Source organism: Rhodoferax sp. GW822-FHT04A08, from assembly GCF_058801025.1.
Genome location: NZ_JBXAMW010000017.1, coordinates 1 through 88,861, shown reverse-complemented (window position 1 = coordinate 88,861; position 88,861 = coordinate 1). Strand labels below are relative to the sequence as shown.

Genomic DNA, 88,861 nt, shown 5'->3' with positions numbered 1-88,861 from the left:
GTGCGGTCTGGACTTCCTCCAATGGGAGGTTCAGGACTGCACTCAATGCATGGGGCAGATCGCCCCGGTTGATGGAGCCCCACGTTTTTACTGCTTTCTTGAGGGCATCGAATACGCGTAGAGCGACGGCCAGTTCAAAAATCGCAAGTTCCACTGAATTGAGCCCCGCACTGTTGCCCAGCCAAGCCAATGTCGTGGACATGCAGCAAGGGGCAACCGGCCAATTGGCCTCGCCCTGCATTGCCAAGGGTCCTAGGAACTTCTGCGCCCTCAACCGCAGTGCTTCGAATACTGCTGCTGCCTTGCATCCTGGATCTGCAAGCTCGGGCACTTCCAGCACGGCGGACAGCAGCTGGTGCTGGCTGGATCCATCTACATGAAAGGCCGGCATGCCGCCATGGCCCAGCAAGATTCGCAGGATCCAGCTGTTCATGCGCTGGCGGTAGGCTTCGCGGGTGGTTTGACCCGACACGCTGAACCAGTGGTCGGGGCTGTCTAGGTGGTCATAGTGGTCGTCACCGTCCAGTTCGAAGAAGCTATGGTTATCCATACGTGGTCTCCCGTGTCGGTTCAGTAGCAGGACAGGTTGGAAGCCGGGCGGGCTGCAACGCGTGGCAAGCATTGACCTGCACTTCTGTTTACGCGAGACAGCGCACGCTGCACGCTGCGACGCAGGCGTGGCACGTAGAAGTCATCCATCTCATCGGGCAGGCTCCAGTCCAGGCACATACGAAGGAGCACAGCCAGACGCTCGCTTTGGTTGTCTAGGCGATGCAAAGGGGCCAGCACCAGGGTTCGCAAGACGTCATCAGCGTTGTGCGCACCCATACTGGAACGCAAGTACGCATGGCAGCCCTCGACGAAGGTGGCCACGTACAACGCTTCACGCTCCGCACCGCCGTAGTCACTGGCGTAGGCCGCTGTGTCTGCCGCAGAGCGCAGGACCTGAATGGCATAGCGGCACAGACCTGTGCGCTGGTACTGCTTGGCATCACCCAAGGGGGTTCCCAGCAATTCGAGGATTTCAGGCTCAGCCAGGAATCCGCACAGAAAGCTGCGCAGCTCAGAGTTCTCCACCTTGCGCACGGAGTCAGCGATCAGGGTCTGGAGGTCTGGCCCTACGGTGACTTCAAATGTGCTGTGGCCTGCGTTCGGTTTGACAGTGAGGGTTGAGATGGTAGGGGCGATACGGTGCATGGTGTTCTCTCTCATATAAATGCTGCTGAAAATCGGTTGTTTTGGGCAAAGCTCCGCCCAGCCCCCCTGCGCCAAGGGTTTGGCGGAAGGGGTTGCGGACTAGCTGTCTATGGAATGAGGCTTAGGCAGCCAGGGTGAACGGCTCGGAGTTGGATGAACTTTCGCTTTTCCAATTTCTGGCCATGTCCGCCCAGGAGATAGGCGGCGCCTGCGAGTTGCCGGGTACATCGACCTTGGACGGGTAAGGCATCTCTGCACGTGCCGCCTGCTGTTGCATACCCTGATCAACTGCAATCGCATTCGACGGCAGTGGCATCGGTTGGGCTGCCAAAGCTTGAATCACCACCGCTGGCTGCACAGGTTTGGCCACGGCTTGCACGGGCGCACTCGGTGGGATGGCCATCAGCTGCATTGGCGCCAAATGTGCGACCGGTGCAACAGGGGTTCCAACAAAGGTACTGGTAAGCAGCCGGTCCATTGCTGAGCCATCATTGCGCGTCAGATTAGGCACGTAGCGGCTATACACACGGAACAACATTTCGGTGGTTGTGTGGCCAAGCTGCCTTGCAATCCATTCGGGCGCCTCACCAGACGCCAGCCACAAGGTGGCGGCGGTGTGACGCATCTGATAGGCCTTGCGGTGTTCCAGCCCCAGGTGCCTGAGCAGTGGCGCCCAGACTCGGTTGATGAAGTTCTTGTTGTCAATCGGATTGCCCGCCCGATTGCAGAACACGTACTCCGCCTTGCCGCCGGTGATCGCATACTGCTCTTTGAGCGCATCGAACACGATCTGGCTCATCTGGATATCGCGCATGCTGCCATCGGTCTTGAGCTCGTCTTCTTCGCCGAGCACGATGGACTCACGCACGTAGATCATGCGACGCTCAAAGTCCACGTACTTCCATTTCAGGCCATTGACCTCTCCTGTGCGCATGCCTGTGAAAATGCGCGTCTTCAAGTACGGCCGGTAGTCCATCCGTATGGTCGAGATCAGCAGCTGCACCTCAGGCAAAGTGAATGGCATGACCTCACTGCGCTTCATCCGCAACGGCTTGATGTTGCGAAACGGCGAGTTGAAGTTGAACCGGTCTGCGGCCTCATTGAGGATCTGGCGCAGCGGCTTCATGATCGCGTTGATGCGTCGAGCGGTCATGTTCACGTTCTTGCCCCGGCCCTTGAGCTTGGAGAGATCAGAGCGGAAGGCAAGGATGTCGGCTTTGCTGACTTGGCCGACGAACTTTTCACCGAAGTGCGGCAGGATGTACTTGTCCAAGGCGCCGCGCTGCGTGATCTTGTAGCTCCGCCGCCAGGTGATCTCAGTTTCAGCGAACCACTGGTTGGCGAATTCCTTGAAGTTGGGCGTAGGTGCAACTGTGCTCTGCACCGCCATGGCGGTTGGATTCAGGGCCGCATCGGGTGAATCGGACCTTACTTCCCGCTTGGGTAGCGGCTTGTTGAAGGTCTTTTCGTAATCAAAAGTGCCGAGGGCGATTTCGGCTTCGATTTTGTCCAACGCTTTCTGCAAGCGCTTGCGATTGGCAGTGGTGTCGGCCAGCTCCGTGTATTCACGCAGACGAATACCCGAATGCCTGAAGTCCATGAACAATGTGCCCTTGCTTTCGAGCCGTCGGATACTAGCCATTCAGGACACCTCCGTTGGACAGAGGAATTCCGTATGTCGCTGAGTTGGAGGCCTTGGCCATGTCCGCCTCAATCTGCTCCCAGATGTACAGCGTCTTACGTCCGCCAAAGGGCCGGATGTAGTGACGCCCTTCAATGAGGACACTGTCCTTCAATCGGTCGCGTATGGTGCGGCTGTCGTACTTGATCAGGGCGGCCAACTCTTCAGTTGTGAGGTAAGTTACTTTTTGCTGTGACACTTCATACTCCTTGGGAAAGCTGCGACAATCTGGACGACAAAATTGCATTCAAAAGTGCTTAATGTCGTTCTGAATGACATTAAGCATGTACAAATATCATTTGCAAGAACTTTTTTTCATCCTGAGCGACTTTTTTGCATTGAGAGTGACGTGATCAAGTGCCACCTATCCCGATTGATGGGGGAGCGAAAGCTCAAAATAAGCGATGTCGCACGCGATACCGGCTTACACCGGAACACGATTACGCTGCTTTATCAGGAGACGTCCGCACGCATCGACGTCGACGCGCTAAACAAGTTGTGCGAATATTTTGGAGTTGGCGTTGCGGACTTGTTTGAGTACGTTGCTGACTCGAAGTGAAATGTCGCTGCAGAGGCCGATTGAATTTTGAGCACCCGGTCGCTCACCTAAATTCGTTGGCTCGGATTAGCTGCGGCAGTCGACCCAATGCAGACCGTCGCCGCACCGATCTCGCGGTGGTAAAGCCGCCGATCAACTTGAAAGCACACGTCCGCCGGAGGTGGCTCGCTTGAATGACAGATTCAAGATCATCGTCACAGTAGATCCTCAGCGACTCCGTGCAAGTGAGCCGAGAAGGTGAGGAACATAGCCACATCGGCAGGACTCCACCTCAGAAGGTCGACGCGCCGAGCGCAAGAATCAATCGCTATTCTTTCGGCCACGGAATCAGCACGGTGTTGTACATGGAGCGTTGGATGCGAGCGCAGTCGTCGCAGAGGCGAAAGCTGCCGGGGCCGCCCGCTTCACCGCCGTCGGGTGCCCGAAAATCGCTGGCTGGCGTGTCGCCGCAGATGCCGCAGCAGTTGTGCATGCCTTCGACGCTCAAGATGTACTCTGTTAACGCCGCTTGCTTGGGGTCCCAGTGACGAAGTGCCTCGAACCACTCCTTTGAGTGTGGCCGAGGAGGGAGTTTCTCTTCGGGCTCAAGCAGCCCCCGCTCAACCAGATATTCACGCGCGACACGAACGCGCGTCGCGTGCAGTGCCGCGAGCCGTTCGTTGAGGTCGAGCATTCGCCTGAAGTAGCGGAGTGCCGTATGAGTAGTGAGCGTCAAATATCCGCCGCGATTCAGGATAAACCTGTTGGGACCGAGGTCATCATCTGAAAGCAGCTGGGCAGCGTAGACGTCAACCTGCTCCTGTGGAAGCGCCCGCATGGTCACCAATGAGTACCACGGACTCCCATTCAGCTCGACCTGCCACAGGGACAAGTAGCCGGAATTCTCCAAAATATCGCTGAGCTTGCCGTCATTCTCAGGATGCGACAAGAGATGGCGATTCAGATCGTCGAAGTGTTCGATGCCGCTGTCAAGCTTGCGGGCCTCGTTCAGGACCTCATTGATGGCAGCTCTCATCTGCTGCGTCAGGTCGCCCTCCTCTTCTGATACACGGACATAGGCATCGGTCGCTTCGCACAGCATGTCCGGGACCTCGACGAGGCGCTTGGTGGTCAGCAACTCGCCCGGGTGACAGTAGTCGGCATCGTCAACCAGTTGTACGCCCGCATGGCGATACGCCTGAGCTACTAGGCGCGAGCAGAACTGCTTGGCACCTACCTTTCCGACACCGACGATGGACTGCACCGCCCCGACCTTGGTGTAGCGAGCACCATTTTGGCTTCGTGCGTAGGTAACAACGGCGGCGACTTCTTCCGTGCTGAGCGGCGGCTCTGCTCGCAGCACGTGCACCGCGCAGTCGGCGTGAAACACGAGTCGCAGCACGTTCCGCGCATGGACGCCTTCAGCAGTCGAGTCCATGACGCTGCCGCCAGCGACGCAGACCATGGCATGGGAGATGTCTGAATTCGTGACCTTGCGAATGAGCTTGCTCAAGGTCTGTCGAGTCGTCGTCAAGATGACGTCGCCAGATTGCAGGTTCTCGTATCGGACGCGAATCAGCTTCCGTTCGGTCTTATCAGCCATATACGTAGAGAGGAGGAAAGACAAATGGCGCCACTAGGCGGCCTTGTGTTGTATGTCAGCGATGAGCTCCGCCCGCGGAGAGCCGGCGAACGACTCGCGCTTCAACGTAAGTGCGTCGATCATGACCTGGTTGGTCAGCAGGAAGTTGTCCAGCAACGTATACCAGTTGAGCACGAAGCGCTTCATGCGCTCGTCGTCGCTGACCAGGCCAGGCAACCCCTTCGCGACTTGGCCCTGCATGCGGCTGCGAATCTCTGTGTCGGCCTCAGATATCTTGCGCCCGATCAGAATGATCTCGAAGTGCATTGCCTCGCTGCCAAATTCGGCGTGTTTTTTGATAAGTTGGGCGTAGCCATCAAGCTGCTGGAGGTGCTTGTAGTTGAGCGCAATGCTTGGTCGCTTGATCTCCACCACGATGCAGCGATAAATTTTTCGGCCCATCGAGTCGTGGTGCGGGACCTTGCGGGCGAGGAATAAGTCCGTCTGCTTGTTCGCGCCCTCGATGGCTGTAGTCTCATTCGTGTCCAAGTCATCCAAGGCGATGTCATTGACCCCCTTGACCGTGTCGCGAAGCGATTTTGCGATCTTAGTAAACGTATCCTCCTCCGCCCCAAGCGTCTCGTATGAGCTGCCGAATAGCCACGTGTTGGCCTCGATGATGCCCTGCAAATCCGGCGTCTCAAGCGTCTCCAAATAGTGGTCGTTCATCAGCGTCCGCAGCTTGTCGGCCACCTCGTGCCTACGACGCAGAACTTCGATCGCCGAAACGATACTTTGCAGCGACACGCTCTTTAGCTGCTTGGCGAACAGCTTGGTGGAGACGTCGTCGAGCTCTAGCACGCTGTTGAGAACCTCGAAGATCGCGTCGTTCTCGTTGGAAACCGCCAGCTTGTCGAGGAGTCGCACAATAATTTTCTTCTGGTTCTTCTTAAGCGACTTCAATGCCGTCGGATCGGCTGTGTAGATGGCTCGCAGGATACTTTTGGTGTTCTCGAACCGCCAATTCTTATAGTCCTCGGGCAGGCCTGCGTAGGTCGGAAAGACGCCGTCGGCGACGTAACCTTCAATTTCCCGCTCGCACTGCTTGCGCAGGAAGTCCTCGTAAACGGACTTGGCAATCTTGTTGAGTTCGCGCCCCACCTTTCGCCATGTCTCAGACTCGAAGCCTGTCGCGTCTGGGCTGGCCAAGTCGCCGCCGCTCGGCTTAAAGGCGTCAACCCACTTTGAACCGACGTAGATGCTGGTGTGGAAATTTCCCTTATGGTTGAAGGTGCTCAGTTTCTTATCGACCGTCTTGCCCGAAGAGTTCAAAAGGTAGACGTAGGACTTCTCAGAGCCCGGCTTCATATCCCAGCGAAGAACAGACACGTCAAAGTCATGCTCGTCGATGGAGAAATTGCCCTGGATGAGGTCGTGCGACGGTACCGTCACCTCAGTTCCATTAAGGCGGAGCCTCTTCGCGGGGTTGAGCGCGAGGAACCAACCGAACTCGATGGAAAGCTGCTTATGAAGCTCTCCGGTGGTCGGCAGCGCGCCATGTAGGTTGAGCAATTCAGCGGTCGTGCCGGACTTACCTGCGTTCATCGCTATGGGCAATGCCGACGGCTCCACCGACCGGCCTTCGTAGTTCGTGAGCGTCGCGCCGTTCACTTCGATCCGCGCGGGCCCCGACCCGGCGGCATTTGTCCACCAAATGGCCCGTTCGGCGAGCCTGTGGAAAGACAGTCGGCCGCGACCATGCGAGCCATGGGTCGTCATGTCCTCCTTCTTACTGGAGTCGTTGAACCGGCCAAACGATTCGGCGTGCGCCTCGAGCTCTATGCCTTCCCCGTCATCTGAGACCGCTACTCGTGTCGCGCCGCCCATTGGCCCCTCGTCAACCAGCACTTCGACGTTGGTTGCCTTGGCGTCGAAACCATTCCAAGCCAGCTCGGCGATCGCTCGCCACGGATCGGTAGTCCGAAAATGCTTCTTGATCCCTTCTCCGTTAATCTCCGTCTTTCCCGAAATTTGTCGAGTCGCCATGTTAAGTCCCTGGGTTGTTGGTCCAGCCCGCGCGCAGTGTGGCTGAGTTCAGCATGGAGTTTAGTGGCCCCACGCGCAGAGACTACGAAAGCTCGACCAGTCGTCCAGCGGCGCCAAGTAGCGGTTGCTTAATTGGCGCGTATCTCAATCGTTCGGCCGGTCAAGAATGACCGGAAATAGAAGCTGTACCCAGTGCATCACGCGGCATGTCAAATTGCGGCAGTGGCGTTGCCATCACTCCAATCCCGGCTAGCCAAAATGAGGGAAGAGGCTATGTTCTGACCGTGTTGGGGTATGTATCTTTGCGCCTGCAGTATGTTGCTGCGGTGGATGACTTGCAAGCGCTGCCCGAAAGCCTATTCAGCATCTATGCCCTGTCATTGCAACGTGGTCAGCCGTTCATGATCGCAGTTGCTGATTTCCAGGTACCTGGTTCTATGACATGGAGCAGGGAAGGCCTTATCGGCTAAGGGATCCATACGATGTGGGAGAAAGCCCGAGTGGATCTGCTCCCCCAGACCAGCCGGTCGCGGAAGGCGGCTTCTGGCCCCGAGCAGCAGCCGACCCAATGCTGACCTACGCTAGCGGCGGCAGCCGTCTTCGGTGCCACGCCGGATGCCGAGGACGTCATGCCTGAAGAGGCGGCGATTGCTGCAGTGCTGTGAGATCAGCGCTCACTTCCCCTTGGGCTTCGGCTGCATGAACAGAAGCACCTGGTCCACGCAGGCCGGATCGCCAAGGTCGTCCAGCGCGGTATCGCGCAGCCTGCCCTCTCCCCCAGCCAGCGCCCAGGAAACGCCCACGCCTCCTGGAGGGAGCATCCGTCCGATGCGCTCTGCCAACTGCAAATTGTGCTGACGGAGCACCCAGATGGCGAGTAGCAACAGGACCCGCCGGTTGGAATTTGCAGAAAGCGACTCGGCGGCCGCGAGAACCTCATCAACGTCCCCACTACACGCGAGCAACAGCAGAAGTCTCGATGCCACGCGGGGGATCTTTCCCGCCAGAGCTTTCGGCGTGATTCGCTGCCTAACCGAAGGCACGACGCGCTCGTATCCAACCATCAACGCATTCGCTGCCAACTGCCGGACCAACTTGTTACCCGGATTCAGAGCGATGTCCATCAGTGCGTTTTGGAAGCACCTCTCAGCCTGGTTGACCAGCAAGACGAAGATGCCATACCGAAGATCAGAATCACGAGTATCAATGGCCAGACCGTAGAGCTCTTCAGCGGTCTCGGCGTCCAACCCGCCAAGATTGCCAAGCGCTTTGACGGCAGCTTGCGCAATTGGGAAGTTCTCTTCTTCGTCGTAATAGGCCAACTGAGTCGACCACTGGTTCTTGGATAGCCGAAGCAGCGCGGCGCGGTGGTCTGGATGGGGCTTCGCGTCGAGCAGGTCGACAAGGGCCCTACAGACGCGGCTGCCCTTGTTGTCGGCAAACGCGAGGTATGAGGGCGGCAGCGGAGCCGGCAACGGCGTCGCAAGAGCAATGAGCGACGGAGCAACAACATCTGCGAAACGATGCGTCAGTCCAGCCTGTATGTCAGCAACCAGGCCGTGGCGGATGAAGAAGTTGATCGCGAGCTCGGCGGCCGCCTCGTCATCGGAATGGGCCAGAAGCCAGCGCGCATCCTCCGCGGAGCCGACCGGCACATACGAGTCCAGCTTCGTTCGGAACAGCCGCACCTCCTCACTAGACGGGCTGATGCGTCCGATCAACGACTGTGCTTCGCTGGAAAGAATAGGCGTCAGCTTCTTCTCAAGGGCGTATGCGGCCTCACTTACCTCGTCGAGCGGTCTCGGGAGCGATGGAGCAGTCCAGGGGTCATGATCCTCCTGACGCTTCAAATCGAAAACGTCACGCCGATCGCGCAAATCGCCAAGCTCCACCGCAATTTCGACTAGACGGGCCTCGTTGCCCATTTGGGCAAGGCGCTTGAGCATCGCAGGGAAGCGATGCGCCGCATTCTCAACGAGGCATTTCAGTGCACCGATGCGAACGCCTGAGTCGGCATGGCCGGCCAACACTAGATCCATTAGGTCATGCTCAAACTCTGGCACCCAGTGCTTTGTCAATACGAACCAAAGGGTGTCTTCGCAGACGCTTTGGCGCGCCATTCTGTAGACGTCTTTCAACTCGTCAACCGATGGCGGGATGTCTCCGGCGAGCCGATTCAGCCAACGCGAAAGCAGATGCTCACGGTGGCGATGTTCAAGCAGATGTCGCCAACCCAACGTCGCTCGAACCTTATCAATGTAGCTGGACAGAAACTCACCGGCGGTCCAGCCGCTATCGTCCTCGGAGTAGTGCTCGGCATAGTCCTCGTTGAACTCCTTGTTCTTTCGTCCTAGTGTGAACTCCGCCGCTCGCCGCTTCTCTTCCTCGCTTGGGGTAAGGTCCGCGACGGCCAAGTCGACAATTGCCTCGAACCCACGCAGGTCCCTGAGCGCGCCGGTCGAAATGGCTTTGTCAGAACTGATGTACCCAAAGTGAACCGCAGTGGAAGCTGCGTCAAGGAATGCAGGCGTCAGGTTTGGGGCAAGGCGCTCAACGGCCGTCACGAAATCTGCGCGAAGGGAATCACGTCCGTGAGGCAGCACATCTCGAATGAACGTCTCGACCACCACTCTGACCGACTCGTCAGCGCGCATTCTTTCGTACCATTCCTCGCCATGCATCGGAGGCCCCCAAACAGTGAGGCCCGGGAAACTACGGTCAGGTCTGTGCAACAGAAAGCGCGCCACTTCCGCGACGTTGCTGGAGCTGGATCCCACCGATTCCGCGAGCGTTAGATTGCGCTCGAATTCCTTCCCACCGCTGCAGACCGCGTCAATCAACCAAGTGTCAAGTTTTGCCTGCACCTCGGCCGACGGCTTCGGCCGCAGGTCTGACGTTCTATCCAGGGCATAAAGCAATCTGGCAGAGGCGGCAACACCCCATGCCTCGTCTGGCCCGTTAGGCGACGAAAGCGTCTCGATGAGAAGTCGCAGCGACTTGACGGTCACTGTCTCCGCCCGCTTCAGCGCCTGTTCAATACCGGCCTCGACCCGCGGGTGGTAATAAGAGACTGTGCCCTCGGACTGGCGCAGGTTCCGCGCGGCCACGAAAAAGTTGGCCAGCGGCATCGCACCCCTCTCGAAAGCTTCGTTTGCATCGGCAAGCGCACCGTCAATCTGCTTCAACAGTCGAAGCGACAGCTTGTCGTTGGCCTTCAGCAGCCCCCAAAGCACAGCGGCGGCGCGCACATCATTGCGTACCTCAACTTGGTCGACCACCGTGCGCTCGATGGAGTCCTGATGGGCCCGCTGAATCGCATCACTGATGAGTTGTGAGTCCGAACGCTTCTTCCGGTCGGCTGGCGTGGCCAAGGCATCGAAGAATTTCTGGATCTCGAGCGGCGTTGCAAGCTCAGCCAGCACGACCGACTGGTTTTCCTTGGCAATTGTCTGGACGTTGCGAGGCAAATCACCAATGCGGGTTTGATAGAGGCGCTGACGCTCGCGGACCCCGTAATGCTCGGCTTCCAGGCCCACTGCCCATCGCTTAACCGTATTAAGCGCACCGGAGCTTCTGGCAACGTCCAAACGCGAGGTTGCTACGACCAGCCGGTCAGGTCTGGCATGGGTCAAGTGCTGAGCGAGCTGATCGTTCCACGGGCGACTTCTAGGGTCAAAGTCGTAGCGTCCCCACGGGTCTTCGATGTCATACAGAACCGGCGGAGGCGTTCTGTCGTCCCTGATCTGGTCAGGTCCAAATTTGATGGAAACCCGAGTCAGTCCAGGGATCTCCTTACGCAGCTCATCGAAGAGCTTCAGCGTGGCCATCGTTTTTCCGGTGCCCGACTGACCAATGATCAGCGCGGCATTGCGTTCGAGCATTGCCGCCTTGATTTCCGCCCAGTTCGTTGGTGGCACGTAGTGTTCCAGCTCAGGGGAGCTAGCGATGTAACCATCATGGGCGCGAATGACTTCCTCGAGCTGCGGGCGCGTCCAGCGACCGCCACCGGCTCCGCCGATGCGCGCCCGGGCTTCGTCCCGCAGCTTTCGGCGGCACGAGTCCAGCCTCGCATTCGGCACACGTAGCTTCTCCAAGAGCAGGGCCTTGATGTCCCTCTCGAGCCGCTCAACGTCTTGGTTTCCGACGATCGCGACCCGTCCCGCTGAACCAGCAGGCATTGCATCCTCGATGGAGGAAGACATGTCGGCAGCCTTCGGCCAAAGTCCGGCGCTACGGACCTGCAGTCCCCGGGCGCCTCCGTTCACTGCAGCTGAGGTCACCAGCAGGTAACGATTCTGCGGATCCTCCAACCGGCTCGCCGCCGACGGGCGGTTAGTTCCGTGTTCAAGCAGCCCTTTCACCCCCGCGACCGACCAGGCATCACCATTGCGGAGCTTGGCCTGAACAATCAAGCGGTACTCATCGACCGCAGCGGTCGTCACGACACGCCCAGGTTCGGTTTCCGCAATGTCTGCTTCGATATCTTCCTCGGAGGCGGGCTCCAGGACCACCTCCTTGGTGAATTCGCTCGACAACACTAGGTCGAGCGCCAGCCAGACCGAAACGTCAATCTGATATTCGTAACCGGCAATCGAATGACTGCCGGAGCCGGATTTAGCCTTGCTCGGCGCTTTAGATTTCTTGTTGCTCACGTTCGTTCCGCCCCAACTTATCAATCAGCTGTTGTGCTCACCAATGCCTCAAGCTTCAGCCGAAGTACTTGACCCAAGCGGTCGACTGTACCGTTCTTGATTCAGCGGTGGCCGTTTAGCTTAAGCCAAGCAACCTCCTCGGTGTTATCAAAAACGAGTTGCCGTTAGAAGTTTGCCTCAGCCTCTGCTGGTGGAATGAACCCAGTGGGTTCAAGCAGACGATGGCGGATTCAACGGAACGATGCAACAGGTCAACACGAACCTGTCGCAGTACGCTGAAGCGATCTTTCATGCGGATGCGCGGCGGATCGCACAATAGAGTGGCCGGTTCCGAGGGTGAAGCGACCGTACAGAACAGACAACGTTCAACGGCAGGTGCTTGCGGTCGCAGCCGCTCAGGCACGGAACCGTTAATGACACAGATCAGCCAGGAGCGGATTCGTGGAAGAGGAAGTTCGTAGTCCGCTGAAGAACTGAATTCAATGCCTCAAAGCCGTCATTCACTGACAACCGCAACTGGCCCTCAACAGGCGAGTGCAGACGTCGACCCAAAGCGGAATCCCACCTTTTAATGCCCTAAAGCCAACGCCCTGAGATGACTGCCCCGCAGGTCGCCAAGGGGACTGAAATGCGGCGATTGCTGCCGTTCGCCGTGCGCATCCCAAAGGCAGGTCTCGGCTGTTTGCCGTCGCATGTGAACAGTTCCGGTCAGGTGGCCTCGAAGGGGCATGTCAGTCCGGGGTGACCTTGCGCGGTGATAATCGCTTTCCAGAAGAATCGCATTGTCGATCTGTTGCCAGAGCTGGTTAGCAGTCAACGGGTGCCGAGCGTGATAGCAGGGGGTGAACTGTGGCGGCAGACTTTCCAATCGTGGACGGGAACAGGCGAGTCAGCATGGCCTCCAAGGCCGTGCTGGAGGCTTGTAGGCCGGGCAACTGGGTCATCGACGACATCGGCGGCCAGAACGACTTCGGCTTCGATTTTCAGGTGTATGTCGACGTCGATGGTGGCGTTAAGCACACCTTCTTCATCCAGCTCAAAGGGACCGAGAAGCTCGACTTGGTGAACGACGGCCAGGAGATTGCTTTCAGGATGAAACGCCGGACCTTGAATCTGTATGCCAACGCATTGGAAGACGTAATGCTGGCAGTCGCTGAGGTCAAGCTGAGCCCGTCGGGAAAGGCCGTTCCGGCGGAGAGCACGATTCATTGGGCATGGATCTCTGATCACTTTCGGGTGAAGCGAGGAGGCCCCCACGAGCATGACCTCTCCGACACCGAGACGCAGACCGTACATCTGGCCGTCGGCCAGCTCCTCCATGAGGACTTACGCATCGAGCCTCACCTGCAGGCAAGGCTGCAACTTGTGAAGACGGCCGCGAGCTTGGAAGAGATCCTGCGGCAGAATAAGCGCATTGGCGATTCGAGTCGGCATCCAGCTCTAGGCCGGTTGCTGAGCGCAGCACTAGCTCGCCCCGACGAACTCGCTACGTTGGTTCTCGCTGCCGAATTGGGAGGCACCGCAGCCTGGCCGCCTGAAGCTCTTGAGATCCGGACGATGCTTCGAACGGGCAGCACGAATCAGGCAGAACAAGCCCTGATCAAACTCGGTGAAGCAGGTTTTGGCTCAACACCGTTTCTCAAGGCGTTATTCATCAGCCAGAGAGCCAAGGCACTGGTGCAACGAGGCCGGCAAGATGAAGCGACCGCTCTGTTTGAAGTGGCTTACGCCATCGATGCTACAGAGGAGAACCTCCTTCCGCTGGCCGAGTTGAGGATGCTACATGCCTTGGATCGGAACGACATGGCCGCCGTTCGAGATACCGTGGCACTTCTGTCCGGTGTTGAATCGGAGGCTGGCTTGTCGCTCCGGGTCCAGGGTTATGTCTCGATCCAGGAGCTCGACGAAGCGGAACGCTGCCTGGAGCGAATCACTGACCGCAAACAGGCGCTTGGACGGGTAGTGCTGCTGGCTGGGCAACGCAAGTTCGACCAGTTGATTGAATTGGCAGTGGCTGCAGAGCTCGACACCGAGTTGTCTCGGGCTGACCTGACCATCGTGCAGCTCGTCGCTGCTCGGGCGGCGTGGCGTGGTGCGACGGAGAATGTCACCCTGCTCAATGAGTTGGGCGAACTGCCATTGTCGGGAGCGATCGGGACTGACCTAGACCTCGCAGAGAAGGCTTGGTCCATGGCACAAAAGTGCCTTGACGGACTGCGTGAAGCCGGATGGCCACTGAACACCGATGTGCTGGCACCGGTCTTGTGCGGAGTGGCGGGCCTGCTAGGCAAGGAGGGCGAGGCCATACGGCTGCTCGGAGACGCACCAGCGGTTCGGCCCGAGTACGTGAATCTCCAGCGCAATTTTGAGCTGCTAGCCATCGGTGCTGAGGAGACAGAGTTGGCCCTCGCTGCCAATCGCAGACAGCCGGAGCAGTTGGAAGTCCTGATCCGCCGGACGAACCTTTTGTTCGAACTTCGTCGGTTCGATGAGTGCCACGCCGTGGCACTCAAGGTTGGCCGCTGGGATGGCGAACAGCACAGGAATAGCCCTTTGGCACTGAGCATCGGTTTTGCCGCTGCTCACAAAGCTGGGCGACACGCCGAAGCCCGGGAGATCCATGAAGTGCTGGCAGCGCAGGCCGAGTGGGCGCCCTTCGTCCCATTTGCGGAGTTCGTGCGTAGGGGAACCTTGGGGATCACCGAACCCTCACCGACGGACGCACTGCGTGAGGGGCTTCAAGCCCACCCTGATGCCTGGTTGCTTGTCGCCAATCTGTTTCTGAACCTGAACGTCAATGAACCTGAGCCGGCGCGGGAGGCTGTAGAGCTCGCAAAGAAGCTCAAGAGCCGCGCGCTACTCTCGCTCAATGACACGCAGAGACTGGTGGCCGCCCATTCAACGCTCACCCAATGGGAAGAGGCAGGCAGCGTGGCGGCGAATGGGCTCGTGCGATTTAAGGGTGACGAGCGGCTGCTTGCAGCTGCAGCAGTGGCCGAAGAAATGATGGGGCACACGGGCAAGGCCATTCAGATGCTTGAAACGGTGGTTGAAGCAGGGACCAGCCGTATCCCGAACGTCCACAACTTCATGGGCTTGGCGTTCCGATTGGGGCGCACGGATTCTGTGCGCAAGGCCATCGACCGCTTGCTTGAACTCGAGTCAGGTCCCAAGGAACGCTTGGAGCTCTTGCGGCTCAGCGCGCTGGTCTATTTCAAGCAGGGCGAGCACACGAAGGCCCACGAGACTGCCAAAGGCTTGGGCGACTTGGTAGATCCGGACAACGAAGAAGAAGAGGGCGTCCTCATTAACCTGGTGATGGCGGTCACCACTACTGGGCCGAAGCCCGATGACCAGTTCATCGAATGGGCGAAGGCGCGAATCGACCGGTTTTGCTCCCTGTGGCCCGAGTCCCACTTCTTCAGGCGAGTGTCATTGCCTGAACACGGCCTCGAAGACATCGACGATCTGCACGATGTCTTCGATTCGATTGGTGGCAATTCGAGAGAGCGGATGGCGGGCTTTGAAGCCAGAGAGCGGCGCGTCAAGTCAGGCGAGTTGCCAGTTCCGTTCATTGTGCGCCCTGGCTTTGTCTTGCACTACATCGGTGACCCGTTCACGCTCTGGGAGGCCGCCAAAGCCTCGCGATACGGCGACCATCAATTCCATCTGGTCATCTTGTCGCAGGTTAAAGAGGAAAAGAGCCCGGACGCAACCCGCGACATCCCCTTGCTGGACCTGACCGCGTTGCTGGTCGTCGACTCGCTGGGATTGTTCAATGCACTGTTCTCGGTTTTTAAGAAAATCGCCATTACCAAGGCTACCGTCGGCTACATCAGCCAGCAGGCAAATGGGGTCCTCGCCAGTGGCGTCGGTGCGGAGACGGCTGCACGCATCCTCAAGCAAGTGAATCGTTGGGTCGCCAAGATTGATCAGCCTGGTACATCGAGCGCGCCAAAGGGTGAGGAGCTCACGCCCATGCACGTGATGCGCGAGTACGTTGAGCTTACCAAGGAGAAAAGGTACCTGGCGTACTGCGACGACGCGATCCTCAGAACCATGATCCATTCGGACGATACGGCTGTGCGGTTCTGCACTTCGCTAGAGATCATGGAGATCCTGGACAACCGAGGCGAACTGGAGCCTTCTGAGGTAAGCCTCAAGTTGGCGGCCCTTGTCGACTGGCACGTCGGGATCTCCGTCACCGACCGCTACTTGATCGCATCGTTGGAAGGTGCGACGCCCGCGGGATTTGCCGGCGGTGCCACTCAGCTCCACGAGTGCTTCATAGCCCACAAACCATTCATTACCCTGGTTCGAGCCATTTGGGACAGCGCCAAGTCCACGAACGACCTGATCGCGCACATGGGCAACCTCTTGCGCTCGATGATGCTCGGCGAAGAGACCAAGACGGATGCAGTAGCCGCAGTCCTGGCGTGCTGGTTCGGTCGCGTCCGGTTTCTCCAGCAGAACGATGGCCTGGGCTGGACGCTGATTTGCTATCCGGTATTGCTAGCGCTTCAGGGTCTGCCGCGGGATGCAGGCAGCAGGCTCGTTTCGATCCTCCAGCAGGCGGTGCAGATATGCGTGGGAGAGCGCGCGATGAGCCAGGAGATCGAGAAGCAAGTGGTTCGAGAGCTCGGAACCATCGTCGGCCGGATCGCGCACAACATCCCACGAGTAGGCAGCGAATTCCTGGTGACCCTTCAGATTGCCCTTCCGACCAAGACCGCGGCGGGCGATATCTTTGCTGCCGCATACACGGCGGGGTACGTACAGACATCCGCTTCGGACAAGAAATGATTTGGCTCTGTCCCCTGCATGTCGGGTACTCGTGCTTGAGAAGTTTTTGGATGCATTACCGCATGCCAGGTCGCGCCACTGGAAAGAATTGATTGATCTCCCTGAGTCCACTCCGGGCTGGCGGCAACGCAATGCGCAGAAGTACTTTGAAGGTCTGCGTGCGTATTTGAACGGCGGCTGGCAGGATGATTTGAATAGCTGCGAAGACTTGTATGAAAAGAAACAGTTGGTTGAGAATCTGTCAGAGCTGGCGCAGCGCAAGAAGAGGTCTCGATTCTTCGCGGGTCCGTTACGTGAAGTGAATCACAAGGTTTCCGCTATTCCGGATGAAGAAGAAAAGCCAGGGATTGGGACTGGATCGCCTGATCAAGCCCTTACTCAAAGTTCGCTAACTGAGAATGAAGTCCGAAGTATGTTCCAAACGTTGTTGCTGGATGGTTCATGAGTAATGGCGAAAGATTGATGATCTGCCTGCGTTGAAAGTTGGGGTTTTGGTGACTGCTGCCACCGCAGTGTAGAAGTTAGAATCCAGCAGCCCAAAGCGGGCATTGCTCAATGGCCGCATCTGGCCCAGTGGCGCTGTTCGACCCGCAGCGGAAATGGGTCGGGTTGAATCGAATTGCAGCAAGCGGTCATCCAAACTTGGCGTGGGGCCGCTTTTGCATCAATGCTTCGTGTTACTCATTTGGCGTCGGTTCGCATCAGGCTCAACCAACCTTGAATGGCCTCTCTTCTTGCCCGCAGCGCCCGTTCGCGAGAACTGGCGGCAATCATCGGCCGAATGGACCCCATGGCAAACGGCTCATCCTCCCAGGCCAGCCATCGCTTGTTGAATTCCTTCCACGCGGCATGTAATTCGCGGAATCTTGCGCGCTCTCCGCGCTCGGTCGCAACAGCCAAAGCTGCCCGGATTTCTGCCGCGAGGGCTCGTCGCTCGGCCTTGCAGCAAGACCAGGCCTCGACGTTCATTTCGTACTGCGTCAGCGGCAAGTCCTTCCAGATCGTGGACCACATGACGGCATCTAGGGCATTCACGAACGCTGCACATGAATCGACAGCAGCCTTCGCGTCGTCGAATGAAAGTTCAAACTTGGTCGCTGCTTCGTGCGCCAGGATGTGTCGCCTTTCGAAAGCAAGTGCGAGCCCACGCCACAAGTCATCCACCGACGCTACCAGCAGGTCGGTGGCACTCACGTCCCCACTCCGCTGGCGATAAGGGTCCCGGGCCTCCGTCACTAAGGTCTTGATGTCTGCCTCGAGGAGCGCGCGAAACGCGGCCTCCAGACTCGAGACCGAGTTGAATGGAATGACGTGCGCTACCACCTCACCAATCGTCACCGCCTTTCGGTGAAGCAACGGAACGACATCCACTGCGGATTTCAGACGGTCCTTTGCCAATGCGAGCCCGCGCTCGAGATACGGCGAGCCGACATTGATGATGGACGCCACCGTCGCTTTGAAGTGGCTTTCAAGTACCGCGACAGCGGCGACAGGGAAGTGACGAAAAAGTTCCGGGTCACTCGTATGGCCAATGCCTCGTAGGCTGCGGTCAAGTTGTGCCAAGCGCACGTTCGTTTCGATGAGTTCTACTCCATCCACACGCCCGAATTGCATCCGTGCCCGCATACTCTGCACCTGCGACTCGATCTCTGTCCCGAACCCCTTCGCCATACTGCGCTCCCTGTGGTCTGAAGTCGCATTTTGTCTGACTGCTGTGGCGCGCCTCGATAAAACACCATGGGGAAGGTGCCAGGCAGGCCGCCCGAGACCTGACACCGATGAACTCCCGCTCCTGGCCCAAAGTGATTTGAGGAACAGACTGGTTGCTGACTTTCGACTCGCAACCGTCAAGCTAGACATGCCTTCTGGCTGCGCTAAGTCCAGATCTTTACCAACTCAGCGATCTTTTCGGCGACCTGGGCCATTGTGTCTTCCTTGGTATCAAGGCCAGTCCGGGATGCAAGCAAAGGACTCACGTTCCGCAATTCGTCGTAGGTTGTCTCGTGCACAATAGGCACCAAACGATTGCTGGCGAGTAGGGCTGAGAGTTCTTTATCGGCTACGCCCTGATTTGGAAGCCCCTTGATGAAGTTTGGCGTGACCAACACAAGACCAATGCGTGAGTTCGCCAACCCTCGGTCAATGGTCCGCATCATAGGCACACCGAGGCCAAGGTCCAATTCACTGAACCATGTTTTGACACCAGCAGCCTTGAGCGCGTCGTCAAGGTCCTTGGCTGCACCCTGCCGGTCGGGCCATGCGTGACACAGGAAGCAGTCGCGCAGATCGGGCTGTTGGACAGCCACTCTTTCAACGGCCTCTCGGACTGGCGTGAGGGATTGCACTTGCACTGGGGTGTAAAAGACAGTGGAGCCAGTTCGCGACCAACGTGGGCGGGAACCGCCGCTTGATCGACCTCCACTGCTCCCGCTAGAGCTCCCACTCGACGCGGATGAAGAATACGAAGGGTGGGAGGGGCTGCTGTATCCACCGCTATAGCCATAGCCGCGGCCGTAGCGGTATCGACATGCAGGACAGGCGGCTGCAGCTGCTGGCGAATTGTGTCCACGAACTGGTGCTGTGCATTGAGCCATTTTTTAAATTCCTGATTGCTAAGACAGACACATCGTACGTCTGAAACAGATAACTCCAATGACCGCAACCGCTGCATCCGAGTCCTGACTTGGGCACCAATGATGCTCCTGCGCCGTACTGATTGGCTCCCAGTTACCCGCCATTCGCCTGTGACCGCAACTGGCCCACTGCCTTCACTAGGCCACCATTCGTAATGGCGCGCTGAATTGGAGCGTGCATGCTTTTTAAGCATCCTGCGCCAAACCAACAAACTCGCGGGTTTGACACACTTGCCCCGCAGTTATCCCCAGCTCAATTCACATTTACTGTGGATGGATTCGTCGCAATGGATCACCCTCTTCAGCTTGACAGGTATCGAACCTGATTGGGCTGGTGTTCAGGCGTCAGCTCGAAACGGGCGGGAAACTTCTTGAACAGTTTGGTGGAGACTGCGTTCTTGCCGATCAGCTTGGCGTTGTGCAAATCCTTGACGATATCGCCCAGCGGCTGTTTCTGCCCGGTGCGCAAGGTCGGTGCCGCGTCCAGGATTTGCTCGAGGGTGACTTCTGTTTTTCTGCTGCTCTTTGCAGGCACTGCGACCTTCTTTGCAGGTTCTTTTTTTGCATAAGGTGCAGCGATCGGCTCGACTGCGATGCGCTTGGCCACAGCCTTCTTGGCAACAGCCCGCTTTACCGTCACAGGTGATGCAGCCTTTGAACCTGTGCTAGCCACCTCTTTGCCGACATAGAGAATGGAGTCATAGGCATGCGCTGCCTCGGAGGCCATCTTGGTTCGCTCGGACACGCAGATCACCCGTATGCCGCGCTCACGCAGGCGCACGACCAGCGGCACAAAATCCGCATCTCCTGAGCCGATTGCAATCACGCTGAGCTTGGGTGTCTGGCACGCCAATTCCATCGCATCCACAGCCAGCGCAACGTCAGCGGTGTTTTTGTATGGGACAGGTTCACAAAGGGGCGTATGGCCCAGCTCAGCATGGTCTGTGCTAGGCCCTTGAGGTTCTCAGCACTGCCATAGGCCCTGCGCACTGCCAGAGTTCCTTCGGTGGCTTCGAGGCTGCTGCAAGCTTCTTCAATCCATGCAGATGACGACAGGTTGTCGGCATCGATCAGAAATACTTTCATGGGGACTACCTTTCAACCGATGGAGATTCCCAGCACGGCCCAGCACAGTGCGCTGTGAACCGCGAAGAGATGGCTTTTGTAGGGTTGCCAGCGCAGGGGCTTTTGGGTGGCCAGGTCATACAGGGTGGATTCCTTTTGTTCGGCCACACCCCGGCCGTATGCGCCTTCGCACACCAAGTGTCCCGGCTTGTCTTCAACAATTTTGGCCTGACTACGCATCAGGAGGATTTCTGCTTTGAGCCGTCTGTCTTCGGTGACCTTGTCAGCCACCAGGGATTCGCGGACCTGGGCTCGGAGCGCTTCCAACCGATCGTCATCCATATCGATGTACTCCATGTCTATCTTGGTGTCTTTGATCATGCACGTTAGGTGCCAAAACATGGGCCATGAGGCCAATAGTCAAAACCGTCACGGTGAAAATTTCCGTGGGCTAGACTTGGGCTATGGGTGGGCCACATGTGGGCCATGGAAAAAGTGCCGGATGGCCTCTGACGGTTGGTCTTTTTCGGACCAATCTTGTAAGCGGACGCGTGGCGCTGAACTTGCGGACGCGTGTGGCTGAATTCAGGTTTTCGCGTCCAATTTGTAACTTCGCGTCCGCGCCAAGCTGCCGAAAACCGGCTTTGAGCCCAGTTTAAAGGGTCTGAAACACAACCGGCCTGGCACAGCGCCAGGCCGGGGCTCACGCTGCGGGGTGCATGGCCACCACCGCTTCAAATTGGCAGGCCGCCACGCCTGCCGTCTTTTATCCCTTGAAATTGGAGATCAGAACCTCACCGACCGCCTGGCTCCGGGCCGCTCCAACCGAGTACCTGGTCTTCACCGACTCGATGCGAAAACCCTTGAAGATTTCCCGCACCTGGGGGCGATCATTCAGGCTCAGGATGAACTTGCCCTTGATGCCGCCGAGCTGGTCGGCCAAGGCCGTGAAGTCATCCTTGCTGAACAGCCCCTTACCGTAGTCGTTCTCGCAGTCCCAGTACGGTGGATCAACGTAGAAGAAGGTGCCAGGCTTGTCGAAGCGGTCAATGATGTCCTGGTACGGCCTGCTTTCTATATAGACCCTGGAAAGCCGCAAATGGGCCTCGCTCAGATCCTCTTCCATGCGCAGCAGGTTGAGCCTGGGGCCACCGGTGGCGGCAATGCCAAAGGTTGGCTTGCTGACCCGCGCTCCGAAGGCTGTCTTGCTCAGGTAGTAGAAGCGTGCCGAGCGCTGGATATCGGTCAGCGTCCCAGCGGGCGTCTGCAGGAAGCGGTCAAACTCATCGCGGGCGATCAGCATCCAGCGGAACTGCTCCACCAAGGCGGGCAGATGATGCTTCACGCACCGGTACAAGGTGACCAGTTCGCGGTTGATGTCGTTGATGATTTCAACCTTGCTTTCAGGCTTTTTAAAGAGCACCCAGGCTGCGCCTGCGAACACCTCGCAGTAGGCAGTGTGAGCGGGGATCCGCTCAATGATCTGGTCGGCCAGTCGGCTCTTGCCTCCCAGCCATGCCAGCGGGCTTTTTGGTTGCGTCATCACGTTCCTTCGTGTTTGACGCTCCCTGGCGCGCTGGTAAGGGGCTCAAGGCCCTCACATCGTTCAGTGTCCCGCAACGCGGGCACTTAATACTCAGTCTCACAAACTCGGCCTCGGCCAGCTTGCGCTGGCATTGGCCACATCGAACCTCTTGCATACGGCATCTCCGATAATGCCCTGGCCTGTACAGGTGGCAGGGTCTTCGGTCAATGCCGTGGTCACTCACGGCGGAGGCGGGGGCCTAGGGTGTTAGCGCACCACAGGCCCTCGCCCTGTCTTTTTTTACGATCTGAAGTACTGCATCAGCTTCAGGTCTTGCCAGCCCAGCCAGCCCATCCATAACAGGGCCACTATGGCTATGACGAAGCAGGCCAACGCAGGCCAAACGGCCCACCCTCCACGCCCCTCCGGATCACCAGAACAACCGATGAAGAAGACAAGCCCAACCAAGCTGAGCACCAACAGAACAATTGCGATCGCGTAGTACATACGGAATCCTTTAATCAGGGAGAATTTCGATGTGCTTACCGCTTGGCGATATCACATTCAGAATGAAGACAATCGACCGTCCCTTGGCACGCTGCCAGTAACCAACAGGCAAAGCGCATATGCGCTTCAGGTGGGTGCTGAAGGTCCACTCACCCCACCGAGGTCGACCAAACACCACCGCCAGACTTGTCCAGTTGACGACAATATCAATCACCAGCGCCGGAACCACGAACACCAGGCACACCCACCATCCCCAGCCTTGGCCCAGCTTGGCGCGCTCGTATTGGATGGCAATGGGGTACAGCAGCCAGAGGGCTGGAATACCCCACAGCGGCGTTGTGATGGCAATCCAAGCCCATATGGGAATGCCCCACGGTGACACCAGTAGAAAAGCCCAAAGAGCGGCGATCATGCGAACACCCCGTTGAATGCGCTTTTCACACCATCCGGAGCGGCATCGACGATGGTCTTCCATGCAGAGACAAATGCAGCATCAATTTCTGCGCCAGAGGTGCAAGCGCTCAGGTCAATATCGGGCAGCACCTTGAGCTGGTTTTGGATGAGGCTGATTTGCTTGGCCGTTGGCATATCGCCATCAGCGATTGCCTGTGACTGTATGCCTGCCAAGGTATTGAACACCGTCAGACGGACCGAGCGAACCTTTTCTTTGGCCTGTTTGACTAAATCCGACAACAATGGTTGAGGGTTGATGAACGCCAGGTAGCGTGCATCATCGTCTTCGATCTCCGCCTGATTTAGACAAGAGGCCGGGTCCTGCGTACATGCAAATATAGCCACCACCTTAGTCTGTGTTTCATCAGAAAACTGAACATGAACTGCCATTGTGGTCTCCTAGAACGTGTAGCCAGTGAGGTAAATGAGTGCTGAAGTTGACGCCCCTGTGAAGAACGTCTGGTAGTAGATTGATTGCGACGTAGTCAACAGCACATTGCCGAAGGAGCCTTGATTGGGGATGTTGAGAATTACGTTGCCACCTTGATACACCTGTCCATATAGACCAGAGTCACCAGCAACTACCACGTTTGCATACACGGCACCTGCATTGGTGGTGTTGAGGTACAAGAGCCCACTTATGCTTAGGGCATTGATTGGAATGGTTGATGCAACTGACAGCGTAGTGCTCACTCCGCTAGAGCTTTGAGTTACGACCAAAACCGGACTAAATTGAACACTGCGGTCGCGTTGAAAAGCCGGTTTGAACTGACCGCTCGCATTTGTGGGCCAAACGCTAACCAGCGCAGATGCCGTATATCCAGCAGGCATATTGCCACCGCCATAAACATTTGGCTGAGCTGCAGCAGTTGCGTTGGTTGCAAGCAATGCACTGGTCTGAGTGGCAGGGTTATAAATGGCATAGAGGGCCACGTATCCGGATGCAGGCGCTGCACCTGTATCCATGCCACCCGCACCAACAGTTCCCAAGTTGACCGTCTTGTTGAAGTTGGCAATGCGAAAAAGCGTTCCCCCTAATGCCTTCTCCAGAATAACTTCATCAGCGGTCAAAGTCGCACTTGCTGACGCCGCGCTAACCGACATCTTCAGATTTCTCATAGAACCAACAGTGGTCCCTGCGATCAGCCGAATTGCCTGCAGCAGCTGGTTGTAAGCGCCGCTATTTGGAACGATGCCCGACTCCTCAATAACACTCAGTGGCTCCTCCTGGACACCGTCGCACCAGGTATTGTTCATAGCAGTAGCAAGAATTCCGAGGGCAGGGTTGCCTGGACTGAAGCCGTTTTTTCCTGCGCCAAATTTGTTGGCCTGAGCATTTCCGGTTTGGATGCGATCCATCTATTTCTCCAGATCAGGGTGCGTAGCCAAACATGGCTATGGTGTGCGCGGGTTTGCGCCGGTTGACCATGCATTCCAGTTGGGTGTTTCCCCAAGATGCAAGTGGTGTGTCACATGGTGATTCACAGGTCGCGCTGATAACTAAGGTGCTCACAGGTACATTCAATCGCCAGACGCCAATGAAATCGAATCCATTGACGTAGCTGTCGCATGGATCTGCGCACGTCATGGGACCATACTCAGTGATAGTGCAGCCCGCGTAACCGAATCCTGCTGCTTGCGTAATGAAAAATGAACGTGACAAATTGCCACGTCCGGCAACACGGTCCATCAGATTTGCGCGACGAGCGGCCTCCGTAGCACCAGCACCGCCAATACATGCATCGGGAAGCCCGTAATTGCGCTCCCAATCAACCAACATCTGCGCCGTTGTGTCCGGCTGTTGTTCCCTTGCCAGAAAATCTGCCAGGGTGATCGCGTAGTCCAACACCGCAGCAACCGCCGCCGCCTCTGCGCGAACATTGGGCGCGGCTCGGTCATATGCCACGGGGGGCAGACATTCGAGTAGTGCGTCGCGGGTGTTCATGATGGTGGTTGGTGGTATCAGCTCAGAGTCAACACGCCAAGAGTGATCAACTCAAGTGCGATGGAGCTGACGGAGGATGTCACGTTGGCAGCAGGAAGGGCTAGAGTGACGTCGGTCACACCAGGAACATTTAAGATGGCTTTGATAAGCTGATTGCGTACCAAAGTCCCACCCGGAGGAAGGCCAGCAAACACAGCAGCGACAGCTGCTTGAATATCTGCTGTGATACCCGCCAAGGTGTAGCCAGAAGCTACGACCACCGTTGCAGTCGCGGCATTGACCAGTGAGGTTGGCACCAAGGCCATGACTCCATAGACGGGGAGCATCCCTACAGGACGATTGGCATCCAGTACGGCTTGCACTGAGGCTATGAGGGGTGCGCTTGGTAGGCCCGAAACGGGCATGGGAACCACATCCACGGTGCCAGCGCCTCGCCGGGCAGGAAACACGAAGCACCGTTTCACACCAGGAACTGACAGCGCCCAACGCTGATAGTCCACAGCATTTCCACCTTGCGCCAACTCGCTAAGCTCCAGTAGTAGCCTGGACAGCAGATCTGCATCGTCTTCAACATCTGCACCACCTGTCATGGTGAGTATGGTTGCAGTTCCGGCCAACGCACCTGGCGAGCTGACGGTCGCAGGCGTGTTGTCAGATTGGTTGCCCGCAGCTCCGGCAACGAGTGCTGCTGCAGCTACGTCAGCCGTTCCTCCTGCACCTATTACGCCTGCAGCCGTAGTGGCGAACGCGACGCCTTGAGCATTGGTGAATTGCTGGCCTAAGGGAACAGCGGTTCCCACAACACCGCCGAAACGCCCAGTTCCAGCAGCTGCAGCCGCAATCTTACGGAACACACCGCGCTGGTTTGCCATGCGCTCCATGTAGTCGCTGTCTGCGAGATCCGGAAAAGCCTGGCGCGATACCCATGCCTGATGGCTGTAAATGCCCTCGGCCACGGCAGCGATCGCACTGGCACGCACGAAGTGGTCACTGTCTGGGCCAATGGCAGCAGACGGATTCTGGCTGAGGACTGCCTGTAGGAACTGGTTACGAATTTGCTCGAAGGTAGGAACTGTGTATGACATCGTGTGCTCTAAATTTCAGGTTCAAACAACCTTTACAGGCAGATCAAAACTGCTTTGAACGCCGTGTGCGTCCACAATTTCCACTGTGATCGCCAGCTGCCCGGTAGCCACGTGAAAGGTGCGCACGTCCACGGACTGGGCGCGGCCATCGGCAATGAGTGGCTGCAGGGCATCTGCGGCGTATTGCTGCGCCAGGCGCGCCACGCGCACCAGATCCTTTTCGCGGGATAGCTCGTACAGCCTGGAGCCCACCGTCGCATCGCCAAACCAACTGCCAAGCGGTGTGGTCAAGCGCAGATATGCGGCGTTCAGCAGACCGTTGGCTGGGTCGCGCTGCAATGCGCCGACCATGTTGGGGTCTGCGCTGTAGTCGCCGGTCTTGGGGTTGATAAGTGCGTCCATGCTGCTCACTTACATAGCTGGAGCTGCTGGACCTACCGCGCCACCTTGCGGATCGGTATGGCCGTGGCCGTTGTAGGTCGAACGCATTCCCGACATCGACTTAGCACCACCTTGATCGGACACATTACCCGTTGCGGTAATGTCGTGAGCGCAGGTGATGTTGCCGCCGACAGACAGGTCTCCGCTGGTGGCAACTAAGGGACACGTAATGTCAACCTTTGTAGTGGCTACCAGTTCTGCGACGCCACCTTTTTTGAACCAGAGGTGATCCCCCCATTGGTTGTACACCGCAGCTTCGCCCTGGTTGTTGAGTTTCAGTCGATAGGCCCCGTGTTCTGAGGCAATAATCACCGAGGCACTAGTGCGCCCACCCAGTGGAATCACAATGATCTGTGATCCGGCAGGTGGTGCAGACGTGAAGCCGAATTGCTGCATCAGTTCCACATCCTGAAGTTGTTCATCTGCCAGTCCCTCAGCGTTGACGCGCTGGATACGCTGCGCAATGGAAATGCCCTGCAGGACTGCGCGCATCGCACCGCGCGCGTTAGCCAGGCCACGCTTAACTTCACGACGGATCTGGTCAATCACTGGAATGCTCCCGCAGTCAAATCAACAATCTGACCAGGTAGCGAGTTTTTGCCACGGCGATGCCTGCGTTTACTCGGATGAGCATCAAGAAGCCAAACGCCATCTTCCTTAAGCGTCAAAATGGTGCGTTGCCCTTGGTGCTTGTCACCAGTGAACCGGCGTCCCATCAGAAAGTAGACCCCATCCAGGTCATGAGGTTCGCTTTTTACTGCAACCCTTTGTCCAGGAGACCACAGCACACCATCGTCGGTGCGGTGACCACGCACCGTTGCGGTAAGCGTGTAACATTTGATTCGAGAGTCGCTGATGATCTTGCGTCCACGTGCGCGAGCTATGGATTCATTGATTGCCTCATGGTCCACGACAACCTTTGGTCGGTAGGATTGAACCCCCGTATCCTTTTCAACGCCCTTGATGTTGTTGCGACCATCACGCTCGCTTGCGCCAACGCCATTGGCATGGCTTTGCCCATACACAGTTACCTGGCTGTAGCGTTCAACAATTGAATGCTTTTCCGCAAGCTTCAATACGTTGTTTCCTTTGCCATCTTCCCGCAAGATCAACGTAGCTACAGGTGGAAGGTCATAGCGTGGCCCCCCAACAACTAGGGTGCCGTCCGGTTCAAACCAGGGCCAGAGACCATTGGCTTCAGCGGCGCGACGCAAGCTGTCCCAGGCACTGTCGCCGGGCTCAATATTCACCTTCTCTCGCATCAGCTTTGTCTCTGCGTCGATACGAATGCGGCTTACTGGGAACTTCAAAGGAGCAAGAATCTTGGCGATAACCTGGTCAAGCGTTACTTGGCGCATGGAAAGTACTGGGCTTGAGCAGTCGAGCAGCAACCCCGCATCATCACGACCTGTTAGGAGCAGCTCATGCTTACCCTTCTCGACTGATAAGTCACGTTCATCGAGAGCGCCCATCAACACTGTGTCATGGTTCATACGCACCTGAACTCTGGCACCAGATACGACCGTAGCGGGCAATTTGATGACGGGTTGTGCCAAGCGCACGTGCCATGCATCAGCTGGTGTCATCAAGTCGCTGTCGATTTCATAGTATGTCCACCCCCTGTGGGCAACCTCGCCAATAAGAAGCTCTACGTCATCAGATGGAGTAGACATGCAGAATATCTCCACGTTGGAGCAAGACGTTGCGTCCCAAGCTATTGAGCCGAGCGATCTCATCGGCACGTGATGCATCACCATACAACTGGTGCGCTACCAATCGGATAGGTCCACTGGTTGGGCAAGGCTTGCTTATTACAGGCGGTCGTTGGTTGATGACAGCTTGTGCCGCCTCCAGCACCGCTGATGCCACTTCGCGCAATGCTTCTGCCACCTGACCGCGCCCCTCTGCGTCCATCGCACTTCGCGTACTGTCGATGGCTGCCTTCAAGCCAGCACGCGTGACATTGGTTGCTGCCTCGATGTCTGCGCGATCCAGTATTGGGGTATCCATCTCGCCAGCCAGCACAATGGTCCAGGCATCTGCAACTGCGCAGGCCGCATGAACCTGCGTATGCGCTTGCACGATCGCCGTATCTGCCAGCATCGTGGCATCAGGGTTAGCCACGTTGGGGACAATAGCAATCTTGGATGGAGCTACGGTTTGAGCGACCGTATTGAAGTCACTGAGGCCGCTGCCGCTGACCAGGCTATTTCCGCTGGATGGGTCAAACAGAATATTGCGCCCACCAAAAGGAAGTCCCTGCAAGGCGCGGTCGACTACAGAAAACAGATCGGCAACGTAGGACAGTGGATACAGCACTGGATCCAGATCGCTCAGGACAACGCGCAGGGCGCTGGTATCCAGCAGATTGCTCAGTGCGTTTTTAGCCTGGCCGAAAGCATCCTTCAAGACGGATATGCGCAGCAAAGCACCCGCCTGGGCATCTTCAATTCTCCGGATCAGGGTATCGTCAGCAATGGACCTTGCTGCATCGCTTTTACCACTGATAGCTTCCACCTTGGATGCCGAGCTGGAAGTTGTGAACACCAGATCGCGTGTCGTGTGCTCGATGAAGCTGATCGCCAGCATCGCGCCGTTCACCAGGTCTTCGTCATGCTCATCTTCCCAGTTCTCAGCTAGCACAGTCATCTTGCCGTGGACCGGGTGGATCAATTCACCTGCACCAGGTGACTCAAGTGCGCTTATCAGTTGAGATAGGGAATTCTCATAGTCGTCACCAAAGACGATTGCCTTCACTTTGACACGCCTGGCACGCAGATTCAAATCGTCCAGATCAGCACCAGCAGTGTATGGGTACTCGTTCTCCACGATGGATCGCTGCCCCGACCGCACAACACTGATCACGTCAAACTTGACGCCCTTGAAACTCGCATCCAGGAGTGTGTTTTCCCAGGCCATGTCAGTTCCTACGGGCAGTGCGGCCGTTGGTGCTATTGAGCGTGTCAGCCAGGACTTGACCGTCCACGGTCAGCATGACCGGTCGGTTTGCCAGTGCTTCCATGCGCGTAAGAATGGGCGAGATCATTGCCACTAGCTCCTGCGCATTGGCATCCGCTATATCCGGCCCACCAGCGAGATCCAGACGGCGTGGATCAACAAACCCCTTGCCACGGTGCCCGCCCTTTGCCATCGCGTCCTGGGCGTCCATACGCTTCAGCGCGGCAATATCTTCTTCACTAGGCTGTGTCAGCGACTCCAGCAGCATCAAGGGGCCCAGCAGCTTTCCGCCAGCTGACAGCAGCTTGCTCATAGAGAAGGCGCTTGCCACGCTGGATCCTGCGGTAGCTGCAGGAGCTGCCAACGATTCGGCAGCAGCACCGGCTGCGACTCCACCGCCCCTTTTAAGAAGGGCCATCACACCGAGCGCACCTCCTGCCGCTGCTGCTGCTGCTGCAAGGCCTCCAACGGCCCATGTGGCCGTCTGCACAACCGTGGCATAGCCTGGGTACCTGCGATACAGATCAGCCGTGCCGTCAGCCAACTTGCCCAGGGCATCGTTGACACCACTCAACCCCTTGGTCTGGGCAAACAATTCTTCATTCTTGAGCTGCTGCGTCTTGAAGTCGTTGGTGGTGCGGATCAACTCCATGTTGCCTTCGCCTATTTGGCCGGTTGCGCCACCGGTCGCAGCCAGGTTCTCCTGGAAGTAATCCCGGTTGGAGCGCAATGCCACCAGGGCCTGCATGCTCTGCTGGTTGTGAAACAGCTTTCCCAAGGCACTACCGGCAAACAGCGTCGCCTGCTGGCGCATGATGTCTTCCTGCTCGGGGCTGTAGATCGGGTTGCCCTTGGCATCGCGCATCTTCTGAGTGGCATCCAGCTTCTTCTGGAGTGCTGCAAACCGTGGGTCATGATTGGCAACGTAGTCGGCCAGGGCAACCGTACCGGTAAGCGCATTGCCACCGGAACCAATGTGCTTGGCAATGGAGCCTGCTGCATCGATGCCCATCGACTTTGCCGCAGTCATCAGGGCGTGGCCGTTGATCATGGACAGCAGGTCTTTGAAGTTGGTTCCTGCCTCATCCTTGGTTCCAGCTGTCAGGCGCGAGGTCTGAACACCAGCGAGCATCTGCTCGTAGCCCTTCATGCCCGTCATACCTGCAGCGCCACCTGCAGCGCCGATTTGCGGCATCCACTTCGCCAGGTTGTCCAGCTCCATGCTGCCCACATTGGTGGATGCAAGGGTCTTGTCCAGCATCACTGGAATGTCTTCGCGCTTCAACTTGAGTGAGCGCAACCCATAGATCACCAGGTTGGCAATGTTGGATGGATCGGCATTTCCAGCGGTCGCGTACTTCTGCACGTGCGGCAGGAGGTAGTTCACATCGTCTTTGTCGATGTTGGCCGCATACAGGTCGTTCATGCCCTTCAAAGCGGTCTCGCGTGAACCGCCGCCAGTGCGCACCGCACGCTCAACGGCGTCATTCATGCTCATCATGCCAACGCGCCGCTCAGCCGCTGACTTGTCCGAGTAAGCAATGTTTGCTGCATCGGCAAGCTGCTTTTCATAGGTGCGACCCTGCTCCAGTGCTGGAGCCATCACATACTTGGCTGCCTGGAATGCTGCAACGCTGGTGGTAACGCCCTTGATGGTGTTGCCGGCAACGCTCCACGCAGTCTTGAGCTTCTCGGCCAGGCTGACTGCATTCTGAGTATGCTTGGCGAGCTCCACCACTTCCTTGGCGGCCTGGGCAGGCCCCTTCATTTCAACCAGGGACTTGCCAGTCTTTTCACTGGCCTGGGTTACCTGGCCCAATTCCTTTTCAATTTCCTTGAGGTTTTTTTCCACCTCATCCAGCGTGCGGCGCAGCGGTGCCACCAACCGCTCATTGAGGCTGGTGGTCATGGCAACGCGCAGATCTTGGGTCACAGTCAGGATGCTTTCTTCGGCTTAATAGGTTGCGGCTTCTTCTTTTTGCCCTGGCGCAGACTGATCATCTTTTGGGTGGTCTGAGTGGTGAGGTCACCGCGCTTACCACCACGTGCCACCTGCAGGAGTACCTTGGCTTGCACAATGTCGATCGCGCCAGACTCAGTCCAGCTCAGACCAATGCTCAGGAGCGCGAGGCGGACCCGGTACCAGTCGGCGTTGAGAGAATGGCGCTGACCCGCTTTTTTTCGAGTTCAGCAGCAGCAGCCTCCAGCAGATTGAAGTCAGACGGATGCAGCGCGACGATCTGATCGAAGGTGATCTTCTCTGCCGCCAGGGTGCCGAGCTTTACCAGTTGGCCTGCCAGAATGGCAGCACTAAGGGCCACATGGTTGGTAACACCCACCAGATCCACCGCATCAATGTTGTCCTGCACGGTGGGCAGGCGCAGTGCGAAATCGCGGTGCACTACGCCATCAATGGTCAGGCCGGTACCAAGGGTGCCAGTTTCAATCAGCTCGTTGCTAGCGCTCATTCAAGCACCTTGCGCAGGCCCACCAGCGACACATCGATGACGGCTTCGCCCTCTACCTGGTATTTCTCGCCCGCATCAATGGCGAAGCAATCCAGATAACTGGTGCGCTGACCACCGCCCACCGGTTGAACAGTGATCTTGGCCCCTTCGATATTGGACCAATCAATCGGAGTGCCCGTCAAAGGGATCACCGCTGTAATCGACAACTCATAGATAGTGATGCCGCGAGAGAAACCTTTGGCGCGCATCGCACGGTTCATGGTTTTGACCAGGCGCCTACCGGTCGTGGCCTTGACGCCTACCGAGGTCACCTCGATTTCCTTGCCATCCACCTCAATCGAAGCCGCGCCAATAAATTCTTGCAATGACATTTTTATTTCCTTTTAATCAGTGCTGACTGTTACAGGATCAGATCCAAGCGACCGGCAAACACGTGCAGGCCGTTGACTACGTCCACAGGGATCTTGGCGTTGAGTCGGTTCACATCCTGGCTGTCGCGTTCAACGACCAGGTCGTTCTTCCACTTGTCTACGTTCTCGATAATCTCCAGCTCTTCGAGCTTGTACGCAACATCCAGCAGTTCACTGCGCACGCGGGCGGGAGTCTTGTCGCTGAGCTTGTCGCGGGGAAAGCGCAATTCAACTCGAGTGCGCCAGGCCTTCATGCAGTAGTCCATCGTGCGAATGGTTGTCACGTCCAACCAGCTCACATCTGTGACGCTTGCCGCGTTGAGCGTATAGGTGGTGACCGCACGAACAATTTGAACGACATCACCGGGGCCCCATTCCAGAGGTGTGACGCCATTGGCAAGACAGGTTTCCTGTTCAGTGCGGCTCAGGCGATCGGCGATCAGCGGCGGCGTAATGCCAGTGAGAACCAGAGTGTTCAAAGGGCGTGCTGGGTCTTCTTCAAACGCCAAGACGGCGGCATATGCAGCTGCGACTTCTTCTGCGGCAGATACCGTATTCTTGATCAGCGCCTGCGTCATACGCTCGGAATTCATCGTCCCAGCCTGGGTGGTAGCTGCACTCAGGGTGCCGCCACTTGCATATACGCCGATCGCGGGACGGCGCTCCATCGGGCTGCTCACACTAGCCAGGTGCGTGCGCAGATCTGTCATGGGTGTGCCTGTGGTGTATGGCACAACCAGGATTTCATGACCCCCGGTGAATGCGTTGGCCAGGGCCGCTGCCAATGTGGGATCGTTCAGGCCACCGGTAAAGGCCGTGGCAGTGACCGTAATACCAGTGGCAGAGCTGACGGAGGTCAGACGGTGGGCGTTGCCCACCACACCCTTATTGAGCTCGATGAGCGTGACAACGGCACCAGCTGCTGCCTGGCTGGTGGGCAGGTCAATCAGCGTGTTGAGCACTGTAACGATGTTGCCCGCCACGACTGCAGCGGTGTCACCCACCGATACAGGCACAGACAGATCGATACCGGCAACGTTGATGGCAACCGCGCCTGCAGCGGTTGCAGTGCCCGCCGCTGTGAGCGTTGCCGTTGCTGCCACACCGGTACCGGAATCAGCCACCGGCAGCACAAAGAGCTGCGCATAGCGGTTGGACTTCAGTGCGGCCTTGACCATGCGGTGCGCCTGGCTACCACGCCCAAAGAGCGCTGCTGCCGTCTCAGAGTCATAGACCTGGACAACCGTAGCTGCAACGGCCGTGCCGGTGGCGCGCATCTGCGCGACGATCAGGACGCGCTGCAGGTTGGTGGGCAGGGAACGCACGGCCAGGGCCGCGTTGTACTCGAAGTACTTGCCAGGCTTGCGGATGCTGCTGGGAATGCTGTTGAAGCTGACGTTGGGGCTCGACATGTTGGTGGTTCCTTAGTGAAGCCAGTTACTTGATTGGTATCTCGGCGCTCTGAAAAAAGACTTTTGCGGCGCTTTTACGATGCAGCCTTGGCCGACTTCGCGGCTGCCGCCGAGTCGGTAGGGTTCTGCTGCACGGCGGCGACCTCCACCAGCTCGTTATCGGCAAGACGGCGTAGGTAATAGGCAGTGACTTCAATTTCGACAGGTGTGTCTTCCGTGATGTACTCACGGGGGTTTTGCTCGGTCGGAACCTTCAGGCCGGGTGTTGCAATGACTTTCATGAATGAACCTCTCAGGTCGTGGTAATCGAATCGGTGCGGTCTGGCGGATCACCAGGTGCGGAATGCTGGGGCTTCAAGTAGTAGCTCATGCCAATCGTCTGCAGCTCGCCAGGTGGTGTTGTGTCTGGATCAGCAAAGACGTCCATCCACTCTGTGTAGAACTTCTGTGCATAGACCACCACGGCTTCGCGGTTGATCATGCTTTTCATGACAGGGCGCGTCTCACCAGGTGTGATCGGCTGTATTGCCAGATCCAGCTTCTGGTTGACCAGCGCTGCCTGGTTGTCAGAGAGGATCTCGTACACACCCACGTCTGCGCCAGCGCTAGATGAGTTGAGACGTCCCTTGTTCTCTACCAGGGCGCGTTGGGCGCAGAGCACCTCAAACGAAGCGCGTACCTTGAAGCTATGAATGCCAGTGCGCTTGTATTCATGCACCTGGTCAAAGGTGACCCAGGTAGCAGGAAGGGTACGAATCCATCCAAACAGGTCATCGTCAAGTTGACCAGCATAGCTTTCCACCAGGATGGTGTAGGGCCGCGTAACGTTGCGCAGCTGCGCAACCATTGCAGATTCGACCAGGCTTATTGGACTAGTCATCACAGCACCTGGCTCAGGCCGCTATAGGATTTCGTCTGGGCCCGTACGGTGAAATTCCCACCGACCGATGCAGGGCCACCGGCATTTGCCAGCATCAGGTCACCCAGACTGAACTTGCCATCTGCAATTTGTTCAAGAACCTTGATGGCATCCTTGAAGCGGTTGCGAATCGTCTCGGTTTCCATGATCTCGGTGCCGGTCTGACGGTAGCGAGCGATTTCAACCACCAGGCGTGTCAGGGTTGACGGCACTGCGGCCACTTGACCGGATGAGGTCTGCAGCGGCAGTGCATAGCGCCTGCCTACATAGCCATTGACCTCATCTTGCGCCAACGCCAAGGCAGCTGTGAGCGCAGCCAGGTCGGGCGCTCCAGTGTTGTTTCTGTCACTGATCGCGGTGGCCTCACGGGCCCCCAACTGGTCAATGACATCCTGTGGCGTGGCGTAGATCATCTGATTTCAGCGTGGCTCAGATGGCCGCTTAAGCGGCGGCAGCGGCAGGCAGGTCTTCCAGGATTCCCTCGTTTTTGAGCGGAGCGGCCTGGTCAGCAGTCATCTCGACGGTTTCGCCGATTTCGTAGCGGACGTTGTCATGGTCCACGGGAGACAAGACTTTGAATTGCGCTTTGACTTGGTCAGATTTCTTGGTGGCCATATAAACCTCAGGTTGAATTGCGGATGACAGCTTCAAAGGCTGTATTGAGGGAACACTTCATTCACTCAATACAGCCCCCTGCTTTCGCAGGAGGCCGGGTCGTAGGTGGATGACCAGTCTCTCTGGGTGTTGCTTTACGGCACGACTTGGTTGAAGTAATAGGCCACGTCGGGCGCAGAAATGATTTCCTTCACCGACTCACCGGCACGCACCAACTTGCTGCCGCGCAGACCTTTGGTGGGAGCTGGAATTTCGCCTGCGACCGCAGTGCCGAACTGCGCCGTGAAGCCAAACACCGGTTGACGCTCAATGGCAGCCTGTTGGTTCGAATAGAACAGCAGACAGTTCTTGCCCCAGGTGCGGCTCAGTGCAGCAGTCTGACCACGGCGTGCGGTGTTGACAAAGCTATCACCCACCACGATTTCCTGGATTTCGAACAGGTCAGCCACTTGCTGGCGATTGGCAATACCAGCGGTCTGGGCACTGGCGTTGCAGGCCTGCACGATCTTCGGGTGCCGACGCAGCGCGGTCCAGGCTGGGCGACCGATAGCCATCTTGTTGGGACGAATGACCGGCACGTCCAACGCATCACCAATGGCCTTCACGGGGTCCGAGTTGGCCTGGTCACTCCACTGGCTGGTGCCAGACAAGGTAGCCTGGTTACCCGCTGCGTACTGCGCGGTGTTGAAGACCAGATTGGCAACACGCACTTCACGGTCCAGCTTGATCAGATTCATGATCATCATGATGGAGTGCTCTTCTGGAGAGAGCGGACCAGCTCCATCTGGCTTTGGCATCGCAAGGAAGGCTTGAATTTCCGAATTGGAGATCATGTCATCCAGACCATAGTCAAAGGTCTGATCCTGCAACTCGACACCCTTGAAATCCACCTTGTTGGGATCGCTCTTAGGTCCGACCTTGGTGTCGGGCACCGTGAAGCCGTCAGCCAGGTTGTACTTCGTCCACTTGAATAGCTGGGCGCTGGAGATACGGGGCAACACCTGGTCGGCAATCAATACCTGGTCAGGGTTGCGATAGGCCATCGCAATGGCGGTCAACGCCGGGTTGATGGGAAATGCAAATTGGCTCATCTCGGGTCCTTGAAAGTTAGGAAGGGGGCTTTGGGTTTGCGTTTAGCCTTGGAAGATTCCGGGCTGCACAACGATTTCGCAGATATCGCCCAGAGCGGATGCGGCCTGGTTGGCATAGCCAATCGTGCGCACATTGGTACCGGCAGCGGCTGCAGCGGTGATGGCGCGACCGCTGGCATCGCTCATCAGAAGAGCGCCCGCAACGAAAGCGGCGCCTGCCACCACTTTGGCTTCGCCCAGTTGGATCACATCAACACGTTCACCGCTCACAGCGTCCACGTCGGCTGATACGCCAATGGCGAGATCTGCTGCTGCGGCTGCCGCAACGACGGTGTAGGCACTACCACCTGGTTTGACGATGGTGTAACCAGGAATTGCTCCACCAGTGATGTAGCTTTTCAAAACAAGCATGGGTCTTCTCCGTTAAAAATAGGTTGCAGGGGGATCAGGTGGCAGACACGTGGGCGACGGCTTCTGCCGAATTCACGTGAACACCCTTCTTGCGTTGCTCATCCTGATAGGCAACTGCCTCCGCAGCAATCGCACCGGGTGTCTTTGCTCCGGTGCCACCATCTTTCGCGAACTCGCTAAAGCTCACACTGGGAGGCAATTTCTCCAGATGCTCTTTGAGAACATCCACCAGAGGCTTGGCCGCATCGCCTTCACCAAAGCTCACCACTCCATTGGGTTGCGCAAGGTGGTCCAGGGTGGCCACAACCACATCCTTGATAGATGCAGGCAAGATGGCCTTTGTAACCAGGCCATCAGCAAAGCTCACATGCGCTGCATGACGCTCATCAGCGGCACGCTTGGTCTCGGCGGCTTTCAGTTCCTGCAGCTGCGCGTTGGACGTATCCAATTCGGCCTGCAGTTGTTCGACGGTCTTCGGCATGGGAGAGTTCTCCAGTTGGGTGGTGGTTTGTGAAGAGGTTGCGGCCTTGCCTGACTCAGCAAAGCTGAGTGCAGGCGTACCGCCTGAAATTTCGTCGCCGTCGGCATCAGCGTCTGCCGCTTGGCTGATGGAACGCAAGGAATCAAGCTCCCAGCTAGAGAGCACGCGATCTGCGACTTCCTGGCCCTCTTTGGCAATGAACCAGTCGCGAATGTTTCCAAAGAGGCGTGCGATGGTGCTACCGGCATAGCCAGGCAGGTCACCAAACGTGAGCACCCCTTCCTCGGTCTCAGAGAAGCTCAGCGCACGCAAGCCCTTCACGGCAGGCGGCGTTGCGCCCAGCAGTCCAACGTGACGCAGATGCCACTTTCCCGGCGTTGGGTTGTTGGGTGCGGTGGGGGTATAAAAGCTGGCTGAAACTGTTTTGAAATGGCGTTTTGACACCAAATCCTTCGCATCGTCAGTGGGGTTGGCTACAGCTTCCAAACCGTCATCGGCAAGACTCAGCGAACGAATGCCACCGAACGAAGGTGCATCCATGCTCGGGTGACCGATGACCAACTGGGCTTCGAACTTCGTCGGGTCGTAGGTCTGCTGGACCTCGCTCAAGATTGCGGGCGTGATTTCAAGTTCAACGCCCTCTACGCTCTTGACCTTGCCTGGTTTGGAGATGTGGATTGATGCCATACCCCGTACTTTCGGGGTTGAGCTGCAGACTGCGCAGCGTGACGCGTGTCACTTCTTGCGGCTTATCCTGATAGGCCGTTTCGGTCCAATGCAGAACGATAGAAGCGATTCGCGCTGGCGACCATCTCGCGTGTGTCACGCAAGGTGAGCCAGAGAAATGGCCTGGCAGGAATGTTACTACCCGGATGATTGACCTGGCGCACCACAATGCCGCCGAACGACAGTGCACGCTTGGTCCTCGCCCGGATGACGTGTGGACGCGTCTTGCCGCCATAGTTCTGGATGGCCGCATACACCTTGTTGGTGCCCACTACCGAATGGGTCGCATCAAAGCTTTGCTGCATGGATGCTGCAAGTCCGCCCGATCGCTGCAATATCTTGCCAGGCCACGTGCCTTGCTTTGCCCTGGCTGCTTTGGTTCCTGGATGCAGATCCTGCCAACGCGGCCTGCCCTGCTGCTCGAAATTGTCTTCAACGGCAGCAAACATAATCCCAGCAATGGACCGCATCAATGGCCGTGTGTCGGCCATCTGGTCTGCAGCGCGACGTGCGGCCTTCAAAAACGGCTGGTATTCAATTTTGGCTTCAATCATTTAAAATACCTCTGTTGCTGGCTTCGGAACACCTTCCGACCCCACACCGCCAGGTGTGATGAGGGCTAGCGGTGGTGGGTCCATCGCGCCAGCAGCATCACCTCAATCGCGTCATCCGGCTTGCCACTTCCTTACTAGCAGCTGTGCGAGTTGTTTTGAACAGACTCAGGACAAAAAGCTCATTCGAAGATTTTGTTGCCTTCAACGCCAAGCGATAGACAACATCACCATCCTGCAGATAGATCAATCGGTTTGCAGCCTGCTGGTACACATCACCGTTATCCACAATGTCAGGGATACGGCGGTAGTCATCCAGCGTTATCTCTGGATGCTTTTCAAGCTGCTTGGAAACGGTCTCGCCACTCAGGTACGCAACCGACGCTTTGGTGGCGAGCGCTTCCTGGTCGACCTGGCGCAATACCGCCACGGGAAATGCACCAGGTGCCTTGCCGGATACAAACTGATCAAACGCTGGTCCCTGGATGGCGGTATCTATATAGCGGCGTGACAGCTGCACATCGGCAGCCTCCAGGCGCGGCTGCCACACGGTCAATGCCGGGTTGTTGCTGAATCCAGGATCTGGCTGGAACTTTCCACCAGGCAGGCTTTTATCCACCAGGCGAGTGACCGTGGTGCTGCCACCACCCTTGAGCGGTACCTCCACCTGGCGCAACTTTCCCTCAGAGCTTCCTACCGTCAAACCACGCTGCGTCACGTCCCTTTGGCTGAAGTTGCGCACGCGGCAGCGGCAGCGGTATCCGTTGGGTGGGTAGAAGCTCTGCCAGGCGGGATCGTCATAGCGGAATATCTGCCCGTTGAGTGCCCGGTGCGCGGGGCGCGTGCGGCTGTCCAGGATCGCCACGTATTGCCAGTAGGGACGCTCCTGGGCCTGCTCCATCATCTGCTCATAGCGCCCAGCCATGTAGGCGCTTTGCATATTGGTCTGGAATATGGTGTTCAGGCGTGTGGGCGTCAGGCCCTTGCCGATCACGCCTTGGGCATCAACCCGGCCTGCAGCCTGTAGCTCGGCGGTGGTGCCCTCACGCTTCCACCAGCCCTTGCGCTGCAGCGTGGGGATAAGGCCATCCTTCCACTGCTGCAGCGTCTGGCCCGACTTCAAAGCTTGGGCAAGTGAATCCTGGATGTCCTGGAGCACGTCCAACTTGGCGACATTGGCAACCGTGAAAGCGCGGGCGTGCTGCCCATCAAGCCACTCGGTCCAGTTGCCGGTGACTTGCGCGCCCTTGGCCTGAAGGAACGCAATGGCGTCCTTGGGCTCCAGGCTGATGGCGTGCCCTATGTCGCCTGCAGCAATCATCCGGGCAACCCAAAGTCTTTGGGAGAAATTTGCGCGAGCAGCATGATCTTGCCGATAGCTAGCATCGCAGCAGCTGGTTTTTCCTTCACCAGATCCGTTATGACTTCTTCCATCAAGCTGACATCGAGCTTCTCTTGTGGAGTCAGATCGCTGATGATGCCTTTGAGCATGAGCAGCTCATCCTGTTCTGTCGTCATTGCTTTTCTCCTTCTACGGAATCGCGTCCAACAAGGTCGGCCACAAAGTAGGCGCGGCTCATAAGGTCTTCTATATCAGTGGAGTCCATCTCCGGCCAGGCATCCAGGAGCGCCTGGCGAACCTCATCGGGCGTGGACGCACTTTCAATGGCCTTCAAAGCCGGTGTGAGCAGCTTTTTCATGGCAGCCTGGATCGCGTCGACCGGCAGTCGCTGAATTGCGGCGTCCAGTGCTTCCTGGTCTGGAGGCACGTCTTCAGCCGAAGCGTCGGCAAAGCTGGCACTGTCCCCCGCATTTAGATTCGACAAAGCCGATCGCGCAGCGGGTACCACTGGAGTCTCGGGCCCCAGATCCCCATCTTCCAATTTGTAAGTGCGCTTCCAATAAGCATTGGTGAAGTTCACGCCTGCATCCCTGAGCTTCCCATCGCGGGTCGCCAGCGCATCGTTGACCTCGTCCTGCTCATAGAAGGCATACACCGGTGGGATCACTCCCGGAAAATTCACCTCACATATGAAGCGTACCAACTGGTTGATGCCGCTCGCCACCATCTCGGCATCGTCGTCGCGCAGCTCCTGTTCCACTTCGTGGGCGGCCGTCGCGCTGGCCTTGTTGGATTGCATCTCCACGCTTTGGTTGTTACCCAAGAGCGCAATCGAGATCTCCGATCGGCAGAACATGAGCAGGGACAAAAACATGTCGGCATTGAAGGTGCCTGCCACGTTCATGAGTTCCACGCTGGAATCATCGGGCACCACAGCAACGGCATCACGTACCATCGCATCGAGCTTGTCGGCCAGGGAGTCCACATCGGTCTGCGGAGCCTGGCGCGGCAATTTGCCGACCGCCCACGGCATGCCGTACTTTTCCGTGAAGGTCATCCAGAACTTGAAGCCGCCACGTTTGAAGGTCACCGGCCAGAAGCACGCTGCTAGGTCGGGCTCACCATATGGGTTCTCCCAGCTGCGCATCTTCCCCACCACCACAAACTTGCGGTCGGGAACCACCTGACCCTGGATGGAGCCACGTGGGCGAAACCGCAGTGCCACATCCTCCGGCTCAAAACCGAACCACTCGCTGGGCTTGGCGATCAGGTCCACCGGTGTAATCAGTCCCGCGCTGTGCCCCCACATGACTTCGGCAACCCGGTAACCAAAGAAAGCCCCATCAATCAGGTCGCGGATGATGCGCTGCACGTCCAGCTCCGACAGAATGGCTTCAACCGCCTTGAGTACCCGAACGGGGGTGCGCTTGCTCAGGTCAGGGCTGAAACCTCTCTCCAGTGCCAGCACTGCACCGGCGCGGCGGCGGCGCGCACCCATTACCAGCGGATCGGCCAGCAGGTTGCGGTAGACCTTGATGTTCTGACCCATTGCGCGCAATACCGGGTCCGGGTTGGGCAGCAAGCCGAAGAAGCTGGTCATGTCGCCAGCTGCTAGGCGCGTGGCAATCTGGCCCGCCAATGGGCCGTTCAGGGGCTCAGAATTCTGTGCAAAAGAGACAAATTCGGTCGGCGAAACGTACAAACCACGGCTCATGATGTTCTCCGGGGGTGTTCAAAGCCACCCAAAATCGAAATGGAGGGCTTTCGTCCCCCTTTAAAAACGGCGCAAAGGGTCGGGTTGGTACCTTGGGTGCCATCTGGGCAGAAAAACGCCCGTACGGGATCGACTTTTGGGCCGGTCATGTCAGATATCCCGACAGCTGGCTGGAAACCGGGCGGGTTGCCGGGTTGGATCTGCTGGCTACATGCACCGGCCCCAGGTTGCCGTGGGCAGCATTGCAGGCCAGCGCCTTTGCCCAAAAGCGGTCGGCGTGGCCGTTGGCATCGCTGTCGGCATCAAAGCGGGGGGAGCCAGTCGGGCCGGTGATCTTGCGCACTTTGTGCAGATCGGAGCGCAACTTATCGTCGGCCATAGGAATGCGGCTACGTCTGTCTTCGAAGCTGGCCTTGATCAGTGTGGCAAGGGTCAGCTTGTTGGAACCGGTAAACAGCACGCCTTCAACCCGGTTCTGGCCATACCGCCGTTTTGCGTCCTCGACTGGCTTCTCACCCATGCCGGTCTGGTCCATGCAGTAGCGCATGACCCGGTAACGTCGGTCGACATCATCCTGCAGCGCATCCTGTTCGGCAAAGCTGATGCGTTTCTTCACAATGGTTTCGCGGTTCCACAATACGTCGCCCACCAGCTCATCCACCCAGATCACAAAGTTGTCCGAGCGGGCAGCAATGTCAACGCCCACAAAGCACGGACCACCGGTGTAATGCTCAGGGATGCCAGCGTGATCGTGCTCAACGCTGTTGATCAGGTCGTAACTCAGCCAGGCGCTGGCTTCATCAAGCCACTCCAGCAAGAATTCTTGATTCCATGCATCCTCATCCATCAAGGCTGCGCGCAGTTCCTCGGCGTTGCGGGGCAGGCCCTCACGGATGGCCTGGTGGATATCCACCACGTGCTGGCTCCAGATCTTGTCTGAGCTGGTAGCCAGGTCATAGAACTTGTTGCCTTTGCCGTTGGGCGTGCTGGTCACCCGCAGCTTCCAGCCTGCCGATATCACAGGGAACAGCGCCGTCCAGATCTTGCGGCTGTCTTTGTGAAAGGCAAATTCGTCCAGGAACACATTTGCCGAGAAGCCGCGAGCTGTGTCGGGGTTGGCAGGAAGGGCGGTGATCTTGTTGCCGCCCGGATAGATCAACTGCAGGGCGCGACGGCGAATGCCGCTGTCTTCATCGTAGAAATCAGCGTCTTCACGCGCCACCTTGAGCGCAGCACCATATGCGGCGTTGTGCCGCATGATGCCTTCTTCCATCGCTTCTTGCGCCTGGCGTTCACCCCGGCTCAATATCACCCAGGGAGCGCGACTCTTGAGGATCTCGGCCTCATGCACATCGTCCACGATCTCCAGCGTCGTAGTGAAGGTTTTACCGGTCTGGCGGGCAAAGCGGCCCAGCTTGAACCGGCTCTTGTCCTTGAGCCAGCGCGTTTGATAGGGATAGAGAATGCCGCTCACAGCACCCCTTCATATACAGAGCGCACTTTTTCCAGCATAGCCATCGCAACATCGCGGGTCTCGCCCTTCATGGCTTTGGCCTCGGCTTCAACCGCCTTGAGCCGCTCGGTCGCTTTGGTACGAACTTCAATCTGCCACTTCTTTTGGCTGATGGAGCTGCGCGCCAGATCTGCAATGCTCTTGGTCAACTTGGGTAGGCTGACCGATGCCGGATCCACATCCAGCTCCACCAGAATCCCAAAGAGCTTGTCCTGGGTCAGCCGGATCAGCGCCTCGTTCATCGCGCCTTCGTCATCCGGGCTAGCTGCCACCACGGCCTTGGCCTGTTCCGTGCTGGCTTTGAGCTGGGCCATACGCTCTTCGAACTTGGAGCCGTACCTGTGCAAGCTGCTCTTTGACAGATCAGCCCCTTTTTTCTGCAGATCGGCGGCCAGCTGGACGTAGTCTGCAAAGCCGCGTTTGAGCAGCTCGCCATCGAGCCAGGCCTTGAGCTCAGGCGGCAGTGTTTCGACCTTGCTGCGCTTTGGCATAGCCTTACCCTTGCGTAATGATGGGGCGTGAGATGCCGGGCTCACATGGAAGCGTGTACTCCACCACGTCGATGCCATAGCGGGTCAGTTCCACCATCCAGCGGTCAATCGGATCCTTGGCGATCTTCACCAGATCGCGCTCTTCCAGGTAGTCGAGCTCGCGGCGAATCTCCAGCTCGGTGGAGTCCGGATACACCGACTGGATGATCGGCAGCAGGCTGCTGGTGTACATCCCTTGGGGGCGCGACAGATTGACGCTAGCAAGCAGATGCCAGCGCATGGCGCCGCGACGGACCTGTGCAATTTGGATTGGGTTGATACTCATATTTACTCCGCGCTGCGACCGACAACAAACGCACGCTCCACGCGCAGTGCCATGTTGTCAATCTTGGTTTCAATGGTTCCGATTGCTCGGATGAAGTCCTCGCGGCGTACATAGTCGCGTGGTAGTTCTGCCTTGAACTGCAGCAGCTCACGCTCCAGGCGCTGCGTTGTCTCCTGCTCACGGGCAATGGAACCGTTGACGCTACTGAGGCTGTCCGCAAGAGCTTTGAAGCGGGTTTCAATAGCCTTTTCTTGTTGCACTACGATCACTTTGACCAGCACCCAGAGCGCGGCAATAAATGCGGAGGCCAATGCGGCCAGGTTGAAGATATTCAATTCAATAGTCGGCACAAACCACTCCCTGTTAAAAATTCTGTACTGGTAAAACTGAAATGCGCGTGAGCTTCCTGCCGCTTGAGAGCGTGGCTACGCACTTGAACTGGTAGACAACGGGTGCCAGGCGCCCAGCAAAGGACTGCAGCACCTCATATGTAAGGTTGATGATCTGGGGTGTGCCTACAAGAGAGAGGGCAGGCGACGCATCAATACCGGTATTTACCTTGACGGTCAGCTGCACGCTCAGAATCGTTTCCCCTACCTCTATTTCTTTGGCATAGGGAAACCGAAGCACGATCTGCTCGGTAAGGTCGATTGCAGCCAATAGGGTTGGGTTCACAGGATCTCCATATCAGCGGCTGTGAAATTGCGGCGGCGATCCACAGCGGTCCAGCTCCTGCAGGTGTCTGTCGCAGACCAGTTGCGACGTACATCTTTAGCGCTGCGAGAGTGTTTGAGCACATTCATCAAGGGCTGCACGGACAACGTGGCGGCAGCGGCATCGATCGATGCGCCACTTGCTGACAACTGCACGGGGCCCGCAAGCGCAGCGGCAGAGGACGCACTGGAGAGGGCGGAGGCGTTCAGGTTAACAACCAGGCTGATTGACCCACCAGCAGCAGCTTGCTCCAATGCCGATGCGCTCAGGGCCACCTGGAGCCACAAGGTTGTGCCGGCACTCGCCTGGGCCAGAGCTGCAGCGCCCAGGGGCTTGCCAACAGCCAAGGCGGAAGACGCCTGCGCATTGGCGATTGCAGCAGCTGCCAATGCGGTCGCACCGCCCAGGCCAGCGGTAGCCAAAGCCTGCGCAATGGCTGCGGCAGACAGGTTCACCGCAAGAGATAGGGTGGCGCTGGAAGTATCAGAAGACGCAGCATTGGCAGCAAGATTTACCGTAGACCCACCTGCGCCAGTACTCAGGCTTGCAGTGGCCGTGTCAGAGGACTGAGCTGCGGCAGCCAGGTTCTCAGTTTGGGCCAGGCCAGCGGTTGCTGCATCCGACGACTGGGCTGCAGCAGCCAGGCTTATGCCCAATGCCATTGATGCCGTGGCACTAGCCGAAGCGAGCGCAGCCGCACTAAAGTTGATAGTCAAGGCAACTTGACCGGTTGCTAATGCCTGCGCGGTCGCAGATGCGGCCAAAGGGACAGTATGGGTCACGCCAGCTGTCGCGCTATCAACACTGAGCGCAGAGGCGATAAGGGAAATTCCATTCAACAGTGCGGCTGTCGCAGTGTCCTGCGACAACGCAGCTGCGGCAAGATTCACACCGCCACCACTAACTACCGGATTTGGATCGCCAGATGCAATTGATCCGAATGACGCACTACCGAAGCTCATTTACACCTCCGGCCAGCCTGCGCTGAAGTCGTAGCTGTTCACATCCGCAAACGTGGACAGGGCCTTGATGGCGTCACGGTGCTTGCCCGATGTACCTGAAATCGTTGCCTCAAGCACTGAAAAGACAGACGCATTGCTGTCCACCTTGGTGACCAGATCGGCAAGAGAGACGCCACGCGCTGCCGCCTCTGCAGTGAGCAATGGGCATGCAGCCTGGTTGTTGACCGCGTAGGCCTGTGCTTCAGCCAACTTGATCGGCCAAGATGCCATCTCGCCAGGGCTGACAGTCTTGATTGCTTTGTCACGCAGAAACTTTGCGCGCGCCTCAACCTCTGCGCAGCGGTATGCTTTTGCATCATCTAGGCTGTAGGCGTCAATGATGGCCTGCACTGCGCTGTCATCGCTGGACACCATGACGCCGTTTTCTTCACGCAGCACCAGCCCTGCCTGTTGAATGCGCTGATGAAGGCCAGCACCCTTTTCGGTGTAGTTGATCATGGAGTTACCTTCAATCCAACCCAAAGACTCGCGAGAGCGGAAACTCCGTTGTCGAGCATTGCTGCACCGGTCATATTTGCCACGGCAGGAAGCCCAGTTGCATAGCTCTTGCCTGTGATCGACATGCCCGCCGAATAGCCGTAGCTGCTCTTTCTACCGAAGGGTGTAGGTCCAAAAGACAGATTTCCAAGCCCTGCGCCTAAGAGGGTAGGCGTACTGTCGAAGATCAGCCCGATTGCATACCAGCCTGGCGTAATGTGAATTGGTGTGAAGGCCGTGTCCGTCTTTGCGCCGGTCGTCCCCATCGTCGTGATAGTTGTAAAGTCAAGAATCTTTGTTCCTGGCAAACCATCTTGTCCGATGTTGTACAGAGCCCACTTCATATTGCCGGCGCTTCCCGTAGCAACTGAAATCTGTGCTCCGCCCAGCGTTCCGCCAATGTCCAATCGATATGCAGCGTAATACTCTGTATTGGCTGCAACCGCCCCACCTGACCCGTTGCCAGTTTGGTAGCCATGCCCTGAAAGCGGATAGTCTCTCCAAACACTATCCCCAGCTATTGCTGACTGTTGCCCTGGCCTTGAGGGCATAAACGATTCCGCCAGAGGAGCAATGCGAATACGCACGTTTCCGCTTGTCGGTGTCGACCCAAACTGCAACGCGCTCGGACTTTGGTCTGCATAGGTGGTACCGTTCCATGTCTCCTGTGGCTTTGAACGGGTGAGCACGTTGGAAGCGAACGATCCAACCCCAATCTCTACTAGACCTGCTACCACATCCTCCATGGTGTACCGCACAACCGTAGCACTCGCGCCAAATACGTTGGTTGCAGTAGGTAACGCTACAGTCCGGCCGGGGGTTGATGGCGTGTAGGCCACGCAAGTCACGGCACCATCACCGGAAGTTCCAGCGATGGAAGTGGTCGTCATTTCGACGAAATTAGCTGACCGCATGTTCCAACTCCGTCAGTCGATCAAGCCATTCCATTGGGATGCCGTCGCGTGCCTTGTCGGGGTGGATGTCCTCATTTTCATGCTCGCAGCGCACCACAGTTCCCGACTCCAGCGACCAGACGCCGTGCAGTGCATGAGCAGGCACCATCGCCTTTTCGCCAGCGCGCAGAATCAGCTCCTTACCTTCCAACAGAACACGCGCACTGCCGCTGGTGCAGTGCGACCAATGATCAAACGTGTGCCGATGTGGGCGGGCATAGGCACCTGGATGGTCGAAGCTCATTTCGACAATCACCTTGCCGACCTCAATCCAGATCGAGGTCAGCGGGCCATCTTCATGGGTGCGGTATTTCATTTATGGTCGTAGCTCTCTTGTGGACTGATACTGAAAACGTCTTCTCGCCAGCGGAGGCATCCGCCATCAAACAAACAGGTCTCCAGGAACTCAGCGCACCAGAAGCGCGCTGGATCCTGCCAATGGGCACGCCAGGGAACTCCTAACGCACCCCAGTAGTCGTAACCGGCCCCTTTCTTCTGCCTGGCTGATTCGTACGCCAGCTCTGGATAGGGGCACTCGATCTGTACCACCGTGTGGTACGGGCAGCGTTCTTTCCAGGCCTCGAAAGGCGTTGGTTGGACGCCATACCAGATACGCGCTTCGTAGACTTCATTGCCTACGATGAGCCCGCAGTGGTTCCAATCAGCATTGCGTGTAGCCAGTCGCCCAAGCGCGCTCAAGGGGTCTCGGTTTGCGCTATAGACGGCTGACACATAGGGCATGTCAGTTGTCGATCTGATTGGTGAGCGATCCTGCAGGGAAGCTCACGGTATCCCCGCTATTGATGGTCTTGCTCACCGTCAACGCGGTGCATACAAGCAGATTGCCACCGCTTAGCGCATCCATCAGACCAATGTACGTAACAGTGCCCCAACCTGCAGAGGGCGTCGCAAAGTTGATCGCCACGTTATTGCTGGTGGTTCCACCGGTACCGGAACTTGCTGCAGTGCTTCCCGCCGACTGCGTACCTGCCCAGTTGGTCAGGCTGGTGGCCAGGCCGGGTCGGGCATAGCTGCCGCCGCTCACCTCGGTGCCGATTGCCGAGTCGCTGCAGGCGCTTGTGAACAGCGCTACATAGATGGTGGTAGGGGCCGTGTATGCCTGACCCCGGAAAACAAAATCCGTGAGCTTGTTTTCCAGGTAGTCGCTCAGAGCGCCAGCGTGAGCCGCAGGGGTAATGGTGCAGATGACGGACAGCGCCAGCAGGGCGATGGCGGACAACCGTTTAAAGAGGCTTTTCATTGGGGTTTACCTTTCAGGAAATCAATCAGGTGTTGGTGACGGAGTCGGTCTTCGGCGCAGCTTTTGGCATTGACGGATTGGTTGTCCCAGGCGTCTTGGAGGGTGAGGCCGGATGGAGCAGCACAGGCGCCTGTGGAGGTATCAGCAGATCCGCAGGCACCGGCGGGGACGTCTGCACCTGCGAGGGCTGAGTTCCACATCCAGACAGCGCCATCGCTAAGCACAGGGCTAGCAGCATCAGCATTGCCAGTACCAACTTCTTTGGTGGGTTGATTGCCTGGAGCAGCATCTGCTTGACCGTTGACCGTGATGGCACCAGCATTTGGGCAAACAGTGCTGCCGCCAACAATAAGAGGAACGCGATTGCGAAGATCATGGAAATTCCTTTCAAGGTCGGAGTAATTGGTTTTCAGCGCGTCTCTGTCTTGCTCAAGGCCAGCGACGGCATCGTTGCCGCGTATGACCTCAGCATCGAATTTCTCCTGCGCCTTCAATGCAGACTTAGCCTGCTTTGCCTGCCAAGCGTTGTCTCTGTTGTGGTCACCCCACCAATAACTGCCACCAGCCAAAGCCAGCAGAAGCACAACGCCCGCAATGAACTTCACCAGGATCAGATTCATTGGCTCACCTTTGATGGGTTGACCGTGATGGCCGTGGAAGAGATAAACCGCAGGGCGGCATTGCCCACAGGCAGAGCGAATGCCAGCCAGGCGTACAAGCCACCTGGCAGTACGTCCTTCAACACGTTGAGCTGGGATTCAGCCGCAGCCAACATCAGCACGATCAGGTTGAACAGCAGCGTCTTGCTGCGATACCAGGGCTTGCAGCTCATTTGCGCCCCCTGCCGGATCTAAAGGCGCGATGGCGAGACACATTGCGCTTCTTGCGCGCAACGCGCTGTGCATGGCGGTTTGTCCATCCGAACCCGGCGCGCCGCTGGCGTCCACCCCAAGATCCCAGACCACTACCAACCATTGCCCGCAGTTTGGTTTGAGGTTGCTGAGTCGGTTTCTGCGCCTTTTTCGCAACGGCCTTTTGCGTGTCCATAGACAAGCCTGGTGCATCAAACGCCTGCACGTTTGGAAGCGAACCAATACCGGCAGCCAGGCCAAGCGCGCTGATCAATACTGCGGCTCTCATGCGGCACCTGTGAAAATGTTCTTTGTGTCGGGTGTCATGGCCGTGCTGACCCAATCCGCGACGTTGAATCCGGGGCACGTCTTGAGCCATTCAAACGGCTCAATGAGGCCGTCGCCACTCTTGTCGGGACTCAGATCGCGGTGACCGCACACGCCACCGAAGACGGTGTAACCGCCTGCGTACTGCGCGCCGTAGACACGCTTTGGCGCCACCAAGGGGATGCCGTATTCGGCCAGCAGCATGGCAACGATTTTGCTCAGGCTTACCCACTGTGCTGGGGTGTATTGCCCATCGCGCTCGGCGCCGCCCACCATGCAGATGCCAACCGAATTCGCATTGAAATTCATGGCATGTGCACCCACTTCTTCCAGGCCGCGCCCGGTGCACACGTCGCCATTGAGGTCAATGACGTAGTGGTAACCGATAGACGGCAGGTTGCTACTCAGCGCCTTGACGGCTTCAGGATTGCGATGGAATCCGCGTGCGGCATGCCACTGATCAATGACCTGAGCCGCACTGAGGTAACCAGGCTGACCAGGGGCACCCTGGCGCAGAGGTTTTCCGCTGGGTGTTGCGGAACAATGGATGACGACCAGATTCACCGCACGACGTGCAGGCTTTTGAGAGGTCGCTTGTAGGGTGGTGTTTGTGGTGGAGTCCATGCCCTGAATTCTTCAGGGCATGGAGGGTGGCGCGCAGTGTGACGTGCGTCACACTAACCACCAAATCGACGGAGAAAAATTAGTTCTGTCGGCGCGTGAATGCCACTATTTTGCCGTCTCTCGCATGCACGTAATAGAACGTCGACCGATAGGTCTCCACCACACCGGTATTAGAAACCGTTTCGGTCTCATAGGCTAAGCCATCCGTGCAGGCTTCAAAACGTTCTAGTGACATGCCGACGCGGATTTTGCCGAAGTCTTTTCCACAGGTTTTCTTTTGAGCGGCTACATCTGCCTTTTCCTGCTCCTGCACTGTCTGAGGCCCACCTGGAGGGCAAGGTATCTCTTCATACCTGGTTGCACCGTTTTGTTGGTAGCTGCGCGTGCACACCAACGGGCGATCAAGCGCCTTGCAAGGCACCTGTACAAACATCAATTTGCCATCGACCTTTTTGGTCTCTTCGCACATTTCTCCCGCCAATGCCACCGACGTTGATGCAGCAAGCAGGCACAAAACCAATAATTTTTCCATCATCTTTCCCCACCAATCCAGATTACACGACCTGATACATGAAGCGCCTCTGCGGCTTCTGCTGATAGCTGTTGCGCCTCATAGCGTGGGTTATCCGACATGATGGTCACACCACCATCAAACCGTCTTTGCAGGCGTTTGCAATACAGGTCGTTGTCGCGTTCGATCAGGTAGATGCCGTCTGAAGCGACGCGGCCTATTCCCCGATCAATCAACAAGATGTCGCCATCGCGCACAGTTGGTTCCATTGAGTCACCGCGAGCGGTCACGACAGATAGGGTATTGGGGTTGAGTCCTTTGCGCGATATCCAAGAGCGTTTGAATGCGAAGCTCCCGATGACGCTTTCATCGTTCACATGTTCACCATTGCCTGCGCTGGCCCTTACGCCATAACCGGGGACCATCACCAGGTCAGCAGAGCCACCGTGTGCAAACGGTTTTCCATCTGGTTGGACCGTCTTCTCGTAGATGTCACCACAAAGCAGCCAGGCTGGATTGCATTCGGTGACTCTGCCAATCCGCATCAGCTCTAGGGAGTCGGGGAGCGTTTCTCCACGCTCAAATTTTCCGATCGTATTGGCGTGCACGCCAATCATTTCCGCCAGCGTCTTCTGAGACAAAAGGCCTCGCGCTTCTTTGATTCTCAGACCGACCTGCACTCCAAGAATCCCACTGAACACCTGAGCCTTCCCTTGGTCGGATGTAGGAGGGTCCTCATTGGAGGGTGGCTTTGTAACTTTTTCTGTGTTCATTGCTCCAATTCTCGCGCAGGTTAGGTGTTGGTCAACCTGTTTTTATGTACATCGCGTGTAAATCCTTACCACCGGTGGTGTCAAGCACTTAAAAAGTTTCACGTTGTTTGCCATAGACACTTAAATGTGTTTATGATTGCAGCCATGAACACACAAACGAGTGTCAATCAACCGGACATGCACCCTGCGGATGTAGTTGCTGCACTCCGCAAGAGGGGTCTGTCACTCCGTCGTATTGGTCTTGCACATGGATACCGTCAAATTCAGAACGTTTTGGTGCGTCCGTGGTGGGTGGTTGAACAGCTGGTGGCTCAAGCCCTGGAGGTTCCGCCCCAGCAAATCTGGCCATCCCGTTATGCACCAGGCGTCAATCGTGACCATGCGAAGGCGCTGACCAGGAACAAGGTTGCGTTGGAGTGCGCCAAGCGGCCACCAAAGAAGAAATCTAAAGCGAGGGCCGCATCATGACGTGGGCCACCGCCAAGCAACTTGCCGGTCTTCCGGGCTTTCCCTCCAGTGAATACCGTGCACAAGAGGCTGCGAAACGTTTTGGCATTCCTACACGACCACGTTCCGGACGTGGTGGCGGGCTTGAATATTCCGTAGAGGCTTTGCCACCAGCAGCGCGCATGGAGTGGGCTGCACGGCTTGCTGCTGCCAATGACGACGCTGCGCCCAAGGGCTCAATTGCCACCCTCGCTCAATCCAGAGCCAACTCAACACGGGATGCCGCCTTAGTCACCGGCTGGCGTAAGGACCGACAAGACGCTATCGCCCGTGTGCTGATCGTGTTTCAGCGGTTCTGGCAAGGCTTCGGTGGGCAAGTCACACCAGCCCTTCACGCCTTTTGCGCCCAATGGAATGCATCCAAGTTGGAAGTTGACGCGGGCCTGCGCCAGCAGTTCCCGGTGTTGACTTTCAGCACCACACGGTCTTGGTACGTTGGCGTCCAGGAGCGCGGCCTGTCAGCCATCACCCCACGCGAGCATGCTCGCAAAGGTCGCTACGCGGCGCTTGCCGGGGAAGTCGGTACAGCAGTGCTGGCAATGCTGGTGCAGCAGCCACACCTGTCAGCTCAAGCGCTTTATGAGGCGCTTGAAACCCAGTTTTCAGACCTTCCCAGCACCAGGGCATTCCGTCGCGCACTGGCCTACTGGAAACAGCAGAACGCCCAGCTCTTCGAAGCGGCCATCAATCCGGACGGCTGGCGCAACAAATTCATGTCGGCAGCGGGCAGCTACAGCGAAGGCATTACCCGCCCCAATCAGAAGTGGGAAATGGACAGCACGGTGGGAGACATCATGCTGGCCGACAACTGCCGCCATCACATCGTGGGCGTCATCGATGTGTACACGCGCCGTCGCCTTTTCATCATCACGCGCACCAGCCGGGCCAACGCCATCATGAGCCTGATTCGCATGGCGATTCAACTGTGGGGCGTGCCCGAGTCGATCAAGACCGACAACGGCGCTGACTACGTGGCCCAGGTGTTGGAGACGGCCTTGCTCGGCCTGGCAATCGATCACCCATTGTGCGCACCATTCAGTCCGCACCAAAAGCCACACATTGAGCGCGCCATCGGCTCATTGATGCATCAGCTTTTTGAGCTGCTGGACGGCTTCATAGGTCACAGCGTTGCCGACCGCAAAGGCATTGAATCACGCAAGGGTTTTGCCGAGCGCATCCTGAAAGACAAGACCTTCACGGTCGATATGCGTCTGACCCCTGAGCAGGTGCAAGACCAGCTCAACACGTTCTGCACCCGCATGGACAGCAAGCCACGCGACTACCTGGGCGGCAAGTCACCACTGCAGATGTCAAAGGGCTTTGCTGCCAAGACCATCAGCGAACGCGCCTTGGACGTATTGCTTGCCCCCAGTGCCGAGTCCGGTCTGCGCACCATCGGCAAGAAGGGTATCAAGATCGCTGGCGGCTTCTACAACCATGCGCACCTCGGCGGCATGGAGGGCACACAGGTGCAGGTCAAGGTGGACGATTCCAACCTGGGCCGCTGCTGGGTGTTCGATATGGATGGTCAGTTTGTCTGCGAGGCCCTGGACTACCAGCGTCTGGGTATCAACAGCGCGGAGGTCGCTGCAGAGCGTCGCCAGCACCAAGCTAACGTAATTCGGGCGCAAAAGCGCGAGCTGCGCGATGCCAAGAAGAGCTTCGATACACGCGCTGCGGTGGCAAGCATCAATCGCACACGCACCGAAGAGGCGGTCGCAGCTGCTCCCAACGTGGTGCCAATCCAGAGCGCAGCCTCAGCTGCTCCCGTAGAGCACACCAGCGTGTCGATCGCGTCCATTGATGCAGCAGCTGCACCGGTCATTGATCAGGCACAAGTGGACGCTGCGCAGGCTGCATTGATTGAGCGCCTGGCAGCACCGGCAGAGGTCCGCCCCATCGCTGAAACACCGCAGACGCGCTATGCGCGATGGCTCAAGTTGCAGGAGCGTGTGCAGCGCAGTGAGGCCCTTGGTGCTGATGAAGGCAATTGGTTTGAGGGGTACGCGCAAGGGTCCGAGTGGGCCTCCATGCAGCGCTACTTCGATGCTTTTGGTTTGACGGCTGACGAAGTGTTGACCGGCTGACCAAAAAGGAACGCCCAGCTGCTGTAGGAGGCGGGCTGGGCGGTGTTTAGGTAAACGAAAAAGAGGATTTGAGTATATGACAAAGAAAATGGCAACCGCAAGCGGGGGTGGCGTCATTGCCCCCACCAGCAACATTAGCCTGGTGCACACGCTGATGGAGCAGCTCACAGGCCGCGCTGCTGGCCTACCTGGTATTGGAGTCTTCTACGGACGTTCCGGACTGGGAAAAAGCTTTGGTGCTTCGTACGCGAGCCATCCAGCGGGCCCCAACGGAATCTATGTCAGCTGCCGCAGCTTTGAGACCAAGAAAAGCTTTGCAGAGCAGGTTTGCAAATCCATTGGTATCACCGCCAAGGGCAATATTCCCGACATCGTGGACGCGATCGTGGAGGTGCTGTCCATCGGTGGCCGACCACTCATTGTGGATGAGGTGGACTACATCGTGGAGAGCCGCACCCTGGAGCTGATCCGCGACATACATGACGCCAGCGGCGCTGCGATCCTGCTGATTGGTGAAGAGAACCTGCCCGGCAAGCTCAAACGCCATGAACGGTTCGACAACCGTGTGTTGACCTGGCAGCCCGCCGCAGTCTGCAACAGCAGCGATTTTGACCTGCTGGCAAAGCAGTATGCCGGTGACATTCAGGTATCGGTGGAGCTCAAGAAGCGCGTTCTGGCAGAGACCAATGGCGTTACCCGACGCGTGGTGGTCAACCTCGAGAACATCAAGCGCTGGTGCGATCGCAATGGCGTCAAGGTAGCACCAGCTGATTGTGATGTCGCTCTGTACACAGGCCGTGCGCCTGGAAGGGCAGGTCTGTAATGGCAAGAAAACCCATTCACCTCGAGGTGACTGGCATGCTCACGCCACGCGACCGCATGTGGGCCTTCATCCGCAAGGCGCGCAAGGTCACCTGCCAGCAACTACAGGAGGGCGTTGGAAGCCCACACCTGAACCTGGAGACCATTCAGGATTACCTGCTGGCGCTCTGCCGCGCTGGATACCTGGAGCAGCTCAACAAGCAGGGACATGACGCTCGCGTACGTTTTGACGAGGTGCACTTCAAACTGGTCAAAGACAGCATTGAGGCACCTCGCATAAACAAGGAAGGCGGCAAGGTCACCCAGGGCGTCGTCACGCTGGCTATGTGGCGCGCTATGAAGGCTCTCAAAGAGTTTGACTACCGGGACATTCAGCGCGCAGGCAGCCTGGGCGATGTGTTGCAAATTTCGGCACAAACGGCCAAGAGCTACGTTGTATTGCTGGCACGCGCCGGCTATTTCAAGACGGTGCGTGCTGCAAAGCCTGGTATGCCTGCGCGCTATCGAATGGTCCGCGATACAGGTCATCACGCGCCTGCCATTACACGCCGCAAGTGCGTATTTGATCGCAATACCGGTGCTTTCACCTGGCAGCAATCTGAACAGGAGGTATGCGATGGCCTCCAGTAAGACACCCGTGGCCAAGGCCCTGCCGGACGATGCGCTCAATGCCCTCATTGAGCTCAAACAGCATTCCACCCAGGCCGACATCGCCCGCCGCATTGGCGTGAGCGAAGGAACCATATCGAACGCGCTCAAAGGCCGCTACATCGGAAACGTGGATGCCCTTGCTGAGCGCATCCGTGGTGAGCTGCTGAACCAGACGGTCGCCTGTCCCATCTTGGGCGAGATCACCTCGCGCATGTGCCAGGACGAACGCAAGAAGCCCTTCCACACAGCCAACCCTGTGCGTGTGCAGCTCTACCGCGCATGCAAAACCTGCCCCCATAACCAAACGAATAAAGGAGGCCAGTCATGAGCAAGTTGGCTTGGATTAAACGCAGGGCGCGTCGCCTGCAGAACTTCTACAACGTCTCGCGCCGGGTTGCCGTGTTCGACGCATGGCGAGACTGGATTGATTTCACTGGAGCAAGGGGGGTACGGTCATGAGCCAGCGTTCCTGCTACGAACTTGGCGTCTGCCAAGGAAAGAACCCTCCCTGCAAGGGATGCGACTGGAAAGCCTTTGCGCCAGGAACCATAGAAGGTCCGTTCAAACGCAACCTGAGACTTTCGCGGGTGAGCCGCTTCGGCAAGGCCGTTCTGGTTATCGCAGCGGTGGTGCTTGCACTTGCCAGCGTGTCGATGGTGACCGGCTTCACTGCGGGCTACTTCACCAACCTGCCTGGAGTTTTCAAATGAGCTATCCAGGCTACTTTAAACAGTCAATTCTGTGGTACCTGATGAAAAAGGGAACGGCAACATCCGCTGAATTGGCCCGTCTGATAGGCAGGCCGCGTGCATGCATCCGCGAACCACTCAATTCAATGAAGAAGGCGGGATTGGTAGCGCCTGCAAAAGTTGCCGCTGGCTTCGGACTGACAAAGGTTGGCATTGAGGCTGCGCTAACTGTCGACAAGCGAGAGGTGGAGCACGCATGAGCCACCCACGTTTCACGATTGAGGAAATGCAGGCCTTGACTACCCAGGTCGGCGAGATCGCGACGGCTTCAGGCAATCACGAACTCGCACTGAGCGCTCTGCTGAGCGCGTATTGCACTGTCGCGATGGCACATCCGTGTTGCCACCAGGAATGCGCCAATCAGGCCTTCCGCCTGTCCATGCTGCTCGCGGCCAAGGCCGCAGAAGTTCCTGCCAATACCCCCATCCACTGAACGGAGCCTTCCATGATGCAAATCACTGCTGCCCAGGTGCTTACCGAACTGTCTCACCACATCGGAAAAGAAACGGGCATCCATGTCCGCGACATTGTTTCGCGCATTACCGGTCAGCAGGTTGTCAACGAGCCGATGGAGCGCAAGGTGCGCCAGATCGTTGCCGAGCTGCGCATGGAAGGCAACCACATCTGCGCTCACCCTGCGAACGGCTACTACATGGCAGCCAGTCCTGAAGAGCTCAACGACACATGCGAGTTTCTGTACGAGCGCGCCATGACAAGCCTGACTCAGATCAGCCGCATGAAACAGATCAGCTTGCCCGATCTGCGTGGGCAACTGCACCTGCCCACCTAAACCACTTTTAAATGGAGATTTTTATGACAACAGCATCCCTGGCCGATATCCAGAAACGTGCCGAGGCCCTGAGCAAGACACGTGACACGTTGAGCGGCCTTTTCAAGACGTTGCAGGATGGTATCGACATCGTTCGCAATGCCCAACTGCCCGAGATCAAGCGCGTCGCTCGCCAAATAACCAAGCAGCATACCGAGCTGCAGGATCTGATTCGGGCTAACCCAGAATTGTTTTCCAAGCCACGTACCCATGTGGTCGATGGCTTGAAATTCGGCATGCAAAAGAAGGTTGGCACCCTCAGTTGGGAAGATGACGCCAAGCTTTGCGCCCGCATCCACGGCCTGGTGTCTGCCGATGTGCTGACTGCTGACCAGGTCGACCTGTTGATCACCGTTACCGAAAAGCCGGTGGCAAAGGCCCTTGAAAAGCTCGACGGGAAGGTGCTCAAGCGCCTTGGCGTCACGATCGGAACCGATACCGATGAGCCCATTATCAAGAGCGTTGACAGCGACGTCGAAAAGGCCGTCAACGCGGTGATTAAGGACGCCACCAAAGACGCGAACGCCGAGGTGCAGCCGTGAGCACCATTCAGGCAACAAAGATCGGCATGGGATTTATGTCGGCAAATCAGCGTCCATCCTGCAAGAACTGCGCTCACGTCGAAGAGCGCCGTGAGGACCGCATGCCACCGTTTGACACCGTGCGCTGGCACTGCAAAAAGGGCGGCTTCCTTGTGTCTGCGATGGCCGTCTGCTCAAACCACCAGCCATTGTCACGGGAAGGAGCCAAGTCATGAAGTCGTTTGAACAGCTAGCACGTGAGGCTTTTGAAGCCCATGTGGCCGAGATGAAACGCCAGGGCGCCTTCATCGGAGTGTTTCGGGAACCCAGCTGGGCCGAGTTGCCCCCTGAGTTTCAGCATGGTTGGATCGCTGCGACCAAGCACCTGTGGTCTCTTTTCACCAACATCCACTAGGGAGACCGCATGATTCAAATATCCCAGGTGGACTATGACCGACTCGAACGCAAGGCGGAAGAGCGTGATCGCCTTGACACGCTGATTAACAACCCGCAGACCGCAGAGTTCCTAACGGCCGTCCAGGCCGAAGCCGCCCATCAACGTATTCGTTGGGGCGATGCACATGATCGCGGCAAGAGCGCAGAGAACTGGTTCTGGCTGGTCGGCTACCTTGCCGGAAAGTGCTTGCGCGCATGCATCACTGGTGATAAGCACAAGGCCTTGCATCACACCATCAGCAGCGCAGCTGCTCTGGCTAATTGGTACGAAGCCATCAAACGCGATGAGACCGGCGTATGCATCGGAAAAGATGCAGATATCGAACCGGTGGAGATTGCTCGGTTTAAGGACGGGTCTCAACCATGAGCGCCAATACCAAGCACTACGCGCCTCCGGCTATGACTCCCGTTCGCAAAGGCGCAACTGATGCACTCAGGGTGCCCAGCCTTTTCACCAACAAGCCCTACACACCGCCTAAGGCGTGGTGTGTAGGGCTCCATAAATATACGGGGACCGCCAAATGAGCACAGCAAGGCACGTCATCGAACTGAAAAAACCATGCCAACTGCAGCTAAACAACAGCGGGGCTTGGAAGACAGTTATCAGATTCGATGCTGACGATCAGGAATGCGCTGACAAGGTAGTTGAGTCCGCCGAATTCCTTTCGACTGTCGACAAGTCTGCCCGGTTTCGAGTTGCTTCATGTGATCCGCTTCCAGTCGTACTGGTCTATATCGAAAAAGGTGAATGGAGGAAGGTATGACGCGCGACCAAGCAATTGCCAAGATCAAGAAGTGTCTGGCCCTGGCAAAGTGCGCTGGCACCCATGAAGCCGCAGCCGCCATGCGCCAGGCACAGAAGCTGATGGCTGAGCATGCAGTCGGCGAACAGGACATGACGCTCATCGACGTGAATGAGGTTCGTGCAAGAGCTGTATCGACCGCAGCGAACCTGTGGGAGATACGCCTGGTGAACCTGGTAGTTGACGCCTTCGGTTGCGAACACTTCGCCAGCATCAAGGGGCGCTACAACGAAGCCGGAAACTATGTCCGCACGCGGGAGTATGTGTTTATCGGCACCAATGCCGCGCCCGCAGTTGCGGCCTACGCCTATGAAGTGCTGTCACGCCAGTGCGCCAAGGCTCGACTGGAACACATCCGCAAGCAACCCAAGAACTGCAAGCCCATCACCAAGACCACTCGGGGCGATGAGTTTGCAAAGGGTTGGGTGTTCGGAGTGCGCCAGTTGGTGCAGCGCTTCGCCACCGGCGACCAGGATAAACCGCTGCTGCTTTCCTACATGCAGTCCAAGTATCCCGACCTCGGAAAGGACACCGTTAGGGACACTGGCGCAGGCAAGAGAACCGACTACGGCCACAACCTGGCTGGAATGACTGCCGCGAAGTCCGCCCAACTGAATCACGGTGTTGGTGGCATCGCACAACGGGAGCTGCTGACATGAGCAATAAATCCCACGATAGCTTCGGAAGTGCATTTTCTGAGATTGACGAATACCTACGTCGACCATTAATTGACAGGACTGTGGCTATTGAACTGGCCGCTATCCGCCAGGAGATCCAAATGCTGCGTGAGTCAGTCACGCCACGGCACTCGGTTATTTTGACTGGACCGGAAGTTGAACGCACGTTTGCCGCGCTGAAGGGATGGACTTCATGAGCCGTCCCGTGAAAAACGTCCCCATGTGCGTTGTCAATATTGGCTTCAGCTGCGAGCTGCTCATGCCAGCTGACAAGGGAATGAAGTTGGTAGCGCTGCTGCAGGAGAGTCTGCTGGTTAAGACCGACTACGGTTCCGGCTCTAGTTCATTACGCACCAGGTACATCCCCGGCGAAGTTCCAGAAGTGAACTTCACGTCTGTCAGGGCTGACCAGGTCGTGATGCCAGAGGTCACCAGCACACCACGTCAGCGCAAGGGCCCATTGCTGCTTGGGAGCGATTGATGCCTTTCTATCGCTTTAACGGAATGATGGTGCATATGCGGGGTACCAAAATGCCCAAGCCCTGTGCTGCCAAGGTTGGCATTGATGGCAAGCAGCAGCTTTGCCTGGAGATGAGCGCGTACTTGTGTGATGGTCCTGACGGTGGAGGTCACACCTGCGATCGCCCGTTGTGCGCAGCTCATGCCTTCGAAGTGGGTAAGAACCGGCACTACTGCCCGGACTGCCGCCTTACCCATGTTGATGAACCCGCCCAACGCGGTCTCTTTACTTCCCTGGTGCAGTCATGAGCAGCAAGCGCCGTATCCGTCGAAATGCCTGCAAAGGCAAGGTGCGTCACCTGGACGAACAGGGCGCACAGATTGCGATCCACAAGCTGGTGCGGCGCATGGAGGGACGCATTGGTTTCATGCAAGCCTATCGGTGCCAATTTTGCAGCGGGTGGCACATTGGGCACGCCAAGAAAGCGAGCTGGAAATGAGCAAGTTAGCACGTGATCACCGCAATAGTGACCTGGCAAAAATCCACGTCGCAAAGAAGCAGCTCGGCCTCACTGATGCCGACTACCGGGCCATGCTTTGGACACAAGGCCGTGTCACCAGCTCAAGCGAGCTGGATCATGTTGGCCGCCAGCGGGTTTTGGACCACCTAAAGGCATGCGGTTTCAAGCCTGTTGCAAGTGACAAGACCAAGCGTCCGTCCAGGCCAACGCCAGCACCTGAGAAAGTCAAACTGGTGCGCAAAATCCGCGCTCAGCTCATCAGCCTGGATAGGCTACCCGACACCTATGCCGATGGGATTGCAAGTCAGATGTTTGGCCTGCAGTTCTACGAGTGGGCGACCTGCGAGCAGCTCCAAAAGATAAGCGCTGCGCTCACATATCAGCAGAACAAGAACGGAGCAGCAACGCGATGAGCGTACGCCGCCATGTCATGCCGCCACGCGAGCAGTACTCCCTTTTTGACACGACGCTGCCGCTGCGCGACGTGGAAGAAGTCGACTCGCTCCCGGCCAGCGCCAAAGAGCTGATAGAGGTCATGGGCCTGGAGGCGACCATCGACCTGGTCAAGACGTTCGGCGGCGATGATCTGAAGATTCCCGAAGTGGTCAATGGCACATCCAGGATGTGGGAGATCTTGGTTGAAACGGTGGGCCCAGAGGCGGCTGAAAAGTTGGTGAAACGTTACGCTGGAACCCCGGTTTACATCCCGGTCTGCCGCATGGCACTATTGGCCCACCGCGACCGTGAAATTGCCCGCCGATTTGATGCTGGAGAGGCCTTTGACCTGCTGCGCCGGGAGTTCAAATTGACTCGCCGCCACCTGTATCGGGTGCTGAAAAAGCCGCTTTGAATTGGCCTTAAAACTGGGTTTATAACCCCTGATTTCACCCCATCAAAAGCCCCTGAAAAGGGGCTTTTTTTCGTCCAAAACGTGGAAGTTACGTGGATGGTCTGCCTAAAAACTGAGCAAAATGCGTGGGAGTTTGAGAATCATGCAGTTATTTACAGACCCAAATTTCCCTTTGTAGATCAACACGTTAAGAAACTCCTACGCTCGCTGTCAAACTCCCACGCAGTCGTGGAAGTTCGCTGGGTGAGTCCCACCTGCCGACTGCCGGCCAGTTTGGCCTGTGGTGCCTGAAAAGCCTTTATTGACGCGGGTTTACGTGCGCTTCAGAGGGGCGGACGGGTTGTGGAGCCCGACGCGCCAAAACGGCCTAGGAGACGCGATTGGCCCGATGTCCATGCGTCCGGTGCTACGATGGCCCAAAATGCCTCAGAGGGCCGATTTGCCCCGCAACCCCTTGATTTCATTGGCCCCGGCCCGTTTTGTCCCGGCTCATCCCGCCCCTTCCCGGATGTTCAGTCCCATGCGTCCGGTCACAAATCTGCTGTTCGACTATTGGCCACCACCAGAAATTCTTGCTCATGTGAGCACCGACTCTGCGGTTTCCCCTCTGGTGGTGCGGCTGGCGGGGATCGAACCCACGACCCTTGGCTTCGGAGGCCAATACTCTATCCACTGAGCTACAGCCGCACTTCGGAAAACAGACCAATACTCACTTTTGCGGCTGAACCCCCGATGACCATAGGCTTCGGAGGCCAATACTCTATCCACTGAGCTACAGCCGCAACTCGCAGCCGACATTGTAGGTGTATTCACGCAAGCACCCCGCTATAATCCAGCCTTCATTCTGAAGCCGCACCCACTCCGAGGATTTTATGAGCGACACCAGTAACGTTAACGGCCACGATGAGGCACACACTGGCCCCATCACCAATCCCAAGCAGTTGCTGGTGGCGGTGGGTTTTTCCTTCATCATCCCCGTGTTCATCATCATTGGACTGGTGTACTTCGTCACTTCCGGCAACAAGCCGGCCGCTGGCTCGGTTGACCTGGAACGTGCGGTGGCAGAGCGCATTCAGAAAGTTGGTATGGTCGAGATCCGCGATGCCAACCGTGCCCCACGTACAGGCGAACAGGTGTTCAAGGCCCAGTGCTATGCCTGCCATTTGACTGGTGCTGCTGGCTCTCCCAAGTTTGGTGATGCCAGCGCATGGGGTCCTCGTATCAAGAATGGTTTTGACGCACTGTGGAACTCTGCCTTGAAGGGCAAGGGCAACATGGGTCCACAAGGCGGTGGCGACTTGTCCGACTTCGAAGTGGCACGCGGTGTGGTTTACATGGCCAACGCAGGCGGCGCCAAGTTTGAAGAACCCAAGCCGCCAGCGGCCGCTGCGTCCGAGCCTGCCAAGTAAGCACGCGCTCGCACCTTTAGAAAAGCCGGTTCAGTCAACCGGCTTTTTTGTTGTCTGTCGGATTTGCGGGCTGCAGACATAGCCATACCGTCCCTCCAATTCGGAACGGTTCACTTCCTTGATCGTCCACAGTTGCTGCTCAATGGCATCTGCCGCATTCGCCACGTCCTGGGTATGTACCAAGCCGAAGCCCACATCTGTTTCGCAGTAGAGCCAACCTCGCTCGTCTACCAGGCACTGCTTCAAATTGGCCAGACTGCCGTCATGTGCGGTTATTTGATGATGGTCTGATATACGCCATATCCAGGGTGTGGCTTCCAGCTCCACATACACGCGCTGCGGTCCATTCTGAAAGAACTGTTGACCCTCATTGTCTGCGGCGTAGTTGCGCTGTATGAACTCAATCAGTTTGGTGTGCTGCAGCAGGCTTCCTTTCGCACCCGGTACGCCACTGGCAAAGCCACCTTGCGCCTGCGCTCTGTCGTCTCGCATGTACCAATTGCCGCGCGCGTCCAGCCCGAGCCATCCATAGCAATGGGGCACGTTGGGCCATTTCAGCATGGCCTGTTTGACGATGTCATCCATAGCAATCCTTTTACGCAATATGTTGTTGTAGCCACTGTCCGACAGCGCTTGGCAGACAGTGCAGACTTCCCGGGGGCCTCCCGGTGGAGAAGCCCACGTGGCCTCCGCGACGTGGCTGCCACAAGGTGACATTGGCGCCCACATCCTGCCGGACCGGCAGGCTCCATGCAGGTACAAACGGGTCATTGTGCGCGTGGACGATCAGTGTGGGGAGCAGCAGTGCTTGCAGCCGGGGTTTGGATGACGCTCTGCTCCAATAGTCCTGCGTATCCTTAAAGCCGTGCAGCGGCGCGGTGAACACATTGTCAAAGTCATACAAATTGCGCGAAGACAGCAGCGCTTCCTGGCTGAACAGCCCTGGGTGTTGACGCAGTTTGAGCAAGGCCTTTGGTTTCATCGTATTCAGAAACATCGGCGTATAGGTGAACTTGTTGAAACCTTGTCCCAGCGCCATACCACTGGCCGTGAGGTCGGTTGGTGCGCACACCGCGCACACTGCATGCACCGTTTCCTCTGCTGTACGTCCGGATTCCTGTGCCCAGCGCAACAGCGCATTGCCGCCCAAGGACACGCCGACCGCCACGATGGGCCCACGGTATTGGGTCTTCAGACGTCGCAGTATCCAGTCGACTTCTTCATGGTCACCCGAGTGGTAGGCCCGTGGCGCGAGATTGATTTCACCACTACATCCTCTAAAGTGCGGCACCACATAATTCCAGCCTTGTTGTCGTGAAAACTGAGCAAAGGCACGGGCGTAGTGGCTTTGGGAATTGCCTTCGAGTCCGTGGAACAGCACAAGCAAGGGGTTCCTTGGCATTGGTGGACCCGGCTCGCCCTGGTGAGCATCTAGCCAGTCTACGTCGATGAAATCCTGGTCTGGAGTGGTCCACCGAGTGCGCCTGTAGCTCTCATGGGCTTCGGCGAAGCGTCGACTATGAAGCGCTGGCCATATGGTTTGCAAGTGCCCGCCGGGCAGCCACACAGGCGCGGTGTAGGCGAACAAATCGTTCAATGCAGTACTTTGGGTTGGGACACGTCTTCTTGCATTTGTGACTCTGTACCTGGACTGGCGTGATGAACAACCAGACGCCAGCCTTGTGCGGTCTTGATATACACATTGGTAGCCAGTACATAGGCCTGAACCGGCCCTCGCTGCGTGACCACTTCCACGCGCTCGCTGACGTGGTGTATCGCGCACGCTACTGCGTGAACATGACGCACATTGGTTACATCGAGCTGGAGGGTGCCTCCGTTGGAGAACATCTCTTCGAACGCTGCGCGAATGCTGGCAGCACCCAGGAGGCGCGCACCTCCCGGATGAATACACACGATGTCGTCCTCATCTGCCCAGCATGACATGACTTTGTCGGCGTCGCCCTCACGCAGACCCTCGTAAAAAGTGGCCTCCACCTCGTCCGGCGTTCCACCCACCGCCGCAGCCTGCAATTTGGATTTTGTTCTTGCCATGCTGGCAATTTTCCCTCATGTGCGAGGAATGCGCAGCACAAAAAACAAAACCGCCCAAAAGGCGGTCTTGCTTGGTGGCACATCTAATTACCGCTTCTGACGGTACTTGCGCAGCGCTGCAATCTGGGCCACCATGACTGCGAGTTCGGAAGTCGCCTTGGCTAGGTCAATCTCGCTCTTGGCGTTCTTGATGGCCTCTTCGGCGGCGGCCTTGGCGGCATTGGCCTTCTCGTCATCCAGATCTTTGCCACGAATGGCGGTATCGGACAACACAGTCACGCAGTTGGGTTGCACTTCCAGAATGCCGCCGGCAACGAAGACGAACTCTTCGGAGCCATCGGCCTTTTCAATGCGCACCGAGCCAGGCTTGATGCGCGTGATCAGCGGAGTGTGGCGGGGATAGATCCCCAACTCGCCAGCTTCACCGGGCAGCGCTACAAAGCGCGCTTCACCGGAGAAGATGGACTCTTCTGCACTGACCACATCAACGTGGATGGTGTTCATTTAGGCAACCTTTTTGGCTTTTTCGAACGCTTCGTCAATGGTACCGACCATGTAGAACGCTTGTTCCGGCAGGTGATCGCATTCGCCAGCCACAATCATCTTGAAGCCGCGGATGGTTTCAGCCAGGGTTACGTACTTGCCGGGGGAACCGGTAAACACTTCAGCCACGTGGAAAGGCTGGCTCAGGAAACGCTGGATCTTACGGGCACGGGCCACGGTCAGTTTGTCTTCGGGAGCGAGTTCGTCCATACCCAGAATCGCGATGATGTCACGCAATTCCTTGTAGCGCTGCAGCGTACCTTGCACGGCGCGGGCCGTGTTGTAGTGGTCTTCACCCACGACATTGGGGTCGAGCTGACGGCTGGTGGAGTCCAGCGGGTCCACAGCGGGGTAGATACCCAGGGAAGCGATGTCACGGGACAGCACAACGGTGGAGTCCAAGTGAGCAAACGTGGTCGCAGGAGACGGGTCGGTCAAGTCATCGGCAGGCACGTAAACGGCCTGGATGGAAGTGATGGAGCCCACCTTGGTAGAGGTAATACGCTCTTGCAGACGGCCCATTTCTTCGGCCAGCGTAGGCTGGTAACCCACGGCGGAAGGCATACGACCCAGCAGAGCGGACACTTCGGTACCGGCCAGCGTGTAACGGTAGATGTTGTCCACGAAGAACAGCACGTCACGGCCTTCGTCACGGAACGACTCCGCGATGGTCAGACCGGTCAGAGCCACGCGCAGACGGTTGCCCGGGGGTTCATTCATCTGGCCGTACACCATGGCCACTTTGGATTTGGGCAGGTCTTCCAGGTTCACAACGCCGGAATCGGCCATTTCGTGATAGAAGTCGTTACCTTCACGGGTACGTTCACCCACACCGGCGAACACGGACAGGCCGCTGTGCGCCTTGGCGATGTTGTTGATCAGTTCCATCATGTTCACGGTCTTGCCCACACCGGCACCACCGAACAGACCCACCTTACCGCCCTTGGCGAAGGGGCATACCAAGTCAATCACCTTGATGCCGGTTTCCAGCAGTTCCTGAGAAGGGCTCAGCTCGTCATAAGTAGGAGCCTTGCGGTGAATGGACATGTGCAGATCTGCATTCACAGGACCGCGCTCGTCGATGGGCGCACCCAGCACGTCCATGATGCGACCCAGGGTAGCTTGACCCACGGGAACGGAGATCGGTTTTTCCGTGTTGGAAACGATCATGCCGCGACGCAGACCGTCGGAAGAACCCAGAGCAATGGTACGGACAATGCCGTCGCCCAGCTGCTGCTGCACTTCCAGCGTCAGGGTGGAACCTTCCATCTTCAGCGCGTCATAAATGCCGGGCATCTTGTCACGGGGAAACTCAACGTCCACCACCGCGCCAATACACTGAACAATTTTTCCCTGAACTGGGGAGTTAGCTTGAGCCATTGTTTGCTCCAAAAATTAAATCTATAACTACTTGTACAACGAATGCTGCGACTTACACCGCGGCAGCACCCGCAACGATTTCGGACAACTCTTTGGTAATCGCGGCCTGGCGGGTCTTGTTGTAGACCAACTTGAGTTCCCCGATCACGCTACCTGCATTGTCGGTAGCAGCCTTCATGGCCACCATCCGTGCAGACTGCTCGGATGCCATGTTCTCTGCAACCGCCTGATACACCAGTGCTTCCACATAGCGAGTCAGCAAGTCATCGATCACCGACTGTGCGTCCGGCTCGTAGATGTAGTCCCAACCGTGCTGCGTACCGCTGGCGGCAGCCTGCGCGTCCATTTCAGCAGCCGAGAGGGGCAGCAGTTGCTGAACCACCGGCTCCTGCTTCATGGTGTTGATGAACTTGGTGTAGCAAAGATACACAGCCTTCAACTCACCCTTGGTGTACGCATCCAGCAATACCTTGACCGGGCCAATCAACTTGTCCAGGTGAGGGGTATCACCCAACTGGGTCGCATGCGAGACCACTTTGGCGCCAACACGGTTCAGGAAACCCAGACCCTTGTTGCCAATGGCCACGGCCTGTGCAGATTCACCCGCACCTTGCATTTCACGCAATTTGCCAGTGACCACGCGCAGCACATTGGTGTTCATGCCGCCGCACAGACCCTTGTCGGTGGTGACGACGATGAAGCCGGATGTCTTCGCATCGTTGGCACGCATGAAGGCATGCGTGTACTCGGGATTGGCCTTGCCCAGATTGCTCGCAATGTTGCGGATCTTTTCGCTGTATGGACGGGCAGCGCGCATCCGGTCCTGCGCCTTGCGCATTTTGGATGCGGCCACCATTTCCATGGCTTTGGTGATCTTCTTGGTGTTTTCCACCGATTTGATCTTGCCGCGTATTTCCTTACCTGCTGCCATTGATGGCTCCTTGGATCGTCAGGGCGGAATTAAGCAAAAGTCTTCTTGAAGGCTGTGATGGCAGCGTTCAATTCAGCTTCAGCGTCTTTATCCATTGCCTTGTCAGCTTCCAGCTTGGCCAGCAAAGCGGCATGCTTGTCCTTGAGATAAGCGTGCAGGCCGTGCTCGAAGGACAGAACCTTCTTGACTTCGATATCGTCCATGAAGCCCTTGTTCACTGCGAACAATGTTGCGCCCATCAGGCTGATGGTCAGCGGGCTGTACTGGGCTTGCTTGAGCAACTCGGTCACACGGGCACCACGGTCCAGCTGCTTGCGGGTGGCTTCGTCCAGGTCGGAGGCGAACTGCGCGAACGCAGCCAGCTCACGGTACTGGGCCAAGTCGGTACGGATACCACCAGACAGGTTCTTCACCAGCTTGGTCTGGGCAGCACCACCCACGCGGGACACCGAGATACCGGCGTTGATAGCGGGACGGATACCTGCATTGAACAGCGAGGTTTCCAGGAAGATCTGACCGTCGGTAATGGAAATCACGTTGGTCGGAACGAAGGCAGACACGTCACCGGCTTGGGTTTCAATGATTGGCAGAGCGGTCAAAGAACCGGTCTTGCCTTTCACGGCACCCTTGGTGAAGGCTTCGACGTAGTCGGCATTCACGCGAGCTGCACGCTCCAGCAGGCGGCTGTGCAGATAGAACACGTCGCCGGGGTAGGCTTCACGGCCTGGAGGACGGCGCAGCAGCAGGGAAACCTGGCGGTAAGCCACGGCTTGCTTGGACAGATCGTCATAGACGATCAGTGCGTCTTCACCGCGATCGCGGAAGTACTCGCCCATGGTGCAGCCAGAGTAGGCAGACACGTATTGCATGGCGGCGGACTCGGAAGCGGTAGCTGCCACAACGATGGTGTATTCCATGGCGCCGGCTTGTTCCAGAGCGCGCACCACGTTCTTGACAGAAGACGCCTTCTGGCCGATCGCAACGTACACGCAGGTCATGTTCTGACCCTTCTGGTTGATGATGGCGTCAATGGCCACGGCAGTCTTGCCGGTCTGACGGTCACCAATGATCAGCTCGCGCTGACCGCGGCCGACGGGAACCATGGAGTCGATGGACTTCAGGCCGGTCTGCATGGGCTGGCTGACGGACTCACGGGCGATCACGCCAGGAGCCACTTTTTCGATCACGTCAGTCAGCTTGGCATTGATGGGGCCCTTGCCGTCGATAGGCTGACCCAGCGCATTGACCACACGGCCTTTGAGCTCGGGACCCACGGGCACTTCCAGAATGCGGCCCGTGCACTTGACGGTATCGCCTTCGGAGATGTGTTCGTATTCACCCAGAATAACGGAGCCAACAGAGTCACGCTCCAGGTTCAGCGCCAAACCGTAGGTGGGCAGGCCATCGCTACCGGCGGGGAACTCAAGCATTTCGCCCTGCATCACGTCAGACAGACCGTGGATGCGGCAGATACCGTCGGTCACCGACACCACGGTGCCCTGATTGCGAATGTCGGCGCTGGCGGACAGACCTTCAATACGGCTCTTGATCAGTTCAGAGATTTCTGCGGGATTGAGTTGCATGACTCTTTCCTTCTTTCTTTAGTTAGGGCTGCAGACTGCGGCAAACGCCTCAGGCTGACAGTGCCACTTTCATTTGTTCCAGACGCGCCTTGACAGATGTATCAAGAACCTCGTCACCCACCACGACACGAATGCCGCCGATCAGTTCAGGCTGCAGTTCCACAGACACATTGAGCTTGCGGCCGAAACGCTTTTCCAGCGTTGCTGCCACATCAGCCAATGCCGCCTGATCAATCGGGAAAGCGCTGAAAACCACAGCGTCAGAAGATCCGCTCTGGGCGTTTTTCAACGCCCGGAACTGTGCAGCAATTTCAGGCAGAACACTCAGGCGACCGTTCTCGATCACAGTGCGCAGGAAGTTCTTGGCCTGATCGCCCAGGGCCGACTTGGCCACACCCGCGATCACATCAAAGACTTGTGCAGAGGTCACCTTGGGACTGTCGGCGAATTGCAGCAACTGTTCGTTGCTGGCAATTGCAGCCAACTCTTCAACCCAGGTGCTTACCGCAGCCAGATCACCTGCAGAAGCCTTGTACAGCGCTTCGGCATAGGGCCTTGCAATAGTGGCGAGTTCAGCCATGGTGTCCTCTTACAGCTCGGTCTTCAAACGGCCCAGCAAATCCGCATGCACGCCAGCATTGACTTCCTTGCGGAGAATCTGCTCGGCGCCCTTGACAGCCAGCGCAGCAACCTGCTCACGCAGTGCTTCACGGGCCTTGACGGTTTGCTGTTCAGCTTCAACCTTGGCGGCAGCAACGATCTTGTTGCCTTCTTCGGTTGCTTTGGCCTTGGCTTCTTCAACGATGGCTTGCGCGCGGCGTTCCGCGTCAGCCAGACGGCTTGCAGTCTCGTTGCGGGACTTGGCCAGCTCGTCTTCCACACGCTTGTTGGCGCTGGTCAACTCGGCTTTGGCCTTGTCCGCAGCGGCCAAGCCGTCTGCGATTTTCTGCGCACGTTCATCGAGTGCTTTCGCTATCGGTGGCCACACGAGTTTCATCGTGAACATCACCAATATGAAAAACACCACCATCTGTGCGAAGAATGTTGCGTTAATACTCACAACAACACCTCTCTAAGTTAGGAAGGCGAAAGGGCTTACTTCAGCACGAAGGGGTTGGCGAATGCGAACATCATGGCGATACCAACGCCAATCAGGAATGCAGCGTCGATCAGACCAGCCAGCAAGAACATCTTGGTTTGCAGTTCATTCATCAGCTCGGGCTGACGTGCTGCAGACTCAAGGTACTTGCTACCCATGATGCCGATACCAATACAAGCACCGATAGCACCCAGACCAATGATCAGACCAGCAGCCAGCGCGACAAAACCAAGAACGTGTTCCATTTAAGAGCTCCTATGGATTTAAGTTAACGAGAAAACAAAAAAGTGAAAAGACCGACAAACTCAGTGGTGGTCGTGGGCCTGCCCCACATACACCAAGGTCAACATCATGAAAATGAAGGCCTGCAAAGCAACAATCAGAATGTGAAAGATTGCCCAACCGGTACCTGCAACCACATGACCCAACCACAAGGCGATGCCTGTAGCCGACCCGAAACCAACCGCACCCATGAGTGCGATCAACATGAACACCAGCTCGCCAGCGTACATATTTCCGAACAACCGCATGCCGTGTGAAACGGTCTTGGCGGTGAATTCAATCAGTTGCATGCTGAGATTCAGCACACCCAGAATCAGAGCAAAAACGGGGTTCTTGCTGGTACCGAACGGTGCTGTCACCAGTTCGTGCGCCCAGCCACCAGCACCCTTGATCTTGACGTTGTAGTACAGACAGACCAGCAAGACGGAGCAGGACATACCCAACGTAGTCGAGAGATCCGCCGTAGGCACTACACGCATGTAGGCGTGGTGAATATCACCACCTGCGGCGCCATAAATCTCTTCCCAGATCAGCGGGATCAGGTCCACAGGCAAGAAGTCCATGGAGTTCATCAAAAACACCCACATGAACACGGTCAAAGCCAGAGGGCCCACGAATTTGCGCGACTCGGCATTGTGAATAATGCCCTTGGCCTGGGTATCCACCATTTCCAGGAGGATTTCCACGGCGGCCTGCATGCGGCCAGGAACACCGGCCGTGACGCTACGCGCCACACGCCACATCACAAACATACCCACCACGCCCAACAGGACAGACCAAAAAATGGAGTCCATATTGAAAACGGAGAAATCAACCACACCTGCTTGATGCGCTGTGCGCAAGTGCGTCAGGTGGTGGCCAATGTACTCGCCGGCCGTGAGGCCATGTTCCACAACGTTTTCTTCAGCAGCCATCAGTTACTCGTATCAGTTACTTTTGCCGTTAAGCGTTTTTAAATTTGCACTGCCTTTGGTTTTCGCTTGAAACCCAAAGCTAGCCAGTACACCTTCATCGTGACAATCAAACCTACCAGCATTGCCGGCCAGCTCAACCCCGCCACCATCAGGTGGGCCGCAAACAAGATGCCCACCGTCACCAAAATCTTGACCAGCTCCCAGACAAAAAAGCTCAGCACAGCGGAACCCGCATTGACCGAAGCAAATTGCCCAGTAACTCCTCTTGCAAACAGCGCCGCCGGAACGACTACCGCCAGCGCGCCACAAGCCGCAGACCAACCAACGACCGATCTACCCGTCACACCCCAAGCCGCCAGAGCCACCAGGACTCCAACCACCACTTGTCCCGCAACAACCCACCATGGAGAAATTGCCGGATTTTGTTCGCGAAGCGCTTTTGCTTGTGCCGCAGTCAGCGGAGTGAAGTCAGAAACTTCTTCCACATCTGAATCTGGCGGGATTGTGACCATGTCAAATTACGCCCAGGTTACAGACTGACTGCAGATTTATGCACAGCCTGCGATTATACGTAGAAACCCAGACCCTCATTACACGCCCTTTACAAAAAAGCGCCACCGCGCAGTAGCGCCCGCGCACTGCATAATTTGCCCCTACTACAACCACACCATGTCTACACCTGACTCGCCCACACCCCAAGCAGGCAGTTCCCGCGCTGAGTCGCTGATCGAATACCCCTGCAAGTTTCCAATCAAGGTCATGGGCAACAAGGTGGACGGGCTGGTACATGCCATCACCAGCATCACCCGAGAATTCGACCCCGCATTTGACGCCAGCACCATCGAACTGCGCGAAAGCAAGGGTGGCAAATACCTGGGCGTTACCGTCACGGTGAACGCCACCAGTCGCGAGCAACTCGACGAGCTCTACCGCACGCTCAGCACCCACCCCATGGTCAAGGTTGTGCTGTAAGGGCTGGCGCATGCAGATTAGTCAACTGGGACGCGTAGAGTACCTGCCAACGTACTCCGCCATGCAGGCATTCACGGAACAGCGTTATGCCAATGGGGCCACGGAAGACCAGCTTTGGATTTGCGAGCACCCTCCCGTATACACGCAAGGCCTGGCCGGCAAACCAGAGCACATCTACAACCCGGGCGACATTCCGGTTGTCCAGACGAATCGCGGCGGGCAGGTCACCTACCACGGCCCGGGTCAGGTCATGGGCTACCCCCTGATGGACCTCAAACGCGCCGGCTACTTCGTCAAGGAATATGTATTCCGCATCGAAGAAGCCGTCATTCGAACCCTGCTGTACTTTGGTGTGACCGGCCACCGGGTGGCCGGCGCGCCGGGTATTTACGTTCGCTTGGATGACCCTGCTGGCCACGCGCCTTTGGCCAATCGCCCCAGCAAGGACAAGACGGGTTCGGACCCGGATTTCACCGGACTTGGCAAGATATCGGCACTGGGCATCAAGGTCAGTCGCAATTGCACCTACCACGGCGTCGCATTGAATGTCGCCATGGACTTGGAGCCGTTTCACCGCATCAACCCTTGTGGTTATGTGGCCCTGCAAACCGTGGACCTTTCTACAATCGGCTTTCAGGTCAGCTGGCAGGATGCCGCTGATGTACTGAGCCACAAGCTCGCAACCTACCTGGCGCCCTGAGGTGCCATCACTTCGCCCACACCATGAGCCAAAACGACAGCACCCCCACCGTACGGGAAGCACAGAGCACAGCGGAATACAACCCGTCTGCCAAACAGAAGGCTGCCGCCAAACTGTCACGCATTCCGGTCAAGGTACAGGCTGGCGAAGTGCTCAAGAAACCTGAATGGATTCGCGTCAAGGCGGGTTCCCCCTCCACCCGCTTTTATGAAATCAAGGACGTCTTGCGCGCCAACAAGCTGGTAACCGTGTGCGAGGAAGCCAGCTGCCCCAACATTGGTGAATGCTTTGGCAAGGGCACGGCCACCTTCATGATCATGGGCGACAAGTGCACACGCCGCTGCCCGTTCTGCGACGTGGGCCACGGTCGCCCGGATCCGCTGGATGTGAATGAGCCCGACAACCTAGCCAAGACCATCGCCCAACTGAAGCTGAGCTACGTGGTCATCACCAGCGTGGATCGCGATGACTTGCGAGACGGTGGTGCAGGCCACTTTGTGGAATGCATACGCAAGACACGCGAGCTGTCACCCACCACCCAGATCGAGGTGCTGGTCCCCGACTTCCGGGGGCGCGACGACCGCGCCTTGGAAATCCTGAAAGCCGCCCCACCGGATGTGATGAACCACAACCTGGAAACCATTCCACGCCTGTACAAGGAAGCGCGCCCCGGATCGGACTACCAGTTCTCACTCAATCTGCTGAAGAAATTCAAGGCCTTGTTTCCAGACGTTCCCACCAAGAGCGGCTTGATGGTGGGCCTGGGCGAAACCGACGAAGAGATTCTGGAAGTCATGCGCGACATGCGTGCGCACAACATCGAGATGCTCACCATAGGCCAGTACCTCGCCCCGTCGACCAGCCACTTGCCGGTGCGCCGCTATGTGCATCCGGATACGTTCAAGATGTTCGAGGCCGAAGCCTACAAGATGGGATTCAAGCACGCAGCCGTCGGTGCGATGGTGCGATCAAGCTACCACGCTGATCAGCAAGCGCATTCCGCCGCCCAGGCGAGCTAGCCAACAGCAGCGCCTTTGGCCATCAAGGATTGCCAGAAGTCATTGGCGCCTTGCGCTGGGGCACCAAAGCGTGTCCCGCGCCACGACTCCGCAGTTCCTGTGCCGCTTGCAGAGCGGCTTCCTTCCTGGTCACTGCATAGGCCTGTAGCTTCAGCAGTGTGAGCCGGGAGGGCACGGCGGGGCTCGCCTGCACCGCCGCCAGCTCGTTGAAGCTGTGTTCATAGGAGGCAGCCACTTCACTGTGCAATGCATCTGCAAGCTGATCGAATGACATTCCCCGGCGGTCTGCCAGCAGCGCACTCCAGCGCGCGGAAATAGCCTGGTCCTCACGCATGAAGCGCTGAATGGCCGCACGGGTTTCCAGCTCTTCCTCATAGCGGTATGGCGGTGGAGAAATTCCAGCCAACAGCGTAGCGATCACCGCGAGCGCCAACGCAGCCATCCACCGCCGTGAGGGCCCCGCATATCCGCCATCCGGCAAACCCAAGGGCCGCCGCAGCAAGCCGCCCAGCAAGCCCCCTGCCAGCAAGCCACCGCCATGCGCCGCGTTGTCGATCCCGGGAAGAAAGAATCCCAGCAGCAGCATCAACGCAGAAAACACCAGCGCACCCACGAACAGCCAGCGAAATTCGAAGGGGTCAATACTGCGTCGCTCGCGCCACAGAAACACCAGCAAAGCGCCGTATAGGCCAAAGATGGCACCGGAAGCGCCACCGGAAACACGCGGCTGCCCATGCATCGCCAACGACACCAGGTTGCCTACAACCCCGGCCCCCAGATACAGGACCACAAAGCGCCATCGACCCAGCACGCGCTCCATCAGTCGACCCACGTCCCAAAGCGCCCACATATTGACCACGATATGGATCAGGCTGAAGTGCACAAAGACAGCGCTCAGCAAGCGCCACCACTCGCCGCTTTGGGTGGCAGGGCCGAAGTTCGCACCCCACTGCATGGGAACGCCGGGTGTCATATGCCACAGCGCCCGACCAGACCAAGCCATCACAAGAAACAACAGCACATTGCAGACGATCAGCATGGTGATCACCGGGACCTGACGCACGGGGCTACGCATCCACTCATGCAGGCTGAGCGTTGCGGGTACGGAAGGATCGCGAGGTGTCATGGAGGCATTCAGGAGCTGTACCGGAGCATTATCGGGAATACCGGCCTGCCCCCAGGTAAACGGCGAAGCAGCCGATAATCACCATCCTCAATCAGGAGCGTGCACATGAAAGTACTGGTACTCAACGGCGTCAACCTCAACATGTTCGGCAAGCGCGACCCTGCGCAATACGGCACGGTCACACTCGAAGAAATCAACTTGCGCCTGGCCGAACTGGGCCAGGAACTGGGGGTTTCTGTGGAGTGCTACCAGACCAACATCGAAGGTGAAATGTGTCAGCGCATTCACCAGGCATTCCACGACAAGGTGGATGCGGTACTGATCAATGCGGGTGCCTGGACCCACTACAGCTACGGCATACGGGATGCGCTGGCCATCCTCACCTGCCCCATTGTGGAAGTGCATATGTCCAACATCCACGCGCGCGAAGCATTCCGCCATGTGTCGGTCTTCTCCGAAATCGTGCGCGGGCAGATCTGCGGCTTCGGCGCAGAAAGTTATCTGCTGGGGCTGCGCGCTGGCGTGGCTGCGGCCAAGACCGCAAAGAAATAGGAAAGCGCATATGCCCTACCAAGCCAATCCCGAGCGATACGACGGCCGCATGCCTTACCGCAACTGCGGCAAGAGCGGGCTCAAACTCCCGTCCATCACACTGGGCCTGTGGCACAACTTTGGCGATGCCACCCCCATAGAGACGCAGCGTCAGATGCTGCGCACAGCATTTGACCTGGGCATCACGCATTTCGATCTGGCCAACAACTACGGCCCACCGTTCGGCAGCTCGGAAACCAATTTTGGCGAGCACATGCGCAGGGACTTCAAACCTTACCGGGATGAGCTGCTGATCTCCACCAAGGCGGGCTGGGAAATGTGGCCCGGCCCCTACGGACAAGGTGGTGGCTCCCGCAAATATGTGCTGGCCAGTCTGGACCAGAGCCTGCAGCGCATGGGCCTGGACTATGTGGACATTTTCTATTCGCACCGCTTCGACCCCGACACACCCCTGGAGGAAACCATGGGTGCCCTGGCCAGTGCCGTACAGCAAGGCAAGGCACTTTATGTCGGCATCAGCAGCTACTCGTCCGGCAAGACGCGCGAGGCTGCGGCCATCCTGAAAAGCATGGGCGTTCCCATGCTGATTCACCAGCCCTCCTACAACATGCTCAACCGCTGGATTGAAGAAGATCTGCTGGATGCGCTCGAAGATACCGGCATGGGTTGCATCGCATTCAGTGCATTGGCCCAAGGCCTGTTGACCAACAAGTACCTGCACGGCGTACCCGAAGACGCACGGGTCAATCGCCCGGGGGGAGGCTCCTTTACCGCCGACTACCTGAGCGAGACCAACCTGCGCCACGTGCGCGCCCTGCATGCGATTGCCCTGGCACGCGGCCAGTCTCTGGCGCAAATGGCCGTGGCCTGGGTGCTGCGCGATGCGCGCGTGACCTCGGCCCTGATCGGCGCCAGCAAGCCCGAGCAGATCGTGGATCTGGCAGGAGCCATGCGCAAGATGGAGTTCTCCGCGGAGGAACTTGCGGCTATTGACGTCCATGCCGTGGAAGGCGGCATCAACCTCTGGAAGAAGCCTTCCACCGACCAACGCCCCAGTTGAACCATGCACAGCGCACACGGCTCACTCTCCCTGCGCCAGTACGGCAACTCGCCGGGCAGCCATGCGCACGCCCACTTTCAGGTGTTGCTTGGCGTGGAAGGCACGCTGGAGATTGAGGTGCAGGGCAAGGGGCGGCGCATTGTGCCGGGTGATGGGTGTGTCATCGCACCGTGGGAGCGGCACGACTTCGAGGCGCGCCGCATGGCCCGTTGCCTCGTGCTGGATACCGAGGAATCGGGGTGGGCTGCATGTGCTGGCAACCCCGCGCAGCCGGCGGCGGCTCGCGCGCTGGCGCAATATCTCCGCCAAGCACTGGAGCAGCCGCAGAGCCTGGCCTGGCACTATGGCCCCATGCTCTTGCTTGACTGCTGGCGTGCGCCTGGCGCACCCGTTGCACGCAGTCGCCGTGCCATTGACTGGACCGCGCTTGGGAAGTGGTGTCAGGAGCATATGCACCAGCCTCTGACGGTTGCGGAACTGGCAGAACAGGTGTGCCTCAGCCCCACCCAGTTTGCTGCGCGCTGCCGCCAGGAGGCCGGCATCAGTGCCATGCAGTGGCTGCGTGGTTTGCGTCTTGCCCGCGCGCGGGTGCTGCGCGCGCAAGGGCTGCCAGCCGCCGTGGTCGCGGCGCGCTGTGGCTACCAATCTGCCTCTGCCTTGGGCGCGGCACTGCGTCAGCACTTGGATCATTGAAACCGTCGTTGTGCGCTAGTTGGCCGTCGTTACGCGCGCTTGCAGGGCCCTAAGCTACAACGCATGCAAGCCAACCTCTATGCCATTGCCGCCATTGCTCTGTGGGCGTCGCTTGCCGCACTCGGTGTGGCGCTGCGACACGTGCCGCCCTTCTTGCTGACCGGCATCACGCTCATGGTCGGCAGCGTACTGGCCTGGCCCATGGTGGCACGTCAGCCAACGTTGTGGAGGATTGCGCCGTCCTCTTTGGTTCTGGGCGTATTCACTTTGTTCGGCTTCCACTTCCTGTTATTCATCGCGCTGCGACTGGCACCGGCGGTTGAGGTCAATCTGGTGAACTACCTGTGGCCGCTGTTCATCGTCATTCTGTCGCCGCTGTACCTGCCACACATCCGGTTGCGCGCGGTGCATGTCATAGCCGCCCTGATCGGCTTTGCGGGTGCGGCCATTGCCATTCTCGGCAGCCGCCGTGCCGAAGCCCAGTCTGTAAGTCCTGGCTGGGGCGCTGCGCTGGGTTACGGGCTGGCACTTTGCTCGGGCCTGATCTGGGCCAACTATTCTCTGCAAACCGTCCGACGCACCGCCCTGGGTCAAGGCATTCCCACGGCGACCATTGGTCTGTTCGGTTTGCTATCAGGTCTGCTTTCGCTTCTCTGCCATGTTGTGCTGGAGCCGCCAGTGTCACTGAGCCTTACGGACTGGACGCAGTTGGCCGTCTTGGGACTGGGGCCGCTGGGCGGCGCGTTCTATCTGTGGGACGCAGCACTCAAGCGCGGGGATGCGCGGCATATCGGCTTGCTGTCTTTCCTCACTCCGCTGCTGTCCACCCTGACCTTGCTGGCTGTGCGTGCGCAGATGCCCAGCACTTCGGTGATTCTGGCTGCCATCATGATTGTTGGCGCGGCCGTCTTGGGAACGCGCTCAGCCAAGTAGCACACGCTGACGAACTCTTGGACGTGCACGCCTGGGAACGCGTGCAGGCGTGACCCGTTATGCAGATGCGAGGGCTTTGGCAGGGTCTTCCGCGGTGCGCACCTTGTGCGCCCAGTTGACCAGTTTGCTGGCGTCTGCGCGCAGAATTTCCTGCTTGACTGCAAGAATTTGCGCCGGATGCATGGAGAAGCTGCGCAGGCCCATTCCCAGCAACAAACGGGTCATGGCCGTGTCACCTGCCATCTCGCCGCAGACGCTGACTTCCTTGCCTTGGGCACGGCATTCGGCAATGGTGTCGGCCACCAGTTGCAGAACCGCCGGGTGCAGTGGGTCATACAGATGGGCAACCGATTCGTCTGCCCGGTCAATCGCCAATGTGTACTGGATCAGATCGTTGGTACCTATGGACAGGAAATCAAAGTACTTGAGAAACAGCTTCAGGCTCAGGGCCGCAGCCGGTATTTCGATCATGGCACCCAACTTGACTGGACCATAGGCAATACCCTTGTTGTCCAGCAAAGCCCGTGCATGGTCAATGTGCGCCAGCGTCTGGCGGATCTCGCGCGCATGCGCCAGCATGGGCACCAGCAACTGGACAGGGCCATGTGCTGCTGCCCGCAAGATGGCCCGCAGTTGCGTCAGGAACATCGCCGGGTCAGCCAGACTCCAGCGAATGGCACGCAGACCCAGCGCGGGATTGAGGTGGGCGTCATCCCGGATGGAGTCGTCCAGCGGCTTGTCTGCGCCCACGTCCACCGTGCGGATGGTGACCGGCAAGCCGCGCATGCCCTCCACTGCGCGTTTGTAGGCTTGGTATTGCTCCTCCTCATCGGGCAGCTTGCCCTGACGCCCCATGAACAGAAACTCGCTGCGAAACAGCCCCACGCCCAGGGCGCCGGACTTGAGCGCCTGCTCAGCATCGTCCGGCATTTCGATATTGGCCAGCAGCTGCACCTTTTCTCCGTCCATCGTGACAGCTGGCGTATGCAACAGGCGCTGCAAGCGACCCCGCTCCAGCTCGCCCTGGCGCTGCTTGAAGCCGTATTCAGCCAGGATGATGGGGGACGGATCCACAATGACCACGCCCGAATCCCCATCGATGATGACCCAGTCGTCCTGGCGCACCAGTTGGCTGCAGGTGCGCGCACCGACTACCGCTGGAATGTCCATGCTGCGTGCGACGATGGCGGTGTGCGAGGTGCGCCCTCCCACATCCGTGATGAATCCGGCGAACACGCTTTGCTTGAACTGCAACATGTCGGCGGGCGACAGGTCATGTGCCACCAGTACCAGAGGCACATCCACTGTGTCGTCCAGCAGCAGGTCTTGCTGGGATTGCTTACGCGCCGGTCGGTGGCCATGCGGCACCTGAATAGGTGAGGATGCGCCCTTCATGGCGCGCAGCACACGCTCCACAATTTGCTCCAGATCTGCCTTGCGTTCGCGCAGATAGGCGTCTTCCATTTCGTCGAAGTGGCGGGCGATGACCTCCAGTTGCGTGGTCAGGGCCCATTCCGCGTTGTAGAGGCGGTCTGTAATCCAGTGCTTAATGCCACTGATCAGTTCGGCATCCTGCAGCAGCATCAGATGCACGTCCAGCAAGGCACTGAGTTCGTGCGGCGCCTCTTTGGGCCCCATGCGGGTGATGCTTTCCTGCATCCGGTGAATTTCGTCCACCACCGCATCACGTCCCGCACGCACCCTGTCGATTTCAGCCTTTACCTGCGTAGCATCGATGAAATAGTGCGCCACATCCACCCGGCTTGATGCCACCAGGACCGCGCGTCCGATGGCGACACCACGGGATACTGCCAGGCCGTGGATGGAGAAGGTCAAGCAACGCTCCTTTTGCGAGCGAGTGGCTGAGACGCCGTACGCGTCTTCATTCGCCCTCTCCGAACTTTTCGGCAATGAGGGCCAACAGTGCGTCCATGGCTTCCTGCTCCCGCTCACCGTGCGTTTCTATCTGCACTTCGGAACCGATACCGGCTGCCAGCATCATCACGCCCATGATGCTTTTGGCGTTCACGCGGCGCTCGCCTTTGGTCATCCAGACTTCGCAGGGGAAGGAACCGGCAAGCTTGGTGAGCTTCGCCGATGCGCGGGCGTGCAGGCCGAGTTTATTGACTATGGTCGTGGTGCTGTTGATCATTGATTTTTCTCTGCTGATTCTGCGGCGCTGTCACTGCCACCTGCATGATGCTTTGGGTACCTCCGGCCAGCGCGCGTGCCACCAAGACGTCGAGGGGTTCATGGCGGTAGTTGACCGTGCGCAGCAGCATGGGGAGGTTGACTCCTGCCACCAGCTTGGAGCGCACACCGTCCACCACCTTTTGGGCAATGTTGCACGGCGTGGCGCCAAACACATCGGTTAGCACCAGCGTGTTGGGGGTTCCCAACTGGACCAGCATGCGCTGGGCTGTGGCACGTGTGACGTCCGGGGCCTCCTGAGGAGGCACATCCAGGGCCAAGATGCCTTGCCCCAGGTCTGGAAAGACGTGCAGCACCCCCATGCGCAATGCACTCGCCAAAGGAGCGTGGGCGATGATGAGAATGCCTGTGTTCATGGTCTGCCAGTCGTTTGGCGATTATGGCGTCTTTGCACGGCAAATATGCAGCACAAGTGTGATTTGCAATTGATGGTCCGCCTCATTGGAAGCGTATCCCACCGACTATGCCTTCGACCTGCCCGGCCTGCAGACTGGGCGCATACACAGCCACCTGGTAAGCCGATTGGCCTTGCATCATCCATTTGAAGTGGGCCTGCACCGGACTTCCAGCAGGATCTCTACCGCTCACTTGCACGTCGAAGCTGCTGTGCTCGTCACCACTGTTGGCAGTTGGGTGGATGCAGCCCGCCTGCACGCTGGCCAAGCTGGCCTTGCGTAGCCGGATCATGATTGCCTGTGCCCTTATGGCGTCTTCCATCTGGATGCGGCTCACCGTGTAGAGGGCACCGGCGGCTTCGCAGCCAGCCATCTCCAGGTTGACGGTTTCCCCCTCCAGGGTTATTGGGCGTGTTGCGCGGTCTGGCTTGCAAGGCAGCAGCGTCGTGAGTTCGCCCACATGCACTTCGCGCCAGTTCAGACTTGGTGAACATGCCGCCGCGGCGACTGCGATGGTTGCCACAGGGGCCCAATGCATTGAACCCGATGCGATGCGGCTCACTGCAAGGCGCCAAACACTTTGGTCAGAATGGCACTGCCGTATGCGACCGGGTTCTGGCGAATCTTCTTTTCTTCTTCGGAAATCATGAAGAACAGTCCATCCAGGGTTTTCCCCGTGACGTATTTCTGGATGTTGGCGTCTTCCTTTTTCATCAGACCCAGTTCGGATGCCTTGCCTGCCACTTCGTTGTATTTGTCCGCCAATCCCACTTTGGCCGTGGCCTGGGTGACCACAGGAAGGAATCGGTCCGCCAGGGCCGGCCGCGTCTTGCTGGCAAAGAAGTCCGTTACGGCAGTATTGCCGCCGCTCAGGATTCCTTTGGCATCGGTCACGGTCATGTTTTGCACGGCCTTCAGCAACAGATCCTTGGCCATGGGTACCGCGGCTTCGGCGGCACGGTTCATGGAGGTGATCAATTCATCGACCTTCGCACCTTGACCGAATGTACGCAACAACTGCACCGCGTCATTCAGAAAGCCCGGTAACGGAATACGCACTTTGTCATTGCCCAGGAATCCGTCTGGTTTGCCCAGCAGGGCTACGGCAGACAAGGCGCCTTTTTCCAGCGCAGTTTTCAAACCTTTGCTGGCGTCGGCGCCGCTCAGATCGTCCAATGTGAGCGCCCGGGCCCGATCCATGGCCAAGACCAGCCATCCGGCAAGCGTTACGGAAGTAAGGGAATTAAACTGGCGTCTATCCATGAAAATACCTTGGGTGTCATTGAGGAAATCTGTCCAACGCCACATGGTAGCGCGTTGGATTCCAGTTGGCTGCCGCTCCTGGGCAATGCTATAAAGGACGTATGCAATATGGCTAGAGCACGTGGTGAGTCCGGCCTGTGGTCTGACAGCACCGGTATAGGGGTTTCAACCGCCCAAAGCGACAGTCAGCTCGAAGGCATCCGGCTTCTGTTCCGGGAATACGCCAAGGCTTTGGGAGTGGATTTGTGTTTCCAGAATTTTGAACAGGAACTGGCCCAACTTCCCGGCGAATACGCTCCCCCCAGAGGCAGTCTTTTGATCGCAACGGTGGCCGCGGACGACGCCGGGTGCTGCGCGTTACGTGCCCTGGACACCACCGATTACGCCAATGCCTGTGAAATGAAGCGGCTCTATGTGCGCCCCCAGTACCGTGGTCTGGGCTTGGGACGCAAGCTGGTGGAGGCTGTTCTGGATCAGGCACGCCAAGCTGGTTTTTCCTGTGTGCTACTGGACACCTTGGACGAGATGGAGGCGGCACGCGCGCTCTACGACGATCTGGGTTTTGAGGAAATTCCACCCTACTATTTCAACCCGATTGCAGGCGCCCATTACCTGAAGGTTGATCTATAGGGCGCTGCCGGGGACTCCTCCCCGGCATACGCTTCTGCGTTAGGCCTTTGCCTGTGCCAACAAGGTTGCAGCGTCACTCACTTCAAACTTGCCAGGGCCTTCCACATTCAGGGTAACAACTTTGCCATCCTTGACCAGCATGGAGTAGCGGTTGCTGCGCAATCCCAGGCCCTTGCCGGTCAGGTCCAGTGTCAGTCCCGTTGCCTTGGCAAAGGTGGCATCGCCATCGCCCAGCATGCGGACCTTTCCAGCGGTCTTCTGGTCGCGTGCCCAGGCGCCCATCACGAACGCATCATTCACGCTCACACACCAGATTTCATCCACGCCGGCTGCCTTGAAAGCGTCAGCAGACTCCACATAGCCCGGTACATGCTTGGCAGAGCAGGTGGGTGTAAACGCACCGGGCAGGGCAAACAGGGCAATGGTCTTGCCAGCGGTGGCCTTGGCTACATCAACCGCATTGGGGCCAATGCTGCAGCCTTCACCTTCCACTTCCGAGTACTCCATCAATGTGGTTGCGGGAAGTGTGTCGCCTACTTTGATCATGTGAATCTCCTGTTTGTAATTTCCAATGAAAACGGCCCACATTGTGGGCCGTTTATCAGAGTCCTGCAGGGAGGAAGTCTAAAGACTTAAACCGCAGCAGCCTTTTCCACCAAACGGGTCGCAACCCAGTTCTTGGTCTTGGAGATAGGCTTGCTCTCCGTGATTTCGATCACGTCGCCCAACTTGTACTCGCCCTTTTCGTCATGGGCGTGGTACTTGCTGGTTTTCGCAACAATCTTGCCGTAAAGCTCGTGCTTCACACGACGCTCGATCAGCACAGTCACTGTCTTTGAACGCTTGTCGCTGACCACCTTGCCAATCAAGGTGCGCTTGAGGGATTTTTTAGCTTCCGTCATTTATCGCTCCTTATTTGGCGGATTTTTCAGCGCTTTGCTTCTCGACAAGAATAGTCTTGGCGCGAGCAATATCGCGGCGCGCGAGGCGCAGCGTAGCGGTGTTGTTGAGTTGTTGCGTGGCTTTTTGCATACGCAGGCCAAAGTGTGCTTTTTGCAGCGCTTTGACTTCGTCTTTCAGGCCGGCAACGTCTTTTTGGCGCAGTTCAGCAGCTTTCGTCATTTCGATTTCTCCTGAATTACTGACCGATCATGCGGGCCACGAAGGTGGTGCGCAAAGGCAGCTTGGCAGCAGCCAAACGGAACGCTTCACGAGCCAGCTCTTCGGGAACGCCGACGATTTCAAACACGATTTTTCCGGGCTGGATTTCAGCCACGTAGTACTCGGGATTGCCCTTGCCGTTACCCATACGCACTTCAGCAGGCTTCTGGGAGATTGGCTTGTCGGGGAACACGCGAATCCAGATACGGCCACCACGCTTCACGTGACGGGAAATTGCACGACGTGCAGCTTCGATCTGGCGAGCCGTCAGACGGCCGCGGTCAGTACATTTGAGACCGAAGTCACCGAACGCGACCGAGCTTCCGCGGGTTGCGATACCGGTGTTACGGCCTTTTTGCTCTTTGCGGTATTTCCGGCGAGCGGGTTGCAACATGGTTATTCTCCTTTACCGTCAGCTGCTGCAGCTGGCGCGGCGACTTTGCGAACGCGCTTAACGGCGGGTTTGTTATCGGCACCGAGTGCTTCTGCAGGCTTGTCACTGCCGTCTGCAGGAGCGGCATTGCCACCTGCAGGACGACGGGCACCAGCAGCAGGGCGACGGTCACCGGAAGGACGTGCACCACCGCGGTCATCGCGACGGGGGCCACGTGGGCGACGCTCTTCTTCGGCGCGGGGCTCAACGGCGGCCGGCAGATCGTTACGACCCAGCGTGTCACCCTTGTAGACCCAGACCTTGACGCCGATCACACCATAGGTGGTCTTGGCTTCAGAAGTTCCGTAGTCGATGTCAGCGCGCAGGGTGTGCAGTGGCACACGGCCTTCGCGATACCACTCGGTACGAGCGATTTCAATGCCGTTCAGACGACCGGCAGACATGATCTTGATGCCCAGTGCGCCCAAACGTATGGCGTTTTGCATGGCGCGCTTCATGGCACGGCGGAACATGATGCGCTTTTCGAGCTGCTGGGTGATGCTGTCGGCAATCAGCTTGGCATCGATTTCTGGCTTGCGCACTTCTTCGATGTTCACTGCTACCGGCACGCCCAATTGCTTGCCCAGATCGCGCTTGAGGTTTTCGATGTCTTCGCCCTTCTTGCCGATCACCACGCCCGGACGTGCCGAGAAAATGGTGATGCGTGCGTTCTTGGCAGGACGCTCGATCAAGATACGCGAAACGGACGCGTTCTTGAGCTTGGCCTTCAGGTACTCGCGAACCTTGATGTCTTCGGCCAACATGCCGGCGAAATCACGGTTGCTGGCGTACCAACGCGAAGACCAGTTACGGCTGACGCTCAGGCGAAAGCCGGTTGGGTGGATTTTTTGTCCCATATCTTCCTGGCCTCTTTCAGTTACCAACCGTCACGTACACATGGCACGTGGGCTTGCGGATTTGGTTTCCGCGACCTTTGGCGCGGGCCGTGAAGCGACGCAGAGAAGCACCTTGTTCGACGTAGATGGTCTTGACCTTCAATTCGTCGATATCGGCACCGTCATTGTGCTCAGCATTGGCAATCGCAGACTCCAGAACCTTCTTGATGATCACAGCAGCTTTTTTCTGTGTGAATTGCAGGATGTTCAGGGCTTGATCAACTTTTTTGCCACGGATCAGATCCGCGACCAGGCGACCTTTGTCTACCGACAAACGAACGCCACGAAGGGTTGCACGTGTTTCCATGGTCACCTCCTTATTTCTTCTGGACTTTTTTGTCCGCAGGGTGGCCCTTGAAAGTACGGGTGAGTGCGAACTCGCCCAACTTGTGGCCTACCATTTGGTCGGTGATATAGACAGGCACGTGCTGCTTGCCGTTGTGCACGGCAATGGTCAGGCCGATGAACTCGGGCAGGATCATGGAGCGACGCGACCAGGTCTTGATCGGCTTCTTGTCCTTGGTTGCCACGGCCTTTTCGGTCTTGGCAATCAGGTGATGGTCTACAAAGGGACCTTTTTTGAGAGAACGAGTCATTTAACCTTCCCCTTACTTCTTGCGACGCGACACGATCATGACCTGCGTGCGCTTGTTGTTACGGGTACGGTAACCCTTGGTCAGATTACCCCAAGGATCGACTGCATGACGGCCTTCGCCAGTCTTGCCCTCGCCACCGCCATGGGGGTGGTCCACCGGGTTCATCACCACACCGCGAACGGTAGGACGAATACCCATCCAGCGCTTCACACCGGCCTTGCCGAGCTGGCGCAGGCTGTGTTCTTCGTTGGCAACCTGGCCAATGGTGGCGCGGCAGTCAATGTGAATCTTGCGGACTTCACCAGAGCGGACGCGAACCTGGGCGTAGGTGCCTTCACGGGCCAGCAGGGTTGCAGATGTACCCGCAGAGCGGATGATCTGTGCGCCTTTGCCGACTTGCAGTTCCACGCAGTGGATGATCGAACCCACGGGGATGTTACGGATTGGCAGAGTGTTACCAACACGGATCGGGGCTTCCGAACCACTCAGAATGGTAGCGCCCACTTCCAGGCCACGCGGAGCAATGATGTACTTGCGCTCGCCGTCTGCATAGCACACCAGAGCGATGTGCGCGGAACGGTTCGGATCGTACTCAATACGCTCAACCTTGGCAGGAATGCCGTCCTTGTTGCGAACAAAGTCCACCACGCGGTAGTGGTGCTTGTGCCCGCCGCCTTTGTGACGGGTAGTGATGTGGCCGTTGTTGTTACGACCGGCTTGCTGGAATTGTGGCTCCAGCAATGCAGCGTGAGGCGCACCCTTGTACAGGTGGTCACGCGAAATCTTCACCACGCCACGACGGCCTGGGGAAGTAGGTTTGATTTTGATAACAGCCATGATTACGCAGCCTCCCCACCGAGGTTCAGCTCTTGACCGGGTTGCAGGGTCACGTAAGCCTTGCGAACGTTGTCGCGACGACCCACAGACTTGCCGAACCGCTTGGTTTTGCCTTTGGTGTTCACTACGGAGACGCCCTTGACTTCCACCTTGAACATCAACTCCACAGCGGCCTTGATTTCATATTTGGTAGCGTCTTGCAGCACCTTGAAGGTCACGGCATTGCTTTTTTCGGCAACCATGGTGGCCTTTTCGGACACGATGGGAGCGACCAGCACTTGCATCAGACGACCTTCGTCGAATTTGGACAGATTAGGACCGTGGCTCATGCGAACATCTCCTTGAGTTTGTCCATGGCAGCCTTGGTAACCAGCACCTTGCGGTAGTGCACCAAAGACAGGGGGTCAGCGTAACGGGGCTCGACCACCAGCACATTGACCAGATTGCGCGATGCCAGGTACAGGTTTTCGTCGACTTCGTCGGCGATCACCAGCACGGAGTCCAGGTTCATGGCCTTGAACTTGGCGGCCAGCACCTTGGTCTTGGGAGAGTCGACCTTGATCGAGTCCACCACGGCCAGACGGCCTTCGCGGGCGAGTTGCGAGAAGATCGAAGCCATACCAGCGCGGTACATCTTCTTGTTGATCTTCTGGCCGAAGTTTTCGTCGGGCATATTCGGGAAAATACGACCGCCTCCGCGCCACAGAGGCGAGGAAGTCATACCAGCGCGAGCGCGACCGGTTCCCTTTTGCTTGAACGGCTTCTTGGTGGAGTGCTTGACTTGTTCGCGGTCTTTCTGGGCACGGGTGCCTTGACGCGCGTTAGCCTGGAAAGCCACCACGACCTGGTGAACCAGATCTTCGTTGTATTCACGACCAAACACGGTCTCGGGCGCTTCGTATTTCGAAGTGGCCTGGCCTTGGTCATTCAGGAGTTCGAGCTGCATTAGTTCGCTCCTTTCGCGGCTTTAGCTTTCACAGCAGGGCGCACGGTCACAAAACCACCAGCGGATCCAGGGATAGCACCCTTGATCAGCAGCAGTTGACGTGCTTCGTCGATGCGGATGACATCGAGGTTCTGGGTAGTCTTGGTGACGTCGCCCAGGTGACCTGTCATGCGCTTGCCGGGGAACACGCGACCGGGGTCCTGTGCCATACCGATAGAACCGGGCACGTTGTGCGAACGGCTGTTACCGTGCGAGGCGCGCTGCGAGCTCATGTTGTGACGCTTGATGGTACCGGCGTAGCCTTTACCGATGGAAGTGCCTTGCACGTCCACCTTTTGACCCACGGAAAACACGTCCGACACAGGCACTTGCGCACCAGCGGCGTACTTGGCAGCCGTATCAGCGGCTACGCGGAATTCCTGGATGATTTCTCCGGCTTCAACACCCGCCTTGGCGAGGTGACCAGCAACGGGCTTGGTTACGCGCGATGCTTTGCGCGAACCGAACGTTACCTGCAGGGCAACGTAGCCATCGTTCTCTTGGGTTTTGACCTGAGTAACACGGTTGTTGGAAACGTCGACCACCGTAACAGGAACTGCATCCCCGTCGTCGGTGAATAGGCGCATCATGCCAACCTTGCGACCCAGCAACCCTAGGTGATTGCTAAGACTCATTGTTTTCTCCGTAACTTCCACCGTTGCAGCTTCAATTGGTTGCAACGTTTTTGCGTGGAAGACTGTTAATAAAACCCCATTGGAAACCCAATGGAGCCTGCGATTATAGCGCGCTGTGCCCAACTAGGCAAGCGCGCAACAATTCGACTCTTTGTGAATCCGGTTCCCACCGGATCCGGAACTGCTTATTGCAGCTTGATTTCGACGTCCACGCCAGCTGGCAGGTCCAGCTTCATCAGCGCGTCCACTGTCTTGTCTGTGGGATCTACGATATCCATCAGACGTTGGTGGGTACGGATTTCGAACTGATCACGACTTGCCTTGTTCACGTGGGGTGAACGCAGGATGTCGAAACGCTTCATGCGTGTTGGCAGGGGCACGGGGCCCTTGACAATCGCGCCGGTGCGCTTGGCAGTGTCCACAATTTCAGCGGCCGACTGGTCGATGAGCTTGTAATCAAACGCTTTCAGGCGGATGCGGATTTTTTGTTTTGCGGCCATGGTAATTCCTTTGTTAATTGCGAATTACGCGATGATCTTTGCCACC

General features: G+C 57.6%; 115 protein-coding genes, 2 tRNA genes and 1 pseudogene. 31 read left to right on the top strand and 87 right to left on the bottom strand.

Annotated elements, in window-relative coordinates:
* From AC1RMF_RS23085 to AC1RMF_RS23070, 4 genes are all read right to left on the bottom strand, one after another.
* Window positions 1-550: hypothetical protein (locus AC1RMF_RS23085; RefSeq protein WP_493144604.1), on the bottom strand; the 550-nt coding region annotated here is incomplete at its 3' end.
* Window positions 551-570: 20 nt separating this feature from the next.
* Window positions 571-1,197, bottom strand: coding sequence for a hypothetical protein (locus tag AC1RMF_RS23080; protein ID WP_493144603.1), 627 nt, complete (start codon window positions 1,195-1,197; stop codon window positions 571-573).
* A gap of 121 nt (window positions 1,198-1,318) precedes the next feature.
* Window positions 1,319-2,839 carry an Arm DNA-binding domain-containing protein gene (locus tag AC1RMF_RS23075; RefSeq protein WP_493144601.1) on the bottom strand — a complete coding sequence of 507 codons (1,521 nt, stop codon included), beginning with the start codon at window positions 2,837-2,839 and terminating at the stop codon, window positions 1,319-1,321.
* Entirely contained in the window at window positions 2,832-3,077 is a 246-nt protein-coding gene (locus AC1RMF_RS23070; RefSeq protein ID WP_493144599.1) for a hypothetical protein, read from the bottom strand. Before AC1RMF_RS23070 ends, AC1RMF_RS23075 begins: the two co-directional genes overlap by 8 nt.
* Window positions 3,078-3,131: 54 nt before the next feature.
* Between AC1RMF_RS23070 and AC1RMF_RS23065 the strand changes: the two genes are divergently transcribed.
* Window positions 3,132-3,437: a helix-turn-helix domain-containing protein gene (locus AC1RMF_RS23065; protein WP_493144598.1), complete on the top strand. Its 306-nt coding sequence runs from the start codon at window positions 3,132-3,134 to the stop codon at window positions 3,435-3,437.
* Between the two features lie 307 nt (window positions 3,438-3,744).
* On the opposite strand, the gene AC1RMF_RS23060 is transcribed toward AC1RMF_RS23065, so the two are convergent.
* Together AC1RMF_RS23060 and AC1RMF_RS23055 are read right to left on the bottom strand one after the other, a co-directional pair.
* Window positions 3,745-5,019, bottom strand: a complete 1,275-nt coding sequence (locus tag AC1RMF_RS23060) for a YiiX/YebB-like N1pC/P60 family cysteine hydrolase (protein WP_493144597.1) — start codon at window positions 5,017-5,019, stop codon at window positions 3,745-3,747.
* A 33-nt stretch (window positions 5,020-5,052) separates the two neighbouring features.
* On the bottom strand, window positions 5,053-7,044 hold the full coding sequence (locus AC1RMF_RS23055) for an ATP-binding protein (protein ID WP_493144596.1): 1,992 nt from the start codon (window positions 7,042-7,044) through the stop codon (window positions 5,053-5,055).
* A gap of 206 nt (window positions 7,045-7,250) precedes the next feature.
* Between AC1RMF_RS23055 and AC1RMF_RS23050 the strand changes: the two genes are divergently transcribed.
* On the top strand, window positions 7,251-7,514 hold the full coding sequence (locus tag AC1RMF_RS23050) for a hypothetical protein (RefSeq protein ID WP_493144594.1): 264 nt from the start codon (window positions 7,251-7,253) through the stop codon (window positions 7,512-7,514).
* Window positions 7,515-7,718: 204 nt separating this feature from the next.
* Here AC1RMF_RS23050 and AC1RMF_RS23045 read toward each other — a convergent pair whose 3' ends face one another.
* On the bottom strand, window positions 7,719-11,696 hold the full coding sequence (locus AC1RMF_RS23045; protein WP_493144593.1) for a hypothetical protein: 3,978 nt from the start codon (window positions 11,694-11,696) through the stop codon (window positions 7,719-7,721).
* 894 nt (window positions 11,697-12,590) lie between these two features.
* Here AC1RMF_RS23045 and AC1RMF_RS23040 point away from each other — a divergent pair.
* Window positions 12,591-16,499: a PIN domain-containing protein gene (locus tag AC1RMF_RS23040; RefSeq protein ID WP_493144591.1), complete on the top strand. Its 3,909-nt coding sequence runs from the start codon at window positions 12,591-12,593 to the stop codon at window positions 16,497-16,499.
* 1 nt (window position 16,500) lies between these two features.
* Window positions 16,501-16,944 (top strand): hypothetical protein, encoded by a 444-nt coding sequence (locus AC1RMF_RS23035; RefSeq protein ID WP_493144590.1) that lies wholly within the window; start codon window positions 16,501-16,503, stop codon window positions 16,942-16,944.
* A gap of 236 nt (window positions 16,945-17,180) precedes the next feature.
* Here AC1RMF_RS23035 and AC1RMF_RS23030 read toward each other — a convergent pair whose 3' ends face one another.
* The 48 genes and pseudogenes from AC1RMF_RS23030 to AC1RMF_RS22795 form a co-directional block, all read right to left on the bottom strand.
* On the bottom strand, window positions 17,181-18,170 hold the full coding sequence (locus tag AC1RMF_RS23030) for a hypothetical protein (RefSeq protein WP_493144589.1): 990 nt from the start codon (window positions 18,168-18,170) through the stop codon (window positions 17,181-17,183).
* Between the two features lie 203 nt (window positions 18,171-18,373).
* Window positions 18,374-18,844, bottom strand: a complete 471-nt coding sequence (locus tag AC1RMF_RS23025; protein ID WP_493144587.1) for a toll/interleukin-1 receptor domain-containing protein — start codon at window positions 18,842-18,844, stop codon at window positions 18,374-18,376.
* 589 nt (window positions 18,845-19,433) lie between these two features.
* Window positions 19,434-19,877 carry a hypothetical protein gene (locus AC1RMF_RS23020; protein ID WP_493144608.1) on the bottom strand — a complete coding sequence of 148 codons (444 nt, stop codon included), beginning with the start codon at window positions 19,875-19,877 and terminating at the stop codon, window positions 19,434-19,436.
* Window positions 19,878-19,886: 9 nt separating this feature from the next.
* Window positions 19,887-19,991 (bottom strand): annotated as a pseudogene (locus AC1RMF_RS23015) (NYN domain-containing protein); the annotation flags it as partial.
* A complete protein-coding gene (locus AC1RMF_RS23010) occupies window positions 19,955-20,218 on the bottom strand; it encodes a PIN domain-containing protein (RefSeq protein ID WP_493144585.1) in 264 nt (87 codons plus the stop codon). The gene AC1RMF_RS23010 and the pseudogene AC1RMF_RS23015, both read right to left, overlap by 37 nt.
* A gap of 12 nt (window positions 20,219-20,230) precedes the next feature.
* A complete protein-coding gene (locus tag AC1RMF_RS23005; RefSeq protein WP_493144584.1) occupies window positions 20,231-20,578 on the bottom strand; it encodes a hypothetical protein in 348 nt (115 codons plus the stop codon).
* 385 nt (window positions 20,579-20,963) lie between these two features.
* Entirely contained in the window at window positions 20,964-21,740 is a 777-nt protein-coding gene (locus tag AC1RMF_RS23000) for a DNA adenine methylase (protein WP_493144582.1), read from the bottom strand.
* The gene (locus AC1RMF_RS22995; RefSeq protein WP_493144580.1) at window positions 21,673-21,897 is read right to left on the bottom strand and encodes a Com family DNA-binding transcriptional regulator; all 225 of its coding nucleotides are present in this window, start codon (window positions 21,895-21,897) and stop codon (window positions 21,673-21,675) included. The genes AC1RMF_RS23000 and AC1RMF_RS22995 overlap by 68 nt, the downstream gene beginning before the upstream one ends.
* A 125-nt stretch (window positions 21,898-22,022) precedes the next feature.
* On the bottom strand, window positions 22,023-22,229 hold the full coding sequence (locus tag AC1RMF_RS22990) for a hypothetical protein (protein ID WP_493144579.1): 207 nt from the start codon (window positions 22,227-22,229) through the stop codon (window positions 22,023-22,025).
* Between the two features lie 10 nt (window positions 22,230-22,239).
* Entirely contained in the window at window positions 22,240-22,641 is a 402-nt protein-coding gene (locus AC1RMF_RS22985; RefSeq protein ID WP_493144577.1) for a hypothetical protein, read from the bottom strand.
* Window positions 22,638-23,072, bottom strand: coding sequence for a hypothetical protein (locus AC1RMF_RS22980; RefSeq protein WP_493144575.1), 435 nt, complete (start codon window positions 23,070-23,072; stop codon window positions 22,638-22,640). The genes AC1RMF_RS22985 and AC1RMF_RS22980 overlap by 4 nt, the downstream gene beginning before the upstream one ends.
* A gap of 9 nt (window positions 23,073-23,081) precedes the next feature.
* Window positions 23,082-24,041, bottom strand: coding sequence for a phage tail protein (locus AC1RMF_RS22975; RefSeq protein ID WP_493144574.1), 960 nt, complete (start codon window positions 24,039-24,041; stop codon window positions 23,082-23,084).
* Between the two features lie 13 nt (window positions 24,042-24,054).
* Window positions 24,055-24,627, bottom strand: a complete 573-nt coding sequence (locus tag AC1RMF_RS22970; protein WP_493144572.1) for a putative phage tail protein — start codon at window positions 24,625-24,627, stop codon at window positions 24,055-24,057.
* Window positions 24,628-24,644: 17 nt separating this feature from the next.
* Window positions 24,645-25,712, bottom strand: a complete 1,068-nt coding sequence (locus AC1RMF_RS22965; protein WP_493144571.1) for a baseplate J/gp47 family protein — start codon at window positions 25,710-25,712, stop codon at window positions 24,645-24,647.
* 21 nt (window positions 25,713-25,733) lie between these two features.
* The gene (locus tag AC1RMF_RS22960) at window positions 25,734-26,114 is read right to left on the bottom strand and encodes a phage GP46 family protein (RefSeq protein WP_493144569.1); all 381 of its coding nucleotides are present in this window, start codon (window positions 26,112-26,114) and stop codon (window positions 25,734-25,736) included.
* 9 nt (window positions 26,115-26,123) lie between these two features.
* Window positions 26,124-26,702, bottom strand: coding sequence for a phage baseplate assembly protein V (locus AC1RMF_RS22955; protein WP_493144567.1), 579 nt, complete (start codon window positions 26,700-26,702; stop codon window positions 26,124-26,126).
* Window positions 26,699-27,826, bottom strand: a complete 1,128-nt coding sequence (locus AC1RMF_RS22950) for a phage baseplate assembly protein (protein WP_493144566.1) — start codon at window positions 27,824-27,826, stop codon at window positions 26,699-26,701. Before AC1RMF_RS22950 ends, AC1RMF_RS22955 begins: the two co-directional genes overlap by 4 nt.
* Window positions 27,810-29,072: a DNA circularization protein gene (locus AC1RMF_RS22945; protein WP_493144564.1), complete on the bottom strand. Its 1,263-nt coding sequence runs from the start codon at window positions 29,070-29,072 to the stop codon at window positions 27,810-27,812. The genes AC1RMF_RS22950 and AC1RMF_RS22945 overlap by 17 nt, the downstream gene beginning before the upstream one ends.
* 1 nt (window position 29,073) lies before the next feature.
* Window positions 29,074-31,044, bottom strand: coding sequence for a phage tail tape measure protein (locus AC1RMF_RS22940; RefSeq protein ID WP_493144563.1), 1,971 nt, complete (start codon window positions 31,042-31,044; stop codon window positions 29,074-29,076).
* A gap of 184 nt (window positions 31,045-31,228) precedes the next feature.
* Window positions 31,229-31,579, bottom strand: a complete 351-nt coding sequence (locus AC1RMF_RS22935) for a hypothetical protein (protein ID WP_493144562.1) — start codon at window positions 31,577-31,579, stop codon at window positions 31,229-31,231.
* Window positions 31,576-31,950: a phage tail protein gene (locus tag AC1RMF_RS22930; protein WP_493144560.1), complete on the bottom strand. Its 375-nt coding sequence runs from the start codon at window positions 31,948-31,950 to the stop codon at window positions 31,576-31,578. The genes AC1RMF_RS22935 and AC1RMF_RS22930 overlap by 4 nt, the downstream gene beginning before the upstream one ends.
* Window positions 31,951-31,979: 29 nt before the next feature.
* Window positions 31,980-33,401 (bottom strand): phage tail sheath C-terminal domain-containing protein, encoded by a 1,422-nt coding sequence (locus tag AC1RMF_RS22925; protein WP_493144558.1) that lies wholly within the window; start codon window positions 33,399-33,401, stop codon window positions 31,980-31,982.
* Between the two features lie 74 nt (window positions 33,402-33,475).
* On the bottom strand, window positions 33,476-33,682 hold the full coding sequence (locus tag AC1RMF_RS22920) for a DUF2635 domain-containing protein (protein WP_493144557.1): 207 nt from the start codon (window positions 33,680-33,682) through the stop codon (window positions 33,476-33,478).
* 11 nt (window positions 33,683-33,693) lie between these two features.
* A complete protein-coding gene (locus AC1RMF_RS22915) occupies window positions 33,694-34,281 on the bottom strand; it encodes a phage protein Gp37 (RefSeq protein WP_493144555.1) in 588 nt (195 codons plus the stop codon).
* Window positions 34,281-34,733, bottom strand: coding sequence for a gp436 family protein (locus AC1RMF_RS22910; protein WP_493144554.1), 453 nt, complete (start codon window positions 34,731-34,733; stop codon window positions 34,281-34,283). The genes AC1RMF_RS22915 and AC1RMF_RS22910 overlap by 1 nt, the downstream gene beginning before the upstream one ends.
* Window positions 34,734-34,761: 28 nt before the next feature.
* A complete protein-coding gene (locus tag AC1RMF_RS22905; RefSeq protein ID WP_493144553.1) occupies window positions 34,762-34,935 on the bottom strand; it encodes a DUF7210 family protein in 174 nt (57 codons plus the stop codon).
* Window positions 34,936-35,069: 134 nt separating this feature from the next.
* The gene (locus AC1RMF_RS22900; protein WP_493144551.1) at window positions 35,070-36,026 is read right to left on the bottom strand and encodes a major capsid protein; all 957 of its coding nucleotides are present in this window, start codon (window positions 36,024-36,026) and stop codon (window positions 35,070-35,072) included.
* A gap of 42 nt (window positions 36,027-36,068) precedes the next feature.
* A complete protein-coding gene (locus tag AC1RMF_RS22895) occupies window positions 36,069-36,437 on the bottom strand; it encodes a capsid cement protein (protein WP_493144550.1) in 369 nt (122 codons plus the stop codon).
* Between the two features lie 34 nt (window positions 36,438-36,471).
* The gene (locus tag AC1RMF_RS22890) at window positions 36,472-37,605 is read right to left on the bottom strand and encodes a hypothetical protein (RefSeq protein ID WP_493144548.1); all 1,134 of its coding nucleotides are present in this window, start codon (window positions 37,603-37,605) and stop codon (window positions 36,472-36,474) included.
* A 62-nt stretch (window positions 37,606-37,667) separates the two neighbouring features.
* Window positions 37,668-38,198 carry a phage virion morphogenesis protein gene (locus AC1RMF_RS22885; RefSeq protein WP_493144546.1) on the bottom strand — a complete coding sequence of 177 codons (531 nt, stop codon included), beginning with the start codon at window positions 38,196-38,198 and terminating at the stop codon, window positions 37,668-37,670.
* A 97-nt stretch (window positions 38,199-38,295) separates the two neighbouring features.
* Window positions 38,296-39,516 (bottom strand): phage head morphogenesis protein, encoded by a 1,221-nt coding sequence (locus AC1RMF_RS22880; protein WP_493144545.1) that lies wholly within the window; start codon window positions 39,514-39,516, stop codon window positions 38,296-38,298.
* Window positions 39,513-39,713 carry a hypothetical protein gene (locus AC1RMF_RS22875; RefSeq protein ID WP_493144544.1) on the bottom strand — a complete coding sequence of 67 codons (201 nt, stop codon included), beginning with the start codon at window positions 39,711-39,713 and terminating at the stop codon, window positions 39,513-39,515. The genes AC1RMF_RS22880 and AC1RMF_RS22875 overlap by 4 nt, the downstream gene beginning before the upstream one ends.
* Complete coding sequence (locus tag AC1RMF_RS22870) at window positions 39,710-41,251, bottom strand: DUF935 domain-containing protein (protein WP_493144543.1); 1,542 nt, start codon at window positions 41,249-41,251, stop codon at window positions 39,710-39,712. Before AC1RMF_RS22870 ends, AC1RMF_RS22875 begins: the two co-directional genes overlap by 4 nt.
* 145 nt (window positions 41,252-41,396) lie before the next feature.
* Window positions 41,397-42,725 carry a terminase large subunit domain-containing protein gene (locus tag AC1RMF_RS22865; RefSeq protein ID WP_493144542.1) on the bottom strand — a complete coding sequence of 443 codons (1,329 nt, stop codon included), beginning with the start codon at window positions 42,723-42,725 and terminating at the stop codon, window positions 41,397-41,399.
* Complete coding sequence (locus tag AC1RMF_RS22860; protein ID WP_493144541.1) at window positions 42,722-43,255, bottom strand: DUF3486 family protein; 534 nt, start codon at window positions 43,253-43,255, stop codon at window positions 42,722-42,724. Before AC1RMF_RS22860 ends, AC1RMF_RS22865 begins: the two co-directional genes overlap by 4 nt.
* Window positions 43,256-43,259: 4 nt before the next feature.
* A complete protein-coding gene (locus AC1RMF_RS22855; RefSeq protein WP_493144539.1) occupies window positions 43,260-43,580 on the bottom strand; it encodes a hypothetical protein in 321 nt (106 codons plus the stop codon).
* A 2-nt stretch (window positions 43,581-43,582) separates the two neighbouring features.
* Window positions 43,583-43,930 carry a hypothetical protein gene (locus AC1RMF_RS22850; RefSeq protein ID WP_493144537.1) on the bottom strand — a complete coding sequence of 116 codons (348 nt, stop codon included), beginning with the start codon at window positions 43,928-43,930 and terminating at the stop codon, window positions 43,583-43,585.
* Between the two features lie 13 nt (window positions 43,931-43,943).
* Window positions 43,944-44,255, bottom strand: a complete 312-nt coding sequence (locus AC1RMF_RS22845) for a hypothetical protein (RefSeq protein WP_493144535.1) — start codon at window positions 44,253-44,255, stop codon at window positions 43,944-43,946.
* The gene (locus tag AC1RMF_RS22840) at window positions 44,252-45,010 is read right to left on the bottom strand and encodes a hypothetical protein (RefSeq protein WP_493144533.1); all 759 of its coding nucleotides are present in this window, start codon (window positions 45,008-45,010) and stop codon (window positions 44,252-44,254) included. Before AC1RMF_RS22840 ends, AC1RMF_RS22845 begins: the two co-directional genes overlap by 4 nt.
* A gap of 246 nt (window positions 45,011-45,256) precedes the next feature.
* Complete coding sequence (locus AC1RMF_RS22835) at window positions 45,257-45,754, bottom strand: hypothetical protein (RefSeq protein WP_493144532.1); 498 nt, start codon at window positions 45,752-45,754, stop codon at window positions 45,257-45,259.
* Window positions 45,751-46,707: a hypothetical protein gene (locus tag AC1RMF_RS22830; protein WP_493144530.1), complete on the bottom strand. Its 957-nt coding sequence runs from the start codon at window positions 46,705-46,707 to the stop codon at window positions 45,751-45,753. Before AC1RMF_RS22830 ends, AC1RMF_RS22835 begins: the two co-directional genes overlap by 4 nt.
* Entirely contained in the window at window positions 46,694-47,062 is a 369-nt protein-coding gene (locus AC1RMF_RS22825; protein ID WP_493144528.1) for a cupin domain-containing protein, read from the bottom strand. Before AC1RMF_RS22825 ends, AC1RMF_RS22830 begins: the two co-directional genes overlap by 14 nt.
* A 426-nt stretch (window positions 47,063-47,488) precedes the next feature.
* On the bottom strand, window positions 47,489-48,007 hold the full coding sequence (locus AC1RMF_RS22820) for a phage tail fiber protein (RefSeq protein ID WP_493144526.1): 519 nt from the start codon (window positions 48,005-48,007) through the stop codon (window positions 47,489-47,491).
* Window positions 48,004-48,627, bottom strand: a complete 624-nt coding sequence (locus tag AC1RMF_RS22815) for a hypothetical protein (RefSeq protein ID WP_493144525.1) — start codon at window positions 48,625-48,627, stop codon at window positions 48,004-48,006. Before AC1RMF_RS22815 ends, AC1RMF_RS22820 begins: the two co-directional genes overlap by 4 nt.
* Window positions 48,624-48,839: a hypothetical protein gene (locus tag AC1RMF_RS22810; protein ID WP_493144524.1), complete on the bottom strand. Its 216-nt coding sequence runs from the start codon at window positions 48,837-48,839 to the stop codon at window positions 48,624-48,626. Before AC1RMF_RS22810 ends, AC1RMF_RS22815 begins: the two co-directional genes overlap by 4 nt.
* A gap of 304 nt (window positions 48,840-49,143) precedes the next feature.
* The gene (locus AC1RMF_RS22805; RefSeq protein WP_493144523.1) at window positions 49,144-49,809 is read right to left on the bottom strand and encodes an N-acetylmuramoyl-L-alanine amidase; all 666 of its coding nucleotides are present in this window, start codon (window positions 49,807-49,809) and stop codon (window positions 49,144-49,146) included.
* Between the two features lie 79 nt (window positions 49,810-49,888).
* The gene (locus tag AC1RMF_RS22800) at window positions 49,889-50,341 is read right to left on the bottom strand and encodes a hypothetical protein (RefSeq protein WP_493144522.1); all 453 of its coding nucleotides are present in this window, start codon (window positions 50,339-50,341) and stop codon (window positions 49,889-49,891) included.
* Entirely contained in the window at window positions 50,341-51,093 is a 753-nt protein-coding gene (locus tag AC1RMF_RS22795; protein ID WP_493144521.1) for an XRE family transcriptional regulator, read from the bottom strand. The genes AC1RMF_RS22800 and AC1RMF_RS22795 overlap by 1 nt, the downstream gene beginning before the upstream one ends.
* 132 nt (window positions 51,094-51,225) lie before the next feature.
* Here AC1RMF_RS22795 and AC1RMF_RS22790 point away from each other — a divergent pair, with 132 nt between their 5' ends.
* The 18 genes from AC1RMF_RS22790 (at window position 51,226) to AC1RMF_RS22705 (ending at window position 61,025) form a co-directional block, all read left to right on the top strand.
* The gene (locus tag AC1RMF_RS22790) at window positions 51,226-51,561 is read left to right on the top strand and encodes a helix-turn-helix domain-containing protein (protein ID WP_493144520.1); all 336 of its coding nucleotides are present in this window, start codon (window positions 51,226-51,228) and stop codon (window positions 51,559-51,561) included.
* Window positions 51,558-53,687, top strand: a complete 2,130-nt coding sequence (locus AC1RMF_RS22785; RefSeq protein ID WP_493144518.1) for a Mu transposase C-terminal domain-containing protein — start codon at window positions 51,558-51,560, stop codon at window positions 53,685-53,687. The genes AC1RMF_RS22790 and AC1RMF_RS22785 overlap by 4 nt, the downstream gene beginning before the upstream one ends.
* A gap of 76 nt (window positions 53,688-53,763) precedes the next feature.
* On the top strand, window positions 53,764-54,510 hold the full coding sequence (locus AC1RMF_RS22780) for an AAA family ATPase (protein WP_493144517.1): 747 nt from the start codon (window positions 53,764-53,766) through the stop codon (window positions 54,508-54,510).
* Window positions 54,511-54,545: 35 nt separating this feature from the next.
* Complete coding sequence (locus AC1RMF_RS22775; protein ID WP_493144516.1) at window positions 54,546-55,139, top strand: hypothetical protein; 594 nt, start codon at window positions 54,546-54,548, stop codon at window positions 55,137-55,139.
* Window positions 55,126-55,488 (top strand): helix-turn-helix domain-containing protein, encoded by a 363-nt coding sequence (locus tag AC1RMF_RS22770; RefSeq protein ID WP_493144515.1) that lies wholly within the window; start codon window positions 55,126-55,128, stop codon window positions 55,486-55,488. The genes AC1RMF_RS22775 and AC1RMF_RS22770 overlap by 14 nt, the downstream gene beginning before the upstream one ends.
* A gap of 127 nt (window positions 55,489-55,615) precedes the next feature.
* Window positions 55,616-55,870 carry a hypothetical protein gene (locus AC1RMF_RS22765; RefSeq protein ID WP_493144514.1) on the top strand — a complete coding sequence of 85 codons (255 nt, stop codon included), beginning with the start codon at window positions 55,616-55,618 and terminating at the stop codon, window positions 55,868-55,870.
* Entirely contained in the window at window positions 55,867-56,109 is a 243-nt protein-coding gene (locus AC1RMF_RS22760) for a winged helix-turn-helix domain-containing protein (protein ID WP_493144512.1), read from the top strand. Before AC1RMF_RS22765 ends, AC1RMF_RS22760 begins: the two co-directional genes overlap by 4 nt.
* Window positions 56,106-56,342 (top strand): hypothetical protein, encoded by a 237-nt coding sequence (locus AC1RMF_RS22755; RefSeq protein ID WP_493144510.1) that lies wholly within the window; start codon window positions 56,106-56,108, stop codon window positions 56,340-56,342. The genes AC1RMF_RS22760 and AC1RMF_RS22755 overlap by 4 nt, the downstream gene beginning before the upstream one ends.
* Before the next feature lie 12 nt (window positions 56,343-56,354).
* A complete protein-coding gene (locus AC1RMF_RS22750) occupies window positions 56,355-56,699 on the top strand; it encodes a hypothetical protein (protein WP_493144508.1) in 345 nt (114 codons plus the stop codon).
* 11 nt (window positions 56,700-56,710) lie between these two features.
* Window positions 56,711-57,280, top strand: a complete 570-nt coding sequence (locus AC1RMF_RS22745) for a hypothetical protein (RefSeq protein ID WP_493144507.1) — start codon at window positions 56,711-56,713, stop codon at window positions 57,278-57,280.
* 211 nt (window positions 57,281-57,491) lie between these two features.
* Window positions 57,492-57,674 carry a hypothetical protein gene (locus AC1RMF_RS22740; RefSeq protein WP_493144505.1) on the top strand — a complete coding sequence of 61 codons (183 nt, stop codon included), beginning with the start codon at window positions 57,492-57,494 and terminating at the stop codon, window positions 57,672-57,674.
* 9 nt (window positions 57,675-57,683) lie between these two features.
* A complete protein-coding gene (locus tag AC1RMF_RS22735; RefSeq protein ID WP_493144503.1) occupies window positions 57,684-58,082 on the top strand; it encodes a hypothetical protein in 399 nt (132 codons plus the stop codon).
* 393 nt (window positions 58,083-58,475) lie between these two features.
* Window positions 58,476-59,177, top strand: a complete 702-nt coding sequence (locus AC1RMF_RS22730) for a DUF2786 domain-containing protein (protein WP_493144501.1) — start codon at window positions 58,476-58,478, stop codon at window positions 59,175-59,177.
* Window positions 59,174-59,392 carry a hypothetical protein gene (locus AC1RMF_RS22725; RefSeq protein WP_493144500.1) on the top strand — a complete coding sequence of 73 codons (219 nt, stop codon included), beginning with the start codon at window positions 59,174-59,176 and terminating at the stop codon, window positions 59,390-59,392. The genes AC1RMF_RS22730 and AC1RMF_RS22725 overlap by 4 nt, the downstream gene beginning before the upstream one ends.
* Complete coding sequence (locus tag AC1RMF_RS22720) at window positions 59,389-59,676, top strand: hypothetical protein (RefSeq protein WP_493144499.1); 288 nt, start codon at window positions 59,389-59,391, stop codon at window positions 59,674-59,676. The genes AC1RMF_RS22725 and AC1RMF_RS22720 overlap by 4 nt, the downstream gene beginning before the upstream one ends.
* Before the next feature lie 283 nt (window positions 59,677-59,959).
* Window positions 59,960-60,154 (top strand): hypothetical protein, encoded by a 195-nt coding sequence (locus AC1RMF_RS22715; RefSeq protein WP_493144497.1) that lies wholly within the window; start codon window positions 59,960-59,962, stop codon window positions 60,152-60,154.
* Complete coding sequence (locus AC1RMF_RS22710; protein WP_493144495.1) at window positions 60,151-60,588, top strand: gp16 family protein; 438 nt, start codon at window positions 60,151-60,153, stop codon at window positions 60,586-60,588. Before AC1RMF_RS22715 ends, AC1RMF_RS22710 begins: the two co-directional genes overlap by 4 nt.
* The gene (locus tag AC1RMF_RS22705) at window positions 60,585-61,025 is read left to right on the top strand and encodes a Mor transcription activator family protein (protein WP_493144493.1); all 441 of its coding nucleotides are present in this window, start codon (window positions 60,585-60,587) and stop codon (window positions 61,023-61,025) included. Before AC1RMF_RS22710 ends, AC1RMF_RS22705 begins: the two co-directional genes overlap by 4 nt.
* Window positions 61,026-61,636: 611 nt before the next feature.
* Here AC1RMF_RS22705 and AC1RMF_RS22700 read toward each other — a convergent pair.
* A tRNA-Arg gene (locus tag AC1RMF_RS22700) sits at window positions 61,637-61,712 on the bottom strand.
* Window positions 61,713-61,741: 29 nt separating this feature from the next.
* Window positions 61,742-61,807: transfer RNA gene (locus AC1RMF_RS22695), tRNA-Arg, on the bottom strand.
* A gap of 90 nt (window positions 61,808-61,897) precedes the next feature.
* Here AC1RMF_RS22695 and AC1RMF_RS22690 point away from each other — a divergent pair.
* On the top strand, window positions 61,898-62,434 hold the full coding sequence (locus AC1RMF_RS22690; protein ID WP_342619576.1) for a c-type cytochrome: 537 nt from the start codon (window positions 61,898-61,900) through the stop codon (window positions 62,432-62,434).
* A 30-nt stretch (window positions 62,435-62,464) separates the two neighbouring features.
* On the opposite strand, the gene AC1RMF_RS22685 is transcribed toward AC1RMF_RS22690, so the two are convergent.
* From AC1RMF_RS22685 to AC1RMF_RS22630, 12 genes are all read right to left on the bottom strand, one after another.
* The gene (locus AC1RMF_RS22685; RefSeq protein WP_493144490.1) at window positions 62,465-63,019 is read right to left on the bottom strand and encodes a DUF2946 family protein; all 555 of its coding nucleotides are present in this window, start codon (window positions 63,017-63,019) and stop codon (window positions 62,465-62,467) included.
* 10 nt (window positions 63,020-63,029) lie between these two features.
* Entirely contained in the window at window positions 63,030-64,022 is a 993-nt protein-coding gene (locus AC1RMF_RS22680; RefSeq protein WP_493144605.1) for a YheT family hydrolase, read from the bottom strand.
* A 5-nt stretch (window positions 64,023-64,027) separates the two neighbouring features.
* Complete coding sequence (locus AC1RMF_RS22675) at window positions 64,028-64,486, bottom strand: YybH family protein (RefSeq protein WP_342619579.1); 459 nt, start codon at window positions 64,484-64,486, stop codon at window positions 64,028-64,030.
* Window positions 64,487-64,573: 87 nt separating this feature from the next.
* Window positions 64,574-64,990, bottom strand: coding sequence for a F0F1 ATP synthase subunit epsilon (locus AC1RMF_RS22670; RefSeq protein ID WP_342619580.1), 417 nt, complete (start codon window positions 64,988-64,990; stop codon window positions 64,574-64,576).
* A complete protein-coding gene (gene atpD / locus AC1RMF_RS22665; RefSeq protein ID WP_342619581.1) occupies window positions 64,991-66,409 on the bottom strand; it encodes a F0F1 ATP synthase subunit beta in 1,419 nt (472 codons plus the stop codon).
* A gap of 52 nt (window positions 66,410-66,461) precedes the next feature.
* Window positions 66,462-67,340: a F0F1 ATP synthase subunit gamma gene (gene atpG / locus AC1RMF_RS22660; RefSeq protein WP_342619582.1), complete on the bottom strand. Its 879-nt coding sequence runs from the start codon at window positions 67,338-67,340 to the stop codon at window positions 66,462-66,464.
* Window positions 67,341-67,369: 29 nt separating this feature from the next.
* Entirely contained in the window at window positions 67,370-68,923 is a 1,554-nt protein-coding gene (atpA, locus tag AC1RMF_RS22655) for a F0F1 ATP synthase subunit alpha (RefSeq protein ID WP_342619583.1), read from the bottom strand.
* A 49-nt stretch (window positions 68,924-68,972) separates the two neighbouring features.
* Entirely contained in the window at window positions 68,973-69,503 is a 531-nt protein-coding gene (locus tag AC1RMF_RS22650) for a F0F1 ATP synthase subunit delta (protein WP_493144489.1), read from the bottom strand.
* Window positions 69,504-69,512: 9 nt separating this feature from the next.
* Window positions 69,513-69,983: a F0F1 ATP synthase subunit B gene (locus AC1RMF_RS22645; protein WP_342619585.1), complete on the bottom strand. Its 471-nt coding sequence runs from the start codon at window positions 69,981-69,983 to the stop codon at window positions 69,513-69,515.
* Window positions 69,984-70,018: 35 nt separating this feature from the next.
* On the bottom strand, window positions 70,019-70,267 hold the full coding sequence (atpE, locus tag AC1RMF_RS22640; RefSeq protein WP_011827793.1) for a F0F1 ATP synthase subunit C: 249 nt from the start codon (window positions 70,265-70,267) through the stop codon (window positions 70,019-70,021).
* A gap of 60 nt (window positions 70,268-70,327) precedes the next feature.
* Entirely contained in the window at window positions 70,328-71,218 is an 891-nt protein-coding gene (atpB, locus tag AC1RMF_RS22635; protein WP_493144486.1) for a F0F1 ATP synthase subunit A, read from the bottom strand.
* A gap of 38 nt (window positions 71,219-71,256) precedes the next feature.
* Complete coding sequence (locus AC1RMF_RS22630) at window positions 71,257-71,730, bottom strand: ATP synthase subunit I (protein WP_493144485.1); 474 nt, start codon at window positions 71,728-71,730, stop codon at window positions 71,257-71,259.
* A 157-nt stretch (window positions 71,731-71,887) separates the two neighbouring features.
* Here AC1RMF_RS22630 and AC1RMF_RS22625 point away from each other — a divergent pair, with 157 nt between their 5' ends.
* The 3 genes from AC1RMF_RS22625 to lipA are packed head-to-tail and all read left to right on the top strand — an operon-like array spanning window position 71,888 to window position 73,909.
* Window positions 71,888-72,190 (top strand): HP0495 family protein, encoded by a 303-nt coding sequence (locus tag AC1RMF_RS22625; RefSeq protein ID WP_493144484.1) that lies wholly within the window; start codon window positions 71,888-71,890, stop codon window positions 72,188-72,190.
* A 10-nt stretch (window positions 72,191-72,200) separates the two neighbouring features.
* On the top strand, window positions 72,201-72,890 hold the full coding sequence (gene lipB, locus AC1RMF_RS22620) for a lipoyl(octanoyl) transferase LipB (protein WP_493144483.1): 690 nt from the start codon (window positions 72,201-72,203) through the stop codon (window positions 72,888-72,890).
* Between the two features lie 23 nt (window positions 72,891-72,913).
* Window positions 72,914-73,909, top strand: a complete 996-nt coding sequence (lipA, locus tag AC1RMF_RS22615; RefSeq protein ID WP_342619590.1) for a lipoyl synthase — start codon at window positions 72,914-72,916, stop codon at window positions 73,907-73,909.
* Between the two features lie 22 nt (window positions 73,910-73,931).
* On the opposite strand, the gene AC1RMF_RS22610 is transcribed toward lipA, so the two are convergent.
* Window positions 73,932-75,035, bottom strand: coding sequence for a rhomboid family intramembrane serine protease (locus AC1RMF_RS22610; RefSeq protein ID WP_493144482.1), 1,104 nt, complete (start codon window positions 75,033-75,035; stop codon window positions 73,932-73,934).
* 105 nt (window positions 75,036-75,140) lie between these two features.
* On the opposite strand from AC1RMF_RS22610, the gene aroQ reads away from it, so the two are divergent.
* The 4 genes from aroQ (at window position 75,141) to AC1RMF_RS22590 (ending at window position 78,273) form a co-directional block, all read left to right on the top strand.
* The gene (gene aroQ / locus AC1RMF_RS22605; protein ID WP_342619592.1) at window positions 75,141-75,587 is read left to right on the top strand and encodes a type II 3-dehydroquinate dehydratase; all 447 of its coding nucleotides are present in this window, start codon (window positions 75,141-75,143) and stop codon (window positions 75,585-75,587) included.
* 10 nt (window positions 75,588-75,597) lie between these two features.
* Complete coding sequence (gene mgrA / locus AC1RMF_RS22600; RefSeq protein ID WP_493144480.1) at window positions 75,598-76,647, top strand: L-glyceraldehyde 3-phosphate reductase; 1,050 nt, start codon at window positions 75,598-75,600, stop codon at window positions 76,645-76,647.
* Window positions 76,648-76,650: 3 nt separating this feature from the next.
* On the top strand, window positions 76,651-77,340 hold the full coding sequence (locus tag AC1RMF_RS22595) for a helix-turn-helix domain-containing protein (RefSeq protein WP_493144479.1): 690 nt from the start codon (window positions 76,651-76,653) through the stop codon (window positions 77,338-77,340).
* Window positions 77,341-77,403: 63 nt separating this feature from the next.
* Window positions 77,404-78,273, top strand: coding sequence for a DMT family transporter (locus tag AC1RMF_RS22590; protein WP_493144478.1), 870 nt, complete (start codon window positions 77,404-77,406; stop codon window positions 78,271-78,273).
* A 57-nt stretch (window positions 78,274-78,330) separates the two neighbouring features.
* Here the strand turns inward: AC1RMF_RS22590 and ptsP are convergent, their stop codons facing one another.
* From ptsP to AC1RMF_RS22565, 5 genes are all read right to left on the bottom strand, one after another.
* Entirely contained in the window at window positions 78,331-80,109 is a 1,779-nt protein-coding gene (ptsP, locus tag AC1RMF_RS22585) for a phosphoenolpyruvate--protein phosphotransferase (protein WP_342619596.1), read from the bottom strand.
* 46 nt (window positions 80,110-80,155) lie between these two features.
* Window positions 80,156-80,425, bottom strand: coding sequence for an HPr family phosphocarrier protein (locus AC1RMF_RS22580; protein ID WP_342619597.1), 270 nt, complete (start codon window positions 80,423-80,425; stop codon window positions 80,156-80,158).
* The gene (locus AC1RMF_RS22575) at window positions 80,394-80,840 is read right to left on the bottom strand and encodes a PTS sugar transporter subunit IIA (protein ID WP_342619598.1); all 447 of its coding nucleotides are present in this window, start codon (window positions 80,838-80,840) and stop codon (window positions 80,394-80,396) included. The genes AC1RMF_RS22580 and AC1RMF_RS22575 overlap by 32 nt, the downstream gene beginning before the upstream one ends.
* 82 nt (window positions 80,841-80,922) lie before the next feature.
* Window positions 80,923-81,402 (bottom strand): hypothetical protein, encoded by a 480-nt coding sequence (locus AC1RMF_RS22570; RefSeq protein ID WP_493144476.1) that lies wholly within the window; start codon window positions 81,400-81,402, stop codon window positions 80,923-80,925.
* 35 nt (window positions 81,403-81,437) lie between these two features.
* Window positions 81,438-82,142: a DUF4197 domain-containing protein gene (locus AC1RMF_RS22565; protein WP_493144475.1), complete on the bottom strand. Its 705-nt coding sequence runs from the start codon at window positions 82,140-82,142 to the stop codon at window positions 81,438-81,440.
* Window positions 82,143-82,250: 108 nt separating this feature from the next.
* Here AC1RMF_RS22565 and AC1RMF_RS22560 point away from each other — a divergent pair, with 108 nt between their 5' ends.
* Entirely contained in the window at window positions 82,251-82,772 is a 522-nt protein-coding gene (locus AC1RMF_RS22560) for a GNAT family N-acetyltransferase (protein ID WP_342619601.1), read from the top strand.
* Window positions 82,773-82,811: 39 nt separating this feature from the next.
* Here AC1RMF_RS22560 and AC1RMF_RS22555 read toward each other — a convergent pair whose 3' ends face one another.
* The 12 genes from AC1RMF_RS22555 to rpsJ all read right to left on the bottom strand — a co-directional run bounded on the left by AC1RMF_RS22555 (window position 82,812) and on the right by rpsJ (window position 88,815).
* Complete coding sequence (locus tag AC1RMF_RS22555; RefSeq protein ID WP_493144473.1) at window positions 82,812-83,318, bottom strand: peroxiredoxin; 507 nt, start codon at window positions 83,316-83,318, stop codon at window positions 82,812-82,814.
* Window positions 83,319-83,404: 86 nt separating this feature from the next.
* Window positions 83,405-83,674 (bottom strand): 30S ribosomal protein S17, encoded by a 270-nt coding sequence (gene rpsQ, locus AC1RMF_RS22550; RefSeq protein ID WP_105261715.1) that lies wholly within the window; start codon window positions 83,672-83,674, stop codon window positions 83,405-83,407.
* 10 nt (window positions 83,675-83,684) lie between these two features.
* On the bottom strand, window positions 83,685-83,894 hold the full coding sequence (gene rpmC / locus AC1RMF_RS22545) for a 50S ribosomal protein L29 (protein WP_342619603.1): 210 nt from the start codon (window positions 83,892-83,894) through the stop codon (window positions 83,685-83,687).
* A 16-nt stretch (window positions 83,895-83,910) separates the two neighbouring features.
* A complete protein-coding gene (gene rplP / locus AC1RMF_RS22540; protein WP_029708121.1) occupies window positions 83,911-84,327 on the bottom strand; it encodes a 50S ribosomal protein L16 in 417 nt (138 codons plus the stop codon).
* 2 nt (window positions 84,328-84,329) lie between these two features.
* Window positions 84,330-85,223, bottom strand: a complete 894-nt coding sequence (gene rpsC / locus AC1RMF_RS22535; RefSeq protein ID WP_493144470.1) for a 30S ribosomal protein S3 — start codon at window positions 85,221-85,223, stop codon at window positions 84,330-84,332.
* Between the two features lie 16 nt (window positions 85,224-85,239).
* Window positions 85,240-85,569, bottom strand: a complete 330-nt coding sequence (gene rplV, locus AC1RMF_RS22530; RefSeq protein ID WP_075585605.1) for a 50S ribosomal protein L22 — start codon at window positions 85,567-85,569, stop codon at window positions 85,240-85,242.
* 10 nt (window positions 85,570-85,579) lie between these two features.
* Window positions 85,580-85,858, bottom strand: a complete 279-nt coding sequence (gene rpsS / locus AC1RMF_RS22525) for a 30S ribosomal protein S19 (protein WP_087495489.1) — start codon at window positions 85,856-85,858, stop codon at window positions 85,580-85,582.
* Window positions 85,859-85,870: 12 nt separating this feature from the next.
* Complete coding sequence (gene rplB / locus AC1RMF_RS22520; RefSeq protein WP_342619605.1) at window positions 85,871-86,695, bottom strand: 50S ribosomal protein L2; 825 nt, start codon at window positions 86,693-86,695, stop codon at window positions 85,871-85,873.
* Window positions 86,696-86,697: 2 nt separating this feature from the next.
* A complete protein-coding gene (gene rplW / locus AC1RMF_RS22515; RefSeq protein WP_342619606.1) occupies window positions 86,698-87,024 on the bottom strand; it encodes a 50S ribosomal protein L23 in 327 nt (108 codons plus the stop codon).
* Complete coding sequence (gene rplD, locus AC1RMF_RS22510) at window positions 87,021-87,641, bottom strand: 50S ribosomal protein L4 (protein ID WP_342619607.1); 621 nt, start codon at window positions 87,639-87,641, stop codon at window positions 87,021-87,023. Before rplD ends, rplW begins: the two co-directional genes overlap by 4 nt.
* The gene (rplC, locus tag AC1RMF_RS22505) at window positions 87,641-88,315 is read right to left on the bottom strand and encodes a 50S ribosomal protein L3 (RefSeq protein ID WP_342619608.1); all 675 of its coding nucleotides are present in this window, start codon (window positions 88,313-88,315) and stop codon (window positions 87,641-87,643) included. The genes rplD and rplC overlap by 1 nt, the downstream gene beginning before the upstream one ends.
* Window positions 88,316-88,500: 185 nt before the next feature.
* Window positions 88,501-88,815, bottom strand: a complete 315-nt coding sequence (gene rpsJ / locus AC1RMF_RS22500) for a 30S ribosomal protein S10 (protein WP_068674876.1) — start codon at window positions 88,813-88,815, stop codon at window positions 88,501-88,503.
* Window positions 88,816-88,861: the final 46 nt, after the last annotated feature.

Coding starts and splice junctions, on each gene's coding strand:
- AC1RMF_RS23080 (WP_493144603.1), bottom strand. CDS start 1,197: ATGCACCGTATCGCCCCTACCATCTCAACCCTCACTGTCAAACCGAAC.
- AC1RMF_RS23075 (WP_493144601.1), bottom strand. CDS start 2,839: ATGGCTAGTATCCGACGGCTCGAAAGCAAGGGCACATTGTTCATGGAC.
- AC1RMF_RS23060 (WP_493144597.1), bottom strand. CDS start 5,019: ATGGCTGATAAGACCGAACGGAAGCTGATTCGCGTCCGATACGAGAAC.
- AC1RMF_RS23055 (WP_493144596.1), bottom strand. CDS start 7,044: ATGGCGACTCGACAAATTTCGGGAAAGACGGAGATTAACGGAGAAGGG.
- AC1RMF_RS23050 (WP_493144594.1), top strand. CDS start 7,251: ATGTCAAATTGCGGCAGTGGCGTTGCCATCACTCCAATCCCGGCTAGC.
- AC1RMF_RS23040 (WP_493144591.1), top strand. CDS start 12,591: ATGGCCTCCAAGGCCGTGCTGGAGGCTTGTAGGCCGGGCAACTGGGTC.
- AC1RMF_RS23030 (WP_493144589.1), bottom strand. CDS start 18,170: ATGGCGAAGGGGTTCGGGACAGAGATCGAGTCGCAGGTGCAGAGTATG.
- AC1RMF_RS23010 (WP_493144585.1), bottom strand. CDS start 20,218: ATGAAAGTATTTCTGATCGATGCCGACAACCTGTCGTCATCTGCATGG.
- AC1RMF_RS23005 (WP_493144584.1), bottom strand. CDS start 20,578: ATGATCAAAGACACCAAGATAGACATGGAGTACATCGATATGGATGAC.
- AC1RMF_RS23000 (WP_493144582.1), bottom strand. CDS start 21,740: ATGACGCAACCAAAAAGCCCGCTGGCATGGCTGGGAGGCAAGAGCCGA.
- AC1RMF_RS22995 (WP_493144580.1), bottom strand. CDS start 21,897: ATGCAAGAGGTTCGATGTGGCCAATGCCAGCGCAAGCTGGCCGAGGCC.
- AC1RMF_RS22990 (WP_493144579.1), bottom strand. CDS start 22,229: ATGTACTACGCGATCGCAATTGTTCTGTTGGTGCTCAGCTTGGTTGGG.
- AC1RMF_RS22985 (WP_493144577.1), bottom strand. CDS start 22,641: ATGATCGCCGCTCTTTGGGCTTTTCTACTGGTGTCACCGTGGGGCATT.
- AC1RMF_RS22980 (WP_493144575.1), bottom strand. CDS start 23,072: ATGGCAGTTCATGTTCAGTTTTCTGATGAAACACAGACTAAGGTGGTG.
- AC1RMF_RS22975 (WP_493144574.1), bottom strand. CDS start 24,041: ATGGATCGCATCCAAACCGGAAATGCTCAGGCCAACAAATTTGGCGCA.
- AC1RMF_RS22970 (WP_493144572.1), bottom strand. CDS start 24,627: ATGAACACCCGCGACGCACTACTCGAATGTCTGCCCCCCGTGGCATAT.
- AC1RMF_RS22965 (WP_493144571.1), bottom strand. CDS start 25,712: ATGTCATACACAGTTCCTACCTTCGAGCAAATTCGTAACCAGTTCCTA.
- AC1RMF_RS22960 (WP_493144569.1), bottom strand. CDS start 26,114: ATGGACGCACTTATCAACCCCAAGACCGGCGACTACAGCGCAGACCCC.
- AC1RMF_RS22950 (WP_493144566.1), bottom strand. CDS start 27,826: ATGTCTACTCCATCTGATGACGTAGAGCTTCTTATTGGCGAGGTTGCC.
- AC1RMF_RS22945 (WP_493144564.1), bottom strand. CDS start 29,072: ATGGCCTGGGAAAACACACTCCTGGATGCGAGTTTCAAGGGCGTCAAG.
- AC1RMF_RS22935 (WP_493144562.1), bottom strand. CDS start 31,579: ATGAGCGCTAGCAACGAGCTGATTGAAACTGGCACCCTTGGTACCGGC.
- AC1RMF_RS22930 (WP_493144560.1), bottom strand. CDS start 31,950: ATGTCATTGCAAGAATTTATTGGCGCGGCTTCGATTGAGGTGGATGGC.
- AC1RMF_RS22925 (WP_493144558.1), bottom strand. CDS start 33,401: ATGTCGAGCCCCAACGTCAGCTTCAACAGCATTCCCAGCAGCATCCGC.
- AC1RMF_RS22920 (WP_493144557.1), bottom strand. CDS start 33,682: ATGAAAGTCATTGCAACACCCGGCCTGAAGGTTCCGACCGAGCAAAAC.
- AC1RMF_RS22915 (WP_493144555.1), bottom strand. CDS start 34,281: ATGACTAGTCCAATAAGCCTGGTCGAATCTGCAATGGTTGCGCAGCTG.
- AC1RMF_RS22910 (WP_493144554.1), bottom strand. CDS start 34,733: ATGATCTACGCCACGCCACAGGATGTCATTGACCAGTTGGGGGCCCGT.
- AC1RMF_RS22905 (WP_493144553.1), bottom strand. CDS start 34,935: ATGGCCACCAAGAAATCTGACCAAGTCAAAGCGCAATTCAAAGTCTTG.
- AC1RMF_RS22900 (WP_493144551.1), bottom strand. CDS start 36,026: ATGAGCCAATTTGCATTTCCCATCAACCCGGCGTTGACCGCCATTGCG.
- AC1RMF_RS22895 (WP_493144550.1), bottom strand. CDS start 36,437: ATGCTTGTTTTGAAAAGCTACATCACTGGTGGAGCAATTCCTGGTTAC.
- AC1RMF_RS22890 (WP_493144548.1), bottom strand. CDS start 37,605: ATGGCATCAATCCACATCTCCAAACCAGGCAAGGTCAAGAGCGTAGAG.
- AC1RMF_RS22885 (WP_493144546.1), bottom strand. CDS start 38,198: ATGATTGAAGCCAAAATTGAATACCAGCCGTTTTTGAAGGCCGCACGT.
- AC1RMF_RS22880 (WP_493144545.1), bottom strand. CDS start 39,516: ATGATTGCTGCAGGCGACATAGGGCACGCCATCAGCCTGGAGCCCAAG.
- AC1RMF_RS22875 (WP_493144544.1), bottom strand. CDS start 39,713: ATGACGACAGAACAGGATGAGCTGCTCATGCTCAAAGGCATCATCAGC.
- AC1RMF_RS22870 (WP_493144543.1), bottom strand. CDS start 41,251: ATGAGCCGTGGTTTGTACGTTTCGCCGACCGAATTTGTCTCTTTTGCA.
- AC1RMF_RS22860 (WP_493144541.1), bottom strand. CDS start 43,255: ATGCCAAAGCGCAGCAAGGTCGAAACACTGCCGCCTGAGCTCAAGGCC.
- AC1RMF_RS22855 (WP_493144539.1), bottom strand. CDS start 43,580: ATGAGTATCAACCCAATCCAAATTGCACAGGTCCGTCGCGGCGCCATG.
- AC1RMF_RS22835 (WP_493144532.1), bottom strand. CDS start 45,754: ATGATCAACTACACCGAAAAGGGTGCTGGCCTTCATCAGCGCATTCAA.
- AC1RMF_RS22830 (WP_493144530.1), bottom strand. CDS start 46,707: ATGCGGTCAGCTAATTTCGTCGAAATGACGACCACTTCCATCGCTGGA.
- AC1RMF_RS22825 (WP_493144528.1), bottom strand. CDS start 47,062: ATGAAATACCGCACCCATGAAGATGGCCCGCTGACCTCGATCTGGATT.
- AC1RMF_RS22820 (WP_493144526.1), bottom strand. CDS start 48,007: ATGAAAAGCCTCTTTAAACGGTTGTCCGCCATCGCCCTGCTGGCGCTG.
- AC1RMF_RS22815 (WP_493144525.1), bottom strand. CDS start 48,627: ATGAATCTGATCCTGGTGAAGTTCATTGCGGGCGTTGTGCTTCTGCTG.
- AC1RMF_RS22810 (WP_493144524.1), bottom strand. CDS start 48,839: ATGAGCTGCAAGCCCTGGTATCGCAGCAAGACGCTGCTGTTCAACCTG.
- AC1RMF_RS22805 (WP_493144523.1), bottom strand. CDS start 49,809: ATGGACTCCACCACAAACACCACCCTACAAGCGACCTCTCAAAAGCCT.
- AC1RMF_RS22800 (WP_493144522.1), bottom strand. CDS start 50,341: ATGGAAAAATTATTGGTTTTGTGCCTGCTTGCTGCATCAACGTCGGTG.
- AC1RMF_RS22795 (WP_493144521.1), bottom strand. CDS start 51,093: ATGAACACAGAAAAAGTTACAAAGCCACCCTCCAATGAGGACCCTCCT.
- AC1RMF_RS22790 (WP_493144520.1), top strand. CDS start 51,226: ATGATTGCAGCCATGAACACACAAACGAGTGTCAATCAACCGGACATG.
- AC1RMF_RS22785 (WP_493144518.1), top strand. CDS start 51,558: ATGACGTGGGCCACCGCCAAGCAACTTGCCGGTCTTCCGGGCTTTCCC.
- AC1RMF_RS22780 (WP_493144517.1), top strand. CDS start 53,764: ATGACAAAGAAAATGGCAACCGCAAGCGGGGGTGGCGTCATTGCCCCC.
- AC1RMF_RS22775 (WP_493144516.1), top strand. CDS start 54,546: ATGCTCACGCCACGCGACCGCATGTGGGCCTTCATCCGCAAGGCGCGC.
- AC1RMF_RS22770 (WP_493144515.1), top strand. CDS start 55,126: ATGGCCTCCAGTAAGACACCCGTGGCCAAGGCCCTGCCGGACGATGCG.
- AC1RMF_RS22765 (WP_493144514.1), top strand. CDS start 55,616: ATGAGCCAGCGTTCCTGCTACGAACTTGGCGTCTGCCAAGGAAAGAAC.
- AC1RMF_RS22760 (WP_493144512.1), top strand. CDS start 55,867: ATGAGCTATCCAGGCTACTTTAAACAGTCAATTCTGTGGTACCTGATG.
- AC1RMF_RS22755 (WP_493144510.1), top strand. CDS start 56,106: ATGAGCCACCCACGTTTCACGATTGAGGAAATGCAGGCCTTGACTACC.
- AC1RMF_RS22750 (WP_493144508.1), top strand. CDS start 56,355: ATGATGCAAATCACTGCTGCCCAGGTGCTTACCGAACTGTCTCACCAC.
- AC1RMF_RS22745 (WP_493144507.1), top strand. CDS start 56,711: ATGGAGATTTTTATGACAACAGCATCCCTGGCCGATATCCAGAAACGT.
- AC1RMF_RS22740 (WP_493144505.1), top strand. CDS start 57,492: ATGAAGTCGTTTGAACAGCTAGCACGTGAGGCTTTTGAAGCCCATGTG.
- AC1RMF_RS22735 (WP_493144503.1), top strand. CDS start 57,684: ATGATTCAAATATCCCAGGTGGACTATGACCGACTCGAACGCAAGGCG.
- AC1RMF_RS22730 (WP_493144501.1), top strand. CDS start 58,476: ATGACGCGCGACCAAGCAATTGCCAAGATCAAGAAGTGTCTGGCCCTG.
- AC1RMF_RS22725 (WP_493144500.1), top strand. CDS start 59,174: ATGAGCAATAAATCCCACGATAGCTTCGGAAGTGCATTTTCTGAGATT.
- AC1RMF_RS22720 (WP_493144499.1), top strand. CDS start 59,389: ATGAGCCGTCCCGTGAAAAACGTCCCCATGTGCGTTGTCAATATTGGC.
- AC1RMF_RS22715 (WP_493144497.1), top strand. CDS start 59,960: ATGAGCAGCAAGCGCCGTATCCGTCGAAATGCCTGCAAAGGCAAGGTG.
- AC1RMF_RS22710 (WP_493144495.1), top strand. CDS start 60,151: ATGAGCAAGTTAGCACGTGATCACCGCAATAGTGACCTGGCAAAAATC.
- AC1RMF_RS22705 (WP_493144493.1), top strand. CDS start 60,585: ATGAGCGTACGCCGCCATGTCATGCCGCCACGCGAGCAGTACTCCCTT.
- AC1RMF_RS22690 (WP_342619576.1), top strand. CDS start 61,898: ATGAGCGACACCAGTAACGTTAACGGCCACGATGAGGCACACACTGGC.
- AC1RMF_RS22685 (WP_493144490.1), bottom strand. CDS start 63,019: ATGGATGACATCGTCAAACAGGCCATGCTGAAATGGCCCAACGTGCCC.
- AC1RMF_RS22675 (WP_342619579.1), bottom strand. CDS start 64,486: ATGGCAAGAACAAAATCCAAATTGCAGGCTGCGGCGGTGGGTGGAACG.
- AC1RMF_RS22670 (WP_342619580.1), bottom strand. CDS start 64,990: ATGAACACCATCCACGTTGATGTGGTCAGTGCAGAAGAGTCCATCTTC.
- atpD (WP_342619581.1), bottom strand. CDS start 66,409: ATGGCTCAAGCTAACTCCCCAGTTCAGGGAAAAATTGTTCAGTGTATT.
- atpG (WP_342619582.1), bottom strand. CDS start 67,340: ATGGCAGCAGGTAAGGAAATACGCGGCAAGATCAAATCGGTGGAAAAC.
- atpA (WP_342619583.1), bottom strand. CDS start 68,923: ATGCAACTCAATCCCGCAGAAATCTCTGAACTGATCAAGAGCCGTATT.
- AC1RMF_RS22650 (WP_493144489.1), bottom strand. CDS start 69,503: ATGGCTGAACTCGCCACTATTGCAAGGCCCTATGCCGAAGCGCTGTAC.
- atpE (WP_011827793.1), bottom strand. CDS start 70,267: ATGGAACACGTTCTTGGTTTTGTCGCGCTGGCTGCTGGTCTGATCATT.
- atpB (WP_493144486.1), bottom strand. CDS start 71,218: ATGGCTGCTGAAGAAAACGTTGTGGAACATGGCCTCACGGCCGGCGAG.
- AC1RMF_RS22630 (WP_493144485.1), bottom strand. CDS start 71,730: ATGGTCACAATCCCGCCAGATTCAGATGTGGAAGAAGTTTCTGACTTC.
- AC1RMF_RS22625 (WP_493144484.1), top strand. CDS start 71,888: ATGTCTACACCTGACTCGCCCACACCCCAAGCAGGCAGTTCCCGCGCT.
- lipB (WP_493144483.1), top strand. CDS start 72,201: ATGCAGATTAGTCAACTGGGACGCGTAGAGTACCTGCCAACGTACTCC.
- lipA (WP_342619590.1), top strand. CDS start 72,914: ATGAGCCAAAACGACAGCACCCCCACCGTACGGGAAGCACAGAGCACA.
- AC1RMF_RS22610 (WP_493144482.1), bottom strand. CDS start 75,035: ATGACACCTCGCGATCCTTCCGTACCCGCAACGCTCAGCCTGCATGAG.
- aroQ (WP_342619592.1), top strand. CDS start 75,141: ATGAAAGTACTGGTACTCAACGGCGTCAACCTCAACATGTTCGGCAAG.
- mgrA (WP_493144480.1), top strand. CDS start 75,598: ATGCCCTACCAAGCCAATCCCGAGCGATACGACGGCCGCATGCCTTAC.
- AC1RMF_RS22595 (WP_493144479.1), top strand. CDS start 76,651: ATGCACAGCGCACACGGCTCACTCTCCCTGCGCCAGTACGGCAACTCG.
- AC1RMF_RS22590 (WP_493144478.1), top strand. CDS start 77,404: ATGCAAGCCAACCTCTATGCCATTGCCGCCATTGCTCTGTGGGCGTCG.
- AC1RMF_RS22580 (WP_342619597.1), bottom strand. CDS start 80,425: ATGATCAACAGCACCACGACCATAGTCAATAAACTCGGCCTGCACGCC.
- AC1RMF_RS22575 (WP_342619598.1), bottom strand. CDS start 80,840: ATGAACACAGGCATTCTCATCATCGCCCACGCTCCTTTGGCGAGTGCA.
- AC1RMF_RS22565 (WP_493144475.1), bottom strand. CDS start 82,142: ATGGATAGACGCCAGTTTAATTCCCTTACTTCCGTAACGCTTGCCGGA.
- AC1RMF_RS22560 (WP_342619601.1), top strand. CDS start 82,251: ATGGCTAGAGCACGTGGTGAGTCCGGCCTGTGGTCTGACAGCACCGGT.
- AC1RMF_RS22555 (WP_493144473.1), bottom strand. CDS start 83,318: ATGATCAAAGTAGGCGACACACTTCCCGCAACCACATTGATGGAGTAC.
- rpsQ (WP_105261715.1), bottom strand. CDS start 83,674: ATGACGGAAGCTAAAAAATCCCTCAAGCGCACCTTGATTGGCAAGGTG.
- rpmC (WP_342619603.1), bottom strand. CDS start 83,894: ATGACGAAAGCTGCTGAACTGCGCCAAAAAGACGTTGCCGGCCTGAAA.
- rplP (WP_029708121.1), bottom strand. CDS start 84,327: ATGTTGCAACCCGCTCGCCGGAAATACCGCAAAGAGCAAAAAGGCCGT.
- rpsC (WP_493144470.1), bottom strand. CDS start 85,223: ATGGGACAAAAAATCCACCCAACCGGCTTTCGCCTGAGCGTCAGCCGT.
- rplV (WP_075585605.1), bottom strand. CDS start 85,569: ATGGAAACACGTGCAACCCTTCGTGGCGTTCGTTTGTCGGTAGACAAA.
- rpsS (WP_087495489.1), bottom strand. CDS start 85,858: ATGACTCGTTCTCTCAAAAAAGGTCCCTTTGTAGACCATCACCTGATT.
- rplB (WP_342619605.1), bottom strand. CDS start 86,695: ATGGCTGTTATCAAAATCAAACCTACTTCCCCAGGCCGTCGTGGCGTG.
- rplW (WP_342619606.1), bottom strand. CDS start 87,024: ATGAGCCACGGTCCTAATCTGTCCAAATTCGACGAAGGTCGTCTGATG.
- rplD (WP_342619607.1), bottom strand. CDS start 87,641: ATGCAGCTCGAACTCCTGAATGACCAAGGCCAGGCCACTTCGAAATAC.
- rplC (WP_342619608.1), bottom strand. CDS start 88,315: ATGAGTCTTAGCAATCACCTAGGGTTGCTGGGTCGCAAGGTTGGCATG.
- rpsJ (WP_068674876.1), bottom strand. CDS start 88,815: ATGGCCGCAAAACAAAAAATCCGCATCCGCCTGAAAGCGTTTGATTAC.